This is a genomic window from Cryptocyanus atlanticus LEGE 06306, assembly GCF_056633155.1.
Window position 1 is genome coordinate 1 of record NZ_JBSJOZ010000004.1, and the last position, 105,971, is coordinate 105,971.

At 68.3% G+C, this 105,971-nt stretch carries 125 protein-coding genes, 2 tRNA genes and 1 pseudogene; 58 read left to right on the plus strand and 70 right to left on the minus strand.

From position 1 onward, the window contains the following. The 3 genes from ACWJI7_RS05555 to ACWJI7_RS05565 all read right to left on the minus strand — a co-directional run. Window positions 1-893, minus strand: an 893-nt coding sequence (locus tag ACWJI7_RS05555) for a hypothetical protein (protein WP_479936036.1), incomplete at its 3' end; no start/stop codon positions are given. Window positions 894-1,405: 512 nt separating this feature from the next. Next, window positions 1,406-2,527 carry an AAA family ATPase gene (locus tag ACWJI7_RS05560; RefSeq protein ID WP_479936038.1) on the minus strand — a complete coding sequence of 374 codons (1,122 nt, stop codon included), beginning with the start codon at window positions 2,525-2,527 and terminating at the stop codon, window positions 1,406-1,408. A 73-nt stretch (window positions 2,528-2,600) separates the two neighbouring features. Continuing rightward, window positions 2,601-4,640, minus strand: a complete 2,040-nt coding sequence (locus ACWJI7_RS05565) for a DNA primase family protein (protein ID WP_479936040.1) — start codon at window positions 4,638-4,640, stop codon at window positions 2,601-2,603. 375 nt (window positions 4,641-5,015) lie between these two features. Between ACWJI7_RS05565 and ACWJI7_RS05570 the strand changes: the two genes are divergently transcribed. Beyond that, window positions 5,016-5,315, plus strand: coding sequence for a hypothetical protein (locus ACWJI7_RS05570; RefSeq protein WP_479936042.1), 300 nt, complete (start codon window positions 5,016-5,018; stop codon window positions 5,313-5,315). On the opposite strand, the gene ACWJI7_RS05575 is transcribed toward ACWJI7_RS05570, so the two are convergent. From ACWJI7_RS05575 to ACWJI7_RS05585, 3 genes are all read right to left on the minus strand, one after another. Continuing rightward, window positions 5,295-6,335 carry a site-specific integrase gene (locus tag ACWJI7_RS05575; RefSeq protein ID WP_479936044.1) on the minus strand — a complete coding sequence of 347 codons (1,041 nt, stop codon included), beginning with the start codon at window positions 6,333-6,335 and terminating at the stop codon, window positions 5,295-5,297. The two genes, ACWJI7_RS05570 and ACWJI7_RS05575, sit on opposite strands and share 21 nt — an antisense overlap. Window positions 6,336-6,528: 193 nt before the next feature. After that, window positions 6,529-6,601: transfer RNA gene (locus ACWJI7_RS05580), tRNA-Ile, on the minus strand. 10 nt (window positions 6,602-6,611) lie between these two features. Continuing rightward, window positions 6,612-7,184, minus strand: coding sequence for an occludin/ELL family protein (locus ACWJI7_RS05585; protein WP_479936045.1), 573 nt, complete (start codon window positions 7,182-7,184; stop codon window positions 6,612-6,614). A 183-nt stretch (window positions 7,185-7,367) separates the two neighbouring features. Here ACWJI7_RS05585 and pyrE point away from each other — a divergent pair, with 183 nt between their 5' ends. After that, window positions 7,368-7,979 (plus strand): orotate phosphoribosyltransferase, encoded by a 612-nt coding sequence (gene pyrE, locus ACWJI7_RS05590; protein ID WP_479936047.1) that lies wholly within the window; start codon window positions 7,368-7,370, stop codon window positions 7,977-7,979. 64 nt (window positions 7,980-8,043) lie between these two features. Next, window positions 8,044-8,844 (plus strand): annotated as a pseudogene (gene ygfZ, locus ACWJI7_RS05595) (CAF17-like 4Fe-4S cluster assembly/insertion protein YgfZ); the annotation flags it as partial. Window positions 8,845-8,918: 74 nt separating this feature from the next. On the opposite strand, the gene ACWJI7_RS05600 reads toward ygfZ, so the two are convergent. Beyond that, on the minus strand, window positions 8,919-10,520 hold the full coding sequence (locus ACWJI7_RS05600) for a TM0106 family RecB-like putative nuclease (protein WP_479936049.1): 1,602 nt from the start codon (window positions 10,518-10,520) through the stop codon (window positions 8,919-8,921). A 102-nt stretch (window positions 10,521-10,622) separates the two neighbouring features. Here ACWJI7_RS05600 and ACWJI7_RS05605 point away from each other — a divergent pair, with 102 nt between their 5' ends. Both ACWJI7_RS05605 and rdgB read left to right on the plus strand, forming a co-directional pair. After that, window positions 10,623-12,110: a phosphohexomutase domain-containing protein gene (locus ACWJI7_RS05605; RefSeq protein ID WP_479936052.1), complete on the plus strand. Its 1,488-nt coding sequence runs from the start codon at window positions 10,623-10,625 to the stop codon at window positions 12,108-12,110. Then, window positions 12,107-12,745 (plus strand): RdgB/HAM1 family non-canonical purine NTP pyrophosphatase, encoded by a 639-nt coding sequence (gene rdgB, locus ACWJI7_RS05610; protein WP_479936054.1) that lies wholly within the window; start codon window positions 12,107-12,109, stop codon window positions 12,743-12,745. The genes ACWJI7_RS05605 and rdgB overlap by 4 nt, the downstream gene beginning before the upstream one ends. Before the next feature lie 30 nt (window positions 12,746-12,775). Here rdgB and ACWJI7_RS05615 read toward each other — a convergent pair whose 3' ends face one another. Together ACWJI7_RS05615 and ACWJI7_RS05620 are read right to left on the minus strand one after the other, a co-directional pair. After that, a complete protein-coding gene (locus tag ACWJI7_RS05615) occupies window positions 12,776-13,084 on the minus strand; it encodes a helix-turn-helix domain-containing protein (RefSeq protein ID WP_479936056.1) in 309 nt (102 codons plus the stop codon). Continuing rightward, window positions 13,009-13,698 (minus strand): hypothetical protein, encoded by a 690-nt coding sequence (locus tag ACWJI7_RS05620; protein WP_479936058.1) that lies wholly within the window; start codon window positions 13,696-13,698, stop codon window positions 13,009-13,011. Before ACWJI7_RS05620 ends, ACWJI7_RS05615 begins: the two co-directional genes overlap by 76 nt. 85 nt (window positions 13,699-13,783) lie before the next feature. Here ACWJI7_RS05620 and ACWJI7_RS05625 point away from each other — a divergent pair, with 85 nt between their 5' ends. From ACWJI7_RS05625 to ACWJI7_RS05660, 8 genes are all read left to right on the plus strand, one after another. After that, entirely contained in the window at window positions 13,784-15,286 is a 1,503-nt protein-coding gene (locus ACWJI7_RS05625) for an arylsulfatase (protein ID WP_479936060.1), read from the plus strand. A gap of 85 nt (window positions 15,287-15,371) precedes the next feature. Beyond that, a complete protein-coding gene (locus ACWJI7_RS05630; RefSeq protein ID WP_479936062.1) occupies window positions 15,372-16,340 on the plus strand; it encodes a formylglycine-generating enzyme family protein in 969 nt (322 codons plus the stop codon). Then, window positions 16,337-16,714 (plus strand): DUF1622 domain-containing protein, encoded by a 378-nt coding sequence (locus ACWJI7_RS05635; RefSeq protein ID WP_479936064.1) that lies wholly within the window; start codon window positions 16,337-16,339, stop codon window positions 16,712-16,714. The genes ACWJI7_RS05630 and ACWJI7_RS05635 overlap by 4 nt, the downstream gene beginning before the upstream one ends. A gap of 33 nt (window positions 16,715-16,747) precedes the next feature. Beyond that, window positions 16,748-17,134 (plus strand): YidH family protein, encoded by a 387-nt coding sequence (locus tag ACWJI7_RS05640; RefSeq protein ID WP_479936066.1) that lies wholly within the window; start codon window positions 16,748-16,750, stop codon window positions 17,132-17,134. Further along, entirely contained in the window at window positions 17,131-18,006 is an 876-nt protein-coding gene (locus tag ACWJI7_RS05645; protein ID WP_479936068.1) for a bile acid:sodium symporter, read from the plus strand. The genes ACWJI7_RS05640 and ACWJI7_RS05645 overlap by 4 nt, the downstream gene beginning before the upstream one ends. A gap of 40 nt (window positions 18,007-18,046) precedes the next feature. Next, window positions 18,047-19,708, plus strand: coding sequence for a SulP family inorganic anion transporter (locus ACWJI7_RS05650; protein WP_479936070.1), 1,662 nt, complete (start codon window positions 18,047-18,049; stop codon window positions 19,706-19,708). A gap of 19 nt (window positions 19,709-19,727) precedes the next feature. Then, window positions 19,728-21,002: a DUF389 domain-containing protein gene (locus ACWJI7_RS05655; protein WP_479936072.1), complete on the plus strand. Its 1,275-nt coding sequence runs from the start codon at window positions 19,728-19,730 to the stop codon at window positions 21,000-21,002. Window positions 21,003-21,031: 29 nt separating this feature from the next. After that, window positions 21,032-21,196 (plus strand): Nif11-like leader peptide family RiPP precursor, encoded by a 165-nt coding sequence (locus ACWJI7_RS05660; protein WP_479936074.1) that lies wholly within the window; start codon window positions 21,032-21,034, stop codon window positions 21,194-21,196. Here the strand turns inward: ACWJI7_RS05660 and ACWJI7_RS05665 are convergent. The 3 genes from ACWJI7_RS05665 to hisB are packed head-to-tail and all read right to left on the minus strand — an operon-like array spanning window position 21,184 to window position 23,863. Beyond that, window positions 21,184-21,678, minus strand: a complete 495-nt coding sequence (locus ACWJI7_RS05665; protein ID WP_479936076.1) for a DUF1499 domain-containing protein — start codon at window positions 21,676-21,678, stop codon at window positions 21,184-21,186. The two genes, ACWJI7_RS05660 and ACWJI7_RS05665, sit on opposite strands and share 13 nt — an antisense overlap. Beyond that, on the minus strand, window positions 21,675-23,174 hold the full coding sequence (locus tag ACWJI7_RS05670; RefSeq protein WP_479936078.1) for a carotenoid oxygenase family protein: 1,500 nt from the start codon (window positions 23,172-23,174) through the stop codon (window positions 21,675-21,677). The genes ACWJI7_RS05665 and ACWJI7_RS05670 overlap by 4 nt, the downstream gene beginning before the upstream one ends. A 29-nt stretch (window positions 23,175-23,203) precedes the next feature. Further along, window positions 23,204-23,863: an imidazoleglycerol-phosphate dehydratase HisB gene (hisB, locus tag ACWJI7_RS05675; protein WP_479936080.1), complete on the minus strand. Its 660-nt coding sequence runs from the start codon at window positions 23,861-23,863 to the stop codon at window positions 23,204-23,206. Between the two features lie 98 nt (window positions 23,864-23,961). Between hisB and ACWJI7_RS05680 the strand changes: the two genes are divergently transcribed. Next, window positions 23,962-24,582, plus strand: a complete 621-nt coding sequence (locus ACWJI7_RS05680) for a carbonic anhydrase (RefSeq protein WP_479936082.1) — start codon at window positions 23,962-23,964, stop codon at window positions 24,580-24,582. A gap of 14 nt (window positions 24,583-24,596) precedes the next feature. On the opposite strand, the gene fabI is transcribed toward ACWJI7_RS05680, so the two are convergent. Continuing rightward, window positions 24,597-25,379 (minus strand): enoyl-ACP reductase FabI, encoded by a 783-nt coding sequence (fabI, locus tag ACWJI7_RS05685; RefSeq protein ID WP_479936084.1) that lies wholly within the window; start codon window positions 25,377-25,379, stop codon window positions 24,597-24,599. A gap of 83 nt (window positions 25,380-25,462) precedes the next feature. Continuing rightward, window positions 25,463-26,008: a hypothetical protein gene (locus ACWJI7_RS05690; RefSeq protein ID WP_479936446.1), complete on the minus strand. Its 546-nt coding sequence runs from the start codon at window positions 26,006-26,008 to the stop codon at window positions 25,463-25,465. A 111-nt stretch (window positions 26,009-26,119) separates the two neighbouring features. On the opposite strand from ACWJI7_RS05690, the gene ACWJI7_RS05695 reads away from it, so the two are divergent. Then, window positions 26,120-26,686 carry a thioredoxin family protein gene (locus ACWJI7_RS05695; RefSeq protein WP_479936086.1) on the plus strand — a complete coding sequence of 189 codons (567 nt, stop codon included), beginning with the start codon at window positions 26,120-26,122 and terminating at the stop codon, window positions 26,684-26,686. A 27-nt stretch (window positions 26,687-26,713) separates the two neighbouring features. Then, complete coding sequence (locus ACWJI7_RS05700; RefSeq protein WP_479936088.1) at window positions 26,714-27,934, plus strand: DegT/DnrJ/EryC1/StrS family aminotransferase; 1,221 nt, start codon at window positions 26,714-26,716, stop codon at window positions 27,932-27,934. 36 nt (window positions 27,935-27,970) lie between these two features. Here the strand turns inward: ACWJI7_RS05700 and ACWJI7_RS05705 are convergent, their stop codons facing one another. From ACWJI7_RS05705 to ACWJI7_RS05725, 5 genes are read right to left on the minus strand one after another with little or no spacing between them, the layout of a single operon-like run. Continuing rightward, window positions 27,971-29,476, minus strand: coding sequence for an FAD-binding domain-containing protein (locus ACWJI7_RS05705; RefSeq protein ID WP_479936090.1), 1,506 nt, complete (start codon window positions 29,474-29,476; stop codon window positions 27,971-27,973). Continuing rightward, entirely contained in the window at window positions 29,473-30,036 is a 564-nt protein-coding gene (locus ACWJI7_RS05710; protein WP_479936092.1) for an NUDIX domain-containing protein, read from the minus strand. Before ACWJI7_RS05710 ends, ACWJI7_RS05705 begins: the two co-directional genes overlap by 4 nt. 56 nt (window positions 30,037-30,092) lie before the next feature. Continuing rightward, window positions 30,093-30,716 (minus strand): 2-amino-4-hydroxy-6-hydroxymethyldihydropteridine diphosphokinase, encoded by a 624-nt coding sequence (folK, locus tag ACWJI7_RS05715; protein ID WP_479936094.1) that lies wholly within the window; start codon window positions 30,714-30,716, stop codon window positions 30,093-30,095. 10 nt (window positions 30,717-30,726) lie between these two features. After that, window positions 30,727-31,224, minus strand: a complete 498-nt coding sequence (locus ACWJI7_RS05720; protein WP_479936095.1) for a DUF1993 domain-containing protein — start codon at window positions 31,222-31,224, stop codon at window positions 30,727-30,729. A gap of 45 nt (window positions 31,225-31,269) precedes the next feature. Beyond that, complete coding sequence (locus ACWJI7_RS05725) at window positions 31,270-32,502, minus strand: 2OG-Fe(II) oxygenase (RefSeq protein WP_479936097.1); 1,233 nt, start codon at window positions 32,500-32,502, stop codon at window positions 31,270-31,272. Window positions 32,503-32,598: 96 nt separating this feature from the next. Here ACWJI7_RS05725 and ACWJI7_RS05730 point away from each other — a divergent pair, with 96 nt between their 5' ends. Next, entirely contained in the window at window positions 32,599-34,167 is a 1,569-nt protein-coding gene (locus ACWJI7_RS05730) for a class I adenylate-forming enzyme family protein (protein WP_479936099.1), read from the plus strand. A gap of 70 nt (window positions 34,168-34,237) precedes the next feature. Here the strand turns inward: ACWJI7_RS05730 and ACWJI7_RS05735 are convergent, their stop codons facing one another. Continuing rightward, window positions 34,238-34,444: a hypothetical protein gene (locus ACWJI7_RS05735; protein WP_479936101.1), complete on the minus strand. Its 207-nt coding sequence runs from the start codon at window positions 34,442-34,444 to the stop codon at window positions 34,238-34,240. A gap of 484 nt (window positions 34,445-34,928) precedes the next feature. Here ACWJI7_RS05735 and ACWJI7_RS05740 point away from each other — a divergent pair, with 484 nt between their 5' ends. Further along, on the plus strand, window positions 34,929-35,102 hold the full coding sequence (locus ACWJI7_RS05740) for a hypothetical protein (protein WP_479936102.1): 174 nt from the start codon (window positions 34,929-34,931) through the stop codon (window positions 35,100-35,102). Here the strand turns inward: ACWJI7_RS05740 and ACWJI7_RS05745 are convergent. Then, a complete protein-coding gene (locus ACWJI7_RS05745) occupies window positions 35,089-36,591 on the minus strand; it encodes a glycosyl hydrolase family 57 (protein ID WP_479936104.1) in 1,503 nt (500 codons plus the stop codon). The two genes, ACWJI7_RS05740 and ACWJI7_RS05745, sit on opposite strands and share 14 nt — an antisense overlap. 272 nt (window positions 36,592-36,863) lie before the next feature. Here ACWJI7_RS05745 and ACWJI7_RS05750 point away from each other — a divergent pair, with 272 nt between their 5' ends. Both ACWJI7_RS05750 and ACWJI7_RS05755 read left to right on the plus strand, forming a co-directional pair. Further along, window positions 36,864-37,457: a rhodanese-like domain-containing protein gene (locus ACWJI7_RS05750; RefSeq protein WP_479936106.1), complete on the plus strand. Its 594-nt coding sequence runs from the start codon at window positions 36,864-36,866 to the stop codon at window positions 37,455-37,457. Further along, on the plus strand, window positions 37,433-37,663 hold the full coding sequence (locus ACWJI7_RS05755; RefSeq protein ID WP_479936108.1) for a hypothetical protein: 231 nt from the start codon (window positions 37,433-37,435) through the stop codon (window positions 37,661-37,663). Before ACWJI7_RS05750 ends, ACWJI7_RS05755 begins: the two co-directional genes overlap by 25 nt. 294 nt (window positions 37,664-37,957) lie before the next feature. On the opposite strand, the gene ACWJI7_RS05760 is transcribed toward ACWJI7_RS05755, so the two are convergent. The 3 genes from ACWJI7_RS05760 to ACWJI7_RS05770 form a co-directional block, all read right to left on the minus strand. Beyond that, window positions 37,958-38,356, minus strand: a complete 399-nt coding sequence (locus ACWJI7_RS05760; RefSeq protein WP_479936110.1) for a PIN domain-containing protein — start codon at window positions 38,354-38,356, stop codon at window positions 37,958-37,960. Continuing rightward, window positions 38,356-38,616: an antitoxin gene (locus ACWJI7_RS05765; protein WP_479936112.1), complete on the minus strand. Its 261-nt coding sequence runs from the start codon at window positions 38,614-38,616 to the stop codon at window positions 38,356-38,358. The genes ACWJI7_RS05760 and ACWJI7_RS05765 overlap by 1 nt, the downstream gene beginning before the upstream one ends. Before the next feature lie 270 nt (window positions 38,617-38,886). Continuing rightward, window positions 38,887-39,084 (minus strand): nucleotidyltransferase family protein, encoded by a 198-nt coding sequence (locus ACWJI7_RS05770; RefSeq protein WP_479936114.1) that lies wholly within the window; start codon window positions 39,082-39,084, stop codon window positions 38,887-38,889. 179 nt (window positions 39,085-39,263) lie between these two features. Between ACWJI7_RS05770 and ACWJI7_RS05775 the strand changes: the two genes are divergently transcribed. The 4 genes from ACWJI7_RS05775 to ACWJI7_RS05790 all read left to right on the plus strand — a co-directional run bounded on the left by ACWJI7_RS05775 (window position 39,264) and on the right by ACWJI7_RS05790 (window position 40,852). Beyond that, window positions 39,264-39,443, plus strand: coding sequence for an addiction module protein (locus tag ACWJI7_RS05775; protein WP_479936116.1), 180 nt, complete (start codon window positions 39,264-39,266; stop codon window positions 39,441-39,443). Then, a complete protein-coding gene (locus ACWJI7_RS05780) occupies window positions 39,440-39,592 on the plus strand; it encodes a hypothetical protein (RefSeq protein ID WP_479936118.1) in 153 nt (50 codons plus the stop codon). Before ACWJI7_RS05775 ends, ACWJI7_RS05780 begins: the two co-directional genes overlap by 4 nt. 124 nt (window positions 39,593-39,716) lie before the next feature. Continuing rightward, window positions 39,717-39,932, plus strand: a complete 216-nt coding sequence (locus tag ACWJI7_RS05785; protein WP_479936120.1) for a DUF2283 domain-containing protein — start codon at window positions 39,717-39,719, stop codon at window positions 39,930-39,932. A 410-nt stretch (window positions 39,933-40,342) separates the two neighbouring features. Then, window positions 40,343-40,852 (plus strand): HIT family protein, encoded by a 510-nt coding sequence (locus ACWJI7_RS05790; protein ID WP_479936122.1) that lies wholly within the window; start codon window positions 40,343-40,345, stop codon window positions 40,850-40,852. 73 nt (window positions 40,853-40,925) lie between these two features. Here ACWJI7_RS05790 and ACWJI7_RS05795 read toward each other — a convergent pair whose 3' ends face one another. From ACWJI7_RS05795 to ACWJI7_RS05835, 9 genes are all read right to left on the minus strand, one after another. Next, complete coding sequence (locus ACWJI7_RS05795; RefSeq protein WP_479936124.1) at window positions 40,926-41,195, minus strand: hypothetical protein; 270 nt, start codon at window positions 41,193-41,195, stop codon at window positions 40,926-40,928. 40 nt (window positions 41,196-41,235) lie between these two features. Then, window positions 41,236-41,577, minus strand: a complete 342-nt coding sequence (locus tag ACWJI7_RS05800; RefSeq protein WP_479936126.1) for a HepT-like ribonuclease domain-containing protein — start codon at window positions 41,575-41,577, stop codon at window positions 41,236-41,238. Then, window positions 41,574-41,888 carry a nucleotidyltransferase family protein gene (locus ACWJI7_RS05805; protein WP_479936127.1) on the minus strand — a complete coding sequence of 105 codons (315 nt, stop codon included), beginning with the start codon at window positions 41,886-41,888 and terminating at the stop codon, window positions 41,574-41,576. Before ACWJI7_RS05805 ends, ACWJI7_RS05800 begins: the two co-directional genes overlap by 4 nt. Window positions 41,889-42,222: 334 nt before the next feature. Further along, window positions 42,223-42,495, minus strand: coding sequence for a hypothetical protein (locus tag ACWJI7_RS05810; protein ID WP_479936129.1), 273 nt, complete (start codon window positions 42,493-42,495; stop codon window positions 42,223-42,225). Beyond that, window positions 42,495-42,674 carry a HepT-like ribonuclease domain-containing protein gene (locus ACWJI7_RS05815; protein ID WP_479936130.1) on the minus strand — a complete coding sequence of 60 codons (180 nt, stop codon included), beginning with the start codon at window positions 42,672-42,674 and terminating at the stop codon, window positions 42,495-42,497. The genes ACWJI7_RS05810 and ACWJI7_RS05815 overlap by 1 nt, the downstream gene beginning before the upstream one ends. A gap of 8 nt (window positions 42,675-42,682) precedes the next feature. Beyond that, window positions 42,683-42,991 carry a nucleotidyltransferase family protein gene (locus tag ACWJI7_RS05820; RefSeq protein WP_479936131.1) on the minus strand — a complete coding sequence of 103 codons (309 nt, stop codon included), beginning with the start codon at window positions 42,989-42,991 and terminating at the stop codon, window positions 42,683-42,685. A 95-nt stretch (window positions 42,992-43,086) separates the two neighbouring features. After that, a complete protein-coding gene (locus ACWJI7_RS05825; RefSeq protein ID WP_479936133.1) occupies window positions 43,087-43,383 on the minus strand; it encodes a type II toxin-antitoxin system RelE/ParE family toxin in 297 nt (98 codons plus the stop codon). Further along, entirely contained in the window at window positions 43,380-43,589 is a 210-nt protein-coding gene (locus ACWJI7_RS05830) for an addiction module protein (RefSeq protein ID WP_479936134.1), read from the minus strand. The genes ACWJI7_RS05825 and ACWJI7_RS05830 overlap by 4 nt, the downstream gene beginning before the upstream one ends. 167 nt (window positions 43,590-43,756) lie before the next feature. Next, window positions 43,757-44,077 (minus strand): hypothetical protein, encoded by a 321-nt coding sequence (locus ACWJI7_RS05835; protein WP_479936485.1) that lies wholly within the window; start codon window positions 44,075-44,077, stop codon window positions 43,757-43,759. 99 nt (window positions 44,078-44,176) lie between these two features. Between ACWJI7_RS05835 and ACWJI7_RS05840 the strand changes: the two genes are divergently transcribed. Both ACWJI7_RS05840 and ACWJI7_RS05845 read left to right on the plus strand, forming a co-directional pair. Next, window positions 44,177-44,428 carry an HNH endonuclease gene (locus ACWJI7_RS05840; protein ID WP_479936448.1) on the plus strand — a complete coding sequence of 84 codons (252 nt, stop codon included), beginning with the start codon at window positions 44,177-44,179 and terminating at the stop codon, window positions 44,426-44,428. Further along, window positions 44,347-44,538: an HIT family protein gene (locus tag ACWJI7_RS05845; protein ID WP_479936487.1), complete on the plus strand. Its 192-nt coding sequence runs from the start codon at window positions 44,347-44,349 to the stop codon at window positions 44,536-44,538. Before ACWJI7_RS05840 ends, ACWJI7_RS05845 begins: the two co-directional genes overlap by 82 nt. A 5-nt stretch (window positions 44,539-44,543) precedes the next feature. Here ACWJI7_RS05845 and ACWJI7_RS05850 read toward each other — a convergent pair whose 3' ends face one another. The 4 genes from ACWJI7_RS05850 to ACWJI7_RS05865 form a co-directional block, all read right to left on the minus strand. Beyond that, a complete protein-coding gene (locus ACWJI7_RS05850; protein ID WP_479936136.1) occupies window positions 44,544-44,921 on the minus strand; it encodes a DUF5615 family PIN-like protein in 378 nt (125 codons plus the stop codon). An 11-nt stretch (window positions 44,922-44,932) separates the two neighbouring features. Beyond that, on the minus strand, window positions 44,933-45,565 hold the full coding sequence (locus tag ACWJI7_RS05855) for a DUF433 domain-containing protein (protein ID WP_479936138.1): 633 nt from the start codon (window positions 45,563-45,565) through the stop codon (window positions 44,933-44,935). 325 nt (window positions 45,566-45,890) lie between these two features. Further along, window positions 45,891-46,199, minus strand: coding sequence for a type II toxin-antitoxin system RelE/ParE family toxin (locus ACWJI7_RS05860; protein ID WP_479936140.1), 309 nt, complete (start codon window positions 46,197-46,199; stop codon window positions 45,891-45,893). Beyond that, a complete protein-coding gene (locus ACWJI7_RS05865; RefSeq protein ID WP_186699901.1) occupies window positions 46,180-46,413 on the minus strand; it encodes an addiction module protein in 234 nt (77 codons plus the stop codon). Before ACWJI7_RS05865 ends, ACWJI7_RS05860 begins: the two co-directional genes overlap by 20 nt. 137 nt (window positions 46,414-46,550) lie before the next feature. Here ACWJI7_RS05865 and ACWJI7_RS05870 point away from each other — a divergent pair, with 137 nt between their 5' ends. Together ACWJI7_RS05870 and ACWJI7_RS05875 are read left to right on the plus strand one after the other, a co-directional pair. Beyond that, the gene (locus ACWJI7_RS05870) at window positions 46,551-47,105 is read left to right on the plus strand and encodes an HNH endonuclease (protein ID WP_479936142.1); all 555 of its coding nucleotides are present in this window, start codon (window positions 46,551-46,553) and stop codon (window positions 47,103-47,105) included. Next, entirely contained in the window at window positions 47,072-47,392 is a 321-nt protein-coding gene (locus tag ACWJI7_RS05875) for an HIT family protein (RefSeq protein ID WP_479936144.1), read from the plus strand. The genes ACWJI7_RS05870 and ACWJI7_RS05875 overlap by 34 nt, the downstream gene beginning before the upstream one ends. A 172-nt stretch (window positions 47,393-47,564) precedes the next feature. On the opposite strand, the gene ACWJI7_RS05880 is transcribed toward ACWJI7_RS05875, so the two are convergent. Genes ACWJI7_RS05880 through ACWJI7_RS05895 form a run of 4 tightly spaced genes read right to left on the minus strand, consistent with a single transcriptional unit; the run spans window position 47,565 to window position 53,518 of the window. Next, window positions 47,565-48,302 (minus strand): hypothetical protein, encoded by a 738-nt coding sequence (locus tag ACWJI7_RS05880; RefSeq protein ID WP_479936146.1) that lies wholly within the window; start codon window positions 48,300-48,302, stop codon window positions 47,565-47,567. A 3-nt stretch (window positions 48,303-48,305) separates the two neighbouring features. Continuing rightward, window positions 48,306-49,451: a hypothetical protein gene (locus ACWJI7_RS05885; protein ID WP_479936148.1), complete on the minus strand. Its 1,146-nt coding sequence runs from the start codon at window positions 49,449-49,451 to the stop codon at window positions 48,306-48,308. A gap of 4 nt (window positions 49,452-49,455) precedes the next feature. Then, window positions 49,456-51,810 (minus strand): ATP-binding protein, encoded by a 2,355-nt coding sequence (locus ACWJI7_RS05890; RefSeq protein ID WP_479936150.1) that lies wholly within the window; start codon window positions 51,808-51,810, stop codon window positions 49,456-49,458. A 1-nt stretch (window position 51,811) separates the two neighbouring features. Next, complete coding sequence (locus tag ACWJI7_RS05895; RefSeq protein WP_479936152.1) at window positions 51,812-53,518, minus strand: HsdM family class I SAM-dependent methyltransferase; 1,707 nt, start codon at window positions 53,516-53,518, stop codon at window positions 51,812-51,814. An 842-nt stretch (window positions 53,519-54,360) separates the two neighbouring features. On the opposite strand from ACWJI7_RS05895, the gene ACWJI7_RS05900 reads away from it, so the two are divergent. Genes ACWJI7_RS05900 through ACWJI7_RS05910 form a run of 3 tightly spaced genes read left to right on the plus strand, consistent with a single transcriptional unit; the run spans window position 54,361 to window position 58,154 of the window. Further along, window positions 54,361-57,522, plus strand: coding sequence for a DEAD/DEAH box helicase (locus tag ACWJI7_RS05900; RefSeq protein ID WP_479936154.1), 3,162 nt, complete (start codon window positions 54,361-54,363; stop codon window positions 57,520-57,522). A gap of 51 nt (window positions 57,523-57,573) precedes the next feature. After that, on the plus strand, window positions 57,574-57,768 hold the full coding sequence (locus ACWJI7_RS05905) for a DNA-binding protein (RefSeq protein WP_479936156.1): 195 nt from the start codon (window positions 57,574-57,576) through the stop codon (window positions 57,766-57,768). Next, a complete protein-coding gene (locus ACWJI7_RS05910) occupies window positions 57,765-58,154 on the plus strand; it encodes a type II toxin-antitoxin system death-on-curing family toxin (protein ID WP_479936158.1) in 390 nt (129 codons plus the stop codon). Before ACWJI7_RS05905 ends, ACWJI7_RS05910 begins: the two co-directional genes overlap by 4 nt. Before the next feature lie 171 nt (window positions 58,155-58,325). Here the strand turns inward: ACWJI7_RS05910 and ACWJI7_RS05915 are convergent, their stop codons facing one another. Both ACWJI7_RS05915 and ACWJI7_RS05920 read right to left on the minus strand, forming a co-directional pair. Continuing rightward, window positions 58,326-58,709: a hypothetical protein gene (locus ACWJI7_RS05915; protein ID WP_479936160.1), complete on the minus strand. Its 384-nt coding sequence runs from the start codon at window positions 58,707-58,709 to the stop codon at window positions 58,326-58,328. Next, window positions 58,706-59,188 carry a hypothetical protein gene (locus ACWJI7_RS05920; protein WP_479936162.1) on the minus strand — a complete coding sequence of 161 codons (483 nt, stop codon included), beginning with the start codon at window positions 59,186-59,188 and terminating at the stop codon, window positions 58,706-58,708. Before ACWJI7_RS05920 ends, ACWJI7_RS05915 begins: the two co-directional genes overlap by 4 nt. 10 nt (window positions 59,189-59,198) lie before the next feature. On the opposite strand from ACWJI7_RS05920, the gene ACWJI7_RS05925 reads away from it, so the two are divergent. From ACWJI7_RS05925 to ACWJI7_RS05935, 3 genes are read left to right on the plus strand one after another with little or no spacing between them, the layout of a single operon-like run. Continuing rightward, the gene (locus ACWJI7_RS05925; protein WP_479936163.1) at window positions 59,199-59,630 is read left to right on the plus strand and encodes a DUF3427 domain-containing protein; all 432 of its coding nucleotides are present in this window, start codon (window positions 59,199-59,201) and stop codon (window positions 59,628-59,630) included. A 37-nt stretch (window positions 59,631-59,667) separates the two neighbouring features. Next, window positions 59,668-59,886 (plus strand): type II toxin-antitoxin system HicB family antitoxin, encoded by a 219-nt coding sequence (locus tag ACWJI7_RS05930; protein ID WP_479936164.1) that lies wholly within the window; start codon window positions 59,668-59,670, stop codon window positions 59,884-59,886. Between the two features lies 1 nt (window position 59,887). Beyond that, window positions 59,888-60,124, plus strand: a complete 237-nt coding sequence (locus tag ACWJI7_RS05935; RefSeq protein ID WP_479936166.1) for a type II toxin-antitoxin system HicA family toxin — start codon at window positions 59,888-59,890, stop codon at window positions 60,122-60,124. 193 nt (window positions 60,125-60,317) lie between these two features. On the opposite strand, the gene ACWJI7_RS05940 is transcribed toward ACWJI7_RS05935, so the two are convergent. Beyond that, window positions 60,318-63,158 carry a cation-translocating P-type ATPase gene (locus ACWJI7_RS05940; protein WP_479936168.1) on the minus strand — a complete coding sequence of 947 codons (2,841 nt, stop codon included), beginning with the start codon at window positions 63,156-63,158 and terminating at the stop codon, window positions 60,318-60,320. 236 nt (window positions 63,159-63,394) lie between these two features. Here ACWJI7_RS05940 and ACWJI7_RS05945 point away from each other — a divergent pair, with 236 nt between their 5' ends. The 3 genes from ACWJI7_RS05945 (at window position 63,395) to ACWJI7_RS05955 (ending at window position 64,855) form a co-directional block, all read left to right on the plus strand. Beyond that, window positions 63,395-64,108: a DUF3427 domain-containing protein gene (locus ACWJI7_RS05945; RefSeq protein WP_479936170.1), complete on the plus strand. Its 714-nt coding sequence runs from the start codon at window positions 63,395-63,397 to the stop codon at window positions 64,106-64,108. A 127-nt stretch (window positions 64,109-64,235) separates the two neighbouring features. Next, on the plus strand, window positions 64,236-64,523 hold the full coding sequence (locus ACWJI7_RS05950) for a nucleotidyltransferase family protein (protein ID WP_479936172.1): 288 nt from the start codon (window positions 64,236-64,238) through the stop codon (window positions 64,521-64,523). Continuing rightward, window positions 64,520-64,855 (plus strand): HepT-like ribonuclease domain-containing protein, encoded by a 336-nt coding sequence (locus ACWJI7_RS05955; protein ID WP_479936174.1) that lies wholly within the window; start codon window positions 64,520-64,522, stop codon window positions 64,853-64,855. The genes ACWJI7_RS05950 and ACWJI7_RS05955 overlap by 4 nt, the downstream gene beginning before the upstream one ends. A 41-nt stretch (window positions 64,856-64,896) precedes the next feature. On the opposite strand, the gene ACWJI7_RS05960 is transcribed toward ACWJI7_RS05955, so the two are convergent. From ACWJI7_RS05960 to ACWJI7_RS05975, 4 genes are all read right to left on the minus strand, one after another. After that, the gene (locus tag ACWJI7_RS05960) at window positions 64,897-66,519 is read right to left on the minus strand and encodes a protein adenylyltransferase SelO (protein ID WP_479936449.1); all 1,623 of its coding nucleotides are present in this window, start codon (window positions 66,517-66,519) and stop codon (window positions 64,897-64,899) included. An 807-nt stretch (window positions 66,520-67,326) separates the two neighbouring features. Further along, window positions 67,327-68,061, minus strand: a complete 735-nt coding sequence (locus ACWJI7_RS05965; RefSeq protein ID WP_479936176.1) for a hypothetical protein — start codon at window positions 68,059-68,061, stop codon at window positions 67,327-67,329. A 234-nt stretch (window positions 68,062-68,295) separates the two neighbouring features. Further along, entirely contained in the window at window positions 68,296-68,688 is a 393-nt protein-coding gene (locus tag ACWJI7_RS05970; RefSeq protein ID WP_479936178.1) for a hypothetical protein, read from the minus strand. 749 nt (window positions 68,689-69,437) lie between these two features. After that, window positions 69,438-69,704 carry a peptidoglycan DD-metalloendopeptidase family protein gene (locus ACWJI7_RS05975; RefSeq protein ID WP_479936180.1) on the minus strand — a complete coding sequence of 89 codons (267 nt, stop codon included), beginning with the start codon at window positions 69,702-69,704 and terminating at the stop codon, window positions 69,438-69,440. A 228-nt stretch (window positions 69,705-69,932) separates the two neighbouring features. On the opposite strand from ACWJI7_RS05975, the gene ACWJI7_RS05980 reads away from it, so the two are divergent. Continuing rightward, the gene (locus ACWJI7_RS05980; protein ID WP_479936181.1) at window positions 69,933-70,790 is read left to right on the plus strand and encodes a class I SAM-dependent methyltransferase; all 858 of its coding nucleotides are present in this window, start codon (window positions 69,933-69,935) and stop codon (window positions 70,788-70,790) included. Here the strand turns inward: ACWJI7_RS05980 and ACWJI7_RS05985 are convergent. Then, window positions 70,753-71,640: a hypothetical protein gene (locus ACWJI7_RS05985; protein ID WP_479936183.1), complete on the minus strand. Its 888-nt coding sequence runs from the start codon at window positions 71,638-71,640 to the stop codon at window positions 70,753-70,755. The two genes, ACWJI7_RS05980 and ACWJI7_RS05985, sit on opposite strands and share 38 nt — an antisense overlap. Here ACWJI7_RS05985 and ACWJI7_RS05990 point away from each other — a divergent pair. Genes ACWJI7_RS05990 through ACWJI7_RS06000 form a run of 3 tightly spaced genes read left to right on the plus strand, consistent with a single transcriptional unit; the run spans window position 71,624 to window position 73,758 of the window. Next, window positions 71,624-72,496: an NAD-dependent epimerase/dehydratase family protein gene (locus ACWJI7_RS05990; protein ID WP_479936184.1), complete on the plus strand. Its 873-nt coding sequence runs from the start codon at window positions 71,624-71,626 to the stop codon at window positions 72,494-72,496. The genes ACWJI7_RS05985 and ACWJI7_RS05990 overlap by 17 nt on opposite strands. Before the next feature lie 30 nt (window positions 72,497-72,526). Beyond that, on the plus strand, window positions 72,527-73,138 hold the full coding sequence (locus ACWJI7_RS05995) for a PCC domain-containing protein (RefSeq protein WP_479936186.1): 612 nt from the start codon (window positions 72,527-72,529) through the stop codon (window positions 73,136-73,138). Next, entirely contained in the window at window positions 73,135-73,758 is a 624-nt protein-coding gene (locus tag ACWJI7_RS06000; protein WP_479936187.1) for a hypothetical protein, read from the plus strand. Before ACWJI7_RS05995 ends, ACWJI7_RS06000 begins: the two co-directional genes overlap by 4 nt. On the opposite strand, the gene ACWJI7_RS06005 is transcribed toward ACWJI7_RS06000, so the two are convergent. After that, the gene (locus tag ACWJI7_RS06005) at window positions 73,679-74,101 is read right to left on the minus strand and encodes a YccF domain-containing protein (protein WP_479936189.1); all 423 of its coding nucleotides are present in this window, start codon (window positions 74,099-74,101) and stop codon (window positions 73,679-73,681) included. The genes ACWJI7_RS06000 and ACWJI7_RS06005 overlap by 80 nt on opposite strands. A 218-nt stretch (window positions 74,102-74,319) precedes the next feature. On the opposite strand from ACWJI7_RS06005, the gene ACWJI7_RS06010 reads away from it, so the two are divergent. The 4 genes from ACWJI7_RS06010 to bchD all read left to right on the plus strand — a co-directional run bounded on the left by ACWJI7_RS06010 (window position 74,320) and on the right by bchD (window position 78,657). After that, window positions 74,320-75,273, plus strand: coding sequence for an orange carotenoid protein N-terminal domain-containing protein (locus ACWJI7_RS06010; protein ID WP_479936191.1), 954 nt, complete (start codon window positions 74,320-74,322; stop codon window positions 75,271-75,273). After that, window positions 75,270-76,085: a fatty acid desaturase gene (locus ACWJI7_RS06015; RefSeq protein ID WP_479936193.1), complete on the plus strand. Its 816-nt coding sequence runs from the start codon at window positions 75,270-75,272 to the stop codon at window positions 76,083-76,085. Before ACWJI7_RS06010 ends, ACWJI7_RS06015 begins: the two co-directional genes overlap by 4 nt. Window positions 76,086-76,109: 24 nt before the next feature. After that, window positions 76,110-76,439, plus strand: coding sequence for a hypothetical protein (locus ACWJI7_RS06020; RefSeq protein ID WP_479936195.1), 330 nt, complete (start codon window positions 76,110-76,112; stop codon window positions 76,437-76,439). A gap of 88 nt (window positions 76,440-76,527) precedes the next feature. Further along, on the plus strand, window positions 76,528-78,657 hold the full coding sequence (bchD, locus tag ACWJI7_RS06025) for a magnesium chelatase ATPase subunit D (protein WP_479936197.1): 2,130 nt from the start codon (window positions 76,528-76,530) through the stop codon (window positions 78,655-78,657). A gap of 12 nt (window positions 78,658-78,669) precedes the next feature. On the opposite strand, the gene ACWJI7_RS06030 is transcribed toward bchD, so the two are convergent. Together ACWJI7_RS06030 and ACWJI7_RS06035 are read right to left on the minus strand one after the other, a co-directional pair. After that, complete coding sequence (locus ACWJI7_RS06030) at window positions 78,670-79,629, minus strand: MlaD family protein (protein WP_479936199.1); 960 nt, start codon at window positions 79,627-79,629, stop codon at window positions 78,670-78,672. Between the two features lie 6 nt (window positions 79,630-79,635). Then, window positions 79,636-80,454, minus strand: coding sequence for an ABC transporter ATP-binding protein (locus tag ACWJI7_RS06035; RefSeq protein WP_479936200.1), 819 nt, complete (start codon window positions 80,452-80,454; stop codon window positions 79,636-79,638). Window positions 80,455-80,613: 159 nt separating this feature from the next. Between ACWJI7_RS06035 and ACWJI7_RS06040 the strand changes: the two genes are divergently transcribed. After that, the gene (locus ACWJI7_RS06040) at window positions 80,614-81,984 is read left to right on the plus strand and encodes a gluconeogenesis factor YvcK family protein (protein ID WP_479936451.1); all 1,371 of its coding nucleotides are present in this window, start codon (window positions 80,614-80,616) and stop codon (window positions 81,982-81,984) included. Between the two features lie 62 nt (window positions 81,985-82,046). On the opposite strand, the gene ACWJI7_RS06045 is transcribed toward ACWJI7_RS06040, so the two are convergent. The 3 genes from ACWJI7_RS06045 to ACWJI7_RS06055 are packed head-to-tail and all read right to left on the minus strand — an operon-like array spanning window position 82,047 to window position 83,821. After that, window positions 82,047-82,628 carry an NAD(P)H-quinone oxidoreductase subunit J gene (locus ACWJI7_RS06045; RefSeq protein ID WP_479936202.1) on the minus strand — a complete coding sequence of 194 codons (582 nt, stop codon included), beginning with the start codon at window positions 82,626-82,628 and terminating at the stop codon, window positions 82,047-82,049. Next, window positions 82,621-83,406 carry an NADH-quinone oxidoreductase subunit NuoB gene (gene nuoB / locus ACWJI7_RS06050; protein ID WP_479936203.1) on the minus strand — a complete coding sequence of 262 codons (786 nt, stop codon included), beginning with the start codon at window positions 83,404-83,406 and terminating at the stop codon, window positions 82,621-82,623. Before nuoB ends, ACWJI7_RS06045 begins: the two co-directional genes overlap by 8 nt. 52 nt (window positions 83,407-83,458) lie before the next feature. After that, the gene (locus ACWJI7_RS06055; protein ID WP_479936453.1) at window positions 83,459-83,821 is read right to left on the minus strand and encodes an NAD(P)H-quinone oxidoreductase subunit 3; all 363 of its coding nucleotides are present in this window, start codon (window positions 83,819-83,821) and stop codon (window positions 83,459-83,461) included. An 87-nt stretch (window positions 83,822-83,908) separates the two neighbouring features. On the opposite strand from ACWJI7_RS06055, the gene ACWJI7_RS06060 reads away from it, so the two are divergent. From ACWJI7_RS06060 to ACWJI7_RS06085, 6 genes are all read left to right on the plus strand, one after another. After that, complete coding sequence (locus ACWJI7_RS06060; RefSeq protein WP_479936204.1) at window positions 83,909-84,367, plus strand: rubredoxin; 459 nt, start codon at window positions 83,909-83,911, stop codon at window positions 84,365-84,367. Between the two features lie 5 nt (window positions 84,368-84,372). Beyond that, window positions 84,373-85,368 carry a photosynthesis system II assembly factor Ycf48 gene (locus ACWJI7_RS06065; RefSeq protein WP_479936205.1) on the plus strand — a complete coding sequence of 332 codons (996 nt, stop codon included), beginning with the start codon at window positions 84,373-84,375 and terminating at the stop codon, window positions 85,366-85,368. 112 nt (window positions 85,369-85,480) lie between these two features. Beyond that, window positions 85,481-85,729, plus strand: a complete 249-nt coding sequence (psbE, locus tag ACWJI7_RS06070) for a cytochrome b559 subunit alpha (RefSeq protein WP_479936207.1) — start codon at window positions 85,481-85,483, stop codon at window positions 85,727-85,729. 3 nt (window positions 85,730-85,732) lie between these two features. Further along, window positions 85,733-85,870: a cytochrome b559 subunit beta gene (psbF, locus tag ACWJI7_RS06075; protein WP_479936209.1), complete on the plus strand. Its 138-nt coding sequence runs from the start codon at window positions 85,733-85,735 to the stop codon at window positions 85,868-85,870. Between the two features lie 8 nt (window positions 85,871-85,878). After that, entirely contained in the window at window positions 85,879-85,998 is a 120-nt protein-coding gene (psbL, locus tag ACWJI7_RS06080) for a photosystem II reaction center protein PsbL (protein ID WP_186697418.1), read from the plus strand. Window positions 85,999-86,013: 15 nt separating this feature from the next. Then, window positions 86,014-86,214 (plus strand): photosystem II reaction center protein J, encoded by a 201-nt coding sequence (locus ACWJI7_RS06085; RefSeq protein ID WP_479936211.1) that lies wholly within the window; start codon window positions 86,014-86,016, stop codon window positions 86,212-86,214. An 85-nt stretch (window positions 86,215-86,299) separates the two neighbouring features. Here ACWJI7_RS06085 and ACWJI7_RS06090 read toward each other — a convergent pair whose 3' ends face one another. The 9 genes from ACWJI7_RS06090 to gcvT all read right to left on the minus strand — a co-directional run bounded on the left by ACWJI7_RS06090 (window position 86,300) and on the right by gcvT (window position 97,265). Next, window positions 86,300-87,334: an NAD-dependent epimerase gene (locus tag ACWJI7_RS06090; protein WP_479936213.1), complete on the minus strand. Its 1,035-nt coding sequence runs from the start codon at window positions 87,332-87,334 to the stop codon at window positions 86,300-86,302. Further along, entirely contained in the window at window positions 87,331-88,272 is a 942-nt protein-coding gene (locus ACWJI7_RS06095) for a UDP-glucuronic acid decarboxylase family protein (protein WP_479936215.1), read from the minus strand. The genes ACWJI7_RS06090 and ACWJI7_RS06095 overlap by 4 nt, the downstream gene beginning before the upstream one ends. A 29-nt stretch (window positions 88,273-88,301) precedes the next feature. Then, window positions 88,302-89,717 carry a nucleotide sugar dehydrogenase gene (locus ACWJI7_RS06100; RefSeq protein WP_479936217.1) on the minus strand — a complete coding sequence of 472 codons (1,416 nt, stop codon included), beginning with the start codon at window positions 89,715-89,717 and terminating at the stop codon, window positions 88,302-88,304. 56 nt (window positions 89,718-89,773) lie between these two features. Then, complete coding sequence (gene hisS / locus ACWJI7_RS06105) at window positions 89,774-91,078, minus strand: histidine--tRNA ligase (protein ID WP_479936220.1); 1,305 nt, start codon at window positions 91,076-91,078, stop codon at window positions 89,774-89,776. A gap of 65 nt (window positions 91,079-91,143) precedes the next feature. Then, window positions 91,144-91,803, minus strand: coding sequence for a 7-carboxy-7-deazaguanine synthase QueE (locus ACWJI7_RS06110; protein WP_479936222.1), 660 nt, complete (start codon window positions 91,801-91,803; stop codon window positions 91,144-91,146). Window positions 91,804-91,810: 7 nt separating this feature from the next. Next, entirely contained in the window at window positions 91,811-93,505 is a 1,695-nt protein-coding gene (locus tag ACWJI7_RS06115) for a CTP synthase (protein ID WP_479936223.1), read from the minus strand. Window positions 93,506-93,622: 117 nt separating this feature from the next. Continuing rightward, window positions 93,623-94,114 carry a Dps family protein gene (locus ACWJI7_RS06120; protein ID WP_479936454.1) on the minus strand — a complete coding sequence of 164 codons (492 nt, stop codon included), beginning with the start codon at window positions 94,112-94,114 and terminating at the stop codon, window positions 93,623-93,625. Between the two features lie 106 nt (window positions 94,115-94,220). Beyond that, the gene (aspS, locus tag ACWJI7_RS06125) at window positions 94,221-96,041 is read right to left on the minus strand and encodes an aspartate--tRNA ligase (RefSeq protein WP_479936225.1); all 1,821 of its coding nucleotides are present in this window, start codon (window positions 96,039-96,041) and stop codon (window positions 94,221-94,223) included. Window positions 96,042-96,098: 57 nt separating this feature from the next. Further along, a complete protein-coding gene (gcvT, locus tag ACWJI7_RS06130) occupies window positions 96,099-97,265 on the minus strand; it encodes a glycine cleavage system aminomethyltransferase GcvT (protein WP_479936227.1) in 1,167 nt (388 codons plus the stop codon). A 261-nt stretch (window positions 97,266-97,526) separates the two neighbouring features. Here gcvT and ACWJI7_RS06135 point away from each other — a divergent pair, with 261 nt between their 5' ends. Both ACWJI7_RS06135 and ACWJI7_RS06140 read left to right on the plus strand, forming a co-directional pair. After that, entirely contained in the window at window positions 97,527-97,694 is a 168-nt protein-coding gene (locus ACWJI7_RS06135; protein WP_479936229.1) for a hypothetical protein, read from the plus strand. Between the two features lie 173 nt (window positions 97,695-97,867). Continuing rightward, on the plus strand, window positions 97,868-98,227 hold the full coding sequence (locus tag ACWJI7_RS06140; RefSeq protein ID WP_479936231.1) for a cyclic nucleotide-binding domain-containing protein: 360 nt from the start codon (window positions 97,868-97,870) through the stop codon (window positions 98,225-98,227). Here the strand turns inward: ACWJI7_RS06140 and speB are convergent. After that, window positions 98,221-99,132, minus strand: a complete 912-nt coding sequence (gene speB, locus ACWJI7_RS06145; protein WP_479936233.1) for an agmatinase — start codon at window positions 99,130-99,132, stop codon at window positions 98,221-98,223. The two genes, ACWJI7_RS06140 and speB, sit on opposite strands and share 7 nt — an antisense overlap. After that, window positions 99,129-99,983: a polyamine aminopropyltransferase gene (gene speE, locus ACWJI7_RS06150; RefSeq protein ID WP_479936235.1), complete on the minus strand. Its 855-nt coding sequence runs from the start codon at window positions 99,981-99,983 to the stop codon at window positions 99,129-99,131. The genes speB and speE overlap by 4 nt, the downstream gene beginning before the upstream one ends. Window positions 99,984-100,044: 61 nt before the next feature. Between speE and ACWJI7_RS06155 the strand changes: the two genes are divergently transcribed. Together ACWJI7_RS06155 and arfB are read left to right on the plus strand one after the other, a co-directional pair. Continuing rightward, complete coding sequence (locus ACWJI7_RS06155; protein WP_479936237.1) at window positions 100,045-100,791, plus strand: carbonic anhydrase; 747 nt, start codon at window positions 100,045-100,047, stop codon at window positions 100,789-100,791. Window positions 100,792-100,808: 17 nt separating this feature from the next. Next, a complete protein-coding gene (arfB, locus tag ACWJI7_RS06160; protein ID WP_479936239.1) occupies window positions 100,809-101,255 on the plus strand; it encodes an alternative ribosome rescue aminoacyl-tRNA hydrolase ArfB in 447 nt (148 codons plus the stop codon). Here arfB and mazG read toward each other — a convergent pair. Both mazG and ACWJI7_RS06170 read right to left on the minus strand, forming a co-directional pair. Further along, a complete protein-coding gene (gene mazG, locus ACWJI7_RS06165) occupies window positions 101,244-102,143 on the minus strand; it encodes a nucleoside triphosphate pyrophosphohydrolase (RefSeq protein WP_479936456.1) in 900 nt (299 codons plus the stop codon). The genes arfB and mazG overlap by 12 nt on opposite strands. Window positions 102,144-102,170: 27 nt before the next feature. Beyond that, window positions 102,171-102,665 carry a metal-binding protein gene (locus ACWJI7_RS06170; protein WP_479936241.1) on the minus strand — a complete coding sequence of 165 codons (495 nt, stop codon included), beginning with the start codon at window positions 102,663-102,665 and terminating at the stop codon, window positions 102,171-102,173. 54 nt (window positions 102,666-102,719) lie between these two features. Here ACWJI7_RS06170 and ACWJI7_RS06175 point away from each other — a divergent pair. Beyond that, window positions 102,720-102,791, plus strand: a tRNA-Val gene (locus ACWJI7_RS06175). 262 nt (window positions 102,792-103,053) lie between these two features. Here ACWJI7_RS06175 and ACWJI7_RS06180 read toward each other — a convergent pair. Both ACWJI7_RS06180 and ACWJI7_RS06185 read right to left on the minus strand, forming a co-directional pair. Then, complete coding sequence (locus tag ACWJI7_RS06180; protein WP_479936457.1) at window positions 103,054-103,281, minus strand: DUF2442 domain-containing protein; 228 nt, start codon at window positions 103,279-103,281, stop codon at window positions 103,054-103,056. A 1,544-nt stretch (window positions 103,282-104,825) separates the two neighbouring features. Further along, window positions 104,826-105,017, minus strand: coding sequence for a hypothetical protein (locus tag ACWJI7_RS06185; protein ID WP_479936242.1), 192 nt, complete (start codon window positions 105,015-105,017; stop codon window positions 104,826-104,828). Window positions 105,018-105,241: 224 nt separating this feature from the next. Between ACWJI7_RS06185 and ACWJI7_RS06190 the strand changes: the two genes are divergently transcribed. Continuing rightward, a complete protein-coding gene (locus ACWJI7_RS06190) occupies window positions 105,242-105,529 on the plus strand; it encodes a hypothetical protein (protein ID WP_479936244.1) in 288 nt (95 codons plus the stop codon). The last annotated feature ends 442 nt before the right edge of the window (window positions 105,530-105,971 follow it).

Sequence of the window (105,971 nt, forward strand, 5' to 3'; positions counted from 1 at the left end):
ATACACTCATCCCTGTGAACCCCTGAGACCTGTCCACAAAATCGGGGGAAGCCCATACCAAGACCATTTGACTCAAAATCGCTCCAAGACATTCTCTGTACGCCCCGGAGAATCCTCAGCAATCTCACATGATCTCGGTCTACCCACTCTGTTTCTTGAAGGATCCTCTGTATCCCATCACCCCCATCGGCAACGATCAGTCCGTAGTCCTCCGTAGCAAACACATCATAACTTTCCATTAAGGGCAACATCCAATCCGTCAACTCCAACGGGTTGTCGCGCATATCTCTTGCTTTCCACAGTATTTCTCTGACTGTTGAACTACCATAGTCGACCTTGAGCTCGGGGCATAGCATCGCAGGCCTGATACCTAGAAGATCATCAAGGAAGTTAAAGGCTTCATGCTTACACCTGCGGAATTTATGGCTGTTCCCCCTGCCCTTTCCTCCCAACTCCGTAATGAATATCTCGCCACAGTCCTTCAGAGGAAGGGGGCAAGGACATGTGACAACCTTGCCAGGTTTACTCGTCGCGTCTCGAATGGACTGCTTTAACGCTTCTTTGGAACAATCAAAATACATTGCAAGCTCTTCAGTGCTGACCTCTGCTCCTCTTTCTTCAAAATATTTGTCGTAGTCAACTGGATTACTCAAGTCATTTGACACGTCGAACCAGTATGGCGGGAACTCCCACAACAAGTTGATAGGCTGCACCTCGTGTACAAAGGCATCTTCGCTAGCTATATGCTCGACAAGCCTCTTGAGATTCTCCCTCTCGGTATCATCATTCATGATTCCAGGGTCATTCTGTGCTGCCCTAATCAGTTTTTTTACTCGTTCTTGAATGGTTAACACTGGTCTTTGTTTCTTGCGAGTGTCCTTCAGTTTGCTCATAGCTGCGTAGTCAAAACAGTGTGTTTTCCGAGGGTAGCTTTGGGACAGTCTTCAGTGAGACCATACCGTCCGGAGTCAACACCTTGTGCGGCCACACAGAAGCCAGCCCATGATCACCAGGGCTTCTTGCCTCAGCTGGAGCGGCGCTGTATCACGTGAGTGATCCGTTCCATCCGTTCCATCCGTTCCTGGCCGGAGACCTGGGATGTGCGGCCCAATTGGAGCTGAAACTTCTGTTCCGCCCCTGACCTGCCCAAACTCGGTTGGTCCCTGGGCCTTCGGCAGGTCCAGACCCGATAAGGACTGCCCCAAATGAGCGGCACGCAGGGACGACAGCTAGAGCTCAGCACAGAGATGGAGTCGGATCGGGACCGCTGCGCTTGATCTGATGCTCGCGGTTCACTTCAACAATTGTGCTGGGTCTTCAAAGTTGCTGGTGTGGTCTTGGTGCGCTGAAGCGCTGAAGATCATTCGCTCAGCCCTGTTCGCCCCCGAATCACGACAACAGCCCCTTAGGAAGGCCAGCGCCAGGCTGCCCGTTCGATCGGCGTCTGCCCCGGAAGCTGAGTCGCCCCCAGCTCGCGCTCCAGCCAATGATGTCGGCAACCCTCCACCCCTTCCAGGGCTGTGATCAGGCTGGGTGCATGGGCCATCACCCACACCTGGGTCCGCTCAGCCGCTGTGGCGATCAACCGAGCCAGGGGTTCCAGCAGGTCGGGATGCAGGCTGCTTTCCGGTTCATTCAGCACCAACAGCGATGGCAGCCTCAGGCTGAACAGCGCCACTGCAAGAAGCAGGTAGCGCAACGTCCCATCGGAGAGTTCCGAGGCTTCCAGGGGCCGCAACAGTCCTGGCTGATGGAACTGCAGCCGGAACGTGGACATCGTGGTGTCCACACTCACATGGCAACCAGGGAAGGCGTCGGCGATGGCAGCCTGCAGACCCTCGCCGTCACCGCCCTCCAGAATCGTCTGCAGGGCTGCTGGGAGGTCGTGGCCATCATCGGCAAGGGCCTGGCAGCGAGTGGCAATGCCAGGCCGTCGGGCCGGAGCGTCAGCATCCGTTCGGAAGCCGTCGTAGAAGCGCCAGCTCAGGATCTCTTCCCGCAGGGCCAGCACCTCAGGATGCTCACGCGGATCGGCTCCACCGTTGAACAGTCCGTCAGCAAGTGCTTCGGGGCCGGCCGCAACTCGACGCTGTGCCAGCACAGCCCGTGGGTGGAAGGCACCGCCCGCCCAGATCCACTCGCCCTTGATCTGTGGATCGAGGGCGAAGGCCGTTCTCGCTTCTGCAGGGTGGCCCAGCTCAATCGCATAGGAGAACAGCTCCCCCGCGAAGCCCAGTCGCAGCCGCACAGGCTGGCTCCGTGCCCCCCCCTGGACCGGCACATCACCGCTGCGCATGGCGCGGCTGAGCTGCTCCGGTCCTGCCCAAAGGACTGCTGGGAGGCCACCCTCCCGAGCCAGGCCCGCCACCAGTTCGCCCCGAGCCGCGACCACGATCAGGCGCAGCGATCGGTAGAGGTTCGATTTGCCGCTGCCGTTGGCACCCGTCACCAAGGTGAGCGGGCCCAGTGGCACCACCAGCTGCCGCAGGGAGCGGTAGCCGCCCACAGCCAGGTGGGTGATCGTCATCGTCCTTGGCCGCCGCCGCCGGCCAACCCTATGGGTCTCGCACCGGCGGCGACCACGCTGAAGCGGGAGCCCCTCATCCCATCACGTCCATGCTCCCCCCGTTGAAGTCGCTACCAACTGTGCCGACTGCCCCGGCCTGTGCCGCCAGAGGTAGCTCTGAGCCGACGCCGACCCCCATGGCATATCGAAGGACACCCGGGCTTTCATCGCAGGCCGGGCCCTGGTCCATGGCGCGCAGCCTGACGTTGGGGATCACTGATCCTTCTCCACGCACCCGGTAGCAACCAGATTGCAAGCAACCCTGCGGAAGTCCCAGGTTGTGATGATCACGCAATCGCCCGACGAGCTGCTCCTTGAACATCCGCAAGGAGATCGGTTTTCCAGCTTCACCAACATTGTGGTGATGCTGTATGTAGTTGGGATAAAGGAACTCGCTCGGGCTGCTCTTTCCGTCACCGACACGACTGTAGCTACCCGGGGCATAGACCAGACAATCCTCCACCCATGCCGCGAATGGATCGCTGCGCACCAGGGTGGCGAAATCCGTCCGGGAGGACCCTTGCGAACTGATGGGGCGCTGCAGGACTGCCCAGGCCTCCTCCTCGGGCATCTCCAGGACCCAGTTCACGAATCCAGGCAACTGATCGACGAACTCCCCCGTCCATCCTCCGTGATGATCCGCATCGAGCAGCGGCCGTCGCTGATCCGGGGGGACCACCGTGAGAACCGGAATCGAGCGCCGGCGACTGAGCACAGCCCCCGTTGGGTCCGACGCGCCGATCGGACCATTACCGACGATCAGCACTGAGCCTTCAAAAAAGAAGTCCACCTCTGCATGACTTCCTTTCGCTTCTGCTGCGATACGGTCTCCTCCTGTGATGGCCTTAAGAACCTCCAGCGGCCCATTATAATCCTGGGCCTCAGAGAAGACCACCAGAGCTTTGCCGCGAAGCTTAAGGGTCTGGAACAATAGTTTCCTGTTCTCAAGCAATTCCAGCCTGCTTGCCGTCACATTCATGAACCCCACCATGGCCATGAGCAGGTTCGCGATCACAGTTTTGCCAGTGTTGCTGGGACCAAACAATTCGAGGAAGATCTTGACTCGCTTACGCGTGAGCACACACTTGGCAAAGGCACGAAATAGGGCCAGTGCCTCGGTGCTTCCTAATGCCGTGGCCAGAAAATCAACGATGGCAGTGGCTGTGGCGGCCGCATCATAGTCGTAAGGCAAGATCCAGGTGTTGCCATGCTCCCGGTCGTGGGCAATCAGCACGTGATCCGAGAGGCGTAGACACCCGTTACGGAATGGAATCAACTTCGGCTTTCCGGTCAAGCTCAGTGTGGACGTGGCACGCCTGTGGGCGGCGACGATGCCCTTGAATGTGGATGGCTCGCGATTTTGCCACTGCTGGATCTGGAAAAATTTCTCCACATCAGCCTCAAGTTGTTCATGGCCGACGACTTGATCCCAGTGGGTGCCGCGCCACCGCCACCATGACCTGGAATTCTGTTCAGAACGTCTCCAGTCACGACCGATCGATGGAATCACGTACTGAGCCCTGGCGTGGGTGCCCTCCGGCTCAGGATCGAAGCTGTAGGTCGTGAGCTTCCTATCTGCCTTGAAGCATGGCCTGGCGACACCAGCAAGCGCCAGGAACATCCCTGCCCCACACCGATCGATGATCTCTATCAGCGTCTGTGGTGTTCCATCGTGAGCATGAGGAAGGACCTCGACAATCACTCGCTTGGCGCCACGAATGTGCAACTCGTTGGCCCTGGCCTCCAAGGCCTCCAACGACGACTGCTTCTGGCGAAAGTCGCTTGATGGACAGATCGTGATGATCCGGCCATCGACTGCAACACCATCCCAGGAAACTGGAGCGAGGCTGGGCTTTACTCCAACTTGACCAACTGAGCTGATCTGCCAGGACAGGAGCCCCTCTACGGCAAGCGTGAGCCTGCCGGTGTCAGCGGCACTTGCTGCCAGCGCCTCGGCCGAAGTCAGCACGAGCCGCAGGGGTACAAGGATGTTCTGGCAACGGGGATCGCTGCAATCGAGCATTGCGCTGCTGGCCAGAGACTCGGCCACCAACTCCTGAATGGCTGGGGGCACCTCGAGGGATGACAATCCTGATGCAACCTCACTTCTGGCATCCGTCGCGACCGGACATGCGACTGGGCAGGTAGGCCCCACATCCATCGCATTCATTGGGCGGAGACCCTCACAATTTGGTCTATTAGTGTCTTGTTCCATGGTTTTGGACGTTTCAACTCCTTCAGGGTGAAGTACCCGTCGCAGTGCGCCGGGAGCCCCATCACTACAGGCTTCAAGTCCTGATCCGCAAGGTCTGAAAATGCAGAGTCGGTAAATGCATTTTGCCATGTGTTCGCTCGCACAAAAAATAAATGCAAACCAGTGTTCTGCCTTTTTTGCGCCCCACAACAGCCTCAAACGTTGTTTCAATGCTGGCTCTTCTCGTCACCCCAGGTGAACACCCAGCCGACCCCAGAGGACGCCATCAACCGCCGTCTGGATCTGATCTCCGCTCAACTACAGCGGATCTATGCCCAGCTGGAGTTCAAGCCCAGCAAGCCCGTCAGTCCCTGGCTGCCCCTCACGGATGCTGCCAAGGCCCTCCACTTCAAGAGCAGCAGGGCCCTGCGTGCCGCCATCGACCGCGGCCGCATCCCGCCTCAGTTCGTCAGAGCGACCCTGGGAGAGACCGGAAAGCGACGCACCCTCTATGTGGACGTGGAGGGCTATGCCTCACATCTGCGCCACCAGTGACGCCATCGAGGCGGAATCGAACCAGCGCTGATACAGGGTGGTGTGCACCGTCAGCGAGTGACCCAGGCTCTTGGCGGCCAGCGACGGGCTGATCTGCGGATGATGAATCGCCCGCACTGCCCAGGCATGGCGCAGGTCATAGGCCTGAAACGGCGCCTCATACCGACGCAGGGCTACCCCGAGTTGCGTCCCCACCGTGCGGTGATCCCGATCGAGGTTGATGCGCGGCAGGCGCTTGTTCAGCAGCGACCAGCGCTCGATCCAGGCTTTGGGCAGCGGCAGCCCCTGCCGAGCACCTGTTTTCCCTCCAGCGATTGCCACCAGCCCGTTGGCCTGAACCTCCGCCATCAGCAGCGCCTCATGGGGCCGGGTCCCGTAGGTCGCGCAGACACCCGCCACCCACTGCCAGGCGGACGGCAGAGCATCGATCACCTCGACGATCAGCGCATCACTGGGCAGATCCCTCGGTGCCGCGTCCTTCTGAGGGCTATAACCCTTGCCTAACGCTCTGAGCTGTTGCACCGCTTCCAGACCGAGTTCAAGGGACTGAGCTGTCGCTGAAGCAGCCAGGGCCACTCTCCGCCGACTACGACTGCCTGGCTGACGAGAACTGACGAGTGCCTTGAGGCTCTCCAGGGTGACCACCTGCAGATTCAGCAACGGCGCGAGGGGTTCGGCGTAGTCCTTCGCCCAGGTGATGGCTGCACTGGGTCCACGCTTGCGCTGCGCCTGCCACCACTTCTCGGTGAGACGGATCGCCTCCATGCCGCTGATGGGTGATCCCAGTTCGTGGGCGGCCATTCCACCAGCCTTCCACCTCTCGAAGGGGAAGACTTCAAGACCCATCCGATGCAGCTGCAGGTCACGTCCCAACTGCTCGGCCAGCTGCCGTGCTTGCTCAAGGCCTGCCGGGTAAGGCAACGGGGTGCTGACGCGTTGCCGTGTCCACTGGCCATCGTGAGTAGGGAGGGTGGCACGCAACCGGATGCTGCGTCCCGACGGCGATACCTCCAGGCTCACGGCACACCCAAGGTCCTTCAGAGCCCGGTTCATCCTCGTGAGGTAGGGGTCGCCAGCCACCGGTCACCGTGCCCGAAATCGTGACCACTATGCCCCTAAATGTCCGTTTCTGTGCCCGAAATAGTGACCGGTCAGGCGCCTGAGGAGAAGGAAGAGTGGACCAATAACCCTTGGTATGACTGGGATTAGTGGATGGGGGTCCCGGGGATCGAACCCGGCTCAGGCGGATTATGAGTCCACTGCATTCACCAGATTGCTAGACCCCCGGGGTCAGCCTCACCAGAGGCCGCGTACGGGCTCGAACGACGAGAACGGGGTGGTGGTGATCGGCGGAGTCCAGACGCCCGCCGGCCCGCCGAGCGGCGTGGCGTCACCCGGGGCGCCCTCCTGCAGGCTGGAGGTGAAGGCCGAAGGCAGATCGGCACTGCGCCAGGGGATGGGGCTGCTCTGCTCCTCCAGCAGGGCGTCCGACGTGTTGCCGATGGCCGAGGCATCCCAGATGATCGCCTGATCCGGGAACCCCAGCCCCATCACCTTGGTGCCGTCGTCACCCCCCATGGCGATGCCGAGGATGTCGGTGATCTGATGGGTGAGGCTGACGCCCCGCGCGAAGGTGCTCCGCCAGCGGGTGGCCCGCCGCTGCATCAGCGCGTCGGTGGTCTCGACGGCACCGCAGCGTGTCACTTCCACCGGAGCGCTGGGGGTGCGATCCCCCCCAGCGGTCAGGGGCGCCTCCAGCGTGGTGGTGCAGATCACCGGGGCCGCCTGGGCCGGGGCGAAGGGCAGGGAACCCAGGGCCGGAACCACCAGCAGCAGGGCGGGGCGGAGGCACGACAGGGGCGAGCGCATGGAGCTGAACCGCGGCAACACCGAAGAGAACGGCTGGCATCATTCTGGACGGACCGGAGCGATGCATCCAGCCCAGGGCCCCATTCCGTCGGAGACGGGCTCCTGGACCCGCAGACTAGGCATCGGCCCGGCCGACCGCCGCACCCGGTCATGCTCCCTGGCCAGGTCGTTTCACCCCTGTCGATGCTCTCTCCGCTGCTTCCCGCGAGTCCCGAGGCCCGCCGGTCCGCCCTGCTGGCCCTGCTGGCCGAGCGGGCCTACCGGCACGGACGTTTCACCCTGGCATCGGGGCGCAGCAGTGACCACTACGTGAATTGCAAGCCGGTGAGCCTGAGCGGAGTGGGGCTGGCCCTGCTGGGGGCGTTGCTGCTGGAACGGGTGGAGAGCGACGCGGTGGCGGTGGCCGGCCTCACCCTGGGGGCCGATCCTTTGGTGAGCGCCGTGGCCCTGGTCGCGGCGGTGGCTGGCCGCCCGCTCGACGCCCTGATCGTGCGCAAGGAGGCCAAGGGGCATGGCACCGGCGCCTGGCTGGAGGGGCCCCTGCCGGAACCGGGCAGCACCGTGACGGTGCTTGAGGACGTGGTCACCACCGGGGGGTCCTCGATCAAGGCGGTGGTTCAGCTCCGCCAGGCCGGCTATGCCGTGAACCGGGTGGTGACGATCGTGGACCGGCAGGAGGGGGGCCTGGAGGCGATGACGGCGGAGGGCCTGGAGCTGGGGAGCCTGTTCCTGCTGGAGGAGATCGCCGCGGCGGCGGCCAGGGGCCCCAGCACGGCGGTGGATTTGCAAGGGTGAGGCCATCGCCCGTCCCCCCTCCCCGATGCGCAGCCCCGCCGTGTGCAGCCCGATCGATCCCTGGATGTGGCAGCCGCCGCAGCCCTGTCGCTGGGAGGAGCCCGTCAGCCTGATCCGGCTGGACGGGCCCGACACGCGGCGGTTCCTGCATGGCCAGACCAGCCAGGATCTGGAGCGGGCCGGCCCCGGCCAGGTGCTGGCCACCTGTTGCCTCAGTCCCACCGGCCGCCTGCGGGGGCTGGCCGAAGTGCTGGTCGACGGCACCGGCGCCTGGCTGGTGATCACCGCCGGCGACGGTCCAGCCCTCCATCAGGCCCTCGATCGGGTGCTCTTCCCGGCGGATCAGGTGCGGCTTGCTCCCGTGCAGCCGGCCCGGCTGATCCATCTCCTCGGCATCGAGACGATCGGCGCCGGCGGGGCACCGCCGCCGGCCGGCGGCTGGCAACCGGCCGGGGGGGGCGGGGAGAACGGCCCCGAGGGCTGGTGGCTGGCCACCCCGCTCCGGCTGCTGCTGAGGGGCCCCGAGGGCCCGCTCCCTCCCGGGCTGGAGAACATTCCCGCCCTGGCGGCGCCCGACGCCGAACGCTGGCGGATCCAGCGGGGCCGACCGGCCGCCGCCGGTGAGATCAGTGATGAGGTGAATCCGTTCGAACTCGGCCTGGCGGGTCGGGTCAGCCTGAGCAAGGGCTGTTACGTGGGCCAGGAGACCCTGGCCAAACTGGCCACCTACGACGGCGTCAAGCAGCAGCTGCGCCGCTGGCACTGGCGTGCACCGGCCGGAGCGGTGGGCGGAACCGATCGGGCGGCGGCGGCGCTGCAGCCCGGCAGCCCCCTGGTCAGCGCCGAGGGGGCGCGGGCCGGCCGCATCACCTCCTGCCTGCCCTGGCCGGCGGAGCCGGGGGAACCGGCGCTCTGGCTGGGCCTGGCGTTGGTGCGGCGTCAGGCACTGGGGGCCGAAACGCTGCTGAGCGGCAGCGGCGACGGGGAGCCGGAAGAGATCTGCCTCTCGGTGCCGGACGAGGTGACACCCCCACCGGTGGGCGCCGGCGGCGGGAGCCCCTGATCAACCTGTTGATCCAGCAGCCAGCGGGCCACCGCCCAGGTGGCCCGGCTGTCGTCGTGGTTGTAGCGGAAGATCCGGCGCAGATGGTGGTGGCTGCCCCGGCCCGCCGGGGTGCCATCGCCCCGCCACTGGCGCCACCAGAACAGGCAGCGGGCCCCATCCACCCCCTTGTCACTCCAGCGGAATCCCCGCCAGCTCGCCACGGCCTTGAGCCCGTAGCTGTTCACCGGCAGAAGCCAGTGCCGGCGGAGGCGCTGATGCAGATCCACCAGGCGCCCCCTGAGGGCCTGGATTTCGGCCTCGCCGGCACCCTGGCGCTGGGCCAGGCGCACGAGGGCGATGGATTCGGTCTCGCCGTAGTGCAGCACGGGCCAGTCGGCCGGGGTGGCGGCCAGCAGGCGCTGCAACCGCCGCCAGAGCCGCGGCTCACCATGCTCCTGCAGGGCCAGCAGGGGCCGGTAATGCCCCTGCTCCGGCCAGGTACCGTCGCTGCGGCGCTCGATCCGCAGAAACCCGTGCAGGAAATCGTCGCGGGCATCGGGATCGGACTCGATGTCATAAAGGAGCACCCCGCCGGCCCGCTCCAGCTCCGGCAGGGCCCAGGCCGGTCCGCCCGGTTCGCTCGGCAGCCGCCGGGGCACCCCGGCGGCCTGGACCGAGGCCTGGGCCACCAGGCGGGCCGCCACCTCCCGGTGCTGCTCCCCATGCACCTCCAGGGCATCGGCGAGGGCATCGGGATCGGCGGCGGCCAGATCGTCGAGGCGGCCCAGACCCAGCGCCAGCAGAAGCTCCCGCCGTTTGCCGCCGATGCCGCTCACCTCGCTCAGGTGCCCCTGGGCGGCCGCTTCCCGGTCGCACTCCCCCCGCCAGGAGCAGAGCACGCATTTCTTGCGGTCGTTCACCAGCGGGGGCGGCACCGGCCCCGCCAGGTCGTCGGCCAGCTTCGGCAGGGTGTCGTCCAGCTGGCGCCGCAGGCCGGCGCTGAGGGCCAGCTGTTCCGTCTCAAGCCGTCCCGCCGGCGCCGCCACCGCCAGGGCGTGGCTCACCGCCCCCCCCTGCAGCTCCTCCAGCAGCCGGCCCTGCAGGGTCAGCACCAGCCGGTGCTCCCGGGTCAGGCGGCGCCCCTGCCGCCCCAGCACCGGCTGGTAGGCGTGGGCACCCCAGCGGCTCGCCCCCTCGGTCCGCCGCAGCAGGGCGGGATGGGCCTCCAGCGCCAGGCCCGCCGGACCCCGTCCGGCCAGGCGCACCCCCACAACAGCGGCGGCACCGGCGGCGCAGGCGGCCAGGCCTCCGGCGGGCTGGTGCTCCAGCAGGCTGACGAAACAGCGCTGCTGATCATCGAGCTGCAGGGCCCGATGGGCGGTCCAGAGGCGCCGATCGGGATCCCCGTGGCGGTCGAGCCAGGCCCGCCGCCGGCAGCGCAGCCAGCTGCGCAGCACCCGGTCGGTGAGCAGCCGGTTGGGCGGGGCGGCGCGCATGGGTCCAGGCTAAGACGGGGGGTGGTCTGCGACGAGGCCGGCACCCGCCGGCGCCCGGGCGGGGCGGCCCGCTGCTACGAGCTATCCAACGCCGCCTGCCCCATGGCTTCTGCCCCCCTGCCCCTGGAGCCCAGTCCCATCCGTTTCGGCACCGATGGCTGGCGCGGGATCCTCGGCGTCGACATCACGGTGGAGCGGCTGCTGCCGGTGGCAGCCGCGGCGGCACGGGAACTGGAGCAGGCGGCGCCGCCCCGGCTCGGGAGCCGGGAAGTGGTGATCGGCTACGACCGCCGCTTCCTGGCGCCGGAACTGGCCGAGGCGATCGCCAGTGCCGTGCGGGGCGCCGATCTGGAGCCCGTGCTCACCGACACTCCGGTGCCGACCCCCGCCTGCAGTTGGGCCGTGGTGGAACGCGGCGCGCTGGGGGCCCTGGTGATCACCGCCAGCCACAACCCGCCCGAGTGGCTCGGCCTCAAGATCAAGGGCCATTTCGGCGGCTCGGTGGAGGGCGACTTCACCGCCCGGGTGGAGCGGCGCCTGGAGGCCGGCGGCATCACCGTGCCGATCCCCGCGACCACCCGCCGCTTCGATGGCTGGGCCGGCTATCTGGACGGCCTGCGCCGCCAGGTGGACACCCACCGCCTGCGGCAGGGCCTCGAACGGCTGGGACTGCAGGTGATCGTCGATCCGATGCATGGCTCCGCCGCCGGCGGCCTGCCCGCCCTGCTGGCCGGAGCAGCCGGAGCCGGCGGCGGCGCCGCGGCGGACGGGGTGATCCGCGAGATCCGCTCCCGCCGCGATCCCCTCTTCGGCGGCCATCCCCCCGAACCGCTCGCCCCCTATCTCGGCGAGCTGATCGCGGCGGTGCGGGCCTCCACTGCGGCGGGCCGGCCGGCGGTGGGGATCGTCTTCGATGGCGACGGCGACCGCATCGCCGCCATCGACGAGCACGGCCGCTACTGCAGCACCCAGTTGCTGATGCCCCTGCTGATCGACCACCTGGCGCGGGCCCGGGCCCTGCCGGGGCTGGTGGTGAAAACGGTGAGCGGCTCCGACCTGATGGAACTGGTGGCCGTCGGGCTGGGCCGCCAGGTGCTGGAGAAGCCGGTGGGCTTCAAGTACATCGCTGCGGAAATGCTCGGTGGCGGCGTGCTGATCGGCGGGGAGGAATCGGGCGGCGTGGGCGTCGGCCTGCATCTGCCCGAGCGCGATGCCCTGCTGGTGGCCCTGCTGCTGGTGGAGGCCCTGGTGGAGGGCGGCCTGCCCCTGGGTGAGCGGCTCGACCGGCTGCGGGCGGACCACGGCGGCGGCAGCGCCTACGACCGGCTCGACCTGCGCCTCAGGGACATGGCCAGCCGGGAGCGGCTGGAGCGCCAGCTGGCGGCGGCCCCACCGGAGGCCGTGGCCGGTGCCCCCGTGCTGGAGCGGATCACCACCGACGGCCTGAAGCTGCGGCTGGGGCCGAGCCACTGGCTGATGCTGCGCTTCTCCGGCACCGAACCCCTGCTGCGGCTCTACTGCGAGGCGCCCGACGCGGCGCGGGTGGCTGAAGTGCTGGCCTGGGCCAAGCAGTTCGCCGAAGCGTCATGAGCCGCCCTGCCCCGGAGACCAGCCCGGAGCCAGGCCCGGAGCCCGCCCCGACGGTGCTGGTGATCGCCAGTGGCAACGCCGGCAAGGTGCGTGAATTCACAGCCCCGCTGGCTGCCGACTCCGGGCTGGATCTGGAGGTGCGGCCCCAACCCGAGGGCCTGGAGGTGGAGGAAAGCGGCGACAGCTTCGCCGCCAACGCCCGCCTCAAGGCCGAGGCGGTGGCCCGGCTCACCGGGCACTGGGCCCTCGCCGATGACTCCGGCCTGAGCGTGGAGGCCCTCGGCGGCGCTCCGGGCCTCCACTCCGCCCGCTACGCCTACAGCGACAGCGAGCGGATCGCCCGGCTGCTGCGGGAACTGGCCGGTCAGAGCGACCGGCGGGCCCGCTTCACGGCGGTGCTGGCGCTGGCTGATCCAGGCGGCCGCACGGTGCTGGAGGTGGAGGGGATCTGCGCGGGGGTGATCCTGGAGGAGCCCCGTGGCGCGGCTGGTTTCGGCTACGACCCGGTGTTCCTGGTGCCTGAGGAGGGCCTGAGCTTCGCCGAGATGACCCCGGAGTGCAAACGCCGGGTGGGCCATCGCGGCCGGGCCTTCGAGGCCCTGCTGCCGCAGCTGCGGCGCCAGCTCAAGCCCTGACCGCCCACGCCGGCGGTTGCGGCCAGGATCTCAGCGGCCGGGGCGCCCGGCCGCGGCCAGGGTGGCGCTGGGCAGCTCCCCGAACAGCCGGCCGTAGTCCCGGGCGAAATGCCCCGGATTGAGGAAGCCCCAGCTGGCCGCCAGCCCTGAGATCATCACCGTTCCCGGGCCCGCCGCCAGCAGGGCCCGGCGCACCCCATGCAGCCGCTGCAGCTTGAAGTAGGCCATCGGCCCCAGGCCCAGGTGCTCCTGGAACCCCTGGATCAGGCAGCGCCGCCCCACATGCACCTGCTGGCACAGGGTCTCCAGGCTGATCGGCTCCTCGGGATGGTCCGCCACCCAGTCCTGCAGCTGCTTGACCAGGGTGATCCGGGCCGGGGGCCGGATGGGGGCGCCCTGATGCCCCTGTTCGGAACCGGCGACGGCGCGGCTCCCAGGGAGGGCTGTCGCCCCCGGAGCGGCCATTGGCTGCGCAGGCGCCGCTGGAGCTCAAGCCGGTGGTGGGCGGTGATGGGCAGGAGGTTGGCGCGAAACGGGGCCGTCTCCAGGGCCAGGTGGCTCGGGCCATCGCTCCAGGGCGTCAGGCTGCCGGGCTCGAGCAGCAGCACCGCCAGATCCAGGCGTTCAGGAGTGGAGAGGTGAACTTCCCCGCAGGGATCGAGGCCGAAGAGCACCTCGGCGCCGATGGCTGTTCCATGGGCCCGCAGGGGCAGGGCATCGCCTTGGGGCAGCAGGCTCAGGGCGACCATCCGCTGGTCCCGCGGTTTCCCGCCGGCCACGTGCAGGCGACGGTTGGCCTGGAGGCGCAGCAACCGCAACGGCCCAAGCCTGCCGGTGAACAGGGTGCCGTCGAGGCGGCCGTTGGAGAGCTGGCTCAACCGCAGATCCAGCCCAGCACTCCGCAACTGGGTTTCCAGCTGTTCGACGGCCTCAAACCTCTGGGCCGGAGCCATCGACGCGTGCACTTTCTGAGTGGCCCCACACTGCCATGGGCGGCAGTTTGGGCGAGAGTTCAACTGCGCGACGATCCCTCTTCCCATGCCCAACGGAAAGCCCAACGTCCTTATCCTCTGGGGAGATGACATCGGCCAGAGCAACCTCAGCTGCTACAGCGACGGCCTGATGGGGTACCAGACCCCCAACATCGACCGCGTCGCCAAGGAGGGCGGCCGCTTCATCCACTACTACGCCGAGCAGAGCTGCACCGCTGGCCGGGCGGCGTTCATCTCCGGCCAGAGCGTGCTCCGCACCGGCCTCAGCAAGGTGGGCCTGCCTGGCGCCAAGGTGGGCTATCAGGACGAGGATCCCACGATCGCCGAGCTGCTCAAGCCCCAGGGCTACCGCACCGGTCAGTTCGGCAAGAACCACTTCGGCGACAGGGATGAATACCTGCCCACGATGCATGGATTCGACGAATTCTTCGGCAACCTGTATCACCTGAATGCTGAAGAAGAACCTGAGCTGCGCGACTATCCCCCCGAAGCGGATTATCCCAACTTCAAGAAGAACTTCGGACCCCGTGGCGTCTTGCACTGCTGGGCCAATGGCGACGGCACCCAGCGCATCGAGAACACCGGCCCGCTCACCAAGAAGCGAATGGAGACGGCCGATGAAGAGTTCATGAAGGAGGCCAAGCGCTTCATCAAGGAGGCGGTGGCCTCCGGGGAGCCCTTCTTCGTGTGGTTCAACACCACCCACATGCACTTCCGAACCCACGCCCGTCCCCAGGATGTCGGCCAGTCAGGGCGTTGGCAGTCGGAGTACCACGACGTGATGATCTATCACGACAACTGCATCGGTGAGATGCTCGATCTGGTCGATGAGCTGGGCATCAGCGACGACACGATCGTGATGTACAGCACCGATAACGGGCCCCACATGAACAGCTGGCCCGATGCCGGCATGACCCCCTTCCGCAACGAGAAGAACTCCAACTGGGAAGGCGCCTACCGGGTGCCGTGCCTGGTGCGCTGGCCCGGCCAGATCGAGCCCGGCACCCTGTTCACCGGCATCGTCAGCCATCTCGACTGGCTGCCCACGATCCTGGCGGCCGCCGGCGAACCGGACATCCAGCAGAAGTGTCTGGAGGGCCATCAGGTGGGTTCCAAGACCTTCAAGGTGCACCTGGATGGCTACAACATGCTCGACTACTGGACCGGGAAAACCGACTCCAGTCCGAGGATTGATTTCTTCTACTTCTCAGATGACGGCGATCTCACGGCGTTGCGTTATGACAACTGGAAGTTCGTGTTCATGGAGCAGCGCTGCGCCGGCACCCTGCAGATCTGGGCCGAACCGTTCACCGTGTTGCGCATCCCCAAGATCTTCAACCTGCTCACCGATCCCTACGAGCGGGCCGATATCACCTCCAACACCTACTGGGATTGGATGCTCGACCATGTCTTCCTGCTGGTTCCAGCTCAGGCGAGGGTCGCCCAGGCCCTGGAGACCCTCAAGGCCTTCCCGCCCCGCCAGAAGGCGGCCAGCTTCACGGTGAGCGATGCAATCGAGAAGATGACGGCCACCCTCGGCAGCTCCTGAGGATCCGATGCCGCCTGCTGCCCTGTCTCGCACCAGCTCAGCCTCTCAGGCCCTGAGACCTCCGGGACGCCCGCCGGGGCGGGACATGGCCTGGATTCCCGGCGGCAGCTTTTTGATGGGCTCCGACCACCACTACCCCGAGGAGGCCCCGGCCCACCGGGTGGTGCTGGATGGCTTCTGGATCGATCGCAGCCCGGTCACCAACGCCCAGTTCCGCAAGTTCGTCAATGCCACGGGGCACGTGACCCTGGCCGAGCGACCGGCGGATCCGGCCACCTATCCCGGTGCCCTGCCGGAGCTGCTGGTGCCGAGTTCGATCGTCTTCGTACCGCCGCCGGGCCCCCTCGACACCGCTGACCCCTACCGCTGGTGGCAGTACCTGCCCGGGGCCAACTGGCGCCACCCGGAAGGGCCAGGCAGCTCGATCAAGACCCGCGAGCACCATCCCGTCGTGCACGTGGCCCATGTGGATGCCCTGGCCTACGCCGCCTGGGCCGGCAAGCAACTGCCCAGCGAGGCCGAGTGGGAGCGTGCCGCCCACGGCGGGATGGAGGGGGCTGAGTTCGCCTGGGGGGAGGAGCTCCACCCCGCTGGCCGGCCGATGGCCAACACCTTCCAGGGGGACTTCCCCCACCACAACAGCCGGTTCGACGGCTGGGAGTGCACCTCTCCGGTGGGGGCCTTCCCGGCCAACGGCTACGGCCTGCTCGACATGATCGGCAACGTGTGGGAGTGGACCGACGACTGGTACGGCGACCATGGCGCCACGCTGGCGGCCCACAAGCAGGCGGGGGGCTGTTGCACGATCGAGTCTCCCCGGGGTGCCACCCGCCAGGCGAGCATCGATCCGGCCTCCCAGCACGGCACCATCCCCCGCAAGGTGGTGAAAGGCGGTTCGTTCCTCTGTGCCCCCAGCTACTGCCGCCGCTACCGGCCGCCGGCGCGGATGGCCCAGGGCCTCGACACCTCCACCTGCCACATGGGCTTTCGCTGCCTCGTGCGGCCTCCGACGCTCCCCCCGCCGTCCGCCTCACCCCTCTCGCCCCCGCCATGACCTTCGCCGTCCTCAACGGGCTGGATCTGCTGGCAGAGCAGCTGCGCCTGGTGCTGGAAACCCTTTCGGTGCTCTGCGTGCTGGCCGGGCTGCTGGCCACCCTGGTCCGGGCGATCATCACCCCTCGGCGGCGGCCCTGGCGCCTGCGGCCTTCCAACGGCGTGCGGCTCACCTTCGGCAGCTGGCTGGCGCTGGCGCTGGAATTCCAGCTGGCCTCCGACATCGTGGCCACCACGACGGCGCCCACGGAAAGCAACCTGATCCAGCTGGCCGTGGTGGCCGTGATCCGCACGTTTCTCAATGTGTTCCTCTCCAGGGAACTGGAGGCCGAAAGGGAGCTGGCGCGAAGCCAGTCCGCCGAGCCTGCTCCCTGAACCGTCCCCCCCCCCACCGCCGAGAGCAGCCCCGTGAGCCTCAACAACGAACTGGCCAAGGAACGCAACAGGGCGGCGGCGGAGCGCACCCTGATGGCCTGGATCCGCACCTGCCTGTCGCTGATCAGCTTTGGCTTCGGGCTCGACAAGATCGTCGGCGCGATCCAGGCCAGCCGCTTCGAGGACAGTTCCCACGCCCATCTCAGCGTGCGCCTGATCTCGATCGGTTTCGTGACCACGGGCATCGTGGCGATGGCCGCCGCCACCCGCCAGCACCGCAGAACCCTGCGGCGACTGAAGTCCGACGACTTCACCTACCTCCAGGAGACCTCCATCAGCACCGCGACGGCCCTGGCCCTCACGGTGATCGGTGTGGTGGCCCTGGTGCTGCTGATCGTCGGTGGCGGCGGCCCTCCATGAGCTCGGCTGCGACGGCCCTGGTGGGCCTGACCCTGTTCATGCTGATGTTCAGCCTGGGCCTCGGCCTGGAGCTCGATGGCCAGCAGATCAGGCAGGCGCGCCGGCAGCCGGCGGTGCTGATCCGGGTGATGGTCGGCTCCTGCCTGCTGGTGCCCCTGCTGGCCCTGCTGCTGCTCGCCTCGCCCTCTGGCCTGGCCCTGGCGCCGCCGGTGCGCTACGCCATCGCCCTGATGGCCATCTGCCCCAGCGCCCCGCTGGCGATGCGCAAGGCCAGGGCGGCCGGGGGGGTGTCGGAGCTGGCGGCCTTGCTGCAGGTGTCGGCCGCTGTGCTGGCCGTGGCCACGATTCCCCTGATGGGCCAGCTGTTCCGCAGCACCTTCGCCGTGGTGGGCTGGCAGCTCAGACCGCAGGAGGTGATCGCCCAGATCAGCCAGGTGCAGCTGCTGCCCCTGCTCTGCGGCATCGGCCTGCGCCGCTGGCGCCCTGTCCTGGCCGGCCGCTGGCTAGGGGCCGTGATCCGGCTGGCGAACACGCTGCTGATCCTGCTGGTGGTCCTGGTCCTGGTGGTCAAGGGCCCTGAGCTGCTGGCCTTTGTCAGGGACGGGGGCGGCTCGGCCCTGCTGGCGATGGCCCTGATGACCCTGGGCTCCCTGAGCCTCGGCGGCCTGCTGGCCGGCAGCGATCCGGTCGCGCGCACCACCGTGCCGCTGGTCACCTCGATGCGCAATCCTGGGCTCGCCCTGCTCTTCGCCGGGATCCACGGCGCTGGCATGCCCGGGATCCAGACGGCGATCCTGGCCTATCTGGTGGTCACCGTCCTCGTCTCGATTCCCTTCGTGAGCTGGCGGAAGAAGCGCACAAGTCTGGGCTGACCACCCGGCCCAGGATCCACCGGCTCCACCCCCTCCCGCCATGGCCCCCTTGCTTGCCTCACGTCCGCCCAGCGGCAGCCGGAGCGGGCAGGGGCGGGCCGATCTCTCGGCCGGCCTGACGGCCGCGGCCGTCGTGCTGCCCAAGGCGATGGCCTACGCCACCATCGCCGGCCTGCCGGTGCAGGTGGGCCTCTATACCGCCCTGGTGCCGATGGCGCTCTATGCCCTGCTGGGCAGCTCCCGGCCCCTGAGCGTGAGCACCACCACCACCCTGGCGATCCTGGTGGGCAGCGAGCTGAACCGGATCTCGCCGGTGGGCGATCCCGGCGCCCTGGCGGCGGCCAGCGCCACCCTGGCCCTGCTGGTGGGGGCCATGCTCTGCGGCGCGGCCCTGCTGCGCCTCGGTTTCCTCGCCAACTTCATCTCCGAATCGGTGCTGGTGGGCTTCAAGTCCGGCATCGGTCTGGTGATCGTGGTGGATCAGCTGCCCAAGCTGCTGGGGCTCCATGTGGAGAAGGCCGGCTTCTTCCGCGACCTCGCGGCCCTGTTCGGCCAGATCCCCCAGACGTCCCTCGCCACGGTGCTGCTCTCGGCCGGGCTGTTCAGCCTGCTGTTCGGACTGAAGCGGCGCTGGCCGGCGCTGCCGGCGCCCCTGCTGGTGGTGGCTGTGGCGATCGCCGCTTGCGGCCTGCTGGGACTCGAGCGCTTCGGCGTGGAGCTGGTGGGGGCAGTGCCCCGGGGACTCCCCGCCCTCCGCTGGCCCGAGCTGGACCTGCTCGGCGGGCTCTGGCCCGGGGCGGCGGGCATCGCCATGATGAGCTTCACCGAGAGCATCGCCGCGGCGCGGGCCTTCCGCGCCACCGATGAACCCGCTCCGAACCCCGACCGGGAGCTGCTGGCCCTGGGGCTCGCCAACGTCGGTGGCGGTCTGTTCGGGGCGATGGCGGCGGGGGGCGGCACCACCCAGACGGCGGTGAACCGCCAGGCCGGTGCCCGCAGCCAGGGAGCGGAGCTGGTGACCGCCGGGGCCGCCCTGGCCACCCTGCTGCTCCTGGCCCCCTGGATCGCCCTGATGCCCCTGGCCGCCCTAGCGGTGGTGGTGATCGTCTACTCCTTCGAGCTGATCGCCCCCGGGGAGTTCCTGGCGATCCGCCGGGTCCGCCACGCCGAGTTCCACTGGGCCGTGGTGGCCTTCCTGGGGGTGGTGTTCCTGGGCACCCTCAGGGGCATCCTCGTGGCGGTGATCCTCTCGCTGCTGTCGCTGGTGCAGCAGGAGGTGAACCCGCCGGTGTACGCCATCGGCCGCAAGCGCGGCACCGACGTGTTCCGTCCGCTCTCGCCGCGCCACCCCCACGATGAAACCTGGCCGGGCCTGCTGCTGCTCCGCGCCGAGGGGCGCCTGTTCTTCGCCAATGCCCAGGGGGTGCTCAGCCGGATGCGCGCCGAGGTGGAGCGGCACCAGCCCAAGGTGGTGGTGATCGACGGCAGTGCCCTGATCGACATTGAATACTCCGCCGTGAAGGCGCTCACCGAGGCGGAGCAGCGCCTCGCCACCCAGGGCATGGAGCTGTGGCTGGCGGGGCTGAACCCCACGGTGCTGGAGGTGATCCGCCGCTCGGACCTGGGCGCGCGTCTGGGCAAGGCGCGGATGCAGCGCAACATCGAGCGGGCCGTGGAGCACTTCATCTCCGAAGGGGCCTGAGGATGGGGACGGGCCGTCGGTGTCGGTGTTGAGCATGGCGAGCAATGGCGGCGGGAGCCCCTCCCAGCCCCCTCCCCCCCCCTCCGGGGACAGAACCTCCGAGCTGAACGCGGACAGCCTGGCCGAGGCCTATCCCCGCACCCAGCTGTTCCGCCAGCTGACCTGCGATTTCGACCAGGACGCGCAGCTCAACGAGGTGTTCGTCGTGCTCACGCTCGGCGCCACCTTGATCGCCACCCTGGGGCTGATGGCCAACAGTGCGGCGGTGGTGATCGGCGCGATGATCATCGCGCCGTGGATCACGCCGCTGCGGGCCACCTCCTTCGGCATCCTGCGGGGGAACCTGCCGCTGGTGCTCCGCGGTCTGCTCACCCTGCTGGCCGGGGCCCTGATCACCGTGGGCCTGTCGTTGCTGCTCGGTGCCATCTCCGGTCTGCCCGGCTTCGGCAGCGAGGTGCTGGCCCGGACGGCGCCGAACCTGCTCGATCTGGGCATCGCCCTGGTGGCGGGGGGAATCGCCGCCTACGCCAAGCTGCGCAGTGGGGCCGTGTCCTCCCTGGCCGGCACCGCGATCGCCGTGGCCCTGGTGCCACCGGTCTGCGTGATGGGTCTGTTGCTCTCGGCCCGCCAGTGGGACCAGGCCCTGGGCGCGGGTCTGCTCTATCTGACCAACCTGCTCGGCATCCTCAGCGGTTGCCTGGTGGCCCTGGCCAAGTCGGGACCGGGGCTGCGGGTGCAGATGCGCCGCAGCCGGCTCGGCCTGGTGAGCCTGGGACTCACGGCGCTGCTGGTGGTGCCCCTGACCGGCAGCTTCCTCGATCTGGTGCGCCGCAGCCGGGAGGAAAGCGTGCAGCTGCAGGTCACCGCCACCATCCAGAGCCTGCTGACCCGCGAGACGGTCACCCTGGGCCAGGAGGCCCAGATCGACCGGATCTCGATCGACTGGGCCCTGAACCCCCCCGTGATCCGCGTGGTGGTGCGGGCCAACAGCCCCGATGTGCCCAGCCCGAAGCAGGTGGCGGAGGTCCAGAAGCTGGTCAACGAGCGGCAGTCGATCCGCTTCCGCCTGATCGTGGAACGGGCCGCCGTGGAGGTGGTGGGACCGGAGACCGCCCCGAACCCGGAGAGCACCCGCTCCCTCTCCGACCAGCTCGCGCCCTCGCGGACGGAGGCGCCGCCCCCCCCGGCCCTGCCCTCGCCACCCGCCACTCCACGCCAGACAACCCAGCCGGCACCCCCGCCGAAACCGCCGGTGCGATCCGTGCCCGATCCGCCGCTGCCGAGCTCCGACTAGGACAGAGAGAGGCCCACGCGCTCCCCGTCATGTCGAAAGCCCAGCTCCAAGCCTTCCTGAGCGAGGTGGAGAGCGATGCCGCCCTCAAGGCCCGGGTGGAGGCCGCCGTGGACGTGGCCGCCGTGGTGGCGATCGCCCTTGAGCATGGCCATGTCTTCTCGCCGGCCACCCTCAGCCGGCATCAGCGCGGCTGAAACGGTTCCAGGGCCTGGCGAAGCCGCTCCACCCGGCGGCGGTTCACACCCAGGTCCGAATCCCCCAACCGGGATTCCGAGCGCACCTGAAGCACGCCGGTGTCCGGAATGGCGGCCAGTTCCAGATCATCGATGAAGCCGAACAGGCGGCTCTCCTCGGTGGCATGCAGATAGGAGAGGGTGGGGGTGTCCTGCCGTTGTTCGATCCGGGTGCCCGGATGCCGCTCGAGTTCCGGGATGAGCCCGGCCAGGGCCAAGGCGGGATCGGCCACCGGCCAGTCGTCCCGCACACAGTGGTTCGAGGCCCCGCAGGGCCGGAGCCGGCCCTGGCGCAGGCCGAGACCGGCGGGCGGAGAGCCGCCGGCATGGAACAGGGACGCCAGGGGCTCGGGCGGCAGGCCCGTGGCCCCGGCCGCTCCGCCCCAGCCGAGCAGGGCGGTCATCAGGGCGAGGGCGAGTATCCAGGCGGCGGAGTGCTTCATGGGGCCCAGCTGCCGTGCAGGCCATAGGGCAGGGCCAGGGGCAGGGGCAGCACCGCCTGCTCCGAGAGGTCGGCCGCGTCGAGGATCACCAGGTCGCTGCCGCAGCGTGCCCCATTCCAGATCAAGCCGAGGATCCAGCCGTCGTCTTCGGCCGGCTCCGAGGCTCCGGCGGCCGCTGGCCGGGGCACCATCACCGGCTCGCTGACGAAGCCCCGCGGCGCGGCACTCCAGATCCGGCGCTCGCCGCTGATCAGATCGAGCTTTTCGATCGCCTGCAGGGGGGCGTTGCCCCGCTCCCCCTCGGTCACCGCCATCCAGGCGTAGCGGGCCTCCAGCCCCACCCGCCGCGGGTGCACCATGGCGAACTCGCAGCACCGCTCCTCCAGGGGTTCGCTGCTCACCGCTCCGCTGGCCAGGTCGATGCGGCAGCGCCGGAGCTGACCGATGGGCAGGGTGTCGAAGTCCACTTGGCGGAAATCGACCCCGGGGCCGATCGAGGGGAAATCGGGGTAATAGATCGAGTCCACCACCACCTGGCCCGCCGCTCCGGCGGCCGGATCCTCAAAGGCGTTGAGATGGTGGAAGACGAAGCCCTCCGGCGCACTCACCTGCAGGGGCTCCCCCCCACCGGAGCGGGGAATGAGCCAGAACTGTCCCCGCTCGCCGGGCTTCGAGTCGAGGCACTGGGCGGCGCCCTTCCAGCCGAGCACGAAACCCAGGGGATTGAAGGCCATGGCGTTCTGCAGGAACACGGCCCAGTTGGGGGTGATCGCGAAGTCGTGCAGGAAGGCGAAGCCGTTGAAGCGGCGGGTCTGATCTGCCAGCACGGTGCCGGCCGGCACGCCGGGGCGGGCATCGAACTCAATCAGCCGCACCGTGCTGCGCGGGCCCGCCTTGACGCCGAAGCTGACCATGCGGGACCCGCCATGGTGGCCGGGATCGAAGCGGGGGTGGGCGCTGAAGGCCTCATCCGGCTTGAGCACTCCGCCCAGGAGATCGATCCCCTGGGTGTCGAGGCTGTCGGGGTCAAGGGCGTGGGGGGAACTGGCTTCCCAGAGGGCCAGCAGCTTCTCGCCAAGCCGCACCACATGGGTGTTGGCGATGTTCTTGAGCCGCAGATCGAAGGCATTGGCCAGGGGGCCGCCGGGTTTCTGGGTGCCGAACACGCCGCGGTAGAGCGGCTGATCCGCCGCCTCCTCCGCCAGCCAGCCCTCGGTGCGCACGAAGCGGTTGGTGAGCCAAGCCTGACCGTCCTCGAACCGCAGGGCGGTGACCATGCCGTCGCCGTCGAAGGGATGGTGCACCCAGTGGCCGCCGCGTTCCAGCCTGCCCGGACCGTTGCGGTACAGGGTGCCGCGGAGCTCGGGCGGAATGGTGCCGCTGCCGGCGGCCAGGGGCACGGCCGTGAGCTCGCTGCCGACGTTGCGGAAGGCGCTGGCCCAGTCGTCGCGGGCATAGCCAGGGGCGGTGTCGGCTCGGCTGGAGGCGATGGTCATCGGGCGGGCGCGGTCGGATCCCTCCATCATCACGTAACGGAGTGTGAAGTGGCGCCCGCCTGCTCCAGCACCCCCTTGCTGCTGGGCACCTGTCCGGCCCGGCGCGGATCGATCTCCACTGCCTGGCGCAGCGCCCGGGCGAAAGCCTTGAAGCAGGCCTCCACGATGTGGTGGGAGTTGAGGCCCGCCAGCTGGCGGATGTGCAGGGTGAGGCCCGAGTTGTTCACCACCGCCACGAAGAACTCGCGCACCAGTTCGGTGTCGTAGGTGCCGATGCGCTGGCCCGGGATCACCAGGCCATAGCTGAGGTGGGGCCTGCCGGAGCAATCCAGCGCCACCTGCACCAGCGCCTCATCGAGGGGAGCCGTGAAGTGCCCGAAGCGCTGCAGGCCCGTGCGATCCCCCAGGGCCTGGGCCAGGGCCTGGCCCACGGCGATGCCCACATCCTCGTTCGTGTGGTGGTCGTCGATGTGGGTATCGCCCTCGGCGCTGATCTCCAGATCCAGAAGGCCATGGCTGGCGAGCTGGTGGAGCATGTGGTCGAGGAAGGGCACGCCGGTGGTGACCCGGCAGCGGCCGCGGCCATCGAGGTTGAGGCGCACCCGCACGTCGGTTTCGCCGGTGCGGCGGTGCACGCTGCCGCCGCGGCCGCCGGCATCGCCGATTTCGAGGTCCGGGAGGGGGGGCACGGGCGGGGGGGCTGGAGTGTGCCAATCATGCCGAAACCGCCGCAGAGCATCAGGGCACAATCCGCACCTGGGCTTCCCCGCCCTCACCCGGTTGCTGCATGAACGACTCTCCCGAAGCGGTGCTGGCCGAGCTGCGCGAGGGTCACCGGCGGTTCCTGGACGGAGAGTCGCTCCATCCCCACAGCAGCCGCCAGCGGATGCTGGAGGTGGAGACCGGCCAGCACCCCAGCGCGGCCGTGCTGGGGTGCGCCGATTCCCGCGTGCCGGTGGAGCTGCTCTTCGACACCGGCTTCGGCGACCTGTTCGTGGTGCGCAACGCCGGCACCCTGTCCACCACCGCGGCGATCGCCTCCCTGGAATATGCGGTGGCCCATCTGGGCGTGCCCGTGATCGTGGTGCTCGGCCACGCCTGCTGCGGCGCGGTGGAGGCGGCCCTGAACCCGGCCCTCACCCTCACCCCGAGCCTGGCCCAGGTAGTGGGGCAACTGCGCATGGAACTGCTCAGCCTCGGGGCCCGCGAAGACCTGGAGCAGGCCTCGCGGCACCACACCCTCAACGCGGCCCGCAACCTGGTGGACTCCAGCGTGCTGCTCACCGATCTGATGCGCTCCGGGCGGCTCCAGGTGGAGGCCGCCTTCTACAACCTGCACACCACCTCGATCGACTGGATGGGATCGGTGATGCCGATGCGCTCCGAGGCCCTGCTCAACACCCCCTGATCTCCGGGGGGATCTCACATCCCGGTGATGCAGTAGCCGGCGTCCACGTAGAGCACCTGGCCGGTGATCCCCGAGGCCAGGGGGCTGGCCAGGAAGGCGGCGGTGGCGCCCACCTCGTCCTGGGTGACGGTGCGGCGCAGGGGGGCCTTCTCCTCCACGTTGTGGATCATCTCGAGGATGCCGCCGATGGCGGAGCTGGCCAGGGTGCGGATCGGGCCGGCGCTGATGGCGTTCACCCGCACCTGCCGCTCGGGGCCGAGCTCGGCGGCCAGGTAGCGCACCGAGGCCTCCAGGGCCGCCTTGGCCACCCCCATCACGTTGTAGTTGGGGATGGCGCGCTCGGCGCCCAGGTAGCTGAGGGTGATCACGCTGGCCCCCTGGCTGAACAGGGGCTTGGCGTGGCGGCAGAGGGGAGCCAGGGAGTAGGCGCTCACCTCCAGGGCCCGGGCGAAGCCCTCGGGGCTGATGGCGGAGTAGTTGCCCACCAGCTCCTCCTTGCCGGCGAAGGCCAGGCAGTGCACCAGCACGTCGATCGTGCCCCACTGCTCGGCGACGCGGGCGAAGACGGCCTCGATCTGGGCCGGGTCCTGCACGTTGAGGGGCTCGAACAGACTGGGGGCCAGCGGCGCCGTGAGTTCGCGCACCTTGGCCTCGAAGCGGCCCCGCTCATCGGGGAGGAAGGTGACCCCCAGCTCGCAACCGGCGGCCGCCAGCTGTTGGGCGATGCCCCAGGCGATCGAGCGGTTGTTGGCAATGCCCGTGACGAGGGCCTTCTTGCCGCGCAGATCGAGGAGCATGGGGGAAGCGCCCGGAGGGCGTCGCACGCGATCGGGCGATTCTCCCCCATGCCCTTGCCCCCTCCCCCCCGGCCGGCGTGGCCTCAGCGGGGCGGTTCCTCCTGGGGCGGGATCGGCGCCAGTTCCTCCTCGGCCGCCCGCACCTCGGCTGGGTCGGGCAGCAGCTGCTCCTCCTCCAGAAGGGGCAGCGGCTCCCGCACCACCTCCTCGGGGCGCAGCGGCGGCTCACGCCACTCCCAGCTGCTGCGTGGCGCCCGCGCGGTGCAGAGGGCCTTGAGCTCCCGCTGCAGGGCGCGCCGCACGTCCTGGCGGGCCACCACCGCGAAGAATTCCGGACGCGGCGCCAGGCCGGAGCTGAACGGGGCGCTGCCGTTGCCGTTGAACAGGCGGGCCGCGTCGGGCAGCCAGCGGGGCCGGCAGACCCCGGGCTGGCGGGTGTCGGTCTCGAGCCAGATGTGCAGACCGAAGCCATCGGGCTGGCTCACCACCGCCAGACCGTCATGGGGCTGACTGCGCTGCAGCGACAGGATGCGCCAGCTGGGGCGGCGGTGGGAGGGCACGCAGCCCGCCAGCAGCGCCAGGGCCAGCGGCAGAGCGATCCAGCGGGGCTGGAGAAGGAGCCGGGGCAAGGGGGCCAGGCGAAGGCGCTGATCCTGCCGGAGGCAACCCGTGGGGATGGACGCCACAATCACCGGATCCGCCGGTCGGCCCGTCGGCCCGTCGGCCTCTGCTGATCCGCCATGGCCCTGACGCCCTCGACGATGCTGCCGCTGGGAACCCCGCTGCCGCCCTTCCAGCTGCCGACAACTGGCGGCGCGCCGGTGGAGAGCGGCGCCCTGCCGCAGCGGCCACTGCTGGTGCTGTTCCTCTGCGCCCACTGCCCCTTCGTGAAGCACATCGAGGCGGAACTGGGCCGGATCGACCGCGACTACGGCGATCGGGTCACGATCCTGGCGATCGCCAGCAACAGCCTGCGCACCCATCCCCAGGACGGTCCGCTCCAGCTGGAGGAGCAGCGGCAGCGCTGCGGCTGGCGCTTCCCCTATCTGATGGACATGGATCAGGCCGTGGCCCGCGCCTTCCAGGCCGCCTGCACCCCCGACCTCTACCTGTTCGATGCCGGCCACGGGCTGGTCTATCGGGGCCAGCTCGACGGCAGCCGGCCCGGCGGGGCGCCGCCCGACGGCCGCGACCTCCGCGCCGCCCTCGAGACCCTGCTGGCCGGGGGTGCCCCGGGCCCGGATCAGACCGCCTCGATCGGCTGCAACATCAAATGGCATCCAGGTCAGACCCCTGCCTGGGCCTGACCGTCGACGGGGTTTAAGGTTGCCCCCATGCAGGTGCCCCCCTTCGATCTCACCGAGCAGCTTCATCACCTGGGTGAGGCCCTCGAGGACGCCGTTCTGCAGGTGTTGCGCAGTGGGCAGTACATCGGGGGCGCCACGATTGCACAGTTCGAGCAACACTTCGCCGCCGCCACCGGCACCCCGTTCGCGATCGGTTGCAACAGCGGCACCGACTCCCTGGTGCTGGCCCTGAGGGGCCTGGGGATCGGCCCCGGCGATGAGGTGATCACCAGTTCCTTCAGCTTCTTCGCCACCGCCGAGGCGATCAGCGCCGTGGGGGCCACTCCGGTGTTCGTCGATGTGGAGGAGAGCTCCTTCCTGATCGATCCCGAACGCATCGAAGCGGCCATCACCCCGGCCACCCGCGCGTTGATGCCGGTGCATCTGTTCGGCCGCCCTGTGAACATGGAACGGCTGGGGGCCATCGCCGCCGCCCACGGTCTGCGGGTGATCGAAGACTGCGCCCAGGCCACCGGCGCCAGCTGGGCCGGCCGCCCGGTGGGTAGCTGGGGCGACGCGGGCTGCTTCAGCTTCTTTCCCACCAAGAACCTGGGTGGCGCCGGCGATGGCGGGGCCGTCACCTGCCGGGATCCGGAGCTGGCCCAGCGGGTGCGCGAACTGGCCGTGCACGGCATGCCGCGGCGCTATCTGCACACCTCCCTCGGCTACAACAGCCGCCTGGATGCCCTCCAGGCGGCCGTCCTGAACGTCAAGCTGCCCCATCTGGCCAGCTGGATCGAGCGACGCCGCCAGGTGGCGGCCACCTACCGGCGGGAGCTGGGCGGGATGGCCGGCCTGCGGTTGCCGGAGGAGGGCCCGGGGGGCCACAGCTGGAATCAGTTCGTGGTGCGGGTGCCCCGCTGCCTGCAGAGCCAGACCAGCTGCGGCGCCCGCTGCACCCCCTCCTCCGACAGCGCCACCTTCGGCCTGCCGGAAAGCTGCTGCCGCGACTGGCTCAAGCAGGAACTGGCCGGCGCCGGGGTGAACACGATCATCTATTACCCGATTCCGATCCATCGCCAGCCGGCCTACGCCGAGCTGGGCTATGGCCCCGGCAGCCTGCCGGTCACCGAGACGCTCACGGCCGAGGTGCTGAGCCTGCCGATCTTCCCGGAACTGAGCCCCCCCCAGCAGCAGCGGGTCATCGAGGTGCTGCGCCAGCTGAGCGGGGCCGAGGGCGTGCGCCCCACCGCCTCGGTCGCCGCCTGAGACCTCCGCCGGACCGCCCGGGGCGGCGCGGCCGGCTCAGGAGCGGGGCAGGCTGGCGTGAAGCGCCTTGAAGCGGGCCTGCTGGAGCCTGTGGTCCACGATCGGCCCGGGGTAGCCACGCCGCTCCAGCGGGGCGATCGCGCCGCTGATCAGATCGGCTGTGGCCACATGGGCCAGCTCCGGCAGCCAGCGGCGGATGTAGGTGGCCTCGGGATCGAAACGGGCCGTCTGGGTGGAGGGGTTGAAGATGCGCAGGGGTTTCGGGTCCATGCCGCTGCTGGCGCTCCACTGCCAGCCGCCGTTGTTGGCCGCCAGGTCCCCGTCCACCAACCGGTCCATGAAACGGCGTTCACCCCAGCGCCAGTCCACGATCAGATCCTTGACCAGGAAGGACGCCACGATCATGCGGCAGCGGTTGTGCATCCAGCCGGATGCGTTCAGCTGGCGCAGGGCGGCGTCCACGATCGGCACGCCGGTGAGGCCGTCGCACCAGGCTGAGAAGCGGCGTTCGTCGTTCTCCCAGGGGAAGTGGCGCCACTGGGGCCGGTAGGGACCGTCGGCGAGTTCCGGAAACCGGAACAGGGCCTGCTGGTAGAACTCGCGCCAGGCCAGCTCCTGCTCCCAGACCCGGATCGCCTGGAGTTCCTCCTCGCTGCGGGCGACCAGCCGCTGCTCCTGGGCCGCCGCCCAGGCCCGACGGGGACTGAGCGTGCCGAAGGAGAGGGCCGCGCTGAGCCCGGAGGTGCCCGCCTCCCCCGGCAGGTTCCGCGCCGGTTCGTAGCGCAGCAGGGCGCGATCGGCGAAGGCGGCGAGCTGGGCGGCGGCGGCGGCCTCGCCGGGCCGGCAGGGGCAGAGGTCGGCACCGCTGAAGGGCTCACCGGGCAGCCCGGCGCCCGGACCCGGCACGGTGTCCAGAAGCGGCAGCTGATCCCAGAGCGCCCGGTGCTCGCTGGCCAGGGCGGCCGGATCTCCATCGAGCAGGCCAGTGGGGGCGGGGGTGAGGTGGGGCCCGGCGCCCTCGGGGCCTTCGGCGTCCAGCCGCCGGCGCCAGGCGCGGAAGTACGGCCCGTAGACGCGGTAGGGGGCGCCGGTGCCGGTGCTCAGGGCCTCGGGGGGCACGAGCAGCTGGTCCCAGCCGGCCAGCACGCGGCGGCCGTCCGCCTGCAGCGCTTCGGCCACCCGCTGGTCGCGACGGCGGGCTTCGGGCTCCACCTCCCGGTTCCAGGCCACCACCTCAGCCCCCGTGGCCTCCGCCAGCCGGGGCAGCAGCAGCACCGGATCTCCGCACAGCAGCAGCAGGCGGGAGCCCGCCGCCCGCCAGCTCCGCTCCAGCTCCCCCAGGCTCTCGCCCAGGAACCAGAGCCGCGCCGGGGCGAAGCCGGACGCCTCCAGCCGTTCCGGATCGAACACGAACACTCCGGTGACGGCCGGGGTGGCCCGGGCCGCGGCGGCCAGGCCCAGGTTGTCGGCCAGGCGCAGGTCACGCCGGTGCCAGAACAGCCAGCGGGGCGGCCCCTCGGGGGAGTGGACGGACCGGCTCATCCGAGGCCGAGCACCTGGCGGGCGCGGAACCAGGCGGTGACGCTCTTGCCATCGAGGGCCTCATCGCCGCTGGCCAGGGCGGCATCGAGGGCGGCGGGCTCGATCAGCAGCACCTCCAGGTCTTCGTCGTCATCGGCGGCGGGCCGCTCCGCCAGCGGACTGAGTTCGCGGGCCAGAAAGAGATGGATCCGCTCATCGGAGTAGCCGGGGCAGGGCAGCATCACCCCCAGCGAATCCCAGCGGGCGGCGCTGTAGCCGGCCTCCTCGCCCAGCTCCCGCTGCATCGAGCCGAGGGGATCTTCGCCCGCTTCGAGGGTACCGGCGGGGAACTCGAGCAGGCGGCGCTCCACCGCGAAGCGGTACTGGCGCAGGATCACCACCCGGCCATCGGAGAGCACGGGCACCGCCAGGGAGGCGCCGGGGTGGCGGATGATCCCGTAGGTGCCCTCCACCCCCATCGGCAGCACCACCCGGTTGAGCTCGAAGCGGATCTTGCGGGCCTGCAGAACCGCCGTGGTGTCCAGGTGGGTGGAGGGCTCGGGGGGTGGCAGCGGGGCCATGGAGGGGGGCGAGGAGGTCCCCAGTGTGGCCGCCGGCCGCCAACGGCGCGGTTCGCTCAGGGTCCCTCGGGCCAACCGGAGCGGGCGGGCAGGGGCACCGGTGGCGGCTCCCCCGCTGGGCGGGCCAGCAGCTGCTCCAGCAGGGCGGCGGCGCCGGCGCCCCCCCCGGGCGGCACGAGCCGCGGCTCGATCGCCGCCAGCGGCGCCAGCACGAAGGCGCGCTGGCGCAGGCGCGGATGGGGCAGCTCCAGCCGGGGTGTGGCCACGGTCGCAGCGCCGCACCAGAGCAGGTCAAGATCCAGGCTGCGGGGGCCCCAGGGCACCAGGCGCTGGCGGCCGAAGCGGGCCTCCAGGTTCTGAAGCCGCGCCAGCAGGGGCAGCGGATCGGGCCAGGCCGGGGGGTCCGGCCACCCGCCGCCGCCGGGGGCCCGCTCCACCAGCAGGGCCGCATTGACGAAGGACGGCTGATCGGGCGGACCGCCCACCGGTGCCGTGCGGAACAGGGGAGACCAGCGCAGCCGCAGGGAGGCAGGGGTCGTGGGCGCGGGGGAGCCGGCAGGGACGGCCGTCCAGAACTCCAGCTCCCGGCCCAGCAGGGGCCGGACGGCGGTGAGCGTGGCGGCGGGATCGCCGAGGTTGGCCCCGAGGGCGATGGCCAGGCCAGCGGGGGCGGCGGTCACCGCGGGGCGCTCACGGCTGGCCGATGAAATCACGTTTGCCGAGCACCACCCCGTTGTGGCGCAGGATCGCGTAGGCGGTGGTGGTGTGGAAATAGACGTTGGGCAGCACGAACACCGAGAGGAAGGGCCAGCCCTCCATGGTGAGGGTCTCCCCCTGGCCGATCGGCACGGTGATCGATCGCTCCTCGCTGCCGTTGATCTGCTCGGCACTGAAGCCGTCGAGGTAGGCGATCGAGTGCTGGAGGCGATCGATCAGCTCGGGCAGGCTGGTCTCGGTGTCCGCCAGCGGTGGCGCCTCCACCCCCGCCAGCCGGGCGACGCCGCGGCGGGCCAGGTCGGAGGCGATCTGCACCTGGCGGGCCAGGGGGAACATGTCGGGGTAGAGGCGGCTCGAGACGAGCACGGCGGGATCGAACCCCCGGGCCTCCGCGTGGGCCAGGCCCTTCCCCAGCACGGCGGTCAGGTTGGCGAGCGTCCGGCGCAGGGGCGGCACGGAGGCCTGATGCATGGTCAGATCCATGGGGCGACCTTGATCCCGGACGGAGCGTTCAGGCTAGGGGCCCTCGTGGAAGGGTATCCCCAGGCAGATCCGCCGGCCGGCGGTGATGGTGCTGACCCCATGCCTGATCGTGGCCCGGACCGTTCCCCGGGGGCCGGCCAGGGGGCGATCACCGGAGGCGAACAACAGGGTGTCGCCCCGGCGCAGAGGCACCACCCGGACCCGGGGCTGGGTGCGGGGCTGCTGCTCGAGCAGCACCACCTCACCGCCGCTGAACTCCCGCTCCGGTTCGCTCAGCAGGATCGCCGCCTGCAGCGGGAACAGGACAGGGCCGTAATGGTCCTGGTGGAGCCGGTTGAAGTCGCCCGACCCGTACTCCAGCAGAATCGGGGTGGGGTGGATCTGACCGGCCCCGCGGCAGAGCTCCCGACAGGCCTCCAGGGTGGCCGGCAGGGCGGGTTCGAGTCCAAGCAGGCGCCTCCAGCCGTTGGCGATCGGCACGAGCGGGCCATAGAGCGACTCGCGCAGCTCCTGGACCAGGGACGGCAGGGGATCGGCGAAATAGCCGTAGGTCCCCTGGCCATAGCGGTGCCGCTCCATCACCACCTGGCGGCGGAAGCGCTCCGGCTCCGCCGCCAGGGCACGGAGCCGCTCGCACTCGCTGGCGTTGAGCAGCCCCTCGAGCACCGCATAGCCCTGGTCCTGCAGCCGCTCGGCCAGGGCGGGCCAGTTGAGGGCCGCCACCCGGGCGGCCAGGGGGGTTCCGGCCCGCCGGGCTTCACGCTCCAGCAGCGCCCGTTTGCGCTCGATGCCCCAGCGATAGCCCCGCAGGGAGCCATCGCGACCGATGACACGGTGGCAGGGGATGGCCAGGGCGATCGGGTTGGCGGCGCAGGCCTGGGCCACGGCGCGCACCGCCCGGGGGTCGCCGAGCCGGCGGGCCAGCTCGGCGTAACTCACGGTGGCGCCGGCGGGGATCAGGCCCAGTTCCTGCCAGACGCGCCGGCGGAAGGGCGTGCCGCGCAGGTCCAGCGGCGGAGGGGGCAGGGGTGCGGCCGCCGGGGAGGCGGGAGCGTCAGCGGCGGCGAGAACCTGGGCCAGCCAGGCCTCAAGCAGGGGATCGGCGCCGGCGAGCTCGGCCTCGGGATGGTGCCGACGCAGCTCCATGGCGAGCGACTCGGGCTCATCGCCCAATGCGATCGCCAGGAGGCCCCGCGGGGTGGCGGCCAGCAGGATCCAGCCCAGCCAGCAGGGCCGGAGCAGGAAACGAACGGTGTCGGTGCCCATGGCCGGCGGGCGCAACCACGCTCCACTCTGGCGGCCGCAGCAGCGGGGAGGGTCAGAGTGGGGGCGGTTCCGCCAAGCGCCACCGGTGCCCAGCCCATGCCCTTCCACGGCCCCGCGCTGACACGGCCAATCCCCATCGACAACCCCCTGGCGCACGGGTTGGCGCGGGCTCCCCACGAGCCGGCCCTGCGGGATCTGCGCCGCAGCCTGAGCTGGACCGAGCTGGAGCGGGCCAGTGAGCATCTGGCGCGGGCCTACCGGGCCCTGGGCCTGGGGCCCGGCGACCGGCTGGCCTCGCTGGTGCCCAATGGGGTGGAGCTGGTGGTGCACTACCTGGCCGGGCTCCGCAGCGGCCTGGTGCTCACCCCGCTCAACTACCGCTATGTGCCGGCCGAGATCGACCATGCCCTGGCGGTGAGCGGCGCGGCGGCCCTGGTGTTCCACCGCGAGCGGCAGGCGGATGTGGCGGCCAGCGCCCGGGCGGGCGGACTGCCGCTGGGCACGGTTGAGATCGACGACCAGGTCGGTTTCCAGCCGTTGCTCGAACGCTGTCCCGGCAGTGACGCTCCCTGGCCCGAGCTGCCAGGTAAGGCCCCCTGCGTGATCTATTTCACCTCCGGCAGCACCGCCAAACCGAAGGGCGTGACCCACAGCCGCGCCAGCCTCGGGGCGCTGCTGGCGTCGCTGGCGCAGGCCCTGGAGCTGCGGCCGGGGGAGCAGGTGCTGGCCGGCTGCTCCCTGGCCCATGTGGCCGCCTCGGCCCTGTGCCTGGGCGCCCTGGGGGCGGGGGCAGGGGCCGTGATCGCCAACACCATCGACAGCCCCAGCGTGGAAACCCTGCTGCGGCGCCACCGGCCGGAGGTGCTGCTGATGCTGCCCGCCCCCCTGTTTGGCCTGGTGCGCGATGGCGGACTGCAGCGCCAGGATCTGGCCTCGGTGCGGCTGTGCATCAGCGGCGGCGACAAGGTGCCCCACCAGCTGCAGCAGGAGTTCCAGGCCGCCACCGGCTTCTGCATCCACGAGAGCTACGGCCTCACCGAGTGCGCCTACGCCACCCTGGTGCCGCCCTCGCAGGCCGGCCGGATCGGCTCGGTGGGCCCGCTCTCCCCGGGGCTGAGCGGCTCGATCCGCAACCCCGAGGGCCAGGAGGTGATGCCCGGCGAGGCCGGCCGCCTGTGGCTGCGGGCCCCCTCGGTGATGACGGGCTACTGGTCCAATCCCGACGCCACAGCCGACACCATTCAGGACGGCTGGCTCGACAGCGGCGATGAGATGCGCCTGGAGGGCGACGGCAATCTCTGGTTCTGCGGCCGGCGCAAGCAGATCATCGTGCACGATGGCTCCAACATCTGCCCCCAGGACGTGGAGGAGGCCCTGGCCGAGCACCCGGCGGTGGAGCTGGCCGGGGTGATCGGCCTCCGCGATCCGGTGCACGGCGAGAACGTGCGGGCCTATGTGGCGCTCCGGCCGGACCAGCCGGCGCCGTCGGAGCCGGAGCTGATCGCCTTCGCCCGGGAGCGGGTGGGCTACAAGGCCCCTGAGGAGATCCGTTTTCTTCCGGCATTGCCGCTCAACCCGGTGGGCAAGATCGACCGCCTCGCCCTGGGCCAGCTGGCGGCCGTTCCGCTCAGCGCGATCGGCGCCGAGTCCGGCAGCACGCTCTGATCCAGGTCGAAGCGGAGCGCGATCCCCAGCGCTCCGGAGCCCGGCCGCTCCCCGGTGCGCCCCCCGGCGTTCAGGGCAGAAAACCGAGATCCTCGAAGCGGGGCACCAGCCAGGCGGGGATCCCGTCGGTCTGCCAGCTCCAGAATTCACCCCGCCCCAGATACACGGGATGCCCACAGCGGTAGGCCTGGGCGAGGGTGGCCAGGTCGAGCTCCTGAAGCGCATCCTCCCGGTTCACACGCCTGCTGCGCTCAGCCAGGGAGAGCTCGGTTGCCATCAGGCCTGACCCTGGGTCCGGGGCCGCCCAGCGTAGCGATGGCGAACCACGGCCACCAGGGCCCCGATCGTCCGTGCAACGGGAGGCGTGGTCGGGAGTTCCGTGCCGCCATGGCGCACCGGGCCGGGGTTGGGGCAGGCGCTCGGTCATGAACGCGACAGTCGCTGGACAGCGGTTCCGCTAGGCAGATCAACGCCTGCTGTCACCGATGAGCCCTCTGTTCTCCTGTTCGGGTTGTGGTGTTCAGATTGAACGCTCAACGCGCTTCTACCTGGAACAGAGGGGGCGGGTGCTCTGCTCCACCTGCAAGGACAGGCTGGAGGCCGCCGAGCCGCCGCTCCCCCCTGACACCACGGCAGGCCGGCCAGGGGAGACCGCTCCGGCCCACCCTTGAAGCCCCCCGGCGGACGGGCGCCGGCGGACGGGGGAAGGAGGCTGGGGTGGGCTCAGCGCCCCAGCGGGCTGGAGGCAGGGTTGTGGGACAGTGACGGTCGATTCAACCGCGCTCGTGCCCGACGACAGCAGGTCCTTCAAGTCGGCGATCGTCGGCGTGCTGGTCGTGGCCGGTGCGCTTGGAGGGCTGGCGCTGCTGGTCTGGTTCACGGTCGTCCTGCTTGACCTCAAGCACCTGAACACCTCCGGATTCACCCTGCCCTGAGGGGATGGGGGGCCCGGTCCCGGGCCCTGGCGATCGCGGCCTCGCCGCGGCGGTGGATCTCGCGGGCGTAGTCGGTCCAGGTGCCCTGGCCCCAGTAGCGGAAGCAGCTGGTTTCCAGCAGCAGCAGGTGGAGCAGCGCCTCCTGGTACCGGGGGGTGGCGGTCACGCCGGGGTCTTCGGCCACCAGGGGGTCGAACAGCTGGTGGAAGCGGGCGCTGAGGCTCTGCATCGGCTCCAGCACGTTGGCGTAGCCCTCCACCCAGCTGAGGTTGTTGGTCCAGGAGGCGCCGTCCATGGAAAAGGCGGGATCGCTGGCCTTGAGCGCGGCGATGGCCGCTTCGGTGGCGGCTGGGGTGGGGGGGCTGCCGACCCTTTGCCAGAGCCTGTGCTGATGCACTGCCTGAATCGTCTGAAAATCCGCGCTCTGCACACCGGCGGCTTCCAGCAACTCCAGATATTCCGTGCCGTTGATCGCCACCGTGGCGGGAGCATGGCCACCGGAGGCGATGCTGCGATGGGCCTGGAGATAGGCCGGCGGGAACTCATTCATCATCACGCCGCCATTTTCGCCGTCGGCGATCTGGGAAACGAGCGAGGGAACCGTGCTGGTGCCCAGGGATTGCCGGCCCAGCCCCAGGGCTTCGTGATAGGGCTGCATCTGACCCACCAGCTTGGTGTCGGAGCCCTGGGTTTTGATCAAGGCCGTGATGCAGGCCGTTTCGCCGCTGGAGCTGCGGGCCACCAACGTATTGGGGAGGTACTTCTGCTCCTGGCTCAGGCCGCTGCCATCGAGGGTCTCCACGCTGTGCTCCTGCACCAGCAGCCAGCGGTAGCCGCACTCCCGGAGCGCCTTCACCAGGGCAAAGAGGGTGTCGGGGTGGTTGGGCAGGTGCAGTTCCGGGGGCGAAAAGCCCTTCACCCGCTGCAGGGCTTCGCGGCCGAAGAGCGCGGCGAACTGGTGCTGCCAGGCCAGGATCTGCAGCTTCAGGTCGGGGATGGGGGTGGAGGAGGCCACGGCATGGCCCCAGAAGCTGCCGAGCCATTCCACCTGGGGCTGAAGGGCGGGATCGCAGGCCAGGGAGCGCAGCGCCTCGAGAATGTCGTGGCGGCCCATCTGGCCCAGTCCCCAGAGCAGGTTGCCCGAATAATCCAGCATGATCCGCGGATCGCAGCCCTCCCCGATCAGCTGGGGAATGAGGCTGCCCAGGCGCTTGTAGCACTGGGCAAAGGGTTCGGCGTTGTGGTTGTCGCCTTCGCCCGGATGCTCCAGCATGTACTGGAGATGGGAGATCAGTTCCCCCTGCGCCCCAGCCGGAATCGTGGGCTGGTGCATGTGGAGCGCGCAGGCAAAGCCGGAGCGGATCGTCTCCAGGTTCAGCGTGGTGTGGGCCAGGGCGACGGGGCCTGGCTGTTGCACCAGGGCCAGGATCTCGGCTTCACAGCCGGCAATCGGCGGCAGGGTTTGGTTGCTCAGGGCTTGGTTGCTCATGGTGACGCTGGGCAGAACCATCGAGCAGACCTGCATCATGGCGGCGGCCGGCCCCCTCTCCCGCGCCAAGCTGGCCCCCCGCATGGCCGGAGGTAGTGATCACCCGTTCGACTCCCCCGGGGAAAGGGCGCAGCTGGATGGCCGCCGCCCTGGCCACGGCTGTCGTCGCCATGGCTGTCCTGGCCGGGGCCGTGGGGGAGCTGGCGGTCGAGCTGGTGCGCCGCTAAGGGGGCCTGCGCCGTCTCCGGTTCCCCGACCAGCCGGAGATCTCGGTGGCCGAGTGGCTGGCCCGTCCCCAGGACCGGCCGGCGGTGCTGGTGGACGTGCGCGAGCCGCACGAACGGCGCGTCTCGATGCTGCCGGGGGCGATCAGCCAGGAAGACTTCGAGCGCGACCGGGCCCGCTACCGCTCCTGGGTCGTCGTTCCCTACTGCACCATCGGTCTGCGCAGCGGGATCTACACACGGACCCTGCGCAACCAGGGCTTCGAGGCCCGCAATCTGGCGGGCAGTGTGCTGGCCTGGGCCCATGCCGACCTGCCGTTCGAGGCCGATGGAAGGGTCACCCGCCGGGTGCACGTGTACAACGCCGACTGGAACCTGCTGCCACGCGGCTACGAGCCCGTCGTCTCCGCTTCGCCGTCCGGGGCCATCAGGATCGGACCGTTTTCGTGGGGGGGAGCAGGATGCCCCGGCCCGTTGATGCCCCCCAGACACCAACACCCCGCTCCGCTCAATGTTGGTGACATCGAGGTGGCGGCGGGCGAGAACGACGCCAGACTTGATGGTCTGAATCCCTGGATGCTTGCCCGGTGCGAACGCTGCCCCTTTCTCTCACTGCCGTGCTTCTGGCCGTTGCGCCGCTGATCCCCAGCTCAGCACTGGCTCAGAAGCGCATTCCCAAACTTCCGGGGTATGACGAGTGTCCGCTCGGTTATGTCAACGACCTGAAGCAGCATTGCAATTCCCCCATCTACTACGAGGTGAAGCCCACCGCCGGAAAAGCCTGTGACTCGGGATGGATGAACATCGGAGCGGGGTACTGCAAGAAGAAAACACTGGGAATCTTCTGATCCCCTCCTGGGCAGCGGATGGTGGGCCGCGTGCTCACCGGCAACGGCAGCACCCGCTACAACGAAGGGTCTACACCCTGAGCGGGGCTGGGGAGCTGAGCAACTGCGAGCACGACGAGCTGCAGAGCCATGGGCACGGGCCCGAAGGGACCAGTCGCTGAAGGGCTACAAGGTGGGTCTCAAGCGCGACCCCAAGTCGATCCGACTCAAGGCGGACGCGATCATCCGCAACACCTACCGCGCGCTGATGAGCCGGGGTTGAATCAGGGCGCCGGAGTGGGGTCATGATCGCCCTCACCAAGCCTCCAGTTGCAGGGCGGCCACCTTGGCGAAGGCCTGATCCACCGTCACCAGGGCGCAGCCCTCGCTGAGGGCATGGCTGGCGATCAGCAGATCCATGGCCTCCAGAGGTGTGCCCTTCCGTTCCAGATCGGCCCGCAGCCGCCCGTAAACCCTGGCGCAGCCATCGGTCCAGGGCAGGATCTCCAGGATCTCCAAGGTCTCCTCCACCATCCTGATCAACCGGGACGATGGGGGCAGCTTCTCCAGCCCATAGCGGATCTCAGCCACCACGATCGAAGACAGGCAACAGCGATGCTCTCCGGCCCAGGCATCCAGCTGTGGCGACAGGCCTTTCAGCAAGGCGCTCACGGCGTTGGTGTCGAGCATCAGCCTGGCCGCCGCCGAAGCCATCAGGGGAACGCCACCGTTTCGGCAGCACGGGTGTCGCGCAATCCGTCCAAGAACGCCGCCATCTCCGCCTGGAAGGCTGGGTCTTCCAGCTGCGCATCCCTGCGCTCCAGCCAGGCATGGGCCGAAGGCCGCACAGAGGTGAGCACCACCGCGCCACTCTCGGGATCGCGATGCACCTCCACCTCTGTGCCCTCGAAGCGGAATTCGGCCGGCAGCCGCACCGCCTGGCTACGGCCGTTGCGGAAAAGTTTGGCGCGCATAACCCCCTCTGCAGGTGGTCGATACCGAGACTAGACCACATCCGCCGCCTCACGCCGCCTACGACGCCCGCTGGAGCGGCGGCAGCACCCCGCCAAGCCCGCCGATGAGCCAGCAAGGTGACCAACAAGCGTGGTTTGCCATCGCCAAGACACAGTGCTGCTCAACCCGTCAGTTCCACTCCCGTCTCATCTGAAGAAGAGGCTGGCGCTTACCGCTGGCACATTCAAGGGCAGCCAGAAGGTCATCCAGCAACGGGCCGGAGCCTTCCGTCATGGACGCAGGCCTTCATCAAGGATGCGCTGCTTGAGAGAGGGGTTCATGCGCTCGCGCAACCGCACCACATCCACAGACGTGCTCCGCAACGTTTCCAGCTCCTGCTTGAGGTGCACGAGGGCGTAGGGGGTGAGCGGATTCAGCTGCACCCACACATCGACATCGCTGTCGGGGCAGGCGTCGCCACGGGCCATGGAGCCGAAGGGTGCTGAGCACCTGTTCGGTCCGTGGGCTGGTGCTCGTCATCGGGGTTCCGATCTGAATGTGGGGTTCACCCATGCCCGCGCTGATCCCGGCCGCTGCCAAGCACCATCGCTAATCTGGGATTCGATGGTTTCTTGCCTGGCCGGAGTGGCATGTTTTGAAAGACCTGTTGACCCTGCCTCTGGCTCAACGGCTGGAGTTGGTCCAGACCCTGTGGGATTCCATCGCTGACGAGCAGATCGGCCCGGAACTCTCAGAATCCGATCGCGAGCTGATCGATCATCGGCTGGAGCGGTTCCTGGCCGACGGCGAAGCGGGGCTTGATGCCAACGAGGTGCTGGGTGCGTGAAGACAACGGCCTACTTCCGTGATGTGGTGTTCCAGAAGCACCCAGGGATTGAGGAGGAGTGGATCCGGCGGGTGATGGCCGAACCGCTCGAACAACGCAGGCAGGCCGACGGTCGCTGCGCCTTGTGGGGCCTGGTGCCGGAGGTATAGAACCGTGCGCTCAGGGTCATTACCCTTGAGGACAGAGAGACCGTGCACAACGCCTTTTTTGATGGGGCTTCCTCAAGGCCCGAAACCGGTCCAAGACCTCCCCACCTGCTGAGCGACCTGAGCCATGAAGATCCGCTACTTCCCCGATACCGACACCCTCTACATCGAGCTGGCCGACCGGGCGAGCAGCAGCTCAGAGGCGGTGAGCGACAACGTGATCGTGGACTTTGATGAGCTTGGCAAGCCGGTGGGTGTGACGCTGGAGCACTACTCCCAGATCAGCGACAGCAGCACGATCGAGACCCTGCTTCCGATTTCTCCTGTGCTTCAGCCGGCCTGAACATCACCCCGGAAGCGGCACGCGGCCAGCCTCCTGACGGAGGCGTCGTCACACAACGGCTTTGGTCCCTGGCTTTCTTCCACAACCCTTCCGCCGGACCTCCAGGCCGTACGGCTCCAGGGCCCGCTGCCTGATCGGCGGCGATGAGCTCAGTGACGCCGAGCGCGACGCGCTGCAGCTGCTGTGCCGCCAGCACCTCGATGCCTTCCGCGAGCAGCGCGGCGAAGAGGTGTTTGCCCACCGCAGCCGCCACCGCAGCCCGGGTCCGCTGCGAGTGCTGCGGCGCGCACGAACACCAGTGGGCCCTGGAGGTGGACCACATCATCCCCTAGGCGAAGCCTTCCGCGCAGCGGTGGAGCCAGGGCGGCTCCGACGCCATCAGCAACCTGCAGGCCCTCTGCTTCCGCGGTGTGCAGGCCAGCGACGGCCACCGCGAAGCGGGCTGTGTGTTCTGCGCGCTGGAGGGCAGCGGCCGGGTGCTGCTGGAGAACGAGCTGGGGCTCTGCATCGCCGATGCCTACCCGGTGAGCGAGGGGCACAGCCAGGTGATCCCGCGTCGTCATGGGGCCGACGGGCTGGAGCTGCACCAGCCGGAGTGGAACGCCGTGGTGGAGCTGCTGAAGCTGCGCCGAGAGCAGCTCAGCGCCCAGGACGCATCGATTAGCGGCTGGGCTGGTTTGCTCAACGCAAGAGGGAGGCTGAACTCAGGCGAAGCGGCGGGGCAGACGGTGTTTCATGCGCATGGGCATCTGATTCCCCGGCGCACAGCTGATGACGATTCCCCTCGCAGAGGTGTTCGGGGGGGGGGGGTTCAAGGGCAAACAGCACGACTGAGCCTTGGCCTGCCCGTCGGTCGTGCGGATGAAGGGGACTGGGGCGGCACAGCCACAACCGCAACCGGATTGGCTGCAGCCGCATAACGCCCACGCCAGAAGGGATCCCAGCAGGGGCGATGGCCTGACGGGCCGCCCCAAACCACGAAGCTCCACACGCTCAGGGGCGATCGAGAAGCCTGCCGCACACGTACTTGTGAAGGACACTGCTGATCAGGGTCTGGTAGGGAATGCCCTCCTGCAGGGCACGGGCACGCAAGGCGCCCAGATCCTCATTGGTGAGGCGAATGTTGATGCGCTGATCCTTGGTGGCCGTTGACCTTGCGGAGGCTTCCAGGCGGGAGCGCTCTGCAGCCGTAGCCACCGAAGGGAGCGTGCCCGCTTCGAAGGCTTCCAGGATCTCCTGCTCGTCGTGATCAAGGGGGTTCATGGTCGGTCTCCTGGGCGGTAGGCGATGGTGGCTCTGGTGTTCAGCCATTGCTCTGCCGCTCAATCAGCGAGCGCACGGTGAGACCAAGGGGAGGAAGATCACGCGCCACGGTTTCCCAGACCTGCTCCAGATTCACACGCAAGTAATCATGAATCAGAACATCTCGCAGGCCGGCGATGGACTTCCAAGGAGTGGACGGTTCGGACTCGCGAAGATCCGCCGACAGATTCTTCACGGCCTCGCCGATCACGATCAAGTTACGGATCACTCCATCCTGCACAAGCGTGGAGGTAAGAAAGGCTGAGCGGCCTTCCGAGGTGTAGAGATTGATGCGCCCAAGGGCTTCGGTAATGCTGGTGAGGTAAAGGAGGTCCTTGCTCACAATGCCGTGGCTTGTGCAATGATCTGATCACGGATCAAAGGATGCAACTGATGTGCTTCTGCTAGATCCACCTGGCAATTCAAGAGAGCTTCCAGTTCCTGCCGCAGGGCGATCACCTCCAGCAGGGAACAGCCCTGCTCCAGATCCACCAGCAGGTCAAGGTCACTGCCGGGCTGATCCTGGCCACGGGCCACCGAGCCATAGATCCGCAGGTTGCGGGCCCCATGGCGGTGAGCCACGGCAAGCACCTGCTCACGGGCGCCCTGGAGCCGCTGGGAGAGGGAGATTTCCTGGGTCGAAGTGGCAGCCATGGCTCCATTCTGGACTGCATCCCCGTCGAGGGCGATGGGAACGACACCCCTCGCCGACATGCTGCAGCTGCCTGGGGCCGCGGAGTGGGATAGGGGCTGAGGCGGCACAGCCACACCCGGAGCCGGGTTGGCTGCATCCGCATCACGCCCACGCCAGAAGGGATCCCAGCAGGGGCGCCTGCCTGACGGGCCGCCCAAAGCCACACCTGGACCAAGGGCCCTGCAGCCGCCAGCATCGCCCCATGCCCCCGCCCGCCTCTCCCACCTACCAGCGCCTGCGCGACACCATCGCCAAGCGCATGCGCATGAGCCCCATCGACCACCCCCTCATGCTCTAGCCGAAGGCTTCCGCGCAGCGGTTGGAGCTGCTGGGGAGGAGCAGCCCCGCCCCAGCGCAGGACGTGGCCCGGCGAATCCTGGGCAGCCGATGGCGGGCAAGGTTCACCTTCAACGGCATCACCGCGTACGGCAACGGCGCCACCAGCCTGATCGGCGGCGACGAACTGAGCGACACCGAGCGCGACGCGCTGCAGCAGCTGTGCCGCCAAACCTCGACGCCTTCCGCGAGCAGCGCGGCGAGGAGGTGTTTGCCCACCGCAGCCGCCATCAGAGCTCAGCCTCAATCACTTGGTCCAACTGGTTAGCCAGGGCTGGAATGCTCTCGGAAACAATCTGCCAGATGGTGTCGTCTTCCAGGCCGAAATAGGCATGCGCCAGAACATCCCGGAGGCCAGCAATGCGTCGCCAGGGCACCTCGGGGTGCCGCTCACGACCAATTGCGGGCACTTCCCCGTTCAGGCAAGCGGAATGGCCTCCTGCTCGATCCGCTGCCGCAGTTCAGGGCGAAGACCGCGGCGCGTCACCAGGTCCACCCGAGCGCAGAGCAGGTCTTCCAGGGCCAGCTTGAGGTCCATGTACTGCTCAAAACTGGGGCTGGAGGGGAAATCCACAGGCAGGTCCACGTCGCTCTGCAGCCCTGCCGCCCCGTGGATCACAGAGCCGAAGACGCGAAGATCCTGGCCACCGTAGGCAGCTGTGAGCGCGAGCAGCTCGGGGGCCATCTGCCTGAGCCGCGTAAGAGTGGGTGGCTGCCTGGGATCCATGGCTCCCATTCTGCTGTCCGCCACTGGCCCCCGCCGCGACCACGGTCCACTCTGGCTGCATGCCCCCGCCCCTTCCGCTCCCAGCAGCGGTGCGTTCAGGTGCGCTGCTGCCAGCGGCGGGGATCCTGACGGCCGTGAAGGGCGATCACCAGGATTTCAGCGCCCTGCTCCCGGAAGTAGACGGCATAGGGAAACCTCCGCAGCACGAGCCTGCGGATCTGCCCGTGAATCATGGGGAAGGATCGGGGATCACGGCGAATGCGCTCCACCGCAGCAGCGAAGGCTTCAGCGAAGTCCCGAGCCAACGCCGGCTCCAGCCGGCTGTACCAGCGCTGGGATTCCAGCAGATCCTCCACCGCCTCTGGGAGGAGGCGAACTGAGGGCGGAGTCATCCGATGCCGAGCTGGCTCCGCACCTCATCCCAGGGCACAGCCGCTTCGGGGTTGTCGAGATGGCTCGCCCAGCGCTGGTCAAGTTCGGCGCAGAGGGCAGGGTCGGGCGACAAAGCCCCATCACGGGCCTGGTCATCGAGGCTGTCCCAGAGGGCAATCGCCAAGGCCAGCCTCTCGCTCGGCGGCAGGTGAAGCAGGTCAGACATGGGCGCCATCGCCACCACAGCCAGCGAGGTGCTCACTGTAGGCACGGTCTGAGGGGAGCAAAGGGAACGGAGAGATGGATGCCATGGCGCATGAGCTTCTCCTCCACAAGTGCCACCACCTGTCACACCCGCCAGGATTCCCCCATGCCCCCGCCCCCCTCCACCACCTACCCGCGCCTGCGCGAGTACATCGCCGAGCAGATGCGCATGAGCCCCATCGACCAACCCCTCATGCTCATGGAGCTGCTGGGCCGCCGCAGCCCCGCGCCAGCGCAGGACGTGGCCCGGCGCATCCTGGGCAGCGCATGGTGGGCAAGGTGCTTACCGGCAACGGCATCACCGCCTACGGCAACGGCGCCTACAGCCTGATCGGCGGCGATGAACTGAGCGACGCCGAGCGCGACGCGCTGCAGCAGCTGTGCCGCCTGCGCCTCGATGCCTTCCGCGAGCAGCGCGGCGAGGAGGTGTTTGCCCACCGCAGCCGCCATCGGAGCCCGATCAGCGGCTCGGTGAAATACAGAGTCTTCACCCGCGCCCGGGGCCGCTGCGAGTGCTGCGGAGCCCATGAACACCAGCGGGGCCTGGAGGTGGACCACATCGTCCCGAGAAACCAGGGCGGCTCCGACGCCATCAGCAACCTGCAGGCCCTCTGCTTCCGCTGCAACGCCGGCAAGCGCGACGGCTGTTTGCCTACGCAAGAGGGCGCACCGACTTCCGCGGAGTACAGGCCAGCTACGGCTACCGCGAGGCGGACTGTGTGTTCTGCGCGCTGGAGGGCAGCGGCCGGGTGCTGCTGGAGAACGAGCTGGGGCTCTGCATCGCCGATGCCTACCCGGTGAGCGAGGGGCACAGCCAGGTGATCCCGCGTCGTCATGGGGCCGACGGGCTGGAGCTGCACCAGCCGGAGTGGAACGCCGTGGTGGAGCTGGTTCATTCGATACAGAGGTGATGAGATCAGCTGGCGGGAATCTCATGCCATCGGACAACAACGTCGGATTGAACTTCAAGAACCCGATTAACCATGTCAGGGTCACGGCTCTGGTTGATCAGCTGCAAGGCTGACTGGACCCTGAGCCATTGCTCTTCCGCATTCAAACCAGCTTCCCTGAGAGCGATCACGCCTGGGTGAACTTCTATGGCGGCGGCCAATCGCATGAAATCCCCCACGTTCACCGTGACCACAATCTGATCCCAGGCCAGTGCATGGGCGAAGACATCCTCATCCACAGCGCCAGCAAGACCGACATGCACGGCCGCCTCTGCTGGAATTCCCATGTCACAGGCCCAACGGGCGAGACGAGGGCTCAGGTTTTCATCGATCAACAGCCTCAAGGGATGGGCCTTCAGCCGCGCTGCAGGGTGAGAGGTTGGCGGGGACGGCCTGGAGGCTTCGGCAGGCGGGCCTGGATCTGGGCGTAGTCCAGAGCCTGCTTGCTGAGCTGAGGAAAGTCGGCCTCCAGGTCGGTGCGGCTGACGCCGGAGCGCAGCTGCTCCACAACCACGGCGACTGGAATTCGGGTGCCCCGAAACACAGCTTGCCCCGAGCAGATGGCTGGATTGCTCTCCACCAGGGCATGGGGCCGCCTGAGGAGCCGATAGCGATACCGGAGCTCCCGGCTCACGCTGCTGAGATCGAAGCTGAAGGACACCGCACCGGTTTTGCGCAGTTCACCGTGGCCACGGGACCATTCACCCAGAGCGACCTGACCCGGGGGTGAGTCCACAGGCAACCGCTGAGTCTTCTCGGTGAGGACACGGAACACCTGGCGCTTCTGAACAGGCGAAAGCTGCAGGCCCTCGGCACTCAGTGCGCTGACCACCTGGAAGTAGAGCAGCTCACGAAAGCCCAGGCGCAGCGGTGCTGCGGAGGAATGCGATTCGGGCGGGGCCAGCACACGGCGGTATTCCTGACTCAGCAGACGGGCATCGGCTCCGAGCAGGGCGGCCCCTGTGGCGGCGGTGAGGGCTGGGGGCATCGCAGAAACCATGTTTCAGGCTGAACCATAGTAAGGGAGCTGAGGTTGGTGTCCTGGTGGACGGGGTGGGAGGCCACTGCCAAAAGGAGAGGGTTCCTCATGCGCAAGTGCCACCCCTGTCACCCCCAGTCCCCACCTGGCCCCCCAGCGCCCGCGCAGGACATCGCCCGGCGGATCCTGGGAAGCGCATGGTGGGCCGGGTTCACCTTCAACGGCATCACCGCCGATGGCGATGGCCACGACGCGATGAGCTGCTTGAGCTCTGCTGGGAACGTCTCGACGCATTCCGAGGCCATCGGCATGCTGCAGGCCCTGTTCTTCGGCCTCATGGAGAAGGCCGAGTCGCCCCAAGGCGAGCGCGAATCCAGATCGGATCGCGACGACAATCGAGGATGGCGTAGATGTCGATACTCGTCGCCTCCATCACGTAGTAAAGCGCAAAGGGAAAGCGCCTGATCAACATGCGATGAAACCCATCAACCTGAAGATGAATGCCGCCATAGACAGTCAACGACTGAACATCAGCTTCGACGGCATCCAGAAAGCGATCGCCCAGCCCCGGTGCCTGAAGTTCGTAGAACAACCAACCGTTCCGGAGATCATCCCTGGCCGCATCAAGGAGCCTGATATCCACGAAGCTCGGCCTTGAGGTCAGTCATGGCGTCGTTCCAAGACTGAAACCGGGCGGAACCCTGCTCCAGCTGGTTGCGGCGCCGCCGTAATTCATCGCGATGCCAGGCAGGCGATACGACCTGATCGGGCGTGGCGGAGAGATCCGCCCATAGGAGTTCCATCGCCTCAAGTTTGTCTTCCAGACTCATCTGGCCCAGGGGAAGATTCGCCGCCATCAGCCGAGGCCTCCAAAGGGGCATGGCATGGATTTTAGAGCCAATGCAGTCAGCAAAACGAAGCAGGCCAGAAGTCCAGAGGGCTGTTGTCCTCCTAACAGGTGCCACCCCCGTCACACCCCAGCCAGGATGCCCCCATGCCCCCGCCCCCCTCCGCCACCTACCAGCGCCTCCGCGAGACCATCGCCGAGCGGATGCGCATGAGCCCCATCTACCAACCGCTGATGCTCATGGAGCTGCTCGCCCGCCGCAGCCCCGCCCCCCCGCAGGACATCGCCCACCGGATCCTGGGAAGCGCATGGTGGGCCGGGTTCACCTTCAACGGCATCACCGCCTATGGCGATGGCCACGACAGCCTGATCGGCAGCGGCGAGCTGAGCGATGTCGAGCGCGACGCGCTGCTGGAGCTCTGCCGCCAGCGCCTCGATGCCTTCCGCGAGCACCAGCGGGCCCTGGAGGTGGCACCCATCATCCCCAGAAACCAGGGCGGCTCCCACGCCATCAGCAACCTGCAGGCGCTCTGCTTCCGCTGCAACGCCGGCAAGCGCGGCGGCTGTTTGCCTACGCAAGAGGGCGCACCGACTTCCGCGGGGTGCAGGCCAGCTACGGCCACCGCGAAGCGGACTGTGTGTTCTGCGCGCTGGAGGGCAGCGGCCGGGTGCTGCTGGAGAACGAGGGTCACAGCCTGGTGATCCCGCGTCGTCATGGGGCCGACGGGCTGGAGCTGCACCAGCCAGAGTGGAACGCCGTGGTGGAGCTGCTAAAGCTGCGGCGGGAGCAGCTGAGTGCCCAGGACGCGTCGATCAGCGGCTGGGCTGGTTTGCTCAACGCAAGAGGGGGGCTGAACTCAGGCAAGGCGGCGGGGCAGACGGTGTTTCATGCGCACTGGCATGTGATCCTCAGGCGAAAGGAGGGCTGCGAGCGGCCTCGGGGTGGGGGCAGGGGGCGATTGATGGAAAGCAGAGCTATTGAATTGTGACGCTAAACATACTTTAGGCACTTCGCATTAGGTCAGTCGCAGGGGTACGTGGGACTGAGCTGAAGAAAGAAGCGGCTGCAGTGGAATTGGGCCAGGCTCCTGGAAATCGCGGCCTCGTCTGTTGGTGACCTCGGGTGACCCCGCGCTGGATGAAAGTCGCGACGGCACGCTTTCATAGAAACAGAGTATTATGAGGTTTCGCGGCCTTCAAATCACACCAAGGGCTCGATGTCGAATTCTCAACCTGCGTGAGCTTCCAATTAAGAAGGGCCTTTAGCCGCTTCGCTTCAATCGTCCTCCAGCGGTTGGGAGCGTCACTCGCTCCCGAGAGAGTTTTCTCCCATGCTGCCTGAAAGAGTTCGCCCAGCGCGAAGCCGATCGCGGACATCGGGGTCGCGAATACGTTTGGATGCCGAGGGACGGGAAAGGCATGATCAGACGATGAGAAGGTGTGGAAGAAGCAGCCAGGGGAACTCGCATCGCCGAGTTCCATCTTCCAACTAGCCAGCGTATCCTCGGATGCTTTATCCCTCACCTCAAACACCGTGGACGCTTTGCCGGTAAATCCGATCAGCGGTCTCCGCCTGGGCTTCCTGTGTAGTCGTAGAGGGTCCTTAATTGGGTAATCCGCCGCCTCGACCTCCCAGATCCCTGTAATTGATCCGTAGACCCGTCTTGCAGACGTCTTAGTGGGCGGCTCGAACTCGCCCTCGCTTACGCGTGTCTTCAGCGGGCGCATCTCAGGGATCTCGAGAGTGTACGTTCCACCTCGCGTCATCAGGCCTTGAATGTCATTAAGCAGCTCCACGAGTTGGTAGGGGGAGGTCCGATCCAGGAACCTCGCTGCGACCACATTAAGTGCACCGAGCTCATTAACCAATTCGGCTGGTTGGAAGAGAAGGTTCACCACGTATCAGTCCTCCTCGTCCAAGGTCGGCACGCGTTCTCGGTCAAGAGGGTGCACAATCGAGCTCAGGTCCGCTTCCTCCCGAACAACGTCCACCTCTGCGTACGCCGGATCGGCATAGGCTGGCCAGAGATCAGGAACGAGGCGTACCACGGACTCGAATGCGCACAACTCCTCGCGAGGCTTGAGTTCACGATCCACACAAACTGCCGGGGAGACACCCTCAACGCGCTCAAGAAGAACTCCTGCTTGCCGTTCAAGCTCCGCATGAAACGCGTCTGGTTCTCGCGCACCCGCAGCTCGCAAGTTCCAGACGTATTGATCTACGGCGGCACGCCACCACCGCCGGTCGTCGAACGACTTCAGAACCCCATGGTACTGACAGGCCGCCAAGCCGTTGGCAAGCTCGGACTCGCCTTGAAGAACTTGACTCAGCGAGCACGGGGTGATCCGCAAGCGCGCGGCGACCCAGTGCCTGGCCAGGAGGAACGTTGGGTACGGCAAGATGCCGTGGAGGAGCCAACGCAAGAACAGCAGGCCGTTGGTGCCTGCGGAGAAGTCCGAGAGCGGGATCTGACAGAGGACGACGTCGTCCGCGGCACGTTCCGACCAAGGCGCATCCGCGGCAAGCCTCAGAAGCTTCGCAGTCGCGGCGAAGCAACCTCCCGACTCGACCTCCGACCAAAGCACAGATACGTTGCGGACTGCGTCGGCGAGAGCGACGGAGCGAGCGAACCTCGACGTGTCTACCTTGTCGAATGCCCACTCCAAGTTGTTTAGACGCGCGACGACGTAGGGCGTGCGGTTCGTTGTGTGGAGACGCCCCGAGATGTCGCCAATGTGGGCACTGTGGATAGCGAATGCGGTGTAGTTGTGGCCACCGCTGTTCGCGGCGTCCGCGTGCTCGCGCAGCACCGCCGTCAATGCGAGGCCGTTCCGAGGTTTGAGTGAAACCTCCTCCTGCTCGTCTCGCTCCGCCCAGTTGTCGAGGATGAAGTCCATCAACACAAGGTCTGCCCACTCGAGATCAGAGACTTGCACATCTCTAGGGTGCATCGCTCGCGTCGTCGCGAGCCTTTCGAGTCCGAGTTCGTGGGCGCTGGTTTCCTCGTCATCGACGATGAGGATGCGGGGAAGGTTGTCCTCTGACATGTCGCTACTTGTCTCCGGGGAAGGTGAACTTGATGGCGGTCGCGAAGCCGGTGTCAGGGGAAACGAATGCAATCTCCGCGCCGTAGTCGTCGAGCATCCGTCGCGTGATCGGGAGACCAAGTCCCATGCCCTGCCCGAGCACTGGGTCGACCTCCACAGTCGTGGATTCGAACGGACGGAACCACGTCTCTGCGCGGTCAAGGTCGACGCAAACGCCCGTGTTCTGGATCAGCACATGGACGCTACCTTTCTGGTTAATCCCAGCCGAGGCGATTATCCGGCCCTTTGGCCCAGCTGCTTTCAGGGCGTTGCTCAGCAGATTTGTGAACACTGCGGTCAGCTCGGCCGGAAACATCGGCGGGGATTTCAGGTCCGTGGGAATCTTGCTCTCGATCCGAATGCCGCGTCGTTCGGCTGTGTGAGCGATGAGTCGCCCTGCGACATCGAAGCGCTCCGCGAGCTTCTGTCGCGACCGGCGTCGACGGGCATCCGGCGTCACGATGTCTGTGAGATACGACGCCTCGCGTTCAAGCCCGCGCCGAAGGTCCCCAATCGCCTGCAGGACTTTCTTGAGCTTCTGCCGTTGGGTTCCTGTCAGCTGCGGATCTGACGCAAGTTCATCGAGTGCGTGTTCTACTGCTTGGCTTGCGCCGAGCAGCGCACGAATCTCGTGCACGAACGCGGACATCTGGGTGCCAACCGACGCGAGCACGCGGAGCAGCGATTGCTCCGAGATCATTTCGTCGGCCGACTCCGCCTGCGCCTGAATCTCCTCGAGGGATTGATCTATTTTCTCCGTAATTTCAGCGGCTTCTCCGGGAGGCGATGCCGCGGCGGTGGCAACGAGATGCGCACGAGCGGCGGTAAGGGCAACTGTTGCGCCCGCGAGGCTTGACTTGAGCGCAATTGGGCTTCTGGGCGGTCTTTCGGCGGACGCCTTCGGAGCTGGCCGCGCAGGATCCAGATCACCCGAACCCACTGGGCCGACACCTTGCTTGCGGGTTTCGCTACGCGCTTTCCGCTTCGAATAAGATGCAGCGGCATACACACGCGTGCACAGGTCGAGACCGGATCGCACGAGGGATACCAGGTTGTCGTATCCACCTTCCGGAATGAAGCCTTCACGATTGACCAGCATGCGGAGGTCGGTTGCATACTCGTGGGTCAAGAAAACGCCACCGAAGTAGTTATTGTTCGGGAAGGACGTGAGGGCGGCGTCTCGATCGTCGGCGGGCCCGAGATCGTCAAGGTCCCAGCTCTTGAGGGTGTCGAGGTTGCGTGACCGGCGTGTGTAATCCGCGTCCAGGCGCAACCAGTCGTTCTGAGGCTCGCCGTACGGGAGCACGCGGAAGCCTTCCATGAACACGCGCACGCCACTTGAGCCATTCGCCCAGGTCCGCTGATCACCGCTTGCCGCCATATTTCCTACGCGCAGAAAGATCCGGGCGTCAAAGAATGGGCCAGTCTCAGGCGCCGGATGTTCAATCTCGGCGTCGTAGGCTCTTGCGTCTGGTAACTCCTTCAGAGTTCGATTTGTCGGAGCGACCTCGTATTTAACCGACTCTCCGGGGCGAGCGCGAATTTCGATCACCCAAGCTGCGTGTTCCTCCATCAAGCGCCAATACTCGTCGCCAGCAGAGAACTCTCCTTCTAGCTTGACGTTGAACTGTTGGCCGCTCGCTTCCGCGCAACGAACGAGGGGCTCGTCGAACAGCAGGGGCTCGCCAACGATCGACTTCCTCAGCGCCTTCGTCAGAAAGGGTGGCGGTGCAAACGACTGAACTTCCAAGAAGAAGCGAGCCCGCTCAACAGGCGTCCACTTCCGTCGGAGGCGAGATAGACGAAGTACTGTACCGGTCGTTCCCTCAAACGACTCTTCCTCGGGCTCAACGACGACTGCGTCGCTGCCCTCAATTTGGTCGAGCGTCTCAAAGCGTTCGATTGCGTCCCAGTCAATCCGAGCTTGAACAGCAGCCATGTTTCCTGCGTTCTCGGCGTCGCTGACGCTATGCACCTCGAGCAGGCGAGCGAGCTTGTGAGCAGCTAGGCGACCGATCCCTTTCGCACCTGTATAGCGTCGCTTGAGCCGCTCCGACAGCCGCTCACCGTCGTCCTTCATCCGGGACGCGACGCGCAGAAATCCCCGCTCGAACTGCGTGGGCGTCATCCCAGAGCCGTTGTCGGTAATGACGATCAGGCCGCGGTCAGGGTCATTCAGTTGCTGACCGAGCACAACTACGTCGGTAGCGTCGGCATCGTAGGAGTTCTTGATCAACTCAATGAGGGCCGTGGAGTCACGCCCAACCAGCAGCTCGCCGAGTTCCCTGAAGAGATGGGTGTCAATCGTAAATTTGGCCATCTCAGGGCTCCTCGGCATTGGGTATTCGCTGTCGAATTAGCTCCGTCAGTGCATCCTGCATCAACATGATGTCCTTACGAGAAACCCCAAGCCCGCGATGCAGAACGTAATCGTCGGCAAGCGCACGAGCGGCCCCCTCTTCCCCGCGTCGCAGCGCTTCGTTCATGGGTCCGAAGGCGCTGCCCGATTCAGCCACGATCGGCACAGGTAGCCTGCGCAGGGCCCTCAGGTCGAGTTTCAGGACGCCGCCGCCGTACCGCCGCCCGAGCAGCTCCGACCATAAAGCTACGAACGTGGTCATGAATCCGACTGCGACGACCTCCGGGGGTATGTCGCACTTGGGGATCCATGTTGCGGCGTACAGCGCGTTGGTGCAGGGGAAAGTGCTTCGGTTGAGAACAAGCAGGGGTGAGCCGAGCCGCGTCGACGTGACGAAGGTATCGGGCTTTGCCATCAACTCCACGCGGAACCAAGACTCGCGCATGGCGCACTTGTAGCGCATGTCGACGCCAGCCATCTCACCCTCTTTGATCCAGCGAAGTACACCAGGGCTCGACTCCATCGCAGGGTTAGGTCGAACGAGAAACGCTCGTTCTCCTCGTTCGGCAAGGGCCTCGTGATCTGATGGAGTGAACTCCAATCCTCTGAGCCACTTCGTGCGAGCAAGGACAGGGACGCGCGCACTAGCGCTTATCCCGATATCCGCCAGCTCGTCTGCTGAACGGATGAAGTGGTTGTTCGCGCCGGTCACGATGCCGATGTGTGGAGTTGCCAATTCGCTAAAGACTCTGGTGTCCCCCGACGACTTGAGCGTAGTAAGGATTTGGAGAGCTTCGGACGAGATCCTTCGTCCGTTCGGGAACATCGTTGTCTGCGCGACGGGTGCCTTGCCCCTTAGGACTGCGCTTAGCTCATCAGTAGTGTCGACCGACAGCACATCGAGAGAACCTGAGTTTCCGAAGTCCTCAGCAGCGACAACGACAACTGCTTCGTCGGTGCCATAGAACAGCCGTTGCCGGAGATGGATCAACCGCACTGTCCTAAAATGCTGCTGAAGGGCAGACCGGACGGAGACAGCGTAGTCCGCCTGTAGGATCGCCTCCGGCACCAGCATGGCAAGCCTGCCATTCTGTTGGAGAAACTGGAGCGCATGCAGGATGAAGTACGCCCAGAGGCTTGCAGTTTCTGGGAGCGGCTGTCCGCTCTCTTCAGCGATGCGGCGGGCCACCGCTCGACGCTCGTCCTTGAGCCAATGATGCCGCACGTATGGCGGGTTTCCTACGATCGCGTGGAAGGGTGCGCCGGGAATCTCATTCGGCCGTATGGCAAGAAAGTCGCGGAACACGACGTTTTCCTCGACCAGGTCTGGGCTTTCGCGTACGTAGCGCACACACGAATCGTCGACATCGACCCCAAAGACGAGGCGTCCTGCGTGTCGCCCGCCGTTCCTCTTGATGTGCGATGCGGCCGCCTGCATGAACGCACAGCCCCCAAAGCTCGGATCGAGGACACGAGCTGTGTGGTTCATGATTGCCCACTGTGCGATGAGGCCCGCCACATAGGCCGGCGTGTAGTAGGCCCCTAGTAGTCGGCGCTGGGGAACGGAAACGCCGTTGATTTCAAGTCCGCCGGCGCCTTCGGATTGGCCGCGTATCTCGCGCGTCGCATTCGGTTCCCGATGAGCTCGTGTCGCTGGGCTCTTCGCCATCATCGCCCTTCGGGTTGCCGGTGGACCAGAGAGATAGAGGGCGCATCGACTGTCATGACTTGTACTTCCTCCTCGGGTCGTTCGGGCAATCGGACTGGTCTGCGGCATTTAGATCAGCTGTTGTCTCCGACCCCGCACCGTCGGCCCTCACCCAATCGTCCGCGACGACCCATTTGATACTCCAGAAGCGACCGACGCAGTGGCCGGGAATGCGCTTGGCATAGACCCATGTGTAGGAGGGGTACTTGCTGACCAGAGGTGCGGTGTTCCGCGATCTCCTCAACTGAAATCCACCGGCCATCGATCCGGAGCACCTCCTGACCAAGTGAGGAGGTGCGGTAAGCAGCACGCCCAAGGACATGGGCTGAAAGTTTCGAACAGCGGGGACGAACCTTGGTCAATACGGATTGGTCGGATTTGATTGGGTTCGGACTGCTGGTGCCGCTGCCGGCCCGGCTGGGGCGGTACTGGTCGGCGGCGCTCGAGTGCATCGAACCCACCTCGCCGCGCGCGCAGCTTCGCTCATTGGTCCGCTGGTTTTGCCAGGCTAGGCTTTGGAGTAACAAGCGCCAAGATAAGCTCCGCGACGTCGCCGTTAGTGGCAGGTCTCTGCAACCTGTCGAACTACGTAATTGAGCGGTTCCGCATAAAGACTCCCATATCTCTCCTCCTTCTACAGAAAACAATGATAGAGGTAGGGCTGGTATTGGCCGAAGCCTGTAAGAGCACGAATCCAACCCTGGCCTCCGATAGCCGAGCGCATGTTATCCAGATCCGCATAAAATCTGCAAACTAGGTACCGCCGCAGTCGCTGTACGGCTCCATCCCCGCCTGGTCACCCCATGCCCGCCCAGGCGCCACCCCCAGGCCTCTACCAACAACTCCTCACCGAGGGCCTGGAGCAGCACCTGCGCATTCTCCAGAAAACCCTGGTCGAAACCAACGGCCTCGATCCCCAGGAAGCCCCACGCCTGTTGGCCCGGCACCTGGCGGGTCTGGCCCGCATCGCTCTGGAGCACCTGAGCGGTGGCTCCACCCCTGAGCACCAGCTGGCCCTGGTGAACCAACTGGTGGGCCTGCTCCAGAGCCAGGCACCCCGCGCCATCTCCACGGGTGACCTGCTGCATCCCTCCGCCCGGCTGCTGTCTGAGATCCGATCTACGGCGCTCCTGCCCGGCCAGACCGCCACCATCCGCCCGCTCATCCCCCTGGCCGACAGCACCCTGCTGGTGAACGCCTGCGGCGAACCGTCGGTGGGGCAGGCGCTGATCCACGAAATTCCCTCCGCCCAGCGGATCGACCTGCTCTGCGCCTTCATCAAGTGGAGCGGCCTGCGCCTGCTCCAGCCGGCCCTCTCCGAATTCCTGCAGGGCCAGCCCCGCCGCTCGCTGCGGGTGCTCACCACCGTCTATCTGGGCGCCACCGATCGCCGCGCCCTCGATTGGCTGGTGGATCACGGCGCTGAGGTGCGCGTCAGCTACGACACCCGCCGCACCCGCCTGCACGCCAAAGCCTGGCTGTTCCATCGGCCTGGCCTCTCGGGCTCCCCCCCTGCCTCCACCGCCTACATCGGCTCCTCCAACCTCTCCACCGCCGCCCTGCACGACGGCCTGGAGTGGAACGTGCGCCTCTCCGCCCACGACAACGAGGGCATCCTGTCCAAGTTTCAGGCCGCCTTTGAGAGCTACTGGGAGGAGGGCGAGTTCGAGCCGTACCGGGCCAGCGAACTGGAGCAGCACCGCTTTGATCGGGCCGTGCGCGAGGAGTCGGCGGGGGACTCGGCGGCCGACGCCACCCCGCTCAGCTTCTTCGACATCCGCCCCTATGCCTACCAGCAGGAGATCCTGGACAAGCTGGCCGCCGAACGCAGGCTCCATGGCCGCTGGCGCAACCTGGTGGTGGCCGCCACCGGCACGGGCAAAACCGTGGTCGCCGCCCTCGATTACGCCCGCCAGGGCGGTCCGGGTCACCCGAGCCTGCTGTTCGTGGCCCACCGGCGCGAGATCCTGCAGCAGAGCCTCGCCACCTTCCGCCAGGTGCTGCGCGATGGCTCCTTCGGCGAGCTGCTGGTGGATGGCCAGCGCCCCGACCAGTGGCGCCATGTGTTCGCCTCGGTGCAGTCGCTCGCTGGGCTGGATCCGGCGGACCTGGCGCCGGACACGTTCGACGTGGTGATCGTCGATGAGTTCCACCACGCCGAAGCCCCCAGCTACACACGTTGGCTGGCTCATCTGCAGCCGGTTCTGCTGCTGGGCCTCACCGCCACCCCCGAGCGCACCGATGGCGACGACATCCTCCATTGGTTCGGAGGCCGCGCCGCTGCGGAGCTGCGCCTCTGGAGCGCCTTGGAGCAGGGCCTTCTGACGCCCTTCCACTACTTCGGCCTCCACGACGGCACCGACCTCTCGCGGATCGAGTGGCGCCGCAACGGCTACGCCAGCGAAGCCCTCTCCAACCTCTACACCGCAGACGACGCCCGCCTGCGCCTGATCCTGCGGGAACTGGCAGACAAAGTCACCCACCTGGAGACGATGCGGGCCCTGGGCTTCTGCGTGAGCGTGGAGCACGCCCATTGGATGGCCCGCAAGTTCGTGGCATCCGGCCTGCGCGCCGCCGCCCTGGATGCCTCCAGCCCCCGGGAGCAGCGCGCCGAGCAGATCCGCCGCTTGCGCTCCGGCGAGCTGCAGATCCTGTTCGCGGTGGATCTGTTCAACGAAGGCCTCGACATCCCCGAGATCGACACGGTGCTGTTCCTGCGGCCCACCGAGAGCGCGATTGTGTTCCTGCAGCAGCTCGGCCGCGGTTTGCGCCTCTGCCGGGGCAAGAGCTGCCTCACGGTGCTGGATTTCATCGGCCAGGCCCACCGCCGCTTCCGCTTCGACCTCCGCTACCGCGCCCTGTTCGGCGGCACGCGCGACCAGCTGCGCCAGCAGATCGAAACCGGCTTTCCCTTCCTGCCGGCCGGCTGCAGCCTCCAGCTCGATCGCGTGTCCAGCGAGCGGGTGCTTGCGAACCTGCGCGAGTCGTTGCCCAGCCGCCGGCCCCAGCTGGTAGCCGAATGCCGCAGCCTCGGGCGCTGTTCGCTGGCGGGGGTGTTGGAGGGGCTGGGGATGGAGCTGGGGGAGTTTTACAGGGTGGCGAAGTCGTGGGCGTTGCTGCAGCGGGAGTTGGGGTGGGTTGCCGGGGCGGCCCCAGGGGAGCCCAGCGACGATGAAAAGCGGCTGGGGCGAGGGATCGCTGGGGGCCTGCTGCATCTGGATGACCCCGAGCGCTTGTGCTGGCTGGCGGATCAGCTGCAACAGCCCATGGCGCCTGATCCGGCGGGCTTCGATCCCGCCACCGAGCGCAGCTGGCGCATGCTGATGGCCCAGCTGTGGGGCAGCGGCCGGCACCACCTGCCCCTGGCCCAGGCCCTCGTCCGGCTCTGGGTTGCCGCCCACCTCCGCGCCGAACTGGTGGAGCTTGTTGAGCTCCTGAAAGAGCGCACCGACCACCTGGTGGGCGCCCTCGACTGGGGCCGCGCCGAACCACCTCCCATTCCCCTGAAACTCCACGGCCGCTACTCCCGCTCCGAGGTGTTCGCCGCCTTTGGGTTGTTGAACGAGGCCCGCCCCTTCCCTGGCCGTGAGGGGGTGGTCTTTGACGAAGCCACCCAGTGCGACGTCTTCTTCATCACCCTCAAGAAATCCGAGCGCCTGTTCTCCCCCACCACCCGCTACAACGACTACGCCATCTCCCCATGGGAGTTCCACTGGGAGAGCCAGAGCCTCACCAGGGAAGCCTCCGCCACCGGGCAGCGCTATATCCACCACCGCGAGCGCGGCAGCCGGGTGCTGCTCCTCCTGCGGGAGCAGAACAGGAGAGGCCAGGTGACGCTGCCATTTCTGTGCCTGGGCTTTGCCGATTACGTGAGCCACGAGGGCGAGCGGCCGATGGCGATTCGCTGGCGGCTGCAAAGGCCGATTCCAGGCGCCTTCTACCCGGAGCTGGCGGTGGCGGTTTGAGGGGCCAACACCCATCAACCTCTCCTATCGTGAGGGGTCTGGAGGCGTGCCATGGCCCTCGCCATCGATCTCAATGAAGAACAGTCCCGCGCCCTCGCCGATGTGGCTGTAAGGCTCAACGTGCCCCAGGAGGTCCTGGCAGCGGCCGCCGTTCGCGATCTGTTGAGCAGGCCCTCGTCTGACTTCGAAGACGCCGCATCCCAAGTGCTGGCAAAGAATGAGGAGCTCTACCGGCGCCTGGCTTGATCCGCTTTCTCAGCCTCGGCGAGGTTCTGGAGCTGCATCGCCGTCTGATCGTCACCTCCGGTGGTTTGCCCGGATTGCGGGAGCTTGGCCTTCTGGAAGGGTCACTTTCCCAGCCCCGGCAGACATTTTCGGGTGCTGATCTCTATCCCACTCTCACCGAGAAAGCCGCAGTACTTTGTTTTTCTTTGATCAAGAATCATCCCTTTGTGGATGGCAACAAAAGGATCGGCCATGCCGCCATGGAAGTCATGCTGATGCTCAACGGGTATCAACTGACGGCTTCGACGGAAGCAGCAGAAGCCACCGTTCTGGCTGTGGCCTCCGGAGCGCTTGGGCGCCAGGCATGGACCGACTGGGCTCGGCAACAGACCAACACCTTGGAATGAGGTGAGTCAGCAAACAGCTCTCCAGCTGCCTCATTCATCGCAGCACGGATGGACTTGAGATCAGGAAGATCTCTGGGACTTCCCAATCTTCAGCCAGCTGGCTCCTCGCCACAGCACCAACTTCTGGATGGCTGTGGATGTCCATATCGATTCCAAGCCTGTCGGCATCTCTCAACTCTCCCTCAATAACTGCCGCACCAGAGCAATCAAGTCCTTCTTTGTGAAACTCTCCAACGGTGGCGGTGGTGGGGTCACACCATGGCGTTCAAGAACCTTGGCAAGTGCAACCTTCTGGAGCTTGGAGGTGCCCTTGATCCCATGCTCCTTGCACAGCCGTTTGAGGCTGGCCACAGATTGCTTCAGGAAGCTCCCCTTCCCCAGCAGGGCTATGGGGGCTTGAGTTGTTCCTTCTGGATGGGGATCCTGGAGGTCCTGGAGTGCGGTACTGGAGCGCTGCAGATGGTCTGCCATCCGGCGGTACACCCGGGCGTCGGTGCCAGCGAGTTCCCGGTTGGTCTGCTCCAGCAGATCGACAATCGACGGGACCGCGCTCATGGCTGCCCACCAAGCTGGTCGTAGCCGCCAGCCTTCATCGGTGCAGTGGAATTGGTCTCCTCGACCGCTTCGGCGGCCAACGCAGCAGCCTTGGCCTTCACCGATCGCCAGCGCCTCGCCTGCTCGATCAAGCGACGGAACATCTCCACGAGCCAGAAGCCGCTTTGCCGCTCGCTCTCGTCGATCAAGCCCACCATCGCATCGCCCGTTTCCTCCAGCTCTCGGATCACACCGCCGAGCTTGGCGTTGAGCGCATGGAGCCGCGCCTTGGCCCGGGCCTCATCGGCCAGATCCGCCTCCAGCTCCACCAGCTCCCGCTGCAGCTCGGTGATCACCACCCCCCGCCTGTCGCTTTGGGCCTTGAAGATCCCCCGGGAGCGGTTGGCCGACACCAGGGCCGCCCGGCAGTCCTGGTAGGTGCCATCCAGAGCCTCTGGATCTGGCGTGATCGGGAATTCGCTGGCCGAGCGGAGGGGCATCGGGATTCGATTGGGTGACTCCAGGATTGCCGATTTTGAGCGGTTTTGGTCGGGTCAGCTTGTGGAAGGGGTGGTCTTCGATGAGGCCACCCAGTGCGAGGTGTTCTTCGTCACCCTCAAGAAGTCCGAGCGCCTCTTCTCCCCCACCACCCGCTACAACGACTACGCTTTCTCCTCGTGGGAGTTCCACTGGGAGAGCCAGAGCCTCACCCGGGAAGCTTCCGCCACGGGGCAGCGCTGCATCCACCACGCGGAGCGCGGCAGCCGGGTGCTGCTGTTTGTGCTGGAGGAGAACAAACGGCGCGTCGTCACCATGCCGTTCCACTGCCTCGGTTTTGCCGAAGACGTGAGCCACGAAGGCGAGCGGCCAATGGCGATTCGCTGGCGCCTGCTGCAGCCGATCCCTGCGGCGTTCGTTCCGGAGCTGGCGGTGGCGGTGTGAGGGGGGCCAAACTGGATCAACCAAGCTGCTGGCGACCATGGCGACCGCCACCCCCCAGCGCCTGACGGCGATCCTGTACCGGGAAGAGGAGCTGTATGTGGCGGAGTGCCCGGAAGTCGGCACCGCCAGCCAGGGCGACACCATCGAGGAAGCCCTGGCCAATCTGCGCGAAGCCACCGAGCTCTACCTGGAGGAGTGCCCCCAGCCGGTGCTGACGCCCCGTCTGCTGACCACCTTCGAGGTCAACGTTGCCTAAGTTGCCACGGCTGCCGGCGTCCGCCGTCATCGCCGCCTGGCAGCGTCTGGGCTTTCACGTGGTGCGTCAGAAAGGCAGCCATGTGGTACTTCGAAGACCGTCGAGCAACCCTGAGAGCGGCGAAGCCAGCGTCACCTGCGTCGTGCCGTTGCATCGCCGGGATCTGGCGGTGGGCACCCTGGGGAGCGTGCTGCGCCAGGCAGGTATTGACGTGGAGACGTTCCTGGGTCTCCTCTGAATCCCTACCTCTCAGCGTTTGATCCTGCGCGACGGCCAGTTGCAGATCCTCTTCGCCACGGTTTTCTGCGACCAAGCACTGTTCAACGAAGGCCTCGACATCCCCGAGGCTGCGCCTGCACCCCTCCAAGCGATGCCTCACCGTGCTCGGCCAAAAACCGCAACAAGCATCGGTCAGGCCCACACTCAGCCACTCAACCAGCGCTCGAAGAGGCCCAAGGATTCACAGAAGGGGGGTGGTGGGCAGGGCCGCCACGCTGACGGATGAACATCTTGTGCAAGGCGTCCGCCACCAGCACCGCCACCGGTGCCAGCGCGATCGGACCGAGGTAGCCGAGAGGGAAGCGGGCCATGTCGAAAACGGCGGCCATGGGGGCGACCAGCACCAGAAGGCCGGCCACGACCGGTTCACTCAGCCAACCCAGCCACAGCAGCGGGTTGGGATTGGCAAGCAGTTCCCAGAAGGGGCGTCGGTCACTGCGACAGGCCAGCAGTGCCCCCATCTGGCCGGCCACGATCAGACAGAAGGCCACCGTGGAGGCCCGTTGCTGGATTGCCTGCACCGCAGGCGCGGCGCGGTGGTGGAGCAGATCGGGGGCCAGCTGTTGCAGGGCGGAGAGGTCGACGTCGTTGTTGTGCCACACCAGCAGGTAGCCCGCCATCGAGATCAGTCCCTCCACCAGCCCCAGCACCAGGTAGGCCCGCACCATCAGGGGCCGGTTGAGCAGGGGCAGGTCACGGCGGCGTGGCGGCTGGTGCATCACCCCCGCTTCAGGGGCTTCCGAGCCCAGGCCCAGGGCCGGCAGCAGATCGGTGCCGAGATCCACCGCCAGGATCTGCAGCACCGTGAGGGCCGCCGGGATCCGCAGCACCACCATCGCCAGGAACGGCAGGATCTCCGGCACGTTCGAGGCCAGGATGTAAGTGATGAACTTACCGATGTTCGCCACCACCGAGCGACCGAAACGCACGGCCTCCACGATCGTGGCGAAGTTGTCGTCGAGCAGCACGATGTCGGCGGCCTCGCGGGCCACATCGGTGCCGCTGATGCCCATGGCGAGGCCCACATCGGCGGCACGCAGGGCCGGTGCGTCGTTGACGCCATCGCCGGTGACGGCCACCACCTCGCCGATGTCCTGGTAGGCCTGCACCAGCCGCAGCTTCTGCTCCGGGGCCATGCGGGCGAACACCAGCCGGTGGCGATACTTCAGCAACTGCCGCAGATGCACGTCGCTGATCTGGGCCAGGGTTGAGCCCTCGATCACCCGCACGGGATCGGCACCTGCCCGGCCACTCCGGTGATGGTCCTCCGTTCCCTGGCCATGGGCGGAACTCGGCTCCAGCAGGCCGATCTGCAGGGCGATCGCCTGGGCCGTGAGGCCGTAGTCACCGGTCACCATCGTGACCCTGATGCCGGCATCGTGGCAACGGCGGATGGCGTCGGGCACTTCCGGTCGGGGCGGGTCGTAGAGGCCCAGCAGGCCCAGCAGCGTCTGGCCCGACTCCAGAACGTCTGCCGGCGCCCCCTGCATGGCTTCCGGCCCGGCACGCAGGGCGACGGCAATCACCCGGAAGCCCCTGGCGGCCAGGTCGTCGTTGGCGGCCACCACCTGCCGGCGGCGGCTCTGATCGAGCGGTTCGCTGCCGCTGGGCGTGAGCCAGGCTTCGCAGCGCTCCAGCACCTCCAGCGGCGCTCCCTTGGTGATCACCAGGCTGCCGCCCTCGGCGATCGGCAACGGCGGGTCGTTCCACATCACCAGCACCGTCATGCGCCGCCGGTGTGAATCGAAGGGGATCTCCCGGCGGCGTGGGTGGAGGCGCTGCCGCTCAGCCGGATCGAGGCCTGCGGCCTGGGCCGCCTGCAGCATCGCCGTTTCGGTGGGATCACCCACGGCACCACCGGCATCGAGGCGGGCGTTGCTGCAGAGGGCGGCCCCCTCGAGCAGCAGCCGCTGCAGATCCTCGCCGGGCACCGGCAGCCAGGTTTCCTCCACCGCCATGCGGTTGCAGGTGAGGGTGCCGGTCTTGTCGCTGCAGATCACACTCACCGATCCGAGCGTCTCCACCGCCGAGAGACGCCGCACCAGCGCCTTGCGACGCGCCATGCGCTGCACGCTCAAGGCCAGCGCCAGGGTGACGGTGGGCAGCAGGCCTTCGGGCACGTTGGCCACGATGATCCCGATCGCGAAGACCAGGCTCTCCAGGGGCGTCATGCCCACGAAGACCAGGCTCAGGGCGAAGGCGAGCAGGCCCATCGTGATGGCGATCGTGCTGATCGTGTGCACGATGCGGGCCACCTGCTGCTCCAGGGTGCTGGCGCTGCGGTGGGTGCCGGCCGTGAGGCGGGCCACCTGGCCGAATTCGGTTTCGGAGCCGGTGGCATACACGATCGCCTCGCCCCGGCCGGAGGCGATCGTGCTTCCCGCCAGCAGCAGGTTGGGTCGTTCACCGCTGGGCAGACGCAGCTCCGCCTGAGCGGCGGGCAGGTCCAGGGTCTGGCGAGCCACCGGCACCGATTCACCGGTCAGCACCGAAAGATCGACTCGCAGCTCATGGCTGACGCTGATGCGGCAGTCGGCCGGCACCCGATCGCCCTCCTCCAGCAGCAGCCGGTCACCCGCCACCAGCTGCTCAGCGGAGCGGAAGCCCAGCCGGCCATCGCGCCACACCTGGACCTGGCGGGGCAGCGAGCGGGTGAGAGCGTCCAGGGTGCGCTCCGCTTGGAACTCCTGCCAGAACGAGAAGAGGCCGTTGATCAGCACCACCGCCCAGATCGCCGAGCCCAGCTGCGGGGTGCCGGCCACGAAGGCCAGCACCCCTGCGATCCACAGCAGCAGGGCCATGAAATGCAGCATCTGGTCGAGGAAACGCAGCACCAGGGGGCGGCGTTTCAGCGGCGGCAGCCGGTTGGCGCCGTAACGCTCCAGCCGCTGCTCCGCTTCCGCCTGGCTGAGACCCTCAGGGGTGGTGCGCAGACCTGGATACACCTGCTCCAGCGGCAGAGACCAGATCGGCTGGGAAGCAGCAAGCAGCACCGGATCAACAGGCTGGGTGGCTTTCAGGATGGCCGGCCTGAAGGCGATGAAGTGTCAGCCATCAACAAGGCGTGGAAGCCGCTCAGGTCCAGGGGGCCGGCCAGCTCGATCGTGTGTTCAGCGAGCGGCTGCTGCAGCAGCTGCGCGAGTCGCTCCCCTGATCCCTGGCGGGGCTGCTGGCGTTGCTGCAGCGGGAGCTGGGGTGGTTGGGAGTAGAGGAAGCCAACGGCCAGCCCGTGGGCGAGCCGAGCGCCGATGAGCAGCGTCTGGGGCGGGGAGTGGGGCGTTTGCTCCACCTGGACGACACCGACCGCCTCTCCTTCCTCCTGCAGGGTCTCGCCCATGGACAGCCGCCTGTGGTGCAGAGCCTGAGCGAAACGGACCGCCGGCGTTGGCGCATGCTGCTGCTCCAGCTCTGGGGAACGTCGCCGGATCGCCTTGCCCTGCAAGACGCCCTGGACCGTCTCTGGGCCTGTCCAGCCTGTCTCGATGAGCTGCACGAACTGTTCACCCTCCTGTTGGAGCGCACCGACCACCTCGCCCCTCCCATGGACTGGGAGCAGCCCGTGCCCCTGGCCCTTCACGCCCGCTACAGCCGCGCCGAGATCTACGCCGCCTTCGGGCTGATCACCGAGTCCCAGCAGACCACCGGCCAGTCAGGGGTGTTGTTCGATCGGGCAACCCAGTGCGACGTCTTCTTCATCACCCTCAAAAAGTCCGAGCGCCTGTTCTCCCCCACCACCCGCTACAACGACTACGCCATCTCCCCATGGGAGTTCCACTGGGAGAGCCAGAGCCTCACCCAAAAAGCCTCAACCACCGGTCAGCGCTACATCCACCACCACGAGCGCGGCAGCCGAGTGCTGCTGTTTGTGCGCGAGGAGAACAAGCGCGGCGGCGTCACCATGCCATTCCACTGCCTCGATTTTGCCGACTATTTGAGCCACTAGGGCGAGCGGCCGATGGCGATCCGCTGGCGGCTGCAGCAGCCGATCCCTGCGGCGTGCTATCCGGAGCTGGCGGTGGCGGTCTAGCTTGTGTCGAGATCCCTGTGCGCACGACAGGCCTGGAGCACCCATGCGACTTGCCGAGCTTAAGCAACTGGCCCCCCAGCTCCATGAGCTGCTTGCACGCCATGGCGCCAGCAATCCGGCGGTGTTCGGCTCGGTGGCGAGGGATCAGGCCACGCCCAGCAGCGATGTGGATCTGCTCGTGGACCTTCCGGGTGGCACCAGCCTTTTCGACCGTGTCGAGCTGAAATCAGCTCTAGAGGATCTGCTCCTCACCCGGGTGGATCTGATCCGCCGCCGCAACCTCAAGCTCGATCTCAAAGCCATGGTGGAGGCCGAAGCCATCCCCCTGTGATTGAGGCAAGAGATCGCCAGGCTCTGATCGATATCCGAGGCGTGCTGGATCGGGCTCTGGGCTACCCGATTGAAAACGAAGAGACATTCCTCGCTAAGGATTACCTCCAGGATGCCGTGATCCGTTGTCTTGAGATTCCTGGTGAGGCCAGCAAGCGTCTCAGCCCTGAATTGCGCAACCATCATCCCGATCTGCCCTGGCGGGCCATGGCAGGGATGCGCGATGTTCTGATTCACGCCTACGACCAAGTGGACCTCGAAGAGGTCTGGATGGCCTATCAGCGCTTTCCAGAGATCCGTCAGGGCATACATGCCATTCTCTCTCAATGCTGAGGTAGCCAGCCCCAGCGACGAGAAGGCAGACGTTGGTCGGCTCAGGACGAACAGCTGTAGTGGGACACGCCACCGGCGTTGAAGAATTCCCGGGGCTTCAGGCGGTCGTAGGTCGCCTCCAGCTCCGGAGACAGTTCGTCGTAGGGATGGCTGAACACCTGCTGCAGCTCCCTGACCAGGCTGAAATCACCTTGCGCCGCCTGTTCATAGGCCGGTGCGATCAACCACTCGCGCCAGGTGACTTTCGGGTTGACGCGTTTCATCGCGTCGGATGTCGCCTTGGTGTCGCCGCCATCTGTGAGGCGATCCCGCCAGCGTTGCAACCAGCTTTCCCATTGCGCATCGAGCTGCTCTGAACTGGGCAGGTAGAAGCTCTCCTTCAAGCTGGAGAGTTGCTCTGGAATCTCAGACAGCCTGCGGAAGAAGATCGTGTAGTCCGCCTTGGAGAGCACCATCAGCTCCATCAGTTCATTCACCAGCGTGGCGTCATAGCTGATCAGGCCGAGCTTCCGGGCCCACATGGCCTCGATCTCCTGGGTCATCGCATCAGCGAAGCCCTCCCGGATCTGATCCAGCCGCGCCAGTGCTTCCGTGTTCCCTGCAAGCAGCGGCCGGATAGCTGACCAGAACATCTGATAATTGGCTTCGGCCGCCATCGGTTGGTTGAAGAAGCAGAAATGCTCGCCGCCGCCGGTCCAGGGCTGAAAGCGGGGATCGAACAGTTCGCAGAATCCGAAGGGGCCGTAGTCAAGGGTGTAGCCACCGGCGGCGCAGTTGTCGCTGTTGAAATTGCCCTGGCAGTAGCCAACCCGCAGCCAGTGGGCCACCAGGGCGGTGAGCCGCGCGCGAAACAATCGCGCCAGCTCCACCAGCTGATCGCTGAACTCCAGACCCGGATCAATCTCAGGCCGGTAGTTCCGCTCGATCAGGTGCATCGCGATCATCCGCAGCTCGTGTCGCGCCTCCGGATGGGCACCGCTGCGGGCACGGCGGGCGAACAGCTCCAGCTGGCCCACCCGCAGAAACGATGGCGCCACGCGGGTGGTGATCGCCGCCGGGTTGTCCACCAGGATGTCGGGATCGAACGACCGGGAGTTCGGGGAGTACCAGGGCCGGCGCACGGTTTCGGATCGGGACCCATAGAGCGTCAGCGAGCGTGAGGTGGGCACCCCCAGGGCGTGCATGAACTCCTGCGCCAGAAATTCGCGCACGCTGGAGCGGAGCACGGCGCGACCATCGGCTCCCCGGCAGTAGGGCGTGGGCCCACCGCCCTTCAGTTGCATCTCCCAGCGCCGGCCCTTGAACACGCCTTCGAACACGGAGATGGCCCGGCCATCGCCGTAGCCGTTTCCGGTGCCGAACGGGCACTGCTGGATGTATTCGCTGCCGTAGATCGAGAGGGCATAGCCGGTGGCCCAGCCGAACGGTCGCATCGGCGCTTGGGCCACGCTGATGTCGCCGGAAAACAGGCGGCGGAACTGGTCGTCGTGGGCCAGCGCCTCGCTCAGGCCCAGGTCACTGAAGAGGGTGGTGCTGTACGCCACCAGCTCCGGCGCTGGAATCGGGGTGGGCGTCACCGGCACGTAATGACCGGAGAACACCTGGCGGGGCTGGTGGTCGTGGCCGTCTCCGGTGGCCTGGGGATCTGCCCGCAGGACATCCATCAGCGAATAGTCGGCCCGCTGGGCCAACTCCGCGAACGTGGTGGTCGTCACTGTTGTCGGCACGGGTCTCGCGGGGTATTGAGCTGCCTGGGCATAGCCCTGACGCTGAGGGCCCCATCCTGGCGAGCCTGTCGCCATCAGCGGCGACCTTGCCGGTGTCAGGCCGGTTGGGGGAGCGTTCGAGCTGAAACGTGGCCGGCGCCTGACGGCAGGAACTGCTGGTCATCACCCCAGGCACGAGCGAGTCCCTCGCCTCCGCCACCAGTCCTACCGGTCCTGCGCCCTGGCCCTTGGCCCCTCCGTTCGTTGGCCTGGGGCTGGCGCCTCCAACGAGAGCCCCGAGAGCGAGCGGCCCATGGCGATCCTCCGGCTCAGGGGCGAGGGCAGCCAACAACTGGCATGAAGGGAGGGCTCACGGCCGTGATCGAATCCGCTCCCGAGGGCGGTTTCTGGGCCATCTGCCTTGAACTGGCTGATCGCGAGGCGGATATCACCAGAGGCCTGCCCACGGACGCCTTCCGTGTTCCCACTCCCTCTCGATGAATCCGGCAACGGGAGTGATTGAAGCGGTTCCACAGCACACGGAGATCAAAGAACCGCTTGCAAAAAGATCCTGCGCAGCCTCAGAGCCGATGGATGAAGGGCTGCATGGCCGTCAGGCCCGCACAACAACACCATCCCGTGCTTGGAGTTCCACGGCTTGGCTTTTGCCGATGACGGGAGCCCTCCTCCCTCCTAGCCGCAGACCATCGCCAGATCTCGCCTGTTTTCTGGGCGCAGTGCCGGGCCTGAGGTCGTAGACGGGGCTCAACCACCGGCTGCGGGGAGCCGCTGGAAGGCGCCGTACATGCCGGTCACCTCTCCCTTGGCGTCGTAGGTGACCACTTCCAGTGCATTGGAGCCATCCAGCGGCATCGCCAGCTGGATCACGGCATCCCCCGTGCTGCAGGGTGTGGGCCTGAGCGTGAGCCGGGCCACTCCGAACACCAGCTCCGTCGGCTGGCTGGGCGGCACCAGCTGATCGGGATAGCGGCCGTTGCGGCCCCAGGGGAGGTTTTCCACGCTGTAGTCACTGTCGCAGAGGCCGTTGACCTGGTTGCCCCAGCGGATCCTGTTCGGTTCCACTGTGAGCACATCGATCACCGCCAGGCCCGCCGTGCTCTGCCCCTGCCAGCGGCCCAGGAAGACGTTGTCGGTGGTCCAGCCCGGCGGTTTGGGAATCACCGCCTGGGCGGAACGCCAGAGCACCTGCAGGGTGTACTGCCCCTCCCGGTTGAAGCGGAGGCCCTCGCTGCTGTTGCTGCGCGTGTAGGTCTGGCCCTGCTCAGCGCTGGCGAAGCGGAAAGCCCAGGCACCGAAGCGCACGTTCACGTTGCCCTGGCGCTGACTGAACAGGCACGGCCCCTGCTGCACCGGGATCGTGGGGTCGTGGCGGCTGAAGATGCAGGTGGCTTCGGTGCTGTCCGCCAGCGCCGGTGGCGCTGAACCAGCGGAACTGAGGGCCAGGGCCAGCGGGAGCAGAGGGGACAGGCGGATCGGCACAGGCGGAACAATCGACAGCTTCGTCAAGCAACAGTGAACGGAGGTCAGGCAACCTCGGCAAGCGGCCGGGCCCATCACCCCTGCCAGCGCCAGGCGCCACGCTCCAGGGTGGTCTGACCCTGCACCACCGTCGCCAGCGTCAGCCGGTCGAGGGGGAGCCAGCACCGCATTCTGCAGGGAGCGGGAGCCGCTCACGGCGAGGTGGCGGATCGTCATGACGTCGGCGCCGGCAGGTCAGTGAGGGCTCAACCCCCGTCGCCGAGGAAGATCAGGGAAGCCCACACGGCACCAGGTGCCCTGGTGGTTGGTCGTGCAGGCCAGCTTGTCGAGGGTGTCACCCGACGCGCCCATGCCGGCGATCGCAGCGCCATGACTGGGTTCGGCGTAGAGGGTCACGGTGGGCTGACCGTGACCGCTGGGCTTCACCTTGCTGTGGAAGCTGTGATCCACGGCTGCGGCCAGCTCGATGAGCTCGAAACGGCGGTGGCCGCTCATCAGCCAGAGGCGACCCTGCTCATCGCGCATGGGGCGGTTGTCGGTGGTGGGCGGGCCGGCCGGCACGAAGCGGAAGCTGGCACTGCCGCTGAAGCTGATCTCAAAGCCGCCTGGGCCCCGGGGCCTGATCATGCAGGTCTGCTAGCTGCTGTTCATCCAGCAGTCGACGCTGATGGCAGCGAGGGTGAGGGCGCGACAAAGACCCATGGCGGGTGGTGAACGCGGGCATTCTGTGGTCGTTGATGCGTCAACGCTTCCCTCCGGCCAGGGTCACCGCAGCGCTCCCACCCGAGACGGCGATCAGGGGCTGTCAATCCGGTTGTCCCGCTGAAGCCGTGTCACCCTGGCGACTTCGAGCCCCAAGCCGCCTTTCCCGCCGGACTGCGCTCCATCCACCACGAAGCGCGCGGCTCGTGGGTGCTGCTCGGTACTGCTGCGCGGAAGCCTGCGGCTCCGTGCGGGAACACCGCAAGCTCGCAGCCGATTCCTGCGGCGTTCGATCCGGAGCTGGCGGCGGCGGTGAGAGGCACGAGCGGAGAGCTCGATCCGGCATCGGACTCCACATGCCCTGGGGCCCCTGCAGGAATGCCATGGACGTCGCCATCGAGCCCAGCGAAGGACAGGCCTTCGTTCTGGCTGAGGCGGCCCGGCAGCGCAACGTGCCCCGGGAGGACCCGGCTGCCGCCGCCATTCGAGGTCTGCTGAGCCTCCAAACCGCCGACGTCGAAGTCGCGGCATCGAGGGTGCAGGCCAGGAATCAGGGGCTTCCTGGAGAACGTGGCCTCGCTTGGCTCTTCCCGGCGTACCCCCGGGAAGCCGGTGATGATGACGCTACACCGCCAGGGCCGAGATTCGGCGCCTCCTGGGGAAACCTGCTGGGCTCAGGGAAGGAGGTCTCCGGCGATGGCGCCACCGGCGGGAGATGCGGGCAGCAGGGGGGTGGGATCGACCGCCACCAGATCCTGAGGGTGCCGTTGGCGCAGTTCCAGGGGCTGGCCGGCCCCCACCCTCTCGGCTGGCTCCACCGAGGCCTGCTGCAGGTGGGCGTAGAAGCTCGACCAATCCCCACCGTGATCGATCAGTACCGTGAGGCCGTAGCCATCGATCACGGCCACCCGCTGCACCCGGCCGGCCTGCACGGCCAGCACCGCGGTGCCCTCGGGCGCGACCGATCCAGCCCCAGGGGTCCTGCTCCGAGGCCCCGACGGCCCGGGCTCGGCATCGCCGGACCCGGGGAACCGGCGACGGCCGCCCAGGCCTGGCGGCTGCGCTGCCTTTCGGCAGGAGCGCCGGCAGCTGCCGGCCGGAGTGACCCTGGCCTACGGCGCCGATCGTGGGCCTCCTGCCATGCTGCTTCCACCACTGGCAGCCCTGGAATGACCAGCACGGGGGAAGCGATCCGCTTCTCCGATGGGGCGGCCTACGACCGCTTCATGGGGGTGTGGAGTCGGCTGGTGGGGAGCGCCTTTCTCGACTGGCTCGCGCCCGCGCCGGATCGGCGCTGGCTCGATGTGGGCTGCGGCAACGGTGCCTTCACCCGGCTGGTGGCGGAGCGCTGCGCCCCTCGGGCCCTGGAGGGCGTGGATCCCTCCGAGGCCCAGCTCAGCTTCGCCCGCCAGCACCCGGCGCTGGGGGGCGCCCGCTTCCAACTCGGGGATGCGATGGCCCTGCCCTGCCGGTCCGACGCTTTTGAGATCGCCGTGATGCCCCTAGTGATCTCCTTCGTTCCCGACCCCGCCCGCGCCCTGGCGGAAATGGTCCGGGTGGTGTCCCCCTCCGGAACGGTGGCCGCCTACGTCTGGGACATGGCCCACGGAGGGTTCCCCTACCGGGATGTGCGATCCGCCCTGGAGGAGATGGGCCGCATCCCGCCGAGGCCGCCGAGCCCGGATGCCTCCCGCCAGGAGAGGCTGGAGGAGCTGTGGATGGGCTGCGGGCTGGAGCGGATCGAGACGCGGCAGATCTCGGTGCAACGCACCTTTTCCGGCTTTGCCGACCTCTGGAGCACCCTGCTGGACGGACCGAGCGCCGGGCAGACCCTCGCCACCCTGACGGAGCAGGAACAGCTACGGGTTCAGGAACGGCTGCGCAGCCTCTGGCAGGCGCCGGGGGAGGAACCGATCACCCTCACGGCCCGGGCCCATGCGATCCGGGGCACGGTGCCGGACCGGCCCGAAAGCAGGGCCAGCGGCAGCGTCAGGGCCGCCGGAACCGTCGCAGCTCCCAGGCCGTGAGCCGCTGCTCAGCGTCGTGGAGCAGGCTCACCTGGTGGAAGTGATCGGCGTCGAACCGGCAGCCCACCTCCAGCCGGAAGGCCCCCGGCGGCAGCTGCTCCGGCAGGGAGCAGAGCAGGCCATCGGCGAAGCCGGCGTTGAGGCTGCCGCAACAGAAGCTGTCGGGGCGGAAGGGCTCGCACGACAGCGGCTCCGGATCGGTGGCGGGCCAGTGATGGGGCTCGAGGCGCTCCAGCTGGCCGGGCCAGCCCTCCTGCTCCGCCAGCACCGCCCGCCAGTCGCCGGCCGGGGGCCGGGGCGGATCGGGCCGGGGCGCCAGGCTGCAGCGGAAGGGCACCACCCCCAGGCTCCGCAACCGCCAGCCGGAGGCCCCGGCCCGGCCGGGCTCGGGCTCCGGCTCGGGCTCCGGCCGGGCGTAGAGCAGCACCAGCATCGAGCGGGCCCGCCCCCGGAACAGGTTCACCTCATGGCCGAAGCGCGGTTGCCGCGGATCCACCGCCAGGCTCGACTGGCCGGCGGCACCACGGAACTGCCAGCACTGGCCGCCCCGGTTGTAGCTGGCGCGGGAGAGGGGCAGCTGCCGCCGGCCCTCCGGAGCGAAGCGCAGGCCACGGCCGTCCCAGAGGCCGGTGTCGGCGTCCGAAAAACGGATGGAGTAGCAGGTGTCGGCCACCGATGTGCTGGGCCCGGAGAGATCCAGCGCGCCGCTGGCGCGGCGCTCATACCAGTGGCTGGGGCCGCACCAGCGGCCCTCGAAGTTGAGCCGGTTGAGCTCCCACTGGCGGTCGTGGCCGGTCATGCCCCCTAGCTTGCCGCGCACATGCTGGGCCCAGATGCGGATCACGATCATCGGCTGCGGCTACGTGGGCTCGGCGCTGGCACGGCACTGGCGCGCCCGGGGCCGGCACTGGCTGCGGGTCACCACCACCCGGGCGGAGCGGGTGTCCGAGCTGTCCGAGCTGGCCGAGGCGGTGCAGGTGCTCGACGCCGCCAACCCCGACGACCTCCTGCTGGCGCTCCAGGACAGTGAGGCGGCCGTGTTCTGCCTGGCACCCACCGGCGACAGGCCGGTGGGTGCCGACGGCTACGAGGCCACCTTCCTGCGCCCAATGGAGACCCTGGCGGCCGTGGTGAGCCGCCTGCCCGGACTCCGGCAGCTCGTGTACACCAGCAGCTGCTCGGTGTACGGCACCGCCGACGGCCTGCTGGAGGAGGACACCCCCCTGCAGCCCCGCGACCGGCACGGCGAGATCCTGTGCGACGCCGAAACGGTGCTGCTCGGCTGCCGCGCCCCCGGCCGCCGCGTCGCGATCGCGCGCCTGGGGGCGATCTACGGCCCCGGGCGGGACCTTCCGGAGCGGTTCCGTCCCCTGGCGGGCCGGCGCCGCCAGGGGGATGGCGCCGCCGTCACCAGCTGGATCCACCGCGACGACGTGGTGGCGGCCCTGGCCCATGCGGTGGAGCCGGGCCTCGACGGGGTCGTCAACCTGGTGGATGACGCGCCGATCCGCGTGCGCGACCTGATTGATCTCAGCTGCCGCGCCGCCGGCCTTGAGCCGGTGATCTGGGAGGCCGAGGCCCCTGCCGACGCTGGGGCCGCCGGCGGGCGCCGGGTGTCCAACCGCCGGCTGCACGCCCTGGGCCTCCAGCTGCAGCACCCCCGGCTGCCGCTGCTCGACGGGATGCCGGCGGAGCCTCCCCGGTAGCCTGGCCCCCAGCCTTCGACCGTCCCGCCGATGCGTTCCGTGCCCCTCCATCTGCTGCCCGGCAGCGACCTGCGCCTGGCGCTGGAGCAGCTGGCAGTGGAGCACGACGCGTCCGGATTCGTGCTCGGCGTGGTGGGCAACCTGTCGCAGGCCGCCTTCCAGTGCCCCGGCAAGCCGGACCCCACCGTGCTCCAGGGGGAGCTGGAGATCATCACCCTGCAGGGCACCCTGGCCCCCGCCGGAGTGCACCTGCACCTGAGCCTTTCCGATGCGGATTGCCAGGTGTGGGGCGGCCACCTCGAACCCGGCAGCCTGGTGCTCAAGGGCGCCGACCTGCTGGTGGGGCTGCTCGACAGCCCGCTGCCGGCTCCCGCTCCGGCTGGTGTGGACGCCGAATCCAGGGCCCAGGCAGCGGCTGGCCCCGCCGAGCCGCGGGTCACGATCGCCGTGCGGCACGGCTGCCCCTGGTCCTGGCGCGCCCTGCGCCTGCTGCGCGGTCTGGGCATTCCCCACCAGGTGATCGAGCCCGAGGGTGAGGGCAGCGTGCCCCAGGTGTTCATCGACGGGGTCCTGCTCGGCGGCTACGACGCCCTGGCCGAGTCCCACGGCAAGGGAGAACTGGAACCCCTGCGCCAGGGATGACCGCGGGGATCTCCCCCCTGCAGCTCTCCACCCTGGCGGACTGCGCCCTGGTGATCGGCGGCTATCCCCGCTTCCGCTACGACGCCCGCGGCGGTGGGGGCAGCGGCGAGCTGGGGCCGGCCGCTGCCGCCGGGGGGCGATCCCTGCGGTTCGAGCCTGCCGCACTCACGATCCCGCCCCTCGAGGGGCGCAGCACCCGCCTGCTGGGCCTCCCCCTGCCGCCGGGCCTGCGCATCGCCATCGAGCCGGAGCGGCTGACCGGCTGCCTCGAAGCCGCCGGCGGCGCGCTGACGCTGCGCTTCACGGCCCGGTTCCTGTTCTCGCTGGGTTCCCTCTACCGCGCCCCGGCCCTGCGGGTCGACACCGAACTGACCACCGGGGCGGTGTCCAGCCGGCGGCACCGGATCCGTGGCCAGCCCCTGACCGCCGACGGCACGGCCCGGCTGGTGGGGGTGGCCACGATCGAGCCCTGCGGCGAGGGTTGGCTGGATCGCTTCCTGGGCCTGCCCGATGAGGCCCTGGCGACGCTCCACTGCCGCGTCAGCCCGCCGCCTGGGGACGCGTCCCGCGCGGCACCACCTGCAGACCGATCGGAGCCAGGGCGATCAGGGCCAGCTTGATGTGCTGGATCCCGAAGGGAATCCCGATGATCGACACGAAGCAGGCCAGGGCGGAGCCGAGGTGGCCGATCGCCAGCCACCAGCCCGCCAGCAGGAACCAGATCACGTTGCCCACCAGCCCCAGGGGGCCGGTGCCCAGGTCGGTGCGGCCGGTGAGCTCCCGGCGGCTGATCGCCTCGTAGCCGAACGGCCAGAAGGAGAAGTTGCCGATCACGAAGCAGGCCCGCGCCCAAGGCAGCCCCACGACCGTGATCGCGGCCACCAGGCCAGCCAGCCACCAGCCCAGCCCCATCACGAAGCCACCGAGCACGAACCAGAGAACGTTGAGCAGGAAGCGAAGCATGGCTCCAGCCTGGCGTGGATCCGGCCCCCAGCCTCTCACCGCTTTCGTCGCACGGTCCTGGGCGGGTGGAGGATGGGACGGGCGAATCCAGCGGTTCCCGCTGGAGCTTGGCAGCCCCTGTAGCCACGGGCACATGTTGCAATCAAATTTTATATACCAGATTCGGCCCGCTTCCGCTAGGCTTCGCAAGCTTCTTTAACAAAAGGGATCGACTGCGCATGTTCACGCTCGAGAAGGCCGCCCAGATCTTTCCTGACACCCTCTCGGCGGACGCCGTTCCTGCCATCACCGCCCGCTTCCGGCTGCTCAGCGCCGAAGACCAGCTGGCCCTGATCTGGTACGCCTACCTGGAGATGGGCAAAACCATCACCATCGCCGCCCCCGGCGCCGCCCGCATGCAGTTCGCGGAGCTCACACTCGCCCAGATCAAGGGCATGGGCTTCCCCGAGCAGAGCCAGGTGATGTGCGATCTGGCCAACCGGTCGGATACCCCGATCGGCCGCACCTATGCCGCCTGGTCGGTGAACATCAAGCTCGGGTTCTGGTATCAGCTCGGCGAATGGATGGCCGCCGGCCTGGTGGCGCCGATTCCCCAGGGCTACCAGCTCTCCGCCAATGCCGCCTCCGTGCTGAGCTCCCTCAAGGGCGTGGAGCAGGGCCAGCAGATCACCCTGCTGCGCAACTTCGTGGTCGACATGGGCTACGACCCCGCCAAGGGTGAAGGCCAACGGATGATGGAGCCGGTGGTGGCCCCCACCCCGGAAGAGCAGCGCACCAAGGTGTCGATCAGCGGGATCGATAACCCCACGGTGATCGCCTACATGGATTTGCTCAACGCCAACGACTTCAACAGCCTGATTGAGCTCTTCCTCCCCGACGGCGCCCTGCAGCCCCCCTTCCAGAAGCCGATCGTCGGCAAGGAGGCCGTGCTGAGCTTCTTCCGCGAAGACTGCCAGAACCTGCGGCTGCTGCCCGAATCCGGCTACGCCGAGCCCGCCGATGGGGAATTCACCCAGATCAAGGTCACCGGCAAGGTCCAGACCCCCTGGTTCGGCGCCGGTGTGGGCATGAATGTGGCCTGGCGCTTCCTGCTCAGCCCCGACGGGAAGATCTATTTCGTGGCCATCGACCTGCTCGCCTCCCCGGCCGAACTGCTCAAGTTCGCCCGTTGAGCCTCGCCCCAGGCAGCGGAGCCGCCCCGGACGCGGGCGGCACCCGCACCGGCCTGGTGCTGGCCGCTCTGATCCTGCTGGCCTGGACGGCCAGCCTCGTGGTGCTGCTGCCAGCCGACCGGGCCGCCCTCCCCGGCCCGCTGCTGGCCCTGGCCGTGCTGATCCGCTCGGTGCTCCACACCGGCCTGTTCATCGTCGGCCACGACGCCATGCACGGCCTGCTGCTCCCGGGCCGACCCCGGGCCAACCACCGGCTGGGGCAACTGGCCCTGGGGCTCTACGGCTGCCTGCCCTACGGCCTTTGCCGCGCCAACCACATCCGCCACCACCAGGCCCCCGGCACGGCCCACGACCCCGACCACCGGCCCGATCCAGACCGGGGGCCGCTGCGCTGGTACCTCCACTTCCTGGCGGGCTATCTCTCCAGCGGCCAGATGGGGCTGCTGCTGGCCTTCTGGGGCCTGCTGATCGGGGCCGCGGCGGCAGGGTCCGGCCCCGGGGCCATCCGGGCCGGCCTGCTCCATGGAGTGCTGTTCTGCATCCTGCCCCTGCTGCTGAGCTCGCTGCAGCTGTTTGTCTTTGGCACCTATCTGCCCCACCGGGATTGGGCCGGCACGGGCAACCGTCACCACGCCCGCAGTCTGGAGCTGCCGGAGTGGCTGTCCCTGCTGGCCTGTTATCACTTCGGCTACCACTGGGAGCACCACGAGTTTCCCTCGAGGGCGTGGTTTCAGCTGCCCCGCCAGCGGGCAGTCCGCCCCCACCCCCCACCCCCGAGCGATCGGCTCGCGGCCCCATCGGCTCCCCATTAGGGTCCATCATCGCAAGAGAGATCCATGGTGGAAGCGGCGTTGATCGGCTGGACCGAGGCGGAACAGGCCATTGCCGAGCAGGCCTTCAGCACGGCCTACGGACGGGCCATCGAAACGCTGATCGGCACCGTGCGCCACCAGGCCAATTCGATGCATTCCGCCGAATCGCTCTGGCGTCTTCACGACTATCTGAGCACCCAGCGCCATGTGATCGAAGGCCGTTTCGACATGCGCCTCGACGGCATCCTCTTCGTCTTCGCCAACCTGGTCAAGGAAGAATTGCTGCATCTCGAAGAACTGAACGGCCTCGATGCCGGCAAGCTCGCCAAGATCAAGGCGATGTCGCGCTTCTAGGCGGCGCCCCGGCCGGGCGGCACCCGCCCGGATGCCCGGGGAGTGATCCTCCAGACTGAAGGCCTCCCCTTCCGCCAACCGCCCCCCCATGGTCGCCAGCGGGACTGCCGCCTCCGGACCCCGTGCCGGCCACGCCGCCGCCCGCGCCTTCCCGCTGGCGGCGATCACCGGCCACGGCACCCTCAAGCTGGCCCTGCTGCTGGCGGCCGTGGATCCCGGCCTGGGCGGGGTGGTGATCGCCGGGGGCCGCGGCACCGGCAAATCGGTGCTGGCCCGCGGCCTCCATGCCCTGCTGCCCCCGATCGACGTGCTCGACCTGGGCGATGCCTGCCGCCGCCTCAACGTCGATCCCCAGCGCCCCGACGACTGGGACGCCGCGGTGCACAGCCGCATCACCGATCTGGGCGGGGATCCCACGGGCACCGATTCCGCGGCGCTGCTGCCCACCGCGGTGATCCCGGCCCCGTTCATCCAGGTGCCCCTCGGCGTCACCGAGGACCGCCTGGTGGGCTCGGTGGACGTGGCCGCCTCCCTGAGCGCCGGCGCGCCGGTGTTCCAGCCCGGCCTGCTGGCCGAAGCCCACCGGGGCGTGCTCTACATCGATGAACTCAACCTGCTCGACGACGGCCTCACGAACCTGCTGCTGGCGGCGGTGGGCAGCGGCGTCAACCGGATCGAGCGCGAGGGCCTCAGCCTCTCCCATCCCTGCCGCTCCCTGCTGATCGCCACCTACAACCCCGAGGAGGGGGCGGTGCGCGACCACCTGCTCGACCGCTTCGCCATCGCCCTCTCGGCCAACCAGCTGCTGGAAATCGAGCAGCGGGTGGCGATCACCAGCTCCGCCCTCGATCACGGCGCCTCCAGCGAAGCCTTCCGCACCCGCTGGCAGGAGGAGACCGACGGCCTGGCCACCCAGCTGCTGCTGGCGCGCCAGTGGCTGCCCGACGTGACGATCGCCCGCGAGCAGATCGCCTACCTGGTCAACGAGGCCCTCCGTGGCGGCGTGGAGGGACACCGCTCCGAGCTCTACGCCGTGCGGGTGGCCCGGGCCCACGCGGCCCTGAGCGGCCGCGATGCGGTGGAGCCCGACGACCTGCAGGTGGCCGTGCGGCTGGTGATCGCCCCGCGGGCCCTGCAAGTGCCGCCGCCCGATCCCGAGCAACCGCTGGAGCCGCCGCCACCGCCGCCGCCCCAGGGGGAGCAGCCGCCCGAGCCCGACAGCCCCGAGCCGCCCGAGCAGGAACCGCCGGAGCCCGACAGCGACGACGACCGGGCGGACGACGACCCCGACGACGACAGCCCCGAGGACCAGGCCCCCCCCCAGGTGCCTGAAGAGTTCCTGCTCGATCCCGAGGCGATCGCCATCGATCCCGATCTGCTGCTCTTCGCCGCCGCCAGATCCCGCAGCGGCGGCAGCGGCAAGCGCTCGGTTGTGCTCTCCGACTCCCGCGGCCGCTACGTCAAGCCGATGCTGCCCCGCGGCCCCGTGCGCCGCATCGCCGTGGATGCCACCCTGCGGGCCGCCGCCCCCTATCAGAAAGCGCGCCGGGCCCGAGAGCCCCACCGGGCCGTGATCGTGGAGGAGGGCGACCTGCGGGCCAAGCAGCTACAGCGCAAGGCCGGCTCCCTGGTGATCTTCCTGGTGGATGCCAGCGGCTCGATGGCCCTCAACCGCATGCAGAGCGCCAAGGGGGCCGTGATCCGCCTGCTCACCGAGGCCTACCAGAACCGCGATGAAGTCGCCCTGATCCCCTTCCGCGGCGAGCAGGCCGAGGTGCTGCTGCCCCCCACCCGCTCGATCACCGCCGCCCGCCGCCGGCTCGAATCAATGCCCTGCGGCGGCGGCTCCCCACTTGCCCACGGCCTCACCCAGGCGGCCCGGGTGGCGGCCAACGCCCTGGCCACCGGCGACCTCGGCCAGGTGGTGGTGGTGGCGATCACCGATGGCCGCGGCAACGTGCCCCTCGGGCGCTCCCTGGGCCAGCCCCAGCTGGAGGGGGAGGAGCCCGTCGACCTCAAGGAGGAGGTGATCCAGGTGGCCGGCCGCTTCCGGGCCCTGGGGATCAGGCTGCTGGTGATCGACACCGAGCGCAAGTTCATCGGCAGCGGCATGGGCAAGGACCTGGCCGAAGCCGCCGGCGGCAAGTACGTGCAGCTGCCCAAGGCCAGTGACCAGGCGATCGCCGCCATCGCCATGGAGGCCGTCGCCGGCCTCTGAACAGCGGAGGGCTCAGCGGGGCCCGGGCGCGGCCTTCGTCCCCGTTTTCTCCTGTTGCGCCTTGTCGCGGGCCAGGCCCGTCTGGGCCGGGTAGAGCTCATCGAAGAGCTGGCCCAGCCCGATCGCCACGCTGCGCACCCCGTCCATGAACTCGGCGTCACTGGTGAGCTTGTTCACGTCGCCGCCCACGGCATCGATGCGGGCGGTGAGGCGCTCGGCGTTGCCCACGGTGGCCTTGAGCTCCGCCAGGGTTCTCGGGTTGTCCAGCGCGGCGGTGAGGTTGCGCACATGACGGCTGGCCGCCGCGGCTTCGGCGGTGGCGGTGTTCAGGTTCGCCAGGATCGGATCGGCCTTCCCCACCGCCCGTTTCAGCTCCTCCACCAGGCGCTGGGCGTTCTTGAGGAAGGCCGTGGCCTCCTTGGAGGTGGCATCGAAACTGCGGGTGGTGCGCGCCAGCTGGGGCACCACCTGTTCCTGGTCCACCTGGGCCAGCAACCGTTGCATCAGTTCGGTGACCGTGCTCAGGCTGGCGGCGGTCACCCCTTCGAGCTTGGAGCCGGCACAGACCATGACGGCGTTGTCGCAGTCCTCGTCGCGGGGGAGGGGGGCGCTGGTGGGCAGGGGGTTGCCCAGGCTCACCAGCGCCACCTGGGCGTCACCGCCCAGCAGGGATCCGGTCTGCACCTGGGCCTTGGTCGGGCGCGCCAGCTGCAGGGTGGGATCGGTGATCTCCAGTTCCGCCGTCACGGCCGAACTGGAGGGCTCGATGCTGATCACCGAGCCCACCTGAACGCCCCGGTAGATCACCGGGGAGCGGTCGGCCAGCCCGGCCGCATCGCTGAAGCTGACCTGCACCGTCCAGTTGTCGCGGCTGAGCGAGATGCCCCGCAGCCAGATCCAGAACCCCGCCCCTCCGGCCACGGCCGCCAGCAGCGAAAATCCGACGATGGCTTCTCGCACGCTGCGGCGCATGGGCCTTCAGAGCTCCGCCGGTTGCATCGGGCCGCTCAGACTACCCGTTCTGAACTGCCGCACATACGGGTTCTCGGTTCGGGCGAACTCCTCGACCCCGCCGAGCCAGCGCAGTTCGCCCCCGTAGAGCATCGCCACCCGCTCGGCCGTGCGCAGGATCGTGCTCATCACGTGGCTCACCACCACCGAGCAGCCCGCCGCCATCCGGGAGGTGGTGACGATCAGATCCTCGATGCGGGTGCAGGCCACCGGATCCAGGCCGGCAGTGGGTTCATCGAACAGCAGCACCGGATGCTGGTTGAAGGAGCGACCGGGATCCTCGATCAGGGCTCGCGCGAAGCTCACCCGCTTCTGCATGCCGCCGCTCAGCTCCCCGGGGAGGAGTTCCTCGATCCCGGAGAGGCCCACCGCCTCGAGGGCGTGGGCGACCTGCTGGCGGATCCGGGCCTCCGGCAGGCGGCTGTGGCGATAGAGCAGAAAGCCCACGTTCTCCCGCACGGTGAGCGAGCCCAGCAGGGCCGGGTTCTGGAACACCAGCCGCACGTCCGGGGGTCGGCGCTGGTCCAGCCGCAGGTAGAGCTGGGGAACGCCCTGGATGCGCAGGGTACCGGAAGTGGGCAGCAGCAGCCCGGCCAGGATGCGCAGCACGGTGGATTTCCCCGTCCCCGACGGACCCACCACGGCCAGGCGTTCCCCGGCCCGCAGGCTCAGGTCGAGCCGGTCGAGCACAAGGTTGGACCCCCAGCGCATGCTCACCCCTTCCAGCTCCAGCACCGGAGCCTCCGGGTCAAACACCGGGGGGACGCCCCGGGCCGGGGTTGGCATGGGACGGGCCCTGCGGAGACGGAACTGGTTCATGCTGGCCTTTCATCCGTACAGTTCCGCAAGCCCTGTGCTGTGGCGGTACGCCCCAACGGCTTGAATTCCCCGCGCCCCCAGCCGACCTCCGCACCGCCGCCCCGCCCGGTCCGGCGTCCCCTCTGGATGGGGCGCGGCGAGCGGCGCCGGCAGGATCTGGTCAGCCGCTCCCGGCGGGCAGTGCGCTGGCTGCAACCCGGTCTGGTGGTGAAGCGGTGGGTGGTCACCTCCGGCCTCGGGCTCATGCTGGCCCTAGTGGGCGCCGCCATCCTGGCCGATCTGAAGCCGATCTACTGGATTCTCGAATCCCTCACCTGGCTGATCTCCGCCGTGGCGCGGGTGCTGCCCCGGGAATACACCGGTCCGCTGGTGCTGATCGCCGGGGTGGCCCTGGTGATCTGGGGCCAGAGCCGCAGTTTCGGGTCCATCCAGCAGGCCCTGGCCCCGGAGAAGGACACCGTGCTGGTGGATGCCCTGCTGGCCCAGCGGCGGCTCAACCGCGGCCCCAGCATCGTGGCGATCGGCGGCGGCACCGGCCTCTCCACCCTGCTGAGCGGGCTGAAGCGCTACAGCGGCAACATCACCGCCATCGTCACCGTGGCCGACGATGGCGGCAGCAGCGGGGTGCTGCGGCGGGAGTTCGGCGTGCAGCCGCCGGGCGACATCCGCAACTGTCTGGCCGCCCTCGCCCGGGAGGAGCCCCTGCTCACCCGCCTGTTCCAGTACCGCTTCCGATCGGGCAGCGGGCTGGAGGGCCACAGCTTCGGCAACCTCTTCCTCACCGCGCTCACGGCCATCACCGGCAGCCTGGAATCGGCCATCACCGCCAGCAGCCGGGTGCTGGCGGTGCAGGGGCAGGTGGTGCCGGCCACCAATGCCGATGTGCGCCTCTGGGCGGAGCTGGAGAACGGGGATCGTATCGAAGGGGAGTCGTGCATCGGCCATTCCCCCAGCCCGATCGTGCGGCTCGGCTGCAGCCCGGAGCGGCCGCCGGCCCTGCCGCGGGCGATCGAGGCGATCGCCCACGCCGATCTGATCGTGCTCGGCCCCGGCAGCCTCTACACCTCCCTGTTGCCGAACCTGCTGGTCCCCGAACTGGTGGAGGCGATCAGCCGCAGCAAGGCCCCGCGGCTCTACATCTGCAATCTGATGACCCAGCCGGGCGAAACCGACCACCTGGACGTGGAGGGGCATCTGCGGGCGATCGAATCCCAGCTGGCCAGCCTCGGCGTGGACCAGCGCCTGTTTCCAGCAGTGCTGGCCCAGGAGAATCCGGGCGATCCCCAGCTGGTGCAGGCGTACCTGGCCCGGGGCGCCGAACCCGTGCTCTGTGATCGGGCCAAGCTGCGCAGCCAGGGCTACGAAGTGATGGAAGCCTCCCTCCAGGGCCTGCGCCCCGGCCCGACCCTCCGTCACGATCCGCGCAGCCTCTCCCACGCCGTGATGCGCTTCTACCGCAAACACAAGGGGGACAAGAGCATCCTGCCGGTGCTCTGAGGGTCCTGCAGAGCGGCTGCGAAGTCGGCCCCACGGGTGCCCCGCGGCCCGGCCGGCCGGGCTCAGTGGGCGTCCTGCATCTCGTAGAACTCGGGCTGGACGTAATCCTTGCGCAGGGGGAAGCCCTTCCAGTCCTCCGGCATCAGCAGCCGCTTCGGGTGGGGGTGGCCCTCGAAGCTGATCCCGAACATGTCGAAGGTTTCCCGCTCCTGCCAGTCCGCCCCGCGGAACAGGCCGTAGAGGGTGGGGATGGTGAGGATGCCGTCGCGCTGCAGGAACACCTTGAGCCGCACCTCCTCGGGGGCGCTGCCGGGGGCCGGGCTGGGATCGGCCCCCGTCCCCAGCTTGACCAGGTGATAGAAGCTGACCAGTCGCCCCCCGGGGCCTTCGTCGTAGCCGCCCTGGCACTGGAGGTAGTCAAAGCCGGTGGCCTTGAGGGCCGCAGCCACCACCGGCAGGAACAGGGGCTCCACCGCGATCAGCTCGACGCCGAGGTGATCGGGGGGCAGGGGCTCATGCTCGAAGCCCTGGCCCGAAAGCCACTGGCTGATGGGACCCGCCGGCGCTGGGGTGAGTTCGGCGGTGTCGGCAGCGGCGGCCGGGCTCGGCTCCGGAGCCGCCGGCTGGGAGGTGGGATCAGGCATCGCTGGAGAAGGCGCGGCTGGGGTCCGGGGCGGGGGCCCCGGCGAGTTCGGCGGCGGCGGGGGCCGCCATGGGCAGACCGGCGGCGGCGGCAAGGGCGGCCTGCTGGGTCTCGGCGCGCAGGTAGGCGCCGGTCACGATCGGCTCCACCGCCCTGAGGGCATGGTCGATCGTGAGATAGCGATGGGTGGGGAGATTCAGGCCCCGCTCCGCCAGGGCTTCATTGCCCACTTTCTTGCGAAGCTTGATCACCGCATCGAAGATCGCCTCCGGCCGCGGCGGGCAGCCGGGGATGTAGAGATCCACCGGGATCAGCTTGTCCACCCCCCGCACGGCCGTGGTGGAGTCGGCGCTGAACATGCCGCCGGTGATCGTGCAGGCACCCATGGCGATCACGTACTTGGGCTCGGGCATCTGCTCGTAGAGCCGCACCAGGGCCGGTGCCATCTTCATGGTGATCGTGCCGGCGGTGATCAGCAGATCCGCCTGGCGGGGGCTGGAGCGGGGCACCAGGCCGAAACGGTCGAAGTCGAACCGGGAGCCGATCAGGGCCGCGAACTCGATGAAGCAGCAGGCGGTGCCGTAGAGCAGGGGCCAGAGGCTGCTGAGCCGGGCCCAGTTGTGGAGGTCATCCAGGCTGGTGAGGATCACGTTCTCGGACAGATCCGAGGTGACCGACGGGGCTCCGACGGGCGAGCAGCTGGAGGCCCGCAGATCGCGCAGGGCCTCGATCGAGAGCGGGGCCTCGCCGGGCGCGGTGGGGGAAGGGGAGAGGGTCATGCGTCGACTCGGTTCGGTTCCAGGCGGCAGGCGCGGTGGGGTTCCGGGAAGCTCAGCTCCATTCGAGGGCGCCCTTGCGCCAGGCGTAGGCCAGGGCCACCACCAGGATCGCGATGAAGATGAGCGCTTCGATGAAGGCCAGCAGACCCAGGCGATGGAAGGCCACCGCCCAGGGATAGAGGAACACGGTCTCGACATCGAAGATGACGAAGACCAGTGCGAACATGTAATAACGGATGTTGAACTGGATCCAGGCCCCGCCGATCGGCTCCATGCCCGATTCATAGGTGAGCCGTCGCTCGCCGCCTCGGGAGCTGGGCGCCACCAGTTTGTTGACGACGATGGCCAGCACCGGGACCGCCGCCGAGATCAGCAGGAAGCCCAGAAAGGCGTCATAGCCGGGCAGGACGAACATGGAGGGGGCCGAGCTGGCGCGCAGTCTGGCATCCATCGGCTGGAACCGCCTGGATAGAGTCACCGCTGACGGCACAGGGCCCAAGCCATGGTCAACGGGCAGCACAGTGACGCGACGGAGCCCCCGGAGGCGGCCCCCGACTCCCAGCCCCCCGTGGAGGTCTCCGACTCCCGGCCCGCCGCTGTCGCCACGGGCGATCCCCCCGCCGCCGACGGCGAATCCGCCGACGACCCCGACACCCACCGCTTCGAGTGCCGCAGCTGCGGGTTCGTCTTCGACCCCGATGAGGGGATCCGCAAGCTGGCGATCCCCCCCGGCACCCCCTTCTCGGCCCTCGATCCGATCGGCTTCCGCTGTCCCGTCTGCCGCAGCCGCGTCGGCGCCTTCAAGGATATCGGCCCCCGCAGCAAGCCCAGCGGCTTCGAGCAGAACCTCAACTTCGGCCTGGGGGTGAACACCCTCACCCCTGGCCAGAAGAACGTGCTGATCTTCGGAGGTTTCGCCCTGGCGTTCGCCTTCTTCCTCTCCCTCTATTCCCTTCGCTGAGCCCCGTGAACCGCCTGCTCTCCTCTCTGCTGGGCCTGGTGCTGGCCGCGGGCCTCACCTTCGGACTCTCCGGCTGCGTCACCACCGGCGTGCCCCTGGCCAGCGCGAGCCCCTGGGAGGCCGTGCCGCTGGCCACCCGCTCCAATCCGCTCGATCTGGCCTTCACCGATGAGAACCACGGCTTCCTGGTGGGCAGCAACCGGCTGATCCTCGAGACCGGCGATGGCGGCGCCAGCTGGGAGGAACGCTCCCTCGACCTGCCCGAGGACGAGAACTTCCGGTTGATCAGCATCGACTTCAACGGCCGGGAGGGCTGGATCGTCGGCCAGCCGGGCCTGCTGCTGCGCAGCGGCGATGGCGGCGCCAGCTGGGAACGCCTGCTGCTCGACACCAAGCTGCCCGGCGACCCCTATCTGATCACCGCCCTCGGACCGCAGCGGGCCGAGCTGGCCACCAACGTGGGCGCGATCTACCGCACCACCGATGGCGGGTCCAGCTGGCAGGCCGACGTGGGTGATGCGGCCGGCGCCGTGCGGGACCTGCGCCGCGACCCCGGGGGCCGCTACGTGAGCGTCTCGAGCCTCGGCAATTTCTTCGCCACCTGGCAACCGGGCCTGGAGCGCTGGGAACCCCACCAGCGGATCAGCAGCCAGCGCCTGCAGAGCATGGGCTTCCAGCCCGACGGCAACCTCTGGATGGTCACCCGCGGCGCCCAGCTCCGCTTCAACCCCGACGCCGCCGATGTGGAGGACTGGAGCAAGCCGGTGATCCCGATCACCAACGGCTACGGCTATCTGGACATGGCCTGGGATCCCGACGGAGCCATCTGGGCCGGGGGCGGCAGCGGCACCCTGCTGGTGAGCCGCGACGGGGGCTCCAGCTGGCAGAAGGATCCGCTCGGCGCCAGCCAGCCCACCAACTTCACCCGTTTCGTCTTCCCCGGGGACGGCAAGGGGTTCGTGCTCGGGGAGCGGGGCAGCCTGCTGCGCTGGGTGGGCTGAGCTCTCCCCCTCCCTCCGCCCGGGACTGCGTCCCTCTGTAACCAACCGGCGGCCCCCATCCCGGCTCCGCCGGCCCAGCGTTTAAGATCACGTAGCTGAATTGCCCGCTGCCATGGCTGCCGGCTCCACCGGAGAACGTCCGTTCTTCGAGATCATCACGAGCATCCGTTACTGGGTCATCCACGCCGTCACCTTGCCGGCGATCTTTCTGGCGGGCTTCCTGTTCGTCTCCACGGGCCTCGCCTACGACGCCTTCGGCACTCCCCGCCCGGATGCCTATTTCCAGGCGCAGGAACTCAAGGCCCCCGTCGTGAGCCAGCGCTACGAAGGTAAAGACCAGCTCGATCTGCGCTTGGATTGATTCATGAGCCAGTCTCCGACCAGCACCACGCCGCGCAACTATCCGATCTTCACGGTTCGGTGGCTGTCGCTTCATGCGCTGGGTATCCCCACGGTCTTCTTCCTGGGTGCCCTGGCGGCCATGCAGTTCGTCCGCCGCTGATTTTCGCCATGCAGCGCAATCCGAATCCGAACAATCTGCCGGTTGAGCTCAACCGCACCAGCCTCTATCTGGGGCTGCTGCTGGTGTTCGTCACCGGGGTTCTCTTCACCAGTTATTTCTTCAACTGATCGGACCTTCCAGTCATGAGTGGCAAGAAATCAGCTCTTCCTGACGGTCGCATTCCAGATCGTCTTCCCGACGGCCGCCCCGTCGTGGCCTGGCGCAGCCGCTGGACCGAAGGGGTTTTGCCCCTCTGGCTCGTGGCCACCGCCGGCGGCATCGCCGTGATCTTCGTGGTGGGCCTGTTCTTCTACGGCTCCTACGTGGGTGTCGGTTCGGCCTGAATTCAGGCCTCCCCTCCCGTCTGTTCACCCGGGCTCCGATTGGGGCCCTTTTTGCTGGCCCGCCTCGGCTCCGTGGGCTGGGCGCTCAGACCCCGAAATAGGTGCGATACCAGCGGGCGAAGCGATCCAGCCCCACCTCGAGCGGGGTGTGGGGGGCAAAGCCCACCCAGGCCTCGAGCGCCGTGGTGTCCGCCGCCGTGGCGGTCACATCCCCCGGCTGCATGGGCTCGAACTGCGGGATGGCCGTTGCCCCGAGGGCCTCTTCCAGCACGGTGATGAACCGCAGCAGCGGGGTGGGCTGGCTGTTGCCGATGTTGAAGACCCGGTGGGGCGCCGCGGAGGTGGCCGGGTCGGGATCAAGCGGATCAAAGCAGGGATCGGCCGTGGCCGGCTTGTCGAGGCAGCGGATCACCCCCTCCACGATGTCGTCGATGTAGGTGAAATCCCGCTCCATGCGGCCGTGGTTGAACACCCGGATCGGCTCCCCCGCCAGGATCGCCCGGGCGAACAGCATGGGGGCCATGTCCGGGCGGCCCCAGGGGCCGTACACCGTGAAGAAGCGCAGGCCGGTGGCCGGCAGCCCGTAGAGGTGGCTGTAGGTGTGCGCCATCAGCTCGTTGGCCTTCTTGGTGGCGGCATAGAGGCTCACCGGATGGTTCACCGGATGCTGCTCGGAAAACGGCAGGCGCCGGTTGCCCCCATACACCGAACTGCTGGAGGCATACACCAGGTGAACCACGCCGTGGTGGCGGCAGCCCTCCAGGATCGAGAGGAATCCCACCAGGTTGCTGTTGACGTAGGCGAGGGGGTTTTCGAGCGAATAGCGCACCCCCGCCTGGGCCGCCAGGTGGATGACCCGATCGGGGCGCTCCTCGGCGAACAGGGCCTCCAGGGCGGAGCCGTCCTCGAGATCGAGCGGACGGAATCGGAAGCGCATCGGGTCGGATCCGGCTCCAGCGGGGGCCGTGAGCCGGTCCAGCCGGGCCTGTTTGAGGGCGGGATCGTAGTAAGCGTTGAGATTGTCGATCCCCACCACCGCCTCCCCCCGCTCCAGCAGCGCGCCGCAGACGGCCGCTCCGATGAAGCCGGCCGCGCCGGTGACCAGCACGGGTCGCCTCATCGAGCCAGCTCCAGCTGGGCCTGGAAGTGGCGGATGGTGGGTTCCAGGCCCTCGCGGAGGGACACCACCGGTTCCCAGCCCAGCTCCCGGCGGGCCAGGCTGATGTCCGGCTGGCGCTGCAGGGGATCGTCCTCCGGCAGGGGCAGGTGGGTGAAGACGAGGCCGGGGTTCAGCCGTTGCCGCACCAGGTCAGCCAGCTGGCGGATCGTGAACTCGCCGGGATTGCCCAGATTGATCGGTCCAGTGTGGGTCCCCCGCATCAGCCGGATCAGCCCCTCCACCAGATCATCCACATAACAGAAGCTGCGGGTCTGGCTGCCGTCGCCGAACAGGGTGATCGGCTCCCCCCGCAGGGCCTGGACGATGAAATTGCTCACGACGCGGCCATCATCGCTGGCCATCCGGGGCCCGTAGGTGTTGAAGATCCGCGCCACACGGATCTCGGTGCCGTGCATGCGGCGGTAATCGAAGCAGAGCGCTTCGGCGATGCGCTTGCCTTCGTCGTAGCAGGAGCGGAGGCCGATCGGATTGACACAGCCCCGGTAACTCTCCGGCTGGGGATGCACCTCCGGATCGCCATAGACCTCACTGGTGCTCGCCAGCAGCAGCCTGGCCCCGACCCGGCGGGCCAGGCCCAGCATGTTGTAGGTGCCCAGAAAGCTCGTCTTGGCGGTCTTGATCGGGTTGGACTGGTAGTGATTCGGCGAGGCCGGACAGGCCAGGTGCCAGATCCGGTCCACCTCCAGGCGAATCGGTTCGGTGACGTCGTGGCGGATCAGCTCGAAGCGGGGATGGCCGATCCACTGGGCCACGTTGGCCTTGCGACCGGTGTAGTAGTTGTCGAGGCAGATCACCTCCTCGCCGCTCTCCATCAGGCGGTCCACCAGGCCCGACCCCACGAAGCCCGCCCCGCCGGTGACCAGATGGCGCAGGCTCATGCCGCCCTCCCCTGCCGCCAGCCCATCCCTCAGCCCTCTCCGATCCGCCAGACGTTCAGACCCGCCCGGCGCGCGGCGTCCGCATCGGCGATCGCCCGCAGATCGAACAACCAGGCCGGACGCCGCATGCGTGCCGCGATCGTGCTCCAGTCCAGCTGACGGTACAGCGTCCATTCGGTCAGCAGGATCACCGCGTCCGTCCCGCTGACGGCCTCGAGCGGATCGGCCGCCGCCTCCCAGCGGCCCGGATCCCCCAGATCCGCGGAACCGATGCCGGGGGCCTGGCCAAGGTCGGCGCTGATCTGGGCGGCGCTCACCTTGGGATCGTGAATCGCCAGATGGGCGCCCTCCTCCAGCAGATCGCGGCAGACGTCGATTGCCGGGGAGGCGCGGGTGTCGTTGGTGTCGGCCTTGAAGGCGAACCCCAGCACGGCCAGGCGCTTGCCGCTCACAGTGCCGAACAGCCGCTGCACCACCAGCCGGGCCAGGCGCCGCTGCTGCCAGGTGTTGAGTTCCACCACCTGCTCCCAGTAATGGGCCGGCGCCTCGAGTCCGTAATGGCGGCAGAGGTACACCAGGTTGAGGATGTCCTTGCGGAAGCAGCTGCCGCCGAAGCCTGGGCCGGCGGCGAGAAACTTGGCTCCGATGCGGCTGTCGGCACCGATCGCCCGGGCCACCTCCTTCACATTGGCTCCGGTGGCTTCGCAGAGGGCGCCGATCGCGTTGATCGAGGAGATCCGCTGGGCCAGGAAGGCGTTGGCGGTGAGCTTGGAGAGCTCACTGCTCCAGAGATTGGTGCGCAGGATCCGCTCCGGCCGCACCCAGTGGGCGTAGATGGTGGCCAGGGCCTCGATGGCGGAGGCATCCTCGCCGCCGATCAGCACCCGATCGGGGTTCTCCAGATCCGCGATGGCGGTGCCCTCGGCCAGGAACTCGGGGTTGGAGAGCACCGAGAAGCTCTGGGCGGCTCCATTGCCGTTCCCGCTGGCGCCCGCCAGGATCTCCTGGATCGTTTCGGCCGTGCGCACCGGCAGGGTGCTCTTCTCCACCACGATCGTGTGCCCCCGGGCGGTGGCGGCCACCTGGCGGGCGGAAGCCTCGATCCAGCGCAGATCGGAGGCCTGCCCCGCCCCCAGCCCCCGCTGCTTGGTGGGCGTGTTCACCGACAGGAAGACCATGTCGGCGGCGGCGATCGCCGCCTCCACCTCGGTGCTGAAGTGCAGATTGCGGCCGCGGCAACGACCCACCACCTCCGCCAGACCGGGTTCGTACACCGGCAGCCGGCCCAGGTCCTCGTCGTTCCAGGCGGCGATGCGCGCCGCATTGAGATCCACCAGGGTGACCTGGAGATGGGGGCAGCGATCGGCGATCACCGCCATGGTCGGCCCCCCCACATAGCCCGCACCGATGCAGCAGATGGTGCGGACCAAGGCCACGTCACCCATCGAGGGTCTCCTTGCTGGGGCGAGTCTCCCACATGGATCCGAAGGGGATTCCCCGCTCAGGCCGCCTCCGGGTCCGAGGCGCCGGCGGCCGGTCCGGGACCGGTGCGCAGCCGCTGCAGCAGGCCCTCGGGCGTGAGGCGACTCTCCCCGGTCCGCTGCCGCAGATCCTTGAGCAGCAGCTGTCCCTGGGAGGCCTCGTCCTCGCCGATCAGCACGGCCCAGCTGGCCCCGGAGCGGTCGGCCCGGCGGAGCTGCTTGCCGAAGGCGGCTCCCGAGGGATCCAGCTCCGTGGCCAGGCCCGCCTGGCGCAGCCGCCGGGCCAGCCGCAGCGCCTCCAGTTCCGCCGCCTCCCCCCGGCTCACCACATAGACCAGCGGCACTGCCGGGGGCGGGATCCGACCGCTGGCGGCCGCCTGCGCCAGCAGCAGCACCAGGCGCTCCATCCCGATCGCCCAGCCCACCGCGGCGGTGGCAGGCCCGCCCAGCTGCTCCACCAGGCCGTCGTAGCGGCCGCCCCCACAGACGGTGGCCTGGGCGCCGAGCTGGCTGCTGGTGATCTCGAAGGCGGTGTGGGCGTAGTAGTCGAGGCCCCGCACCAGGGACGGGTTGAGCCGGTAGGGGATCTCCAGCCGCTCGAGGCAGCGGAGCACGCGCTCGAAGCGCGCCCGGCTGGCGGGGGCCAGGCTGTCGATCAGCTGGGGGGCACCGCCGAGGGCGGCGCGGGTGTCGGGGTGCTTGCTGTCGAGCACGCGCAGGGGGTTGGTGGCGATCCGCTCCCGGGCTTCGGGATCGAGCGCGCCGCGGCGCTCCTCCAGCCAGTCCACCAGGCGCTGGCGGTAGGCGGCACGGTCGGCCGGATCCCCCAGGCTGTTGAGCTCGAGCTCCAGGCCGGCGATGCCGAGCGCTCCCAGCAGGTCCCAGGCGATCGCGATCGCCTCGGCATCGCTGCGGGGATCGGCAAACCCCAGCAACTCGATGCCCAGCTGGTGGAACTGGCGCTGGCGGCCGGCCTGGGGGCGCTCGTAGCGGAACATCGGGCCGCCATACCAGAGCCGCCGGGGGCCCTGGCTGAGCAGGCCGTGCTGCAGGGTGGCCCGCACCACCGACGCCGTGCCCTCCGGCCGCAGGGTGCAGCTGCGCTGGCCCCGGTCCTCGAAGCTGTACATCTCCTTGCCCACCACATCGGTGGCGGTGCCGATGCCCCGTGCGAACAGCTCGGTGGCCTCCAACAGCGGCGTGCGGATCTCGGCGAGCCCGGCGCGGTGGAACTGGTCACGGGCGCACTGCTCCAGATGCTGCCAGAGGCCGATCTGCTCCGGCAGCAGATCCACCATGCCCCGCAGGCTCTGCAGCTGGTCCACACCCGATCCCCGCACCGGTGCTCAGTTTGCGGGATGGGGGAGGACCGCCGGGGCCGGAGCCGGGCTCAGCGTAGGCCCAGCCACTTGTGGGCCTGCAGGCTGAGCCGCCAGTCGGGGTGGCGGCGCACGAAGTCAATCGCCAGCTCCAGGCCGGGCCCGCTCTGCCAGCCCGGCTGCAGGGTCAGCACAGCCGAGCCCCCGGTCCCCTCCTGCTCCGCCCTCACCTGCTCGGCCATCGCCTGGGCGAAGTCCAGATCCACGGCCTCGTGCACCACCACCTTGAGCTCGTCGCAGGCCGCCAGCAGAGCCGGGGTGGGCGGGCGGTGCCGCTTGGGCGAGAGGGTGATCCAGTCGAAGCCCCCCGAGAGCGGATCGACGCCGCTGGTTTCCAGATGCAGGGGGAGGCCGCTCTCGGCCAGGGCCCGGCAGAGGGCCCCGAGGTCGTGGTGGAGCGGTTCACCACCGGTGACCACCAGGAAAGCCGCCCCAGCCGTGCGGGCGGCGCAGGCCTCCGCGGCCAGCTCCGCCAGGCGGCGGCGGGGATGGCCCCCGGCCGGCCAGGAGGGCTTGGTGTCACACCAGGGGCAGCCCACCGTGCACCCCCCCAGGCGCAGGAAGAAGGCGCTGCGGCCCGCATGAACGCCTTCCCCCTGCAGGGAATGGAAGGTTTCCACCACGGGCAGGGCCCCGGCGGGGAGGCTGTCCAGGGGGAGGGGGGGCGCCATGGGCGGCCTAGGCCGCCGGGAGCCCGGCGGGCCGGGAGGTCTCCACAGGCTGGGCAGTCGGAGCCGTCTCGACAGCCGTGGCCTGGTTGTGGCTGGCCATGGTGGTGTGCTGCCGCTGGGCCGCCGCGATCAGCCCCCGGAACAGGGGGTGGGGCTTGCCCGGGCGGGACAGGAACTCGGGATGGAACTGGCAGGCCGTGAAATAGGGATGGGTCTCCAGCTCGATCAGCTCCACCAGGCGGCCATCGGGGGAGGTGCCACTGATCGTGTAGCCCGAGTCGAGAAAGGGGGTGCGGTAGGCGTTGTTGAACTCGTAGCGGTGGCGGTGCCGCTCGTAGACCACCTCCTCGCCGTAGAGCCGGGAGGCCAGGGTGCCGGGGATGAGCCGGCAGGGGTACACCCCGAGCCGCATCGTCCCGCCCAGGTCCACCACGTCCTGCTGCTCCGGCAGCAGGTGAATCACCGGGTAGGGGCTGTCGGGGTCGAGTTCGGCGCTGGTGGCGCCGGCCAGCTCGGCCACGTTGCGGGCCCACTCGATCACGGCGCACTGCATGCCCAGGCAGAGGCCGAGGAAGGGCACCCGCTGCTCGCGGGCCCAGCGGATCGCCGCCACCTTGCCGTCCACGCCGCGGTTGCCGAAACCGCCGGGAACCACCACCGCGTCCATGCCCCGCAACAGGGTTTCGGCTCCCTGGGTCTCGATCTGCTCGGCGCTGACCCAGTGCAGATCCAGGCAGGCGTCCCGGTCGATGCAGGCGTGGCGCAGGGCTTCCACCACCGACAGATAGGCATCGTTGAGCTGCACGTACTTGCCCACCAGGGCCACCCGCACGGCCGGGCCCGGGTTGCGCAGCTTGCAGACCAGCTCTTCCCAGCGCTCCATGTCGCTGTCGTGATCCTGGAGGCCGAGCACGTCGAGCACCTGACGGCAGAGCCCTTCCCGCTCCAGGGCGATCGGCACGGCATAGATGCTGTCAGCGTCGCGGGCGGGGATGACCGCTTCGGGGAGCACGCCGCAGAAGCCGCCGATCTTGGCCTTGAGGTCCTCGCTGATCGGCCGGTCACAGCGGGTGATCAGCAGGTCGGGCTGGATGCCGATCGAGCGCAGTTCCTTCACCGAGTGCTGGGTGGGCTTGGTCTTGATCTCACCGGAGGTGCCGATGTAGGGCAGCAGGGTGACGTGCACGTAGGCCAGGTCGCGGCGGCCCACATCGCCGCGGAACTCCCGGATCGCCTCGAGGAACGGCAGGGATTCGATGTCGCCCACCGTGCCGCCGATCTCGGTGATCACCACATCCACGCCGCTGTCGGCCGCCACCCGGTGGATCCGCTCGCGAATCTCGCGGGTGATGTGGGGGATCACCTGCACGGTGCCGCCGTTGTAGTCGCCGCGGCGTTCCTTGTTGATCACCGCCTGGTAGATGGAGCCCGTGGTCACGCTGTTCAGACGTGACATGGCCGTGTCGGTGAAACGCTCGTAGTGGCCCAGGTCCAGATCGGTCTCGGCGCCGTCCTGGGTGACGAACACCTCACCGTGCTGGTACGGGCTCATCGTGCCCGGATCCACGTTGAGGTAGGGATCGAGCTTGAGGATCGAAACGCTGTAGCCCCGGGATTTCAGCAGCCGCCCCAGGCTCGCCGCCACGATCCCCTTGCCGATGCTCGACACCACCCCGCCGGTCACGAACACGAATTTCGCCATGGGCGGTGGAGCAGGCACTGGCGGACACACCAATCTATCGAGCGCCCACTGTCAGCCCTGAACCCTCTCTGACGGGATGCCCCGTCCCCCCCCCCCCCCTGCGCCGCCCCAGGCCCTTCAGGCCTCCAGGAGGCTGCGCAGCATCCAGGCGGTTTTCTCGTGGATCTGCAGGCGCTGGGTGAGCAGATCGGCGGTGGGCTCGTCGCCGGCGGCCTCCACCAGGGGGAAGAGGCCGCGGGCGGTGCGGGCCACCGCTTCGTGACCCATCACCAGCTCGCGCACCATCTCCAGCGCCTGGGGATGGCCCTGGGTTTCGGCGATCGAGGAGAGGGCGGCGAAGCGGGAGCCTCCGAAGGGCGCCGGACAGCCCAGGGCGCGGATGCGCTCGGCGATCACGTCGAGGGCGTTCCACAGTTCGGTGTACTGCGCCATGAACATCAGGTGCAGCGTGTTGAACATCGGGCCGGTGACGTTCCAGTGGAAGCCGTGGGTCTTGCCGTAGAGCACGTAGCTGTCGGCCAGCAGGCGGCCGAGGCCGGCCGCGATCTGCTCCCGCTGGTCGGCGGAGATGCCGATGTCAATCGGCGGGGCGCCCCCGGGGGTGGCCATCGGGCGGGGGGTGAGGGTGGGGCTGACGGCCTGGTCCATGGACCTGGAGCGGGATGATTTCGTTGTAGCACCGCGTCCGGGTCCTGCCGTGGGGACGCCGGAGGGTTCACCTCGGCGGCTCCCAGGTGCTGGCCACATGCAGGTCCACCAGCTGGGCGGGGGCCACATCGGCGGGAGCCTGGGTGAGGAGGCAGCGGGCCTGCTGGGTCTTGGGAAAGGCGATCGTGTCACGGATCGACTCCTCGCCGGCCAGCAGCATCACGATCCGATCCAGGCCGAAGGCGATGCCGCCATGGGGGGGCGCCCCCAGATCGAGGGCCTCCATCAGGAAGCCGAACTGCCGCTCGGCCTCCTCCAGGGGCAGGCCGATGGTCTGCAGCACCTGCCGTTGGAGCGCCGAGTCGTGGATGCGCAGGGACCCGCCCCCCAGCTCGAGGCCATTGAGCACCAGGTCGTAGGCCTGGGCCCGTGCCGCCGGCAGGCGCTCGGACCAGGCGGCGGGATCGTCGCCCAGATCGCCGGGGTCGGGGGCGCAGAAGGGATGGTGCAGCGCCTCCAGCCGGTTCTCCTCGTCGTTGCGCTCGAACATCGGAAACCCCACCACCCAGAGGAAGTTCCAGCTGGTGTTGTCGCGATCGGGCGGGACCAGGGCCAGGGCGCGGGCCAGGTACTGCCGTACCCGGTCGAGGGCCTTGTTCACGGTGGCGGTGTCGCCGGCGCCGAACAGCAGCAGGGTGCCGGCACCGGCGCGGGTGCGCTCCAGCAACTCGGCCGTCCTGGCCTCGGAGAGGTGGTCCTTGATGGCTCCGATGCTGTCGATCTCGCCGCCCTCGCGCACCCGGATGAAGGCCAGGCCGCCGGCGCCGGCCGCCTGGGCCTCGCTGAACACATCCCCGCCGGGCTTGATGCGGACGTTGCTGATCGCCTCGTTGCCCCCGGGGATGGCGATGCATTTCACCGACCCGCCGGCCGCCACGGCGCCGGAGAACACCTTGAAGCCCATCTCCGCCACCAGATCGCTCACGTCGGTGAGCTCCAGGCCATAGCGGGTGTCGGGCCGATCGGTGCCGTAGCGCTCCATCGCCTCGTGCCAGCTGAGGCGGGGGAAGGGCCGGGGCAGCTCGACCCCCCGGGCCGCCTTCCAGATCGCCGCGATCAGCCGTTCGTTGAGCTCCAGGATCTGCTCCTGCTCCAGGAAACTCATCTCCAGGTCCAGCTGCGTGAACTCCGGCTGGCGGTCGGCCCGGAGGTCCTCGTCGCGGAAGCAGCGGGCCACCTGGTAATACCGCTCGACACCCCCCACCATCAGCAGCTGCTTGAACAGCTGGGGGGACTGGGGCAGGGCGAACCACTCGCCGCCGCAGACCCGGCTGGGCACCAGATAGTCGCGGGCGCCTTCGGGGGTGGAGCGGGTGAGCACCGGTGTTTCCACCTCCAGGAATCCCTCCCCATCGAGGAAGCGGCGGGCCGCCTGGATCGTGGTGTGCCGCAGCCGCAGGTTGCGGGCCATGCGCTCGCGGCGCAGGTCGAGGTAGCGGTGGCGCAGGCGGAGCTCTTCCCGCACGCTCTCCTCGTCGTGGACCGAGACCTGGAAGGGAAGGGCGCGGCGCACCGGGTTCAGCACCGTGAGCGCGCCCGCCAGCACCTCCAGCTCACCGGTGGCCAGGCGGGGGTTGATCGAATCGGCCGGCCGGCGGCGCACCCGGCCCCGCACCTGCAGGACCGTCTCGTTGCGCAGGTGCTCGGCCACCTGGAAGGCCTCAGGACCCAGGTCGGGATCGACGGTGACCTGCACAGTGCCGCTGCGGTCGCGCAGATCCACGAAGATCACGCCGCCATGGTCGCGGCGGCGATCCACCCAGCCGCTCAGCAGAACGCTCTGATCGACGGCATCGCTGCGCAGGTCGCCGCATCCGTGGCTGCGCATCGGGGAAACAGGAACGAATCTGCGAGTTTCCCACGGCAGCAGCCAGCCCCGTGGGCCCTAGGCACGCCGGTAGAAGGGCCGCTTCACCACCACCGCCGGCTCGGCCTTGCCGCGGATCTCCACCGCCAGCGCCGTGCCGGGCCTGGCGGCCTCCGCCGGCACGTAGGCGAGGGCGATGGCCTCGCCGAGCGTCGGCGACCAGGTGCCGCTGGTGATCGCCCCCACCACGGCGCCATCGCGGAGCACCGGATAGCCGTGGCGGGCGATGGCCCGCCCCTGGAGCTTGAGCCCCACCAGCCGGCGACGCACCCCCTCGGCGCTCTGGCGCTCCAGCACCGGCCGCCCGATGAAGTCGGCGGGCATCTCCAGGTGCACCAGCCAGCCCAGCGAGGCCTCCAGGGGCGTGGTGGCGGCGTCCATGTCGCTGCCGTAGAGGTGCATGGCGGCTTCCAGGCGCAGGGTGTCGCGGGCACCGAGGCCGCAGGGGGTGACCCCCTCGGCCAGCAGCTGGCTCCAGAGGGCGAGCCCGGCCGGGCGCTCCAGCAGCAGCTCGAAGCCGTCTTCCCCGGTGTAGCCGGTGCGGGCCACGAAGACCCCGGCGCCGGCCGCCGCGTTCGCGGCGGTGCCGGTCAGCCGGATCTGGCGGTGACCGAAGCGGGGGAGCCCCGCCAGGCTGAGGCCCGCCAGAGCCTCCAGCCGCTGCTCCGCCTCGGGGCCCTGCAGGGCCAGCAGCAGGCCGTCACCCTTGCGGTCGGTAATCGTGAGACCGGCCGGCTCGAGTCGATGCCGCAGCCAGGCGGTGTCGCTGACGGCGCAGCCGGCGTTGAGGATCACCAGGAGCTCGTCGGTCTCGCCGGCCGGGCCGTCCCCGGCGGCCCCGATCGGCCGCCGTCCCCGGTCGTAGACGATCAGATCGTCACGAATGCCGCCGGCCTCGTTGAGCAGCACCGTGTAGGTGGCCTCGCCGGGGCCGATGCGGAACAGGTCGCTGGGCACCAGGGCCTGCAGCAGGTCCTTGGCCCCGTCTCCCCGCAGCACCAGCACCCCCATGTGGGAGATGTCGAAGACACCGCAGCGCTCTCGCACGGCCCGGTGCTCCTGCACCAGCCCCTGGAACTGCACCGGCATCTCCCAGCCCTCGAATGGCACCAGGCGGGCACCGGCGGCACGGCAGGCCTCGGCCAGGGGGGTGCGCTGGAGCGATTCCGCCGTTGAGTCCGCCATGGGGTCGCTCGAGGCGTGCCGGAGTGGGGGGATCCTATGGAGCAGCGGGAGACGGCGGGTCCGGGGGCTGCCCCGGGGCACCAAACCGGAAGACTTCCGGCAGGTTCGGCTTTTTCGCTGGCCACCACGCCATTAGCTCAATACCTTGAGGAGCCCGGAAGGGACACGCCGATGGGCCACCGCCCAAACTGTCGCAGCTGTCAGCACTGTCTGCTGCCCTCGGGTCTAGGGGCAGGTGGTGCCGAAGACAGCTGGTGCCGGATGCGGCGGCTGGCCATCCATGCCGAACTGGCCTCCGAGCTCTGGTGCCACCACTGGACGGCCCGGCCCCCCCAGCTGCCCGAGCTCGACGGAGCCTCGATCCTGGCCCGTCCGGTGCTGGCCGATCGCCAGCTGGCCCTCACGGAGCTGCTGGCGGCGGCCAGTTGACGGCCGACGGCCGCCCTGGCCCGATCCCATCGGATGCGCAAAGCTGTCGCCATACGAAAGGGTGCTCCAGTTGGCCGCTGAATGCTCCTGCAGGCGCCATGCTGGTGGATTACCCCACACCCTCAGGAGGTGGATGGTTGCTCACACTCTCACCCGCAACGCCGGTTGACCTGATGGCCTCCCAGGTGGAGGGCGAAACGCTCACCCTTCCCACGGGATCTCCCATCTTTCAGCAGGGAGACATCGCCGGGGCGATCTACGGGGTCCGCAAGGGCATCGTGGAGCTGCTCAATCCCTCCGGCGACCGGCTCTGCTATCGCCATGGCGAACTGTTCAGCTACCAGGACATCGTCTGGCGTGGTGGTTTCTACCGTACGGCCGCCATCGCCCGCACCCCGGTGGAACTGGTGAAGCTGGAGCGCCTCTGCTTTCTCAACCTCCTGCACAACCACCCCACCCTGGCGGTGGTGCTCATCGGCCAGCAGCACGAACGGCTGCGGGAGCAGCGCTCCAGCGGCTTCTACAGCTACTGAGCGCGGCCCAGCAGCAGCACCAGGCTGCGGGTCACCTTGGCGGCCAGCACGGCGCTGACGCCGCTGGGATCGAGGGCGGGGGCCAGTTCCACCACATCGGCCGCCACCAGCCGGTGGTGGCGCAGCTCCTCCACCAGGGCGGCGAAATGGCCCCAGTGGAATCCCCCCGGCTCTGGTGTGCCGGTGCCGGGCAACACCGCCGGATCGAACCAGTCGAGATCGACGGTGAGATACAGCGGGCGGCCCCGCAGGGGCGCGAGGGCGGCCACCACGGCCTGGCCCAGCCCCGCCGGCTCCGGCGCCGGCCCACCGGCCTCCCCCACCAGGCGGGCCTGGCTGCGCAGCTCCTGGAACTCGGCACGGGTGCCGCTGCGGATGGCGATCTGAACCAGGTCTCCGCTGGGGAGCACCTCCAGACAGCGGCGCATGGCACAGGCGTGGCTGTGGCGGTTGCCCAGCCAGGTGTCGCGCAGATCGGCGTGGGCGTCGAGCTGCACCAGGACCAGATCGGGGTACACCTCGGCCACCGCCGCCACGGCGCCGCTGCTGATCGAGTGCTCCCCGCCGAGCATCAGGGGGTGCGGCCCCAGGGCCAGCACCGCCCGGGTGGCCCGGCGCACCGCCTCCACCACGGGCTCAGGGGCACCGCACGGAATCTCGACGGCACCCAGGTCGGCGAAGGCCAGTTCCTCGAGGTCCAGATCCAGCTGGGGGTCGTAGGACTCCAGGCCATTGCTCACCTCCCGGATCGCGGCGGGACCGAACCGGGCGCCGGGCCGGAAGGAGGTGGTGCCGTCGTAGGGCACCCCGAACAGGGCCACCCGGCAGCCGGCGGGGACACGCCGGGCCCCCATGAAGATGGCGCCCTCGGTGTCGAAGCGAGGGGCGGGATCGGGAACGCTCATCGGCCGGCCAGGTCCCGCTCGATCGCGGCCGGCACGGCCTCGAAGGCCCCCCGCTGCCAGCGGGGACTCCAGATCAGGCAGCCATCCGCCACGGCGGCGGCACGCTCCGGCAGCGGGTTGCGGTAGCGGGGACCGTCGGTGGCGGCAAAGGTCCAGCTCCACCAGCCGCTGGGATACATCGGCACCCAGCCATAGAGCGGATCGGCGTGGCCGAACAGCTCGCGCAGCAGGTGAACCGTGTCGAGGTGGACCTGGCGGAAGGCCTCGGGGGATTCGCTCTGGGTGGCGAACACTCCGCCCGGCCGCAGGATGCGGTGGCACTGGGTGAAGAAATCGCGGTTGAACAGTCCCTCGGCCGGCCCGGCCGGGTCGGAGCCGTCGACGATCACCACGTCGTAGCTGGCATCGGCAGCGGCCGCCACCCAGGCGATGCCGTCGCCGATGGTGAGATGGAAGCGGGGATCGTCCCAGGCGCCCCCCCCCAGGGAGGGCAGATGCTCCCGGCAGAGCTCCACCACCAGGCCGTCGATCTCCACCATGTCGAGGTGCCGGACGCCAGGGTGGCGCAGGCACTCGCGGGCGGTGCCGCCGTCGCCGCCGCCGATCACCAGCACCCGCTCGATCGCCGCCGCTCCGCAGAGGGCGGGATGGACCAGGGGCTCGTGATAGTGCCGTTCCTGGCGCTCCGCCGTCATCCAGCAGCCGTCCAGCAGCAGACCCTTGCCGTAGGTGGAGCTGTCGATGAGGGTGACCCGCTGGTAGGGGCTGGTGCGCTCCAGGAGCACCGAGGCGGCCAGGCCATAGCGGACACCCCCGTGGATCTCGTCGACCCAGCCGCTCTGCTGGTCCATGACCGCTGACTCCTCGTTCTGCCCTAGCTAAGCCTCCGGGGGAACACCGTGTCATCCGCCGATGCCGACGACCCGACGCGAGCTGCTGAGCCAGGCGGGCCGGACGGCCGGGATCCTGGCCCTGCCGCTGCTGCGGCCGGCGGCCGCGGAGGCCTCACCGGCCCTGGACCCCGCCCTGGAGCGCCGCCTGGCCGCCTGTGCCCCCGCCGCCGATCCCCTGCTGACGCTGATGGATCGCAATCGCCGGTTCTGCGCGGCCTGGCAGGCCGCCTCCGGCACACCCAGCGCGGCCGGCCGGGCCAGGCGGATGCATGCCCTCTGGCAGGCGAGCTGCCAGGTGGATCCGGGGGCGATGGCCGAGGGGCAGCGGCCCTGGGCGGCGCTGCTCAGCTGCGCCGATTCCCGTGTGGCACCCGAGTGGATCTTCGCGGCGGGGGCCGGGGAGCTGTTCGACATCCGCTGCGCCGGCAACACGGCCTTCGATGAAGGCATCGCCTCGCTGGAGTACGCGGTGCTCGAACTGGCCGTGCCCTTGATCCTGGTGCTGGGGCACAGCGGCTGCGGCGCGGTGACGGCGGCCCTGGGCGCCGATCCGCTCACGCCCCTGCTGGAGCGCCTGGTGCGGCCGATCCGGGCCGCGCTGCAGAACGGCGATGACCTGCCCGAGGCGATCCGCCACAACACCGGCCACACCGCCGCCCAGCTGGTGGATCGCAGTGCCGTGCTGCGCCAGGCTGTCCAGGCGGCACGCCTGCGGATCCAACCGGCCGTGTTCGATCTGGCCAGCGGCCAGGTGGAGCTGATCTGAAGCCCTCCCCACTTGCCGTGTCCGATCTGCCTGTCAACGATCAGCTGGTGATTCCGGCGGCCGAGCTGGGCTGGCGGTTCTCGCGCTCCTCCGGCCCCGGCGGCCAGAACGTCAACACCACCGATTCGCGGGTGGAGCTGGTCTTCCCGCTGGCGGCCTCCACCGCCTTTCCCGAGCTGCTGCGGGAGCGGGCCCTGCGGCGGCTGGCGGGGAAGCTGCTCGATGGGGCGGTGGTGATCGCCGCCTCGGAGCACCGCTCCCAGTGGCGGAACCGCCAGGCAGCCCAGCGACGCCTGGTGGAGCTGCTGCGGGAGGCGATCGCGCCGCCACCGCCGCCGCGGCGGCGCACCCGGCCCACCAGGGGCTCGGTGGAGCGCCGTCTGAGCGCCAAGCGGCTACGCGCGACCCGCAAGGCCCAGCGGGGGGCGCGGCCCTCCCGCGACACGGACTCGTCAGACGGCTGATCCGGACTCCGCCGAACCGACCCCAGGGTCGCCGGTGGCCCCGCTGGTGGCGTCTGTAATCAAGCCATCCTCGGCCCGGATCTGGGCCTTGGCCTGGCGCCACAAGGCCTCCAGTTCCTCCAGACTCCGGCCCTGAAGCTCGCCCCCCAGGGCCGCCTCGACGCGGGAGAACCGATCCAGGAAGCGCCGATTCGTTCCAGCCAGCCCCTCCTCCGGCTCGAGGCCGCACCAGCGGGCCAGGTTCACCAGGGTGAACAGCACATCGCCCAGCTCCGCCTGGGCATGGTCGCGATCGCCGCTGGCCACCGCCTCGGCGAGTTCGGCCATCTCCTCATGCACCTTGCCCCAGACGCCCTCGATCGTGTCCCACTCGAAGCCGGCCCCTGCGGCCTTGCGGGAGATCGTCATCGCCGCCGCCAGGGCGCTCTGGCCGCGGCTGCGGCGGGCCAGACGGGCGCCCAGACTCTCGGGGCGCGGGTCGGTCCCGCCGGTGGCCGCAGCCCGTTCCTCGACCTTGATCGCGTCCCAGCTGCGCACGGCGGCCCCCGGTTCGAACACGTGGGGATGGCGTCGCACCAGCTTGGCGGTGATCCCCCGGGCGACGGCGGCCAGATCAAAGCCCTTCCGCTCGGCGGCGATGCGGGCATGGAGCACCACCTGGAGGAGCAGGTCACCCAGTTCCTCGGCCAGATGGGCGTCCTCACCGTGGCGGATCGCATCGGCCACCTCATGGGCCTCCTCCAGCACATAGGGGATCAGCGAGGCGTGGGTCTGGGCCTGATCCCAGGGGCAGCCGGTCTCGGGATCGCGCAGCCGCTCCACCACGGCGATCAGCGCAGCCAGGGCGGTGGCGGCCGGATCGGAGGGGACCGGATCGGAGGGAGGCATCACGGAACAGCCGGCCGGCAGCAGAACTCACCTTCTCATCCGCCGGCGTCCGGGCCAGGGCGGGTCGGGGTCGCCATCAAGCAGCAGATGGAGCCAGCTGCTGGCCTCCACCCCGACGATGGCGGCGAGCAGCAGCGGCCGCTGTCCTTGCCAGAGCGCGGTGGCGGCCGCCAGCAGCGCGGCGGGCCCCGGTGTCCCCAGCGGCCGGAGCAGCAGGCTGCCGCCTAGCGCCAGGGCGGCCAGGTAGAGGAGCCGGCCGCCGCTGCCCAGCAGGGGACTGTGGGAAAGCAGTGAGCGGTGGGAGAGCAGGCGGCGGTAGGGCCACCAGAGCACGGCCAGCGGGCCCCAGCGGCGGCTGGGGTTGGAGCGGATGTCCAGGTCGGGGGAGAGCCAGAGGCCGCCAACCAGAAAGGCGCCGGCGGCGCTGCCGGCGCCGGCCGGGCCCAGCCACGGCCACCAGAGCAGCCCGAAGGGCAGAGCGAGGAGCCAGGTGGCGCGATCGTGGCGGCGGCCGCTGGCCATGGGCGGTGGGGGTCCAGGCGACCTGGGCCGAGTGTGGCGGCAGAGTGGGGAAACGCGCGATTAGCTCAGCGGTAGAGCGCCTGCCTTACAAGCAGGATGTCCACAGTTCGATCCTGTGATCGCGCATTGGCAAAACCCACTGCAGCACAGCAATTCTTGGTGGCCTTCTGCTCTGCCCGCCGCTGTCCCCTCCGGACGTTCCCGCACTCCCGCCCGGGGAGGACCTGGGCTCGATCGTCAGCCGCGACCAGAGCCGCGGCCGGAGCCTGCGTGAGTCGAGGGCAAGGTGAAGCCCACACGCCGCTCCGCGATGGCCATCGTAGCCGTGTCGTGCTGGACCTTCCCTGGGCCAGATTCAGACCATCCGCTGCAGGATGGACCAGACCGGTCAGGCGCTCTGGGACGCCGAGCCGTTCGCAGCCGATGCCTCCCCCACTGTCAGATCCTCATCAATAGCTGGCCAGTGGATTCCAAAGCCAACTCCAGCCATCTGCCAATTGTCGCGCTCTCGGGCGGTGGCATGCAGCAGGAGCGGGGACCAAGTCAGAGGCACTGAGATGGAGCGTCCATCCGCGAGGTCGACAATCAGCCTGTCCCCTGCGCAGGCAACCTCGATAACCGCTCCCCAAGGTTAGCCATGAAACCAACTCCCTCCCATGCCTTCAATAGGCTACCGCTGTTGAAGTGGACAAGCCGGTCAATCTCTTGAAGCTGCCTGGCTTTAAATCCAAGACTCGAAGAAAGCGCAAATAGTATTAGCCAAACCTTTCAAGAGTGCTGTCTTCGATCTACATGTATGTGGGTGACTCAATGAGTTCATGGTTGTAGAAGTAGAACCTGTACAGGCCGCGTCTGAGGAATGCCGGCATCCGTTTTCTTCACCATCCGCTCAAGGATGGCCGGCTCGCTCCTCCTGTATGAATAACGCCTTTTGGCGGGTCCATTATCCACACAAAGCGTGCTTGCCCTAACCGCTTGTCACCCTAACGACTTGCCAGGATAATTCTAGATAGCCCTGCTGGAGATGAAACACAAAAAGCATGCAAAACGGACCTGAATCCAAGGTGAATCCGTTAAGGAAACTCTGGCAGAGTCGAATAGGCTGGTTAGGATCCGGCCCGTTGGTTTCTCTGGACCACCAATTCCCTCAACGAGATCTCGAACCCGATGGCGATGAGCCTTCCGCTCAAACGGGCGCGGGCCCGAGGAATCCATATGGACCTTGAAGTGACCTGGCAGCCGTCTTTCTGGGGCCTGCCAGCTGGCTCTGCTCCGAGCCCAGTAGTTCTACGCCGATTCAAACTTCTGCCAGAAGCAGCCAGCCTGATCCACTGCTCGAGCCAGGAAGCCAACCACTTCTTTGGTATCACCGACGCAACGGTGATCCATGAACAACTGCCTAACCGGCCTTCGGTTGTTGTTGCCGATCCCAGGGGCGCGATGGAATGCTGTCTGGGTGGTCAGCACCCCAGCCTCAGGAGGTCCTTGCTTTGCCAAACCATCACAGCTGGAAGATCTGCTGGGGTTCGCCTCCGTCTGCGCCGTGAGCCGTCAACCTCTCTCCCCCAACCGACGGCTCTGATCCGAATCCAGACGCCCCGAAGGTCCCGCCGCCTGGTCGGCGGACCTGACCGGCAAGCTCAGTTGGCAGACCGGGCCAATCCGGATGGCGCCATCCGCTGCCCAGGAGGTTGGGTGCAGTGGCCGCTGTTCTCGACAGGCCCATCGACCTCCGCCTCCGCGGAGCATCTCCTTGGATCAGGGCTCCAACTCCCGACCCATGGGTACGCGCCGCACCAGAGCCGAGTTCTTTCCGCCTGGTCCAGATTCTGTTGTTGAGCCTGTCCCCAGCCACCCGCAGCTCCCTGATCACCACGACAGACCAGCCCCTCCACTGCCTCCAGAGTCTGCTCCCAGAAGGCCTGGTGGGACCTTTCAGCCCCGTCTGCCGGTTCACCCTGGCGAGCCTCTGCGGATCCGACGAGCCGCCGGCTCCGCCCGATCCATCCCCGCAGGGCCGCTGGGGGCGAACAGGTGCACCAGATGAGGCAACCTCCTCCTCGATCCCCCGTTTCTGCCGAAGGATCCCAGCGGTTGGATCAACGCCTCGAAGCGCAGGGTGTGCACGGTTCGATCCTGGGATCACGCCGCCGCCATGGCTCAGTTGCAGTCGCTCGTCTTGGTGTAGGTGACGGACTGATAGCGCCCGTCGGTGGTCCGAACGGCTACGCAGTTGTTGGTGCGGGGCTGCTCCCAGTAGGTGAAGGAGCTGTCACCCAGCTTGGTGCCGCCCCGATCGGTGTAACCCTTGGACGTGAGCGTGGCCTCGGCCGAGCGTCCCCGCACACCCACCAGCGACTGGGATCGGCAACGGGGGCTCCAGCCGTGGTGGCCTCGAAGGTGGTGACCGGCTTGCCGCTGATCAGGCTGCCGATCAGGGCGCCCACGGCCGCCCCCACGAGCGAACCGGGATCAACCTGCTGATCCGTACTATCGAAACGGGCGTCGGGATTCTCGACACGATCGAGCCGCACCGAGAGCTTGCGGGGTTCGCCATCGTTCCAGCTGAAGACATCATGGTTCGGCTGCGCGCTGTGCTGGACACTGCGGATTCCGGCGTAGGTCTGAACACGCAAAGCCTGGGGATTGGGCCCTGTAAAATTGAAATCAGTGCCGTCATCCAGCTTGACGACAAAGGCATCCACACCGCCGGACTGTTTGTGCTTGAAGCTGCAGTATCCATTGAAAGCTTCGTAGCCACCGCTCATCAGCTTGCAGCGGCCCTGAGCGCGCACCAGAACTTCGGCACGAGCGCTTTCGGAGAAGGGAACCATCAGGCTGGCGATGACAAAACCTGCGCCTGAAAGAACAAAAGCGGACCTGCGAAGAGCCTGACGCATGATGGAGGCATTTTCAGTCGATTCTCGATGCTATCCGGCCAGGGCAGTCCTGTACTGATTTCGACATTCAGGGCGGGCTCAAGGCTGTCCGGGGGACTGCCGCGGATGGATCCACCCCACCATCCGGGCCTGGACCACCTCTGCAGCAGCTCGGAGGCTGGTGACCACGGCCATCATTCTCAACTCCAGAGGGGCCTCAAGCCCATCCGCCGGTGCGGCCGTGGGCAGCCCAGACACCGCCAATCCATGGCGCAGGAGCGATGGAACACGCTCAGCAGCAGAATCCCGGCACCGAACCTGACCCCCATCTCCAGCCGCTGCCCGGCCAGCCCGCCACCCATCGACAAGAGGAACGAGCTGGATCAGCGGGGCGTTCGATGCAGCCCGACGTCCCCGCTCCCCGCTC

Bases quoted from the DNA above. Each gene is read 5' to 3' on its own strand.
- ACWJI7_RS05560 (WP_479936038.1), bottom strand. From the start codon at position 2,527: ATGACGATCACCCACCTGGCTGTGGGCGGCTACCGCTCCCTGCGGCAG.
- ACWJI7_RS05585 (WP_479936045.1), bottom strand. From the start codon at position 7,184: ATGCGCTCGCCCCTGTCGTGCCTCCGCCCCGCCCTGCTGCTGGTGGTT.
- pyrE (WP_479936047.1), top strand. From the start codon at position 7,368: ATGCTCTCTCCGCTGCTTCCCGCGAGTCCCGAGGCCCGCCGGTCCGCC.
- ACWJI7_RS05600 (WP_479936049.1), bottom strand. From the start codon at position 10,520: ATGCGCGCCGCCCCGCCCAACCGGCTGCTCACCGACCGGGTGCTGCGC.
- ACWJI7_RS05605 (WP_479936052.1), top strand. From the start codon at position 10,623: ATGGCTTCTGCCCCCCTGCCCCTGGAGCCCAGTCCCATCCGTTTCGGC.
- rdgB (WP_479936054.1), top strand. From the start codon at position 12,107: ATGAGCCGCCCTGCCCCGGAGACCAGCCCGGAGCCAGGCCCGGAGCCC.
- ACWJI7_RS05620 (WP_479936058.1), bottom strand. From the start codon at position 13,698: ATGGCTCCGGCCCAGAGGTTTGAGGCCGTCGAACAGCTGGAAACCCAG.
- ACWJI7_RS05625 (WP_479936060.1), top strand. From the start codon at position 13,784: ATGCCCAACGGAAAGCCCAACGTCCTTATCCTCTGGGGAGATGACATC.
- ACWJI7_RS05630 (WP_479936062.1), top strand. From the start codon at position 15,372: ATGGCCTGGATTCCCGGCGGCAGCTTTTTGATGGGCTCCGACCACCAC.
- ACWJI7_RS05635 (WP_479936064.1), top strand. From the start codon at position 16,337: ATGACCTTCGCCGTCCTCAACGGGCTGGATCTGCTGGCAGAGCAGCTG.
- ACWJI7_RS05645 (WP_479936068.1), top strand. From the start codon at position 17,131: ATGAGCTCGGCTGCGACGGCCCTGGTGGGCCTGACCCTGTTCATGCTG.
- ACWJI7_RS05650 (WP_479936070.1), top strand. From the start codon at position 18,047: ATGGCCCCCTTGCTTGCCTCACGTCCGCCCAGCGGCAGCCGGAGCGGG.
- ACWJI7_RS05660 (WP_479936074.1), top strand. From the start codon at position 21,032: ATGTCGAAAGCCCAGCTCCAAGCCTTCCTGAGCGAGGTGGAGAGCGAT.
- ACWJI7_RS05665 (WP_479936076.1), bottom strand. From the start codon at position 21,678: ATGAAGCACTCCGCCGCCTGGATACTCGCCCTCGCCCTGATGACCGCC.
- ACWJI7_RS05670 (WP_479936078.1), bottom strand. From the start codon at position 23,174: ATGACCATCGCCTCCAGCCGAGCCGACACCGCCCCTGGCTATGCCCGC.
- ACWJI7_RS05680 (WP_479936082.1), top strand. From the start codon at position 23,962: ATGAACGACTCTCCCGAAGCGGTGCTGGCCGAGCTGCGCGAGGGTCAC.
- fabI (WP_479936084.1), bottom strand. From the start codon at position 25,379: ATGCTCCTCGATCTGCGCGGCAAGAAGGCCCTCGTCACGGGCATTGCC.
- ACWJI7_RS05695 (WP_479936086.1), top strand. From the start codon at position 26,120: ATGGCCCTGACGCCCTCGACGATGCTGCCGCTGGGAACCCCGCTGCCG.
- ACWJI7_RS05700 (WP_479936088.1), top strand. From the start codon at position 26,714: ATGCAGGTGCCCCCCTTCGATCTCACCGAGCAGCTTCATCACCTGGGT.
- ACWJI7_RS05705 (WP_479936090.1), bottom strand. From the start codon at position 29,476: ATGAGCCGGTCCGTCCACTCCCCCGAGGGGCCGCCCCGCTGGCTGTTC.
- ACWJI7_RS05710 (WP_479936092.1), bottom strand. From the start codon at position 30,036: ATGGCCCCGCTGCCACCCCCCGAGCCCTCCACCCACCTGGACACCACG.
- ACWJI7_RS05720 (WP_479936095.1), bottom strand. From the start codon at position 31,224: ATGCATCAGGCCTCCGTGCCGCCCCTGCGCCGGACGCTCGCCAACCTG.
- ACWJI7_RS05725 (WP_479936097.1), bottom strand. From the start codon at position 32,502: ATGGGCACCGACACCGTTCGTTTCCTGCTCCGGCCCTGCTGGCTGGGC.
- ACWJI7_RS05730 (WP_479936099.1), top strand. From the start codon at position 32,599: ATGCCCTTCCACGGCCCCGCGCTGACACGGCCAATCCCCATCGACAAC.
- ACWJI7_RS05735 (WP_479936101.1), bottom strand. From the start codon at position 34,444: ATGGCAACCGAGCTCTCCCTGGCTGAGCGCAGCAGGCGTGTGAACCGG.
- ACWJI7_RS05745 (WP_479936104.1), bottom strand. From the start codon at position 36,591: ATGAGCAACCAAGCCCTGAGCAACCAAACCCTGCCGCCGATTGCCGGC.
- ACWJI7_RS05760 (WP_479936110.1), bottom strand. From the start codon at position 38,356: ATGGCTTCGGCGGCGGCCAGGCTGATGCTCGACACCAACGCCGTGAGC.
- ACWJI7_RS05765 (WP_479936112.1), bottom strand. From the start codon at position 38,616: ATGCGCGCCAAACTTTTCCGCAACGGCCGTAGCCAGGCGGTGCGGCTG.
- ACWJI7_RS05770 (WP_479936114.1), bottom strand. From the start codon at position 39,084: ATGGCCCGTGGCGACGCCTGCCCCGACAGCGATGTCGATGTGTGGGTG.
- ACWJI7_RS05785 (WP_479936120.1), top strand. From the start codon at position 39,717: ATGAAGATCCGCTACTTCCCCGATACCGACACCCTCTACATCGAGCTG.
- ACWJI7_RS05795 (WP_479936124.1), bottom strand. From the start codon at position 41,195: ATGAACCCCCTTGATCACGACGAGCAGGAGATCCTGGAAGCCTTCGAA.
- ACWJI7_RS05805 (WP_479936127.1), bottom strand. From the start codon at position 41,888: ATGGCTGCCACTTCGACCCAGGAAATCTCCCTCTCCCAGCGGCTCCAG.
- ACWJI7_RS05810 (WP_479936129.1), bottom strand. From the start codon at position 42,495: ATGGCGGCTGCGGTGGGCAAACACCTCCTCGCCGCGCTGCTCGCGGAA.
- ACWJI7_RS05820 (WP_479936131.1), bottom strand. From the start codon at position 42,991: ATGGATCCCAGGCAGCCACCCACTCTTACGCGGCTCAGGCAGATGGCC.
- ACWJI7_RS05825 (WP_479936133.1), bottom strand. From the start codon at position 43,383: ATGACTCCGCCCTCAGTTCGCCTCCTCCCAGAGGCGGTGGAGGATCTG.
- ACWJI7_RS05830 (WP_479936134.1), bottom strand. From the start codon at position 43,589: ATGTCTGACCTGCTTCACCTGCCGCCGAGCGAGAGGCTGGCCTTGGCG.
- ACWJI7_RS05835 (WP_479936485.1), bottom strand. From the start codon at position 44,077: ATGGCGGCTGCGGTGGGCAAACACCTCCTCGCCGCGCTGCTCGCGGAA.
- ACWJI7_RS05855 (WP_479936138.1), bottom strand. From the start codon at position 45,565: ATGCCCCCAGCCCTCACCGCCGCCACAGGGGCCGCCCTGCTCGGAGCC.
- ACWJI7_RS05865 (WP_186699901.1), bottom strand. From the start codon at position 46,413: ATGGCGGCGAATCTTCCCCTGGGCCAGATGAGTCTGGAAGACAAACTT.
- ACWJI7_RS05870 (WP_479936142.1), top strand. From the start codon at position 46,551: ATGCCCCCGCCCCCCTCCGCCACCTACCAGCGCCTCCGCGAGACCATC.
- ACWJI7_RS05885 (WP_479936148.1), bottom strand. From the start codon at position 49,451: ATGTCAGAGGACAACCTTCCCCGCATCCTCATCGTCGATGACGAGGAA.
- ACWJI7_RS05890 (WP_479936150.1), bottom strand. From the start codon at position 51,810: ATGGCCAAATTTACGATTGACACCCATCTCTTCAGGGAACTCGGCGAG.
- ACWJI7_RS05895 (WP_479936152.1), bottom strand. From the start codon at position 53,518: ATGGCGAAGAGCCCAGCGACACGAGCTCATCGGGAACCGAATGCGACG.
- ACWJI7_RS05900 (WP_479936154.1), top strand. From the start codon at position 54,361: ATGCCCGCCCAGGCGCCACCCCCAGGCCTCTACCAACAACTCCTCACC.
- ACWJI7_RS05905 (WP_479936156.1), top strand. From the start codon at position 57,574: ATGGCCCTCGCCATCGATCTCAATGAAGAACAGTCCCGCGCCCTCGCC.
- ACWJI7_RS05915 (WP_479936160.1), bottom strand. From the start codon at position 58,709: ATGAGCGCGGTCCCGTCGATTGTCGATCTGCTGGAGCAGACCAACCGG.
- ACWJI7_RS05920 (WP_479936162.1), bottom strand. From the start codon at position 59,188: ATGCCCCTCCGCTCGGCCAGCGAATTCCCGATCACGCCAGATCCAGAG.
- ACWJI7_RS05930 (WP_479936164.1), top strand. From the start codon at position 59,668: ATGGCGACCGCCACCCCCCAGCGCCTGACGGCGATCCTGTACCGGGAA.
- ACWJI7_RS05950 (WP_479936172.1), top strand. From the start codon at position 64,236: ATGCGACTTGCCGAGCTTAAGCAACTGGCCCCCCAGCTCCATGAGCTG.
- ACWJI7_RS05960 (WP_479936449.1), bottom strand. From the start codon at position 66,519: ATGGATGTCCTGCGGGCAGATCCCCAGGCCACCGGAGACGGCCACGAC.
- ACWJI7_RS05970 (WP_479936178.1), bottom strand. From the start codon at position 68,688: ATGATCAGGCCCCGGGGCCCAGGCGGCTTTGAGATCAGCTTCAGCGGC.
- ACWJI7_RS05980 (WP_479936181.1), top strand. From the start codon at position 69,933: ATGACCAGCACGGGGGAAGCGATCCGCTTCTCCGATGGGGCGGCCTAC.
- ACWJI7_RS05990 (WP_479936184.1), top strand. From the start codon at position 71,624: ATGCGGATCACGATCATCGGCTGCGGCTACGTGGGCTCGGCGCTGGCA.
- ACWJI7_RS05985 (WP_479936183.1), bottom strand. From the start codon at position 71,640: ATGATCGTGATCCGCATCTGGGCCCAGCATGTGCGCGGCAAGCTAGGG.
- ACWJI7_RS05995 (WP_479936186.1), top strand. From the start codon at position 72,527: ATGCGTTCCGTGCCCCTCCATCTGCTGCCCGGCAGCGACCTGCGCCTG.
- ACWJI7_RS06000 (WP_479936187.1), top strand. From the start codon at position 73,135: ATGACCGCGGGGATCTCCCCCCTGCAGCTCTCCACCCTGGCGGACTGC.
- ACWJI7_RS06005 (WP_479936189.1), bottom strand. From the start codon at position 74,101: ATGCTTCGCTTCCTGCTCAACGTTCTCTGGTTCGTGCTCGGTGGCTTC.
- ACWJI7_RS06010 (WP_479936191.1), top strand. From the start codon at position 74,320: ATGTTCACGCTCGAGAAGGCCGCCCAGATCTTTCCTGACACCCTCTCG.
- ACWJI7_RS06020 (WP_479936195.1), top strand. From the start codon at position 76,110: ATGGTGGAAGCGGCGTTGATCGGCTGGACCGAGGCGGAACAGGCCATT.
- bchD (WP_479936197.1), top strand. From the start codon at position 76,528: ATGGTCGCCAGCGGGACTGCCGCCTCCGGACCCCGTGCCGGCCACGCC.
- ACWJI7_RS06030 (WP_479936199.1), bottom strand. From the start codon at position 79,629: ATGCGCCGCAGCGTGCGAGAAGCCATCGTCGGATTTTCGCTGCTGGCG.
- ACWJI7_RS06035 (WP_479936200.1), bottom strand. From the start codon at position 80,454: ATGCCAACCCCGGCCCGGGGCGTCCCCCCGGTGTTTGACCCGGAGGCT.
- ACWJI7_RS06040 (WP_479936451.1), top strand. From the start codon at position 80,614: ATGGGGCGCGGCGAGCGGCGCCGGCAGGATCTGGTCAGCCGCTCCCGG.
- ACWJI7_RS06045 (WP_479936202.1), bottom strand. From the start codon at position 82,628: ATGCCTGATCCCACCTCCCAGCCGGCGGCTCCGGAGCCGAGCCCGGCC.
- nuoB (WP_479936203.1), bottom strand. From the start codon at position 83,406: ATGACCCTCTCCCCTTCCCCCACCGCGCCCGGCGAGGCCCCGCTCTCG.
- ACWJI7_RS06055 (WP_479936453.1), bottom strand. From the start codon at position 83,821: ATGTTCGTCCTGCCCGGCTATGACGCCTTTCTGGGCTTCCTGCTGATC.
- ACWJI7_RS06060 (WP_479936204.1), top strand. From the start codon at position 83,909: ATGGTCAACGGGCAGCACAGTGACGCGACGGAGCCCCCGGAGGCGGCC.
- psbE (WP_479936207.1), top strand. From the start codon at position 85,481: ATGGCTGCCGGCTCCACCGGAGAACGTCCGTTCTTCGAGATCATCACG.
- psbF (WP_479936209.1), top strand. From the start codon at position 85,733: ATGAGCCAGTCTCCGACCAGCACCACGCCGCGCAACTATCCGATCTTC.
- psbL (WP_186697418.1), top strand. From the start codon at position 85,879: ATGCAGCGCAATCCGAATCCGAACAATCTGCCGGTTGAGCTCAACCGC.
- ACWJI7_RS06085 (WP_479936211.1), top strand. From the start codon at position 86,014: ATGAGTGGCAAGAAATCAGCTCTTCCTGACGGTCGCATTCCAGATCGT.
- ACWJI7_RS06090 (WP_479936213.1), bottom strand. From the start codon at position 87,334: ATGAGGCGACCCGTGCTGGTCACCGGCGCGGCCGGCTTCATCGGAGCG.
- ACWJI7_RS06095 (WP_479936215.1), bottom strand. From the start codon at position 88,272: ATGAGCCTGCGCCATCTGGTCACCGGCGGGGCGGGCTTCGTGGGGTCG.
- ACWJI7_RS06100 (WP_479936217.1), bottom strand. From the start codon at position 89,717: ATGGGTGACGTGGCCTTGGTCCGCACCATCTGCTGCATCGGTGCGGGC.
- ACWJI7_RS06110 (WP_479936222.1), bottom strand. From the start codon at position 91,803: ATGGCGCCCCCCCTCCCCCTGGACAGCCTCCCCGCCGGGGCCCTGCCC.
- ACWJI7_RS06115 (WP_479936223.1), bottom strand. From the start codon at position 93,505: ATGGCGAAATTCGTGTTCGTGACCGGCGGGGTGGTGTCGAGCATCGGC.
- ACWJI7_RS06120 (WP_479936454.1), bottom strand. From the start codon at position 94,114: ATGGCCACCCCCGGGGGCGCCCCGCCGATTGACATCGGCATCTCCGCC.
- aspS (WP_479936225.1), bottom strand. From the start codon at position 96,041: ATGCGCAGCCACGGATGCGGCGACCTGCGCAGCGATGCCGTCGATCAG.
- gcvT (WP_479936227.1), bottom strand. From the start codon at position 97,265: ATGGCGGACTCAACGGCGGAATCGCTCCAGCGCACCCCCCTGGCCGAG.
- ACWJI7_RS06135 (WP_479936229.1), top strand. From the start codon at position 97,527: ATGCGGCGGCTGGCCATCCATGCCGAACTGGCCTCCGAGCTCTGGTGC.
- ACWJI7_RS06140 (WP_479936231.1), top strand. From the start codon at position 97,868: ATGGCCTCCCAGGTGGAGGGCGAAACGCTCACCCTTCCCACGGGATCT.
- speB (WP_479936233.1), bottom strand. From the start codon at position 99,132: ATGAGCGTTCCCGATCCCGCCCCTCGCTTCGACACCGAGGGCGCCATC.
- speE (WP_479936235.1), bottom strand. From the start codon at position 99,983: ATGGACCAGCAGAGCGGCTGGGTCGACGAGATCCACGGGGGTGTCCGC.
- ACWJI7_RS06155 (WP_479936237.1), top strand. From the start codon at position 100,045: ATGCCGACGACCCGACGCGAGCTGCTGAGCCAGGCGGGCCGGACGGCC.
- mazG (WP_479936456.1), bottom strand. From the start codon at position 102,143: ATGCCTCCCTCCGATCCGGTCCCCTCCGATCCGGCCGCCACCGCCCTG.
- ACWJI7_RS06170 (WP_479936241.1), bottom strand. From the start codon at position 102,665: ATGGCCAGCGGCCGCCGCCACGATCGCGCCACCTGGCTCCTCGCTCTG.
- ACWJI7_RS06190 (WP_479936244.1), top strand. From the start codon at position 105,242: ATGGTTCGGCTGCGCGCTGTGCTGGACACTGCGGATTCCGGCGTAGGT.